The sequence below is a fragment of the Zobellia uliginosa genome (genome assembly GCF_018860745.1).
GTDB classification, from domain to species: Bacteria; Bacteroidota; Bacteroidia; order Flavobacteriales; family Flavobacteriaceae; genus Zobellia; species Zobellia uliginosa_B.
Genome location: NZ_JAHKPY010000015.1, coordinates 115343 through 211569 on the forward strand (window position 1 = coordinate 115343; position 96227 = coordinate 211569).

General features: G+C 37.7%; 79 protein-coding genes, 2 tRNA genes, 1 rRNA gene and 2 riboswitches (1 of these 84 cut by a window edge). Of the genes, 26 read left to right on the forward strand and 56 right to left on the reverse strand.

Annotated elements, in window-relative coordinates; translation table 11 throughout:
* From metF to KO521_RS20015, 12 genes are all read right to left on the reverse strand, one after another.
* On the reverse strand, positions 1-556 hold the 5' portion of the coding sequence (gene metF / locus KO521_RS19960) for a methylenetetrahydrofolate reductase [NAD(P)H] (protein ID WP_215941680.1). It extends 398 nt beyond the left edge of the window; only the first 556 of its 954 coding nucleotides appear in the window; the start codon lies at positions 554-556; its stop codon lies off the left edge, out of view.
* A 143-nt stretch (positions 557-699) separates the two neighbouring features.
* Positions 700-942 carry a hypothetical protein gene (locus tag KO521_RS19965; RefSeq protein ID WP_215941681.1) on the reverse strand — a complete coding sequence of 81 codons (243 nt, stop codon included), beginning with the start codon at positions 940-942 and terminating at the stop codon, positions 700-702.
* Between the two features lies 1 nt (position 943).
* Entirely contained in the window at positions 944-3682 is a 2739-nt protein-coding gene (gene metH, locus KO521_RS19970; RefSeq protein WP_215941682.1) for a methionine synthase, read from the reverse strand.
* Between the two features lie 64 nt (positions 3683-3746).
* Positions 3747-4748: a homocysteine S-methyltransferase family protein gene (locus KO521_RS19975; RefSeq protein WP_215941683.1), complete on the reverse strand. Its 1002-nt coding sequence runs from the start codon at positions 4746-4748 to the stop codon at positions 3747-3749.
* A 134-nt stretch (positions 4749-4882) separates the two neighbouring features.
* Positions 4883-4989, reverse strand: a riboswitch (SAM riboswitch).
* A gap of 152 nt (positions 4990-5141) precedes the next feature.
* Positions 5142-6203, reverse strand: coding sequence for an NAD(P)/FAD-dependent oxidoreductase (locus KO521_RS19980; protein WP_215941684.1), 1062 nt, complete (start codon positions 6201-6203; stop codon positions 5142-5144).
* A 2-nt stretch (positions 6204-6205) separates the two neighbouring features.
* Entirely contained in the window at positions 6206-7003 is a 798-nt protein-coding gene (cobA, locus tag KO521_RS19985) for a uroporphyrinogen-III C-methyltransferase (RefSeq protein WP_215941685.1), read from the reverse strand.
* Positions 7004-7005: 2 nt separating this feature from the next.
* Positions 7006-9096, reverse strand: coding sequence for a HEPN domain-containing protein (locus tag KO521_RS19990; RefSeq protein WP_215941686.1), 2091 nt, complete (start codon positions 9094-9096; stop codon positions 7006-7008).
* A gap of 125 nt (positions 9097-9221) precedes the next feature.
* Positions 9222-10469 (reverse strand): sulfate adenylyltransferase subunit 1, encoded by a 1248-nt coding sequence (locus tag KO521_RS19995; protein WP_215941687.1) that lies wholly within the window; start codon positions 10467-10469, stop codon positions 9222-9224.
* A 53-nt stretch (positions 10470-10522) separates the two neighbouring features.
* Positions 10523-11437, reverse strand: a complete 915-nt coding sequence (gene cysD / locus KO521_RS20000) for a sulfate adenylyltransferase subunit CysD (RefSeq protein WP_354668233.1) — start codon at positions 11435-11437, stop codon at positions 10523-10525.
* A 60-nt stretch (positions 11438-11497) separates the two neighbouring features.
* Positions 11498-12121, reverse strand: a complete 624-nt coding sequence (locus KO521_RS20005) for a phosphoadenosine phosphosulfate reductase domain-containing protein (RefSeq protein ID WP_215941689.1) — start codon at positions 12119-12121, stop codon at positions 11498-11500.
* Between the two features lie 8 nt (positions 12122-12129).
* A complete protein-coding gene (locus KO521_RS20010; protein ID WP_194526133.1) occupies positions 12130-12393 on the reverse strand; it encodes a DUF2061 domain-containing protein in 264 nt (87 codons plus the stop codon).
* Between the two features lie 179 nt (positions 12394-12572).
* Complete coding sequence (locus KO521_RS20015; RefSeq protein ID WP_194526132.1) at positions 12573-12983, reverse strand: RrF2 family transcriptional regulator; 411 nt, start codon at positions 12981-12983, stop codon at positions 12573-12575.
* Between the two features lie 339 nt (positions 12984-13322).
* Between KO521_RS20015 and KO521_RS20020 the strand changes: the two genes are divergently transcribed.
* Positions 13323-13970 (forward strand): hypothetical protein, encoded by a 648-nt coding sequence (locus KO521_RS20020; protein ID WP_215941690.1) that lies wholly within the window; start codon positions 13323-13325, stop codon positions 13968-13970.
* A gap of 108 nt (positions 13971-14078) precedes the next feature.
* On the opposite strand, the gene KO521_RS20025 is transcribed toward KO521_RS20020, so the two are convergent.
* Positions 14079-14561, reverse strand: coding sequence for an OsmC family protein (locus KO521_RS20025; protein ID WP_215941691.1), 483 nt, complete (start codon positions 14559-14561; stop codon positions 14079-14081).
* A 164-nt stretch (positions 14562-14725) separates the two neighbouring features.
* Between KO521_RS20025 and KO521_RS20030 the strand changes: the two genes are divergently transcribed.
* Together KO521_RS20030 and KO521_RS20035 are read left to right on the forward strand one after the other, a co-directional pair.
* Positions 14726-15466, forward strand: coding sequence for an SDR family oxidoreductase (locus KO521_RS20030; protein WP_215941692.1), 741 nt, complete (start codon positions 14726-14728; stop codon positions 15464-15466).
* Positions 15467-15618: 152 nt separating this feature from the next.
* Complete coding sequence (locus KO521_RS20035) at positions 15619-16275, forward strand: hypothetical protein (protein WP_215941693.1); 657 nt, start codon at positions 15619-15621, stop codon at positions 16273-16275.
* Between the two features lie 24 nt (positions 16276-16299).
* Here the strand turns inward: KO521_RS20035 and KO521_RS20040 are convergent, their stop codons facing one another.
* Both KO521_RS20040 and KO521_RS20045 read right to left on the reverse strand, forming a co-directional pair.
* Positions 16300-17064 carry a helix-turn-helix domain-containing protein gene (locus tag KO521_RS20040; RefSeq protein ID WP_215941694.1) on the reverse strand — a complete coding sequence of 255 codons (765 nt, stop codon included), beginning with the start codon at positions 17062-17064 and terminating at the stop codon, positions 16300-16302.
* Positions 17065-17111: 47 nt separating this feature from the next.
* The gene (locus KO521_RS20045) at positions 17112-18251 is read right to left on the reverse strand and encodes an MFS transporter (protein ID WP_215941695.1); all 1140 of its coding nucleotides are present in this window, start codon (positions 18249-18251) and stop codon (positions 17112-17114) included.
* 173 nt (positions 18252-18424) lie between these two features.
* Between KO521_RS20045 and KO521_RS20050 the strand changes: the two genes are divergently transcribed.
* Positions 18425-18985 carry a carboxymuconolactone decarboxylase family protein gene (locus KO521_RS20050; protein ID WP_215941696.1) on the forward strand — a complete coding sequence of 187 codons (561 nt, stop codon included), beginning with the start codon at positions 18425-18427 and terminating at the stop codon, positions 18983-18985.
* Between the two features lie 60 nt (positions 18986-19045).
* On the opposite strand, the gene KO521_RS20055 is transcribed toward KO521_RS20050, so the two are convergent.
* The 6 genes from KO521_RS20055 to KO521_RS20080 form a co-directional block, all read right to left on the reverse strand.
* Positions 19046-20209, reverse strand: a complete 1164-nt coding sequence (locus KO521_RS20055; protein WP_215941697.1) for a trans-sulfuration enzyme family protein — start codon at positions 20207-20209, stop codon at positions 19046-19048.
* 49 nt (positions 20210-20258) lie between these two features.
* A complete protein-coding gene (gene thrA / locus KO521_RS20060; protein ID WP_215941698.1) occupies positions 20259-23645 on the reverse strand; it encodes a bifunctional aspartate kinase/homoserine dehydrogenase I in 3387 nt (1128 codons plus the stop codon).
* Between the two features lie 70 nt (positions 23646-23715).
* Complete coding sequence (locus tag KO521_RS20065; RefSeq protein WP_215941699.1) at positions 23716-24990, reverse strand: O-acetylhomoserine aminocarboxypropyltransferase/cysteine synthase family protein; 1275 nt, start codon at positions 24988-24990, stop codon at positions 23716-23718.
* Between the two features lie 124 nt (positions 24991-25114).
* A riboswitch (SAM riboswitch) is annotated at positions 25115-25227 on the reverse strand.
* Positions 25228-25303: 76 nt separating this feature from the next.
* Positions 25304-26560 carry a methionine adenosyltransferase gene (gene metK / locus KO521_RS20070; RefSeq protein ID WP_215941700.1) on the reverse strand — a complete coding sequence of 419 codons (1257 nt, stop codon included), beginning with the start codon at positions 26558-26560 and terminating at the stop codon, positions 25304-25306.
* Positions 26561-26825: 265 nt separating this feature from the next.
* Positions 26826-29504, reverse strand: coding sequence for a TonB-dependent receptor (locus KO521_RS20075; RefSeq protein WP_215941701.1), 2679 nt, complete (start codon positions 29502-29504; stop codon positions 26826-26828).
* Between the two features lie 48 nt (positions 29505-29552).
* The gene (locus KO521_RS20080) at positions 29553-30410 is read right to left on the reverse strand and encodes a GLPGLI family protein (RefSeq protein ID WP_252730138.1); all 858 of its coding nucleotides are present in this window, start codon (positions 30408-30410) and stop codon (positions 29553-29555) included.
* 197 nt (positions 30411-30607) lie between these two features.
* On the opposite strand from KO521_RS20080, the gene KO521_RS20085 reads away from it, so the two are divergent.
* Entirely contained in the window at positions 30608-31222 is a 615-nt protein-coding gene (locus tag KO521_RS20085; protein WP_215941702.1) for a deoxynucleoside kinase, read from the forward strand.
* Between the two features lie 6 nt (positions 31223-31228).
* Here the strand turns inward: KO521_RS20085 and KO521_RS20090 are convergent, their stop codons facing one another.
* Positions 31229-32236 carry an App1 family protein gene (locus tag KO521_RS20090; RefSeq protein WP_215941703.1) on the reverse strand — a complete coding sequence of 336 codons (1008 nt, stop codon included), beginning with the start codon at positions 32234-32236 and terminating at the stop codon, positions 31229-31231.
* Between the two features lie 188 nt (positions 32237-32424).
* Here KO521_RS20090 and KO521_RS20095 point away from each other — a divergent pair, with 188 nt between their 5' ends.
* Positions 32425-33129 (forward strand): energy transducer TonB, encoded by a 705-nt coding sequence (locus tag KO521_RS20095; RefSeq protein ID WP_215941704.1) that lies wholly within the window; start codon positions 32425-32427, stop codon positions 33127-33129.
* A 59-nt stretch (positions 33130-33188) separates the two neighbouring features.
* Here KO521_RS20095 and KO521_RS20100 read toward each other — a convergent pair whose 3' ends face one another.
* From KO521_RS20100 to KO521_RS20115, 4 genes are all read right to left on the reverse strand, one after another.
* Positions 33189-35564 (reverse strand): sodium-translocating pyrophosphatase, encoded by a 2376-nt coding sequence (locus tag KO521_RS20100; protein ID WP_215941705.1) that lies wholly within the window; start codon positions 35562-35564, stop codon positions 33189-33191.
* Positions 35565-35672: 108 nt separating this feature from the next.
* On the reverse strand, positions 35673-36200 hold the full coding sequence (locus KO521_RS20105; RefSeq protein ID WP_215941706.1) for an inorganic diphosphatase: 528 nt from the start codon (positions 36198-36200) through the stop codon (positions 35673-35675).
* Positions 36201-36407: 207 nt separating this feature from the next.
* On the reverse strand, positions 36408-38909 hold the full coding sequence (locus KO521_RS20110; RefSeq protein WP_215941707.1) for a DUF5686 family protein: 2502 nt from the start codon (positions 38907-38909) through the stop codon (positions 36408-36410).
* A 217-nt stretch (positions 38910-39126) separates the two neighbouring features.
* Positions 39127-40104 carry a pyruvate dehydrogenase complex E1 component subunit beta gene (locus tag KO521_RS20115; protein WP_215941708.1) on the reverse strand — a complete coding sequence of 326 codons (978 nt, stop codon included), beginning with the start codon at positions 40102-40104 and terminating at the stop codon, positions 39127-39129.
* Between the two features lie 174 nt (positions 40105-40278).
* On the opposite strand from KO521_RS20115, the gene KO521_RS20120 reads away from it, so the two are divergent.
* The 8 genes from KO521_RS20120 to KO521_RS20155 all read left to right on the forward strand — a co-directional run bounded on the left by KO521_RS20120 (position 40279) and on the right by KO521_RS20155 (position 47799).
* Positions 40279-41019, forward strand: coding sequence for an electron transfer flavoprotein subunit beta/FixA family protein (locus tag KO521_RS20120; RefSeq protein ID WP_215941709.1), 741 nt, complete (start codon positions 40279-40281; stop codon positions 41017-41019).
* A gap of 106 nt (positions 41020-41125) precedes the next feature.
* Complete coding sequence (locus KO521_RS20125) at positions 41126-42094, forward strand: electron transfer flavoprotein subunit alpha/FixB family protein (protein ID WP_215941710.1); 969 nt, start codon at positions 41126-41128, stop codon at positions 42092-42094.
* A gap of 85 nt (positions 42095-42179) precedes the next feature.
* The gene (locus KO521_RS20130) at positions 42180-42809 is read left to right on the forward strand and encodes a bifunctional nuclease family protein (protein WP_215941711.1); all 630 of its coding nucleotides are present in this window, start codon (positions 42180-42182) and stop codon (positions 42807-42809) included.
* Between the two features lie 18 nt (positions 42810-42827).
* On the forward strand, positions 42828-44276 hold the full coding sequence (locus KO521_RS20135; RefSeq protein ID WP_215941712.1) for a NupC/NupG family nucleoside CNT transporter: 1449 nt from the start codon (positions 42828-42830) through the stop codon (positions 44274-44276).
* Between the two features lie 100 nt (positions 44277-44376).
* A complete protein-coding gene (locus KO521_RS20140; protein WP_215941713.1) occupies positions 44377-45201 on the forward strand; it encodes a thymidylate synthase in 825 nt (274 codons plus the stop codon).
* Between the two features lie 74 nt (positions 45202-45275).
* A complete protein-coding gene (gene egtB / locus KO521_RS20145) occupies positions 45276-46436 on the forward strand; it encodes an ergothioneine biosynthesis protein EgtB (protein ID WP_215941714.1) in 1161 nt (386 codons plus the stop codon).
* Between the two features lie 48 nt (positions 46437-46484).
* A complete protein-coding gene (egtD, locus tag KO521_RS20150) occupies positions 46485-47456 on the forward strand; it encodes an L-histidine N(alpha)-methyltransferase (RefSeq protein WP_215941715.1) in 972 nt (323 codons plus the stop codon).
* Between the two features lie 61 nt (positions 47457-47517).
* On the forward strand, positions 47518-47799 hold the full coding sequence (locus KO521_RS20155) for a DUF427 domain-containing protein (RefSeq protein WP_215941763.1): 282 nt from the start codon (positions 47518-47520) through the stop codon (positions 47797-47799).
* Between the two features lie 112 nt (positions 47800-47911).
* Here KO521_RS20155 and KO521_RS20160 read toward each other — a convergent pair whose 3' ends face one another.
* Both KO521_RS20160 and KO521_RS20165 read right to left on the reverse strand, forming a co-directional pair.
* Complete coding sequence (locus tag KO521_RS20160) at positions 47912-48211, reverse strand: isoamylase early set domain-containing protein (RefSeq protein ID WP_215941716.1); 300 nt, start codon at positions 48209-48211, stop codon at positions 47912-47914.
* 169 nt (positions 48212-48380) lie between these two features.
* On the reverse strand, positions 48381-49469 hold the full coding sequence (locus KO521_RS20165) for an aminotransferase class V-fold PLP-dependent enzyme (RefSeq protein ID WP_215941717.1): 1089 nt from the start codon (positions 49467-49469) through the stop codon (positions 48381-48383).
* A gap of 58 nt (positions 49470-49527) precedes the next feature.
* On the opposite strand from KO521_RS20165, the gene KO521_RS20170 reads away from it, so the two are divergent.
* Both KO521_RS20170 and KO521_RS20175 read left to right on the forward strand, forming a co-directional pair.
* Complete coding sequence (locus KO521_RS20170; RefSeq protein ID WP_215941718.1) at positions 49528-49917, forward strand: 2TM domain-containing protein; 390 nt, start codon at positions 49528-49530, stop codon at positions 49915-49917.
* Positions 49914-50411, forward strand: a complete 498-nt coding sequence (locus KO521_RS20175; protein WP_215941719.1) for a dihydrofolate reductase — start codon at positions 49914-49916, stop codon at positions 50409-50411. Before KO521_RS20170 ends, KO521_RS20175 begins: the two co-directional genes overlap by 4 nt.
* Here the strand turns inward: KO521_RS20175 and murI are convergent.
* Positions 50400-51188: a glutamate racemase gene (gene murI / locus KO521_RS20180; protein ID WP_215941720.1), complete on the reverse strand. Its 789-nt coding sequence runs from the start codon at positions 51186-51188 to the stop codon at positions 50400-50402. The two genes, KO521_RS20175 and murI, sit on opposite strands and share 12 nt — an antisense overlap.
* Before the next feature lie 11 nt (positions 51189-51199).
* On the reverse strand, positions 51200-52861 hold the full coding sequence (gene pafA, locus KO521_RS20185) for an alkaline phosphatase PafA (RefSeq protein ID WP_215941721.1): 1662 nt from the start codon (positions 52859-52861) through the stop codon (positions 51200-51202).
* A 112-nt stretch (positions 52862-52973) separates the two neighbouring features.
* On the opposite strand from pafA, the gene KO521_RS20190 reads away from it, so the two are divergent.
* Entirely contained in the window at positions 52974-53714 is a 741-nt protein-coding gene (locus KO521_RS20190) for an MlaE family ABC transporter permease (protein ID WP_215941722.1), read from the forward strand.
* Positions 53711-54478, forward strand: coding sequence for an ABC transporter ATP-binding protein (locus KO521_RS20195; RefSeq protein ID WP_215941723.1), 768 nt, complete (start codon positions 53711-53713; stop codon positions 54476-54478). Before KO521_RS20190 ends, KO521_RS20195 begins: the two co-directional genes overlap by 4 nt.
* Before the next feature lie 47 nt (positions 54479-54525).
* Here KO521_RS20195 and KO521_RS20200 read toward each other — a convergent pair whose 3' ends face one another.
* From KO521_RS20200 to porV, 9 genes are all read right to left on the reverse strand, one after another.
* Positions 54526-56007 carry a DUF389 domain-containing protein gene (locus tag KO521_RS20200; RefSeq protein WP_215941724.1) on the reverse strand — a complete coding sequence of 494 codons (1482 nt, stop codon included), beginning with the start codon at positions 56005-56007 and terminating at the stop codon, positions 54526-54528.
* A gap of 9 nt (positions 56008-56016) precedes the next feature.
* Positions 56017-57099, reverse strand: coding sequence for a mannose-1-phosphate guanylyltransferase (locus KO521_RS20205; protein ID WP_215941725.1), 1083 nt, complete (start codon positions 57097-57099; stop codon positions 56017-56019).
* A gap of 93 nt (positions 57100-57192) precedes the next feature.
* On the reverse strand, positions 57193-57795 hold the full coding sequence (locus KO521_RS20210; protein WP_215941726.1) for a SprT-like domain-containing protein: 603 nt from the start codon (positions 57793-57795) through the stop codon (positions 57193-57195).
* 129 nt (positions 57796-57924) lie between these two features.
* On the reverse strand, positions 57925-58605 hold the full coding sequence (locus KO521_RS20215) for an SDR family NAD(P)-dependent oxidoreductase (RefSeq protein ID WP_215941727.1): 681 nt from the start codon (positions 58603-58605) through the stop codon (positions 57925-57927).
* Positions 58605-59654: a M28 family metallopeptidase gene (locus tag KO521_RS20220; RefSeq protein ID WP_215941728.1), complete on the reverse strand. Its 1050-nt coding sequence runs from the start codon at positions 59652-59654 to the stop codon at positions 58605-58607. Before KO521_RS20220 ends, KO521_RS20215 begins: the two co-directional genes overlap by 1 nt.
* 89 nt (positions 59655-59743) lie before the next feature.
* Positions 59744-61375: a pyruvate dehydrogenase complex dihydrolipoamide acetyltransferase gene (locus tag KO521_RS20225; protein ID WP_215941729.1), complete on the reverse strand. Its 1632-nt coding sequence runs from the start codon at positions 61373-61375 to the stop codon at positions 59744-59746.
* Between the two features lie 8 nt (positions 61376-61383).
* Entirely contained in the window at positions 61384-62379 is a 996-nt protein-coding gene (gene pdhA, locus KO521_RS20230) for a pyruvate dehydrogenase (acetyl-transferring) E1 component subunit alpha (protein WP_215941730.1), read from the reverse strand.
* A gap of 157 nt (positions 62380-62536) precedes the next feature.
* Positions 62537-63019 carry a cytidine deaminase gene (cdd, locus tag KO521_RS20235; RefSeq protein ID WP_215941731.1) on the reverse strand — a complete coding sequence of 161 codons (483 nt, stop codon included), beginning with the start codon at positions 63017-63019 and terminating at the stop codon, positions 62537-62539.
* A 74-nt stretch (positions 63020-63093) separates the two neighbouring features.
* Positions 63094-64245 (reverse strand): type IX secretion system outer membrane channel protein PorV, encoded by a 1152-nt coding sequence (gene porV, locus KO521_RS20240; RefSeq protein ID WP_215941732.1) that lies wholly within the window; start codon positions 64243-64245, stop codon positions 63094-63096.
* Positions 64246-64710: 465 nt separating this feature from the next.
* Here porV and gldJ point away from each other — a divergent pair, with 465 nt between their 5' ends.
* Both gldJ and KO521_RS20250 read left to right on the forward strand, forming a co-directional pair.
* Positions 64711-66381 carry a gliding motility lipoprotein GldJ gene (gene gldJ, locus KO521_RS20245; RefSeq protein WP_215941733.1) on the forward strand — a complete coding sequence of 557 codons (1671 nt, stop codon included), beginning with the start codon at positions 64711-64713 and terminating at the stop codon, positions 66379-66381.
* Between the two features lie 70 nt (positions 66382-66451).
* Positions 66452-67729, forward strand: coding sequence for a UDP-N-acetylmuramoyl-tripeptide--D-alanyl-D-alanine ligase (locus KO521_RS20250; RefSeq protein WP_215941734.1), 1278 nt, complete (start codon positions 66452-66454; stop codon positions 67727-67729).
* Between the two features lie 59 nt (positions 67730-67788).
* Here the strand turns inward: KO521_RS20250 and KO521_RS20255 are convergent, their stop codons facing one another.
* The 5 genes from KO521_RS20255 to KO521_RS20275 form a co-directional block, all read right to left on the reverse strand.
* Positions 67789-68613 carry a mechanosensitive ion channel family protein gene (locus KO521_RS20255; RefSeq protein ID WP_215941735.1) on the reverse strand — a complete coding sequence of 275 codons (825 nt, stop codon included), beginning with the start codon at positions 68611-68613 and terminating at the stop codon, positions 67789-67791.
* 20 nt (positions 68614-68633) lie between these two features.
* Positions 68634-68819 carry a hypothetical protein gene (locus tag KO521_RS20260; RefSeq protein WP_215941736.1) on the reverse strand — a complete coding sequence of 62 codons (186 nt, stop codon included), beginning with the start codon at positions 68817-68819 and terminating at the stop codon, positions 68634-68636.
* A 5-nt stretch (positions 68820-68824) separates the two neighbouring features.
* Positions 68825-69397 carry an RNA polymerase sigma factor gene (locus tag KO521_RS20265; RefSeq protein WP_252730139.1) on the reverse strand — a complete coding sequence of 191 codons (573 nt, stop codon included), beginning with the start codon at positions 69395-69397 and terminating at the stop codon, positions 68825-68827.
* 260 nt (positions 69398-69657) lie between these two features.
* On the reverse strand, positions 69658-69957 hold the full coding sequence (locus KO521_RS20270) for a hypothetical protein (RefSeq protein ID WP_215941737.1): 300 nt from the start codon (positions 69955-69957) through the stop codon (positions 69658-69660).
* Between the two features lie 518 nt (positions 69958-70475).
* Positions 70476-70550, reverse strand: a tRNA-Val gene (locus KO521_RS20275).
* A 430-nt stretch (positions 70551-70980) separates the two neighbouring features.
* On the opposite strand from KO521_RS20275, the gene KO521_RS20280 reads away from it, so the two are divergent.
* The gene (locus KO521_RS20280) at positions 70981-72351 is read left to right on the forward strand and encodes a c-type cytochrome domain-containing protein (RefSeq protein WP_215941738.1); all 1371 of its coding nucleotides are present in this window, start codon (positions 70981-70983) and stop codon (positions 72349-72351) included.
* A 227-nt stretch (positions 72352-72578) separates the two neighbouring features.
* On the opposite strand, the gene KO521_RS20285 is transcribed toward KO521_RS20280, so the two are convergent.
* The 7 genes from KO521_RS20285 to KO521_RS20315 form a co-directional block, all read right to left on the reverse strand.
* Positions 72579-72653 (reverse strand) — tRNA-Val (locus KO521_RS20285).
* 59 nt (positions 72654-72712) lie between these two features.
* Complete coding sequence (locus KO521_RS20290) at positions 72713-73921, reverse strand: bifunctional folylpolyglutamate synthase/dihydrofolate synthase (protein WP_215941739.1); 1209 nt, start codon at positions 73919-73921, stop codon at positions 72713-72715.
* Positions 73918-74859 (reverse strand): energy transducer TonB, encoded by a 942-nt coding sequence (locus KO521_RS20295; protein WP_215941740.1) that lies wholly within the window; start codon positions 74857-74859, stop codon positions 73918-73920. The genes KO521_RS20290 and KO521_RS20295 overlap by 4 nt, the downstream gene beginning before the upstream one ends.
* Positions 74859-75245 (reverse strand): ExbD/TolR family protein, encoded by a 387-nt coding sequence (locus tag KO521_RS20300; RefSeq protein WP_155597740.1) that lies wholly within the window; start codon positions 75243-75245, stop codon positions 74859-74861. The genes KO521_RS20295 and KO521_RS20300 overlap by 1 nt, the downstream gene beginning before the upstream one ends.
* 10 nt (positions 75246-75255) lie before the next feature.
* Positions 75256-75948 (reverse strand): MotA/TolQ/ExbB proton channel family protein, encoded by a 693-nt coding sequence (locus KO521_RS20305; protein ID WP_215941741.1) that lies wholly within the window; start codon positions 75946-75948, stop codon positions 75256-75258.
* A 51-nt stretch (positions 75949-75999) separates the two neighbouring features.
* Positions 76000-77337, reverse strand: a complete 1338-nt coding sequence (gene nhaD, locus KO521_RS20310; protein ID WP_215941742.1) for a sodium:proton antiporter NhaD — start codon at positions 77335-77337, stop codon at positions 76000-76002.
* A gap of 11 nt (positions 77338-77348) precedes the next feature.
* Positions 77349-78581, reverse strand: a complete 1233-nt coding sequence (locus tag KO521_RS20315; RefSeq protein ID WP_215941743.1) for a Glu/Leu/Phe/Val dehydrogenase dimerization domain-containing protein — start codon at positions 78579-78581, stop codon at positions 77349-77351.
* 276 nt (positions 78582-78857) lie between these two features.
* Between KO521_RS20315 and KO521_RS20320 the strand changes: the two genes are divergently transcribed.
* The 4 genes from KO521_RS20320 to KO521_RS20335 all read left to right on the forward strand — a co-directional run bounded on the left by KO521_RS20320 (position 78858) and on the right by KO521_RS20335 (position 87268).
* Positions 78858-80000, forward strand: a complete 1143-nt coding sequence (locus tag KO521_RS20320; RefSeq protein ID WP_215941744.1) for an acyl-CoA dehydrogenase family protein — start codon at positions 78858-78860, stop codon at positions 79998-80000.
* Between the two features lie 315 nt (positions 80001-80315).
* Positions 80316-84824 (forward strand): glutamate synthase large subunit, encoded by a 4509-nt coding sequence (gene gltB, locus KO521_RS20325; protein WP_215941745.1) that lies wholly within the window; start codon positions 80316-80318, stop codon positions 84822-84824.
* Between the two features lie 9 nt (positions 84825-84833).
* On the forward strand, positions 84834-86300 hold the full coding sequence (locus tag KO521_RS20330) for a glutamate synthase subunit beta (protein WP_215941746.1): 1467 nt from the start codon (positions 84834-84836) through the stop codon (positions 86298-86300).
* 107 nt (positions 86301-86407) lie between these two features.
* Positions 86408-87268, forward strand: coding sequence for a DMT family transporter (locus KO521_RS20335; protein ID WP_252730140.1), 861 nt, complete (start codon positions 86408-86410; stop codon positions 87266-87268).
* A 39-nt stretch (positions 87269-87307) separates the two neighbouring features.
* On the opposite strand, the gene KO521_RS20340 is transcribed toward KO521_RS20335, so the two are convergent.
* The 4 genes from KO521_RS20340 to KO521_RS20355 all read right to left on the reverse strand — a co-directional run bounded on the left by KO521_RS20340 (position 87308) and on the right by KO521_RS20355 (position 91998).
* Entirely contained in the window at positions 87308-88744 is a 1437-nt protein-coding gene (locus KO521_RS20340; RefSeq protein WP_215941747.1) for a sulfatase family protein, read from the reverse strand.
* 175 nt (positions 88745-88919) lie between these two features.
* Positions 88920-90041 (reverse strand): hypothetical protein, encoded by a 1122-nt coding sequence (locus tag KO521_RS20345; protein ID WP_215941748.1) that lies wholly within the window; start codon positions 90039-90041, stop codon positions 88920-88922.
* A 22-nt stretch (positions 90042-90063) separates the two neighbouring features.
* Positions 90064-90909, reverse strand: a complete 846-nt coding sequence (locus tag KO521_RS20350) for a sugar phosphate isomerase/epimerase family protein (RefSeq protein WP_215941749.1) — start codon at positions 90907-90909, stop codon at positions 90064-90066.
* 207 nt (positions 90910-91116) lie between these two features.
* Complete coding sequence (locus KO521_RS20355) at positions 91117-91998, reverse strand: AraC family transcriptional regulator (protein ID WP_215941750.1); 882 nt, start codon at positions 91996-91998, stop codon at positions 91117-91119.
* Positions 91999-92300: 302 nt separating this feature from the next.
* Here KO521_RS20355 and KO521_RS20360 point away from each other — a divergent pair, with 302 nt between their 5' ends.
* Positions 92301-95501, forward strand: coding sequence for a PVC-type heme-binding CxxCH protein (locus KO521_RS20360; protein WP_215941751.1), 3201 nt, complete (start codon positions 92301-92303; stop codon positions 95499-95501).
* A gap of 545 nt (positions 95502-96046) precedes the next feature.
* On the opposite strand, the gene rrf is transcribed toward KO521_RS20360, so the two are convergent.
* A 5S ribosomal RNA gene (rrf, locus tag KO521_RS20365) occupies positions 96047-96156 on the reverse strand.
* Between the last annotated feature and the right edge of the window lie 71 nt (positions 96157-96227).

Genomic DNA, 96227 nt, shown 5'->3' on the forward strand with positions numbered 1-96227 from the left:
CTTCCAAATGCTTTTCAGGATATCCAGCAACACCAATACAGAAATCCGCACAATTATCACTGTCTACGGTATCATGCAAATAGTTGCCACAATTCAATTCATGAACCTGTTTTACCAAATCTACCGCATAGGTGTGCCCTCCTTTTGTTGGCTGAAAATATTTCTCATCCTTCATCGCATCACCACGTAATGCCATGATATTATCAATACCTAAATAGTGACAATCTACTAAGAGATACTCGGTCTCTTCTCTGGTAAAACCACCACAAAGCACATGTGGGACAGTATCTACATCATATTTATGCTTTATAGAAGCACATATTCCAACAGTACCGGGACGCATACGCGTCAGTTTTTTATCCAAAAGTCCGTCGCGATCAATATACACATACTCTTCACGAGAGGTAGTCACGTCAATAAACGGAGGTTTAAAATCCATTAAAGGATCAATATTATCGTAAAGCTGTTGTATTTGGTGTCCTTTTACCGGTGGTATTATTTCAAACGAGAATAAAGTTTCGCCTTTTGCACTCTTTATATGGTCCGTTATTTTCATGTGTACTGCTCCCTAATTGGGTGATTTAGTGTTTATTCTATAGTATGGCGTTCGGGCGGGCTATTCGCTAAATTTTTTAAATCCTGTCGGAATTTAAAAAGATACCGCTGCTATCCCTAACGCATTTTTTCACTTTCTAATAATTATACCTCCGTAAGCATCTCCTTTACCTCATCATAACTCTCCAGATATTCCCAATAAATCCATCGTCCATCTAAATAATCCGTCAAGATATATTTTTCACTTACCGACTTTATACGATTCACCGCAACCAGTTTTTTACAAAATCCCTCAACCACTACTCTTTCTTCTATTTCCTTATTTTTCTGATCGTATCCATGACCTATCATGAAACTACCTAAGCTGACTTCTATATAGTTTTTCATATCAATCGTCTGCTATATTTGGCGCCAACCACTTTGTAGCATTTGCTAGCGTTATTCCTTTTCGCTCCGCAAAGTCCTCTACTTGGTCCTCTTTTATTTTTCCTAATCCAAAATATCTAGATTCCGCATTACCGAAGTAGTACCCTGAGACTGATGAGGCGGGCCACATGGCCAAACTATCCGTTAATTTTACTCCTATACGCTCCTCCACCTTTAGCATATCCCAAAGGGTAAGTTTTTCCAAGTGATCCGGACAGGCAGGATAACCCGGGGCAGGGCGAATACCTTTGTATTTTTCATCTATTAATTCATCATTTCCTAAATGCTCATCAGAAGCATAGCCCCAGTGCTTAGTTCGCACCTCTAGATGCAAGTATTCTGCAAAAGCCTCTGCCAAACGGTCACTCAAGGCCTTTACTAAAATGGAATTGTAATCATCCAGATTATCACGGTATGCATCTGCTAATTCATCTGTACCAAAACCTGTGGTTACACAAAAGCAACCCACATAATCTTGTTTACCGGATTCTTTTGGAGCAATAAAATCGGACAACGCATAATCGGGAACTCCTTCACGACGCTTTAATTGCTGACGTAAAGTCCTAAATGTATATTGTTTAGTTACCTGACTATCTTCTACTTTAACTTCAATATCATCATGATTATCCAAAGTATTTGCCGGGAAGAGTCCAAAAACCCCTTTACCCGTTAACTTTTTATCCTTTAGAATATCTTTCAACATTTTTTGTGCATCGGCAAAAAGCTCCGTTGCTTGTTCGCCCACAACCTCATCCGTTAAAATATCCGGGTATTTACCATGTAGTTCCCAACTTCTGAAAAATGGTGTCCAATCTATAAAAGGAACCAGTTTCTCCAAATCCACATTTTCTATGACCTGAATACCTAATTGGTTGGGTTTTATTATCTGAGAGGTATCCCAATCTATCTTAAATCGGTTTTCCCGGGCAGCTTCAATTGTTTTGTATTCCTTCTTTTTGGTACGGCTTAAAAACTTATCCCTAAAAACATCATAGTCTTCTTTGATAGTTTTTTTATAACTAGCCGACGTTTCTTTCTGCAACAAATCTCCCACAACGGTAACCGCTCTTGAAGCGTCATTTACATGAACTACCGCTTCACTATACTGCGGGTCTATTTTTACCGCCGTATGGGCTTTACTTGTAGTTGCACCACCAATCAACAAAGGCAACTTAAAGTTCTTACGTTCCATCTCTTTGGCCAAATGCACCATCTCATCAAGAGAGGGCGTAATTAGTCCACTAAGACCAATGACATCTACATTATGTTCAATTGCAGCAGCTATAATTTTCTCGGGTGGCACCATAACGCCAAGGTCTACGATTTCGTAATTGTTACAGGCCAATACCACGCTCACGATATTTTTACCAATATCATGGACATCGCCTTTTACGGTAGCCATCAATATTTTTCCATTCCCCTTATCGTCACCAATCTGAGGGTTTTTCAATTTCTCCTCTTCAATATAAGGGAGTAAATACGCTACCGCTTTTTTCATTACACGAGCGGATTTCACCACTTGTGGCAAGAACATTTTTCCGCTTCCAAAAAGGTCGCCTACTACGTTCATACCGGCCATAAGATTGCCTTCAATCACCTCAATGGGCTTATCTGCGGCAACACGTGCTTCTTCTACATCTTCAACTATATACTGATCTATACCCTTTACCAGAGCTCTTGTAATTCTATTTTGCAAAGACTCTTCACGCCATGAAAGATCAACTTTACTTTCCTTCGCTTTACCTACAACAGATTCGGCAAAATCCAGTAATCGTTCGGTAGCATCATCTCTGCGATTAAGAATCACATCTTCTACATGCTCTAATAAATCTTTTGGAATATCATCGTAAATCTCCAACATGGTAGGGTTTACGATACCCATGTTCATACCCGCTTTAATCGCATGGTACAAAAAAACAGAGTGCATGGCTTCACGCACAGGATTGTTCCCCCTGAACGAGAACGATACATTGCTTACCCCTCCACTAATACTGGCATGAGGCAGATTTTCGCGAACCCATTTGGTCGCCCTTATAAAATCGATGGCATTCAATTTATGCTCATCCATACCCGTAGCTACGGGAAATATGTTCAGGTCAAAAATGATATCTTCTGGCGCAAAACCTACTTCGTCTACCAAAATATCATAAGATCGCTTTGAAATCTCTATTCGTCTATCATAATTATCAGCCTGCCCTACTTCGTCAAAAGCCATAACAATTACGGCAGCACCATATCTCTTTATAAGTTTGGCATGTTTTACAAACTCTTCCTTACCTTCTTTTAAACTAATGGAATTTACCACACATTTACCTTGCACGACTTGCAGACCCGCTTCAATAATATCCCACTTAGAGCTATCGATCATGATAGGCACACGAGCAATATCCGGCTCGGCAATAACCAGGTTCAAAAATTTGACCATTGCTTCTTTACCATCGATCAAACCATCGTCCATATTAATATCGATGATTTGAGCGCCGCCTTCTACTTGATCTCTGGCTACATCTAACGCCTCTTCGAACTTGCGTTCTTTAATAAGGCGTAAAAATCGTTTAGAACCTGCCACATTGGTGCGCTCGCCCACATTTACGAAATTACTTTCGGGGGTAATGACCAATGGCTCTAGACCGGATAGTTTTAAATGTCTAGTTGCTGGTTGCTGGTCGTTTGTTGTCAGTATATTTGAGTTGTCACTCATAGTATCTCAATCACTTTTGTGATAATTGATAATTGTTCTTTATTTGTTCACTGTATCTTTCCAATCAAGATGCCACGTTTATTCCTCTTGGATCATACTTTTTTACCAAGTCTGCAATTGCCTTAATATGTTCCGGTGTAGTACCACAGCAACCGCCAACGATATTGACTAAACCTTTTTCTACATATTCTTTTATCTGTGCCGCCATTTGCTCTGGCGTTTCATCGTATTCCCCGAAAGCATTTGGTAAACCGGCATTAGGGTGAGCAGAAATAGCATGTTCTGATTTGGATGACAAAACTTCTAAGTGAGGCACCAATTGGTCCGCGCCCAAAGCACAATTAAAACCAACCGAAAAGATTGGAATATGCGAAACTGAAATTAAAAATGCTTCAGCCGTTTGCCCTGACAAAGTTCTTCCCGAAGCATCAGTTATGGTTCCACTAACCATGATAGGAACATCTATATTACGTTCTTCTTTTACTTCTTCTATAGCAAAAAGTGCTGCTTTGGCATTCAACGTATCAAAAATGGTTTCTACCATTAGCATATCTACTCCTCCATCCAACAAAGCTTCTACTTGCTGTTTATACGCAATGCGAAGCTCATCAAAAGAAACTGCTCTGTACCCTGGGTCGTTCACATCTGGAGACATACTTGCCGTTTTATTGGTAGGTCCTAAACTACCCACTACAAAGCGAGGTTTATTTGGCTCTTTGGCCGCAAACTCATCTGCAACCATTTTAGCGATTCGCGCGGATTCAAAATTCAAATCATACACCAACTCTTCCATGTCGTAATCCGCCATGGCGATTGTTGTGCTAGAAAACGTATTTGTCTCTACAATATCCGCACCTGCAGCAAAGTACTTTCTATGTACTTCCGCAATAGCTTCGGGTTGAGTTAAGGACAATAAATCATTATTGCCTTGCACCGGAGATTTCCAATCTTTAAAACGCTCACCGCGAAAATCTTCCTCGGTAAATTTATAGCGCTGTAACATTGTACCCATGGCACCATCCAACACCAATATGCGTTCTTTTAATATTTCTTGAATATTTTCCATTTCCTTTTTCTCCTTCTAATCGAGTATTCAATTACAACATCATCCGATTTATAAAATCGAATAAATAGCATTCAAAAATCAGCTTACGAACAATTATCAAGCAAAGGAATAAGGACAATTAAACTTGCCTCTCTTTGTTATCTGTCCCACAAATACCAGGATAGAATGTAGCACCTTCTTTATAAGAAAAGGGTTGCCAAGGTTTCAAAGGGTCTATTCCCTCCACCTTTCTTGATAACAGTCACGTATTTTAATGAACGATTTGCAAAGTAACATCACATCTGGTTTAAAACCAAAGAAACCTCAGTGTTTTTGGAACTTTACATTTAATAAAAGCCTTCCGTCAAAAGAGATAACGAAAGGCTTTTATTGATTATATGCACTAACAGCTAACTATACAATGCTTTTAACGACCTCTTTTTTAGCCACTTTTTTACTACCGTCAAAACCTTCTACCCCACCTACAGTAGTATACTTCATAACATATCTCTTACCAGGATTAATAAGTTGGTAGGCAAATTGACACATTACCGCAGCTTCGTGAAAACCGGATAAAATCAGTTTTAATTTACCTTCGTAGGTATTCACATCTCCAATAGCGAAAACACCAGGTATGTTCGTTTGATAGTCTTTGGCATTATTTACCTTAATGGCATTTTTCTCAATCTCTAGACCCCAATCACCAATTGGACCCAATTTTGGAGAAAGACCGAACAATGGAATAAAGTTATCTACCTCAACATAGCTCTCCCCTTTTTCTGCATCGTTATGTTTTATAACAACTGCTTCCAAATGGTCATCACCATATAATTTCTTCACCTCTGCCTCGGTAAATAATTTAATCTTTCCGGCTTTTGCGAGTTCCGACGCTTTTTCAACAGAATCCAAAGCACCTCTAAATTCGTTTCTTCTGTGTACCAGAGATACCTCTGAAGCGACATCGGCCAAGAAAATAGCCCAATCCAAAGCAGAATCACCACCACCGGCAATAACCACTTTTTTGTCTCTGTACACCTCAGGGTCTTTAATGATGTAAGCAACACCTTTATCTTCAAAATCCGTAATGTTCTCGATCGGTGGTTTTCTAGGCTCAAAAGAACCGAGTCCACCAGCAATAACTACTACTGGCGCATGGTGTTTTGTACCTTTATTTGTTGTTACGATAAAAGAACCATCTTCTTGCTTATCCAATGTTTGCGCACGCTCACCTAAAGTGTAACCCGCCTCAAATGGTTTTATTTGCTCCATTAGATTAGTTACCAAATCACCTGCAAGAATTTCCGGAAAAGCCGGGATATCATAAATCGGTTTCTTCGGATAAATTTCCGAACATTGTCCACCTGTTTGTGGTAAAGCATCTATCAAATGGCATTTTAACTTCAACAAACCTGCTTCAAATACCGTAAAAAGACCTGTTGGGCCTGCGCCAATGATTAGAATATCTGTTTTTATCATAACTATTTACTTAACTGTAATTCTTGATTCTGGGCAATGGATAAAATCCTAGCCCTGTGTTTTACTACTTCACCTATTATAATAATTGCAGGATTGGTTAACTGTTGCTTTGCCACTTCATCTTCTATGGAAGCAATAGTACCTACTGCAATTCTTTCGTCTTTCCTAGTCCCGTTTTGTACGATAGCAATTGGGGTTTCAGATTTACCTTCTGTTTTGAACAATTCCACTATTTGCGACAGTTTGCTCATCCCCATAAGAATAACCACTGTTGCGTTACTTTTTGCAGCCAAAGCCACATCGCTTGAAAGCTTATGTTCTTTAGTTGTACCCGTAATTACCCAAAAACTTTCGGCAGCACCTCTTTTGGTCACTGGTATATTTTGCGAAGCTGGTACGGATAAACATGATGATATACCAGGAACCATGGCTACTTGCAACCCGTGAGCTGCAGCGTATTCCATTTCTTCGGCACCACGACCAAATACAAATGGATCTCCTCCTTTTAAACGCACCACATGTGCATTGGTTTTAGCTCTCTCTACAATCAATTCGTTTATCTGGTCTTGTTGATATGCATAGCATCCTTTTCTCTTGCCTACAAAAATCTGTTTGGCTTTGGGTGCATAGTCCAACAACTCAACCGACACCAACGCATCGTATAACACCACATCTGCACTAGCAAGCGCCTTGATGGCCTTGAGCGTAATGAGCTCAACATCACCAGGACCCGCTCCAATCACCGTAAAGTGACCGCCCACGTTGGATAAAGTGTTATTATTTTGGTTGGTATATTTCATGCTTAAGCTTCTGCTAATTCTTGTTTTCTGAACTTCTCAACTGCTTTTAAAAATACCTTGGCATCTTCTAAGTAGCTTTTTGCAAAAGCTTCCGTTGGTTCGTTCTTATTCAGTTTTAAAACAAGTTCTTCAAAACCTTGACCTAAATCTATTCTGCCAGAGGCAACAAATTTTTCATCAAAATCCTTAATGATACTTGCATGCGTGTTCACTTTCGCTTTCTCGGAAGTCAACATTGCTTTTGCAGAGTTTACCATTGAAGAATACGAATGGTAGATACTTGCTGCCCATTTGTTTTCGTCAAAAGACTCTTGTGCTGTCTGTATTTTCTCTTCGCTTTCAAAAAGTAGGGTTGCAATAAGGTCAATTACCACACCGGCACACTCACCAATACCAATCGCTTTTTCATAACGTTCCGTGTTACCCCAGTCAATAAAATCTTCTGCAGTAAGATTCTCAACGTCAGAAAGTGGCGTAAGAAAATCATAGAAATACATTTGTCCTTTCTCTTCGTAGTAATCAGCGTATGATTTTCCGTTTCCGTTTTGGTCGTAATCGTCCAATATCAATCGTAATGCTTGAGGACCTCTTTTAGAAGGTACTTTCACTACTTTATCGGCAAATCTTCCGTTACCATTTCCATCGGTACCACCACCCAACAATACTTGAAGTGCCGGCGCTACCAATTTATCCTTTGTTCTAACACTCATTCCCTGAAAACCAATATTGGCCATGTTATGCTGACCACAGGCATTCATACATCCGCTAATTTTAATTACAACATCAGGGTTGCTGATGTACTGCGGATACTCCACTTTCATAATTCTTTCTAATTCCTCGGCAATACCTGTACTACTGGCAATACCCAAGTTACAAGTATCCGTACCCGGGCAAGCTGTAATATCTATAGCTTTGTTATAACCAGCCTCAACAAAACCTAATTTCTTTAATTCATTATAGAAAAAAGGAACCAAATCGTTCGCTACATAAGGAATCAATATATTTTGACGCAAGCTCAATCTTAATTCGCCAGCAGCATATTGTTCTACCAAATCCGCCAATAATCTTGCTTTATCCGTATAAAAATCTCCTAAAAGCACTTTGATACCAATTGCAGAATAACCATCTTGTTTCTGAGGAATAAGATTTGTTGACTTCCAGATTTCAAAAGCTTCCGTATCTTCAATTTCCACTTGTGGCGCATCAACTTTAGCTACTTCCACTTTAGGATATGCCTCTTCATCAATAGGATATGTTTGAACAGGAATCGCTTTTTGCTCTTCTGCCAACAATTCTTTAAATCCGTCAAGGCCTAAATCTTTCAACAAAAACTTCATTCTTGCTTTGGCCCTACTCTTTCTTTCACCGTAACGGTCAAAAACACGAACCACACCTTCCATTAAAGGAATAATTTGATCTGCTGCAAGAAATTCAAAAAGCAGCTCGGCGTGACGTGGCTGAGAACCTAATCCACCTGCTAACATTACTTTAAAACCTTTTACTCCATCTTGAATTTTAGCGATAAAACCAAGATCGTGCATGTACGAAAGACCGGTGTCCGCATCACTTGCAGAAAAAGAAACCTTGAACTTACGGCCCATTTCTTGACTGATAGGGTTACGTAGGAAATACTCAAAAAGTGCATGTGCGTAAGGCGAAACATCAAATGGCTCATCTACATCAATACCTGCCGTTTCACTAGCCGTTACGTTACGTACCGTATTACCACAAGCTTCACGAATGGTAACATCATCTTTCTCCAACTCCGCCCAAAGTTCTGGCGTACGGTCTAAATCTACATAATGAATTTGAATATCCTGACGTGTAGTAATGTGCAATCTACCTCTAGAATACTCATCAGAAACATCACTGATACGCTTTAACTGCTTGGATGTAACCTTACCGTACGGCAATTTAATACGAATCATCTGCACACCAGGCTGACGCTGACCGTAAACTCCTCTGGCCAAACGCAAACTGCGGAACTTTTCCTCATCTAAATTACCTTCCTTGAATTGGCGTATTTTAGCCTCTAAGGCCAAAATATCCTTTTCAACTACGGGGTTTTCTATTTCTGTTCTGAAACTCTGCATGCTGTATCTCTTCTAGTTTCTTACCTTTTTATAGGTAGATTTATTAATTGTATATTTTTTCTATAGGTTTTGTAGAGCTGATTAAATCAACACTACTTAACCTTTTTAGTTTAATGAGACACTTCTTAGCTTATGAAGCCTGCTCCTACTGTACTATTGGTCTGCGTATCTATTAAGATGAACGAACCGTTGGTACGGTGATTCTCGAATTTGTCGTAAAAAATTGGCTTGTTTAATTTGAAGGTTACCTGAGCGATATCGTTCATACCCAACCCTTGTACTTCTGTATCTATACCAGAATAATCCGGATTGATCTTATGATGAATATTATCAACCTTTGCCAACACTTTGTTTACACCGTGTTGTACCACATATTTCTTACCTGCTGTCAATTGGTTGGAATCCATCCAAGAAATAGTTGCTGTAAATTGTTTATCTATCGTAGGCAAATCCTCGGCTCTCACCAACATATCTCCTCTACTGATATTAATTTCATCTTCTAAAGTAATCGTTACCGAAGACCTTCTTGAAGCAGTCTGGAATTTCTTATCGTAGAAATAAATCTCCTTAATTTTAGACCTTGTTTGTGATGGAAGTGCAACAACCTCATCACCAACACTTAATTCGCCACCATATACTTTACCGGCAAAGCCTCTAAAATCATGAAAATCTTCTGTTTTAGGACGAACCACATACTGCACCGGGAAACGTGGCGTACCTACATTGAAAATATCTTTACGATCTAAAGCTTCAAAATGCTCTAACAAAGTTGGACCTGTATACCAAGGTGTCTTGTCTGTTTTATTCACTACGTTATCACCTTTTAAGGCACTAACAGGAATAAAAGTGATTTTCTGATCTTGGTAATCTCTTTTTGCCATCAATTCCTCAAAATCGGCTTTAATAGCATTATAAGTTTCCTCAGAATAATCTACCAAGTCCATTTTATTAATAGCCACTACCACATCTTTGATGCGCAATAGGTTATTGATAAAAAAGTGACGGTTGGTCTGCTCAATAACCCCTTTTCTAGCATCGATCAAAATAATCGCTGCTTGTGAAGTAGAAGCACCTGTAACCATGTTACGAGTGTACTCTACGTGCCCTGGGGTATCGGCTATAATATAACTTTTCTTTGCAGTGGAAAAATAGATATGTGCCACATCTATTGTAATTCCTTGCTCGCGCTCGGCCACCAAACCGTCTGTAGCCAATGAGAAATCTAGGTAATCATACCCTTTGCTCTTACTGGTCTTTTCTATGGCTTCTAGCTTATCGCTAGTCAATGATTTTGTATCGTACAGAATTCTACCGATCAAAGTACTTTTTCCGTCATCTACACTACCTGCTGTTGCTATCTTTAATACGTCCATCTTTGGCTGTAATTTTAAATCAATTTTTTTTAACTAATTCCCTATTGAGAATCCTAAAAGTATCCTTGTTGTTTTCTCTTCTCCATTGCCGCTTCTGATCTTTTATCGTCAATACGGGCTCCTCTTTCAGAAATACTGGAATCACGAATCTCTTCAACAACAGATTCAATATCGGTAGCATCGGAAAACACAGCCGCAGTACAACTCATATCACCTACAGTACGGAAACGCACCATACGTTCTAAAACTTCTTCATCTTCCTCTTGGTACACATAATCAGAATGTGACCAGATCAAACCGTCACGTAAGAACACTTTACGTTTATGTGCGAAATATATAGATGGAATTTCTATTTCCTCTTCTTTAATATAAGACCAAACATCTAGCTCAGTCCAGTTAGAAATAGGGAACACACGTACGTTCTGCCCCAATTCTATCTGACCGTTCAACATATCAAAAAGCTCCGGACGCTGGTTACGTTCATCCCACTGACCAAAATCATCACGAACAGAAAAAATACGCTCCTTTGCTCTTGCCTTTTCTTCATCTCTACGAGCACCACCAATACAAGCATCAAACTTGAATTCCTCAATAGCATCTAATAATGTAGTTGTCTGCAAAGAGTTTCTACTTGAGTACCTACCTGATTCTTCTTTTACCTTACCTTGATCAATAGAATCCTGAACATTTCTTACGATAAGCTCAAGACCTAACTCCTCTACCAATCTATCTCTAAACTCAATAGTTTCAGGAAAGTTATGACCCGTATCTATGTGCATTAAAGGGAAAGGAATCTTGGCAGGCCAAAACGCCTTTTGCGCCAAACGCACCAATGTTATGGAATCTTTTCCGCCGGAAAACAAAAGTACCGGTCTTTCAAATTGAGCAGCTACTTCTCTAAAGATGTAGATGGCCTCGTTTTCTAAGGCGTTGATGTGTGATGTATCTTGGCTCATAATTTTTTGAATATATTGTTCGCTAACTGCTATGCTTTGATTATTATTTTTTCGCTTAAAGCGGAATGTCTTCTATGTGTGCAACCCACATTCGCGGTTCTCAAGAACCTTGGTCGGGTCAAAATATTTATGCTCGTTTGGCAATTGTCTTTCTTCTAAATACGTATCCAATTGTGCATCGCTCCAGTTATAAAACGGACTCACCTTAAGAACGCCGTCTTTACTCAGACTCAAAATATCCAGTGAATCCCTTAAAGCGGTCTGCCCTTTTCTTAGGTTCGTAAACCAAACATCCGGTTTATGAGCTTCCATTGCTCTTTTAAAAGGCTCCAATTTTACTTGTTCCGTAAAAACAGCATGTTGTGGGTCATCTATTTGAGGTATTCCCATTACACTATCACGATGAGCACTGGTTTGCCTAGGCACATATAAATCTATATTAAGACCTAATTTTTCAATAAGCTCTTCCGCATGCTTGTAGGTATTTGGCGTATTATAACCCGTATCGCACCAAATTACCGGAATATCATTCTTTGCATTGGCAACGGCGTGCAAAATAGCCACCTCATAAGGTCTAAAATTGGTAGTTACTACTGCATTCTTGGCATTTTCTATAGTCCAATCAACAATGACCGATGGATCTGCGTCTTTAAAACGCTCGTTAAGTTTTTTTATCTGTTCTTCTGAAAAGCTCATATCCTAATTTATTTACCCCAATTAATTTTATTCCATAAACGCTCGTGAAAGAAGTACAAAAACATCTTGGTCACGAAATCTATAGAAGCTATAGACGCCGCAATAGCCACTTCGTTAGTTAGTAAATAGGAAACCAACAAGGTATCTAATGTACCGATAACCCTCCAGCTCACCGCCTTGGCGATACTACGGATTGGCTTCTCAGATTTTTTATCTTCTGAATATTTCTTCTTGGAAGCTGCTTTATCTAAAATCAACTGATCTACTATCATTTTGGTGTTAATCTAATTACCCTATTAATTTAATAGAGTAAACAAATGTACTCCATTTTTATTGTGTTAGACGAGCAAAAATAAAAGAATTTACTTTTACCCTATAGATTTAGTAGATTATTAACAAACCCCTATGAATTTTGAATATATTTCACCAGATATTGGCTTTGATCGGAAAATCAGGCTATTAAATCTGCCAAAGTATTGTTACGATACACCTCTAGATTGGCATCGCGCACCATTAGCATCAATTTATTTACGGAGCAAGTAGCCTCATCTGGGCAGTCCGCACATTTTTCGTAGAAATTAAGACTCACACAGGGCACCATGGCAATTGGACCTTCGAGTATGCGCATGACATCTGTCATTAATACTTCTTTTGGGTCTTTTATAAGGTAGTAACCTCCTCCCTTACCTTTTTTAGAACCTAAAAAACCGCTCTTGCGGAGAGAAAGTAAGATACTCTCCAAGAATTTCTGTGAGATATTCTCTGCTTTAGCAACTTCAGAAATCTGTACAGGTTGCTTGTCTTTCTGTGACGCCAAGTAAGCAAGTGCTTTTAACCCGTATTTTGTCTTTTTTGAGAGCATGGGGTAAATATAAGGAAAAAATGAGACGTTAACGTAAGTATATCAGGCCTTGTATATGATTTCTTGCAAGCCTTATTTATCAATATAATTACCCATATTCCTTTATCACCTGTTTTGTATGTTACGTGAACGTTAAATCATTCGCTTAATAGAAAAATCAAGAATATGAATTTACTAATTCAATCTTATTAATTGTAATATTGCAATGTACTAATTAATAAAACTATGATCCCTATTTTAAATAGCGGTCAGTACTAAAATGTATAACAGCTATTAAAAGCATTATTCTTATTAATCGTTTTATTGCAATAAATAAATTAATAATTTAAAATGAACCTTATGAAAACAAAATCAACAGTAGCAATGATTGTAGTATTGCTTTTCTTTCAACTAGCAATGTCTGCTCAGAAGTTAAATGGTAAAATTGAAAAAGCAGTGGTACAAATTGGCACTACCTTTAAAGGTATTTCCACCGAAAGGTTATTGCTATTAGACCAAGTTGCTTTTTCAATCTTTAAAAAATCTGAAAACAACCAAAAACCTAGTGTAGTCTTTTTGGACAAAACCAATCAAGAATTGAGTCAGCTTGCTTTAGTCTGGTTAAAAACCGGCATGATATACTACGGACACCAAGACCTTTTTAGCGTTTACTCTGCAGGAATAGATCCAGCTATTAGTCCTATGAACGGAATTGCTTCTTTAGATGCTTACGGATTTAAGGTGAAAAATGCACGTGGAGAAAACCCAATGTCCTACACCATAAAATATGGCTCTGGTAGTTGGTTGGTTTTTCCTAAGTCCGTACAAAAACTGCCTTTATCAGCTCAAAATATATTTAAAATAAATCTAAAAGAAAATCTAGAAGCGCAGCAAAACAAGGATGCTGTAGAGCTTTTAATATCTGAACCAACAGAAATTGCCAGAGAAATGCTCTATATAGCAACTCGCCTAAATTACCTTATCACTAATGACAAGGGAACAAAATAGATCAACAGAAAAACTACAAGTAAGAGGAGCTAAAATAAGGCAAGCCATTACATCTCAGTTTTAGCTCCTCTTCTTTTACATTTATTGTATTGATATACAATTTATTCGTTATAAAGCATCTTCTAAACTAACACAACTAGCCTGGTGTGCCACCTTAAAACTTACAGAATTGGCAATAAAACAAAGTTGATTCGCTTTTGCATGTAGCTCTTGGGCTTTTTTAATCATTTTACTTTCACTAACGGTAACTTTGGGATGCAATGTCACTTCGCTAAAACGCCCGCCTCCGTCTGATGTTTCTATCATAGTTCCACTAGCATTATCGTTATAATTAACAACAATAACGCCAGCTTCAGAACACAAATGCAAATACCAAAGCATATGGCATGAAGACAAAGAAGCTACCAACAGCTCCTCTGGGTTGTATTTTGTAGCATCACCTCTAAACGACGGGTCCGAAGACCCTAAAATATCCGGTTTATTTTCGATGGAAATAGCATAGCTGCGTTCAAAATCTCTATAACCGGTAGTACCACTACCTGTATTTCCAGTCCATTGAAGTTTTGATTTGTAATGGTGCTCTTTTTTCATAAACAGGATTGAAATTCATATTAGCCACTTATCATCAAAAATACTACGCAAATTTCATTTTAACTTGAATCCTGACATCAATCTGTAAAATAACGTATACTTAACTATAGCTAATACCTAATGTATAATACCTTTGTTTTCACGGATTCTAATAAATTGTACAGATGAAAAACTTAAACGGTAAAGTGGCATTGGTAACTGGGGCATCAAGAGGAATTGGTGCTGAAATTGCAATTCAACTGGCCCCTGCAGGCGCAAAAGTAATCGTGAATTATTCCGGAAGTAAACAAAAAGCGGATGATGTTGTGAACCAGATACAATCCAGTGGAGGTGAAGCTATTGCTGTACAAGCAGATGTAAGCAAAACCGAAGACGTAAAAGCTCTTTTTGACAAGTCTATCAAACATTTTGGAAAGATTGATGTGCTAGTGAACAACGCAGGAATCATGATCAACAAACTGCTTAAAGATACCACGGACGAGGATTTCGACAAACAATTTAATGTAAACGTAAAAGGCACTTTCAATACCATGAGGGAAGCTGCCGCTCGTCTAGCCAATAAGGGAAGCATTATTAATATATCTTCTACTACAACCCGTTTAATGTTACCCACTTATGGCGCGTATGTTGGGACAAAGGGTGCCATAGAACAAATGACCCGAGTATTCGCTAAAGAAATTGGAGCAAGAGGAATAAACGTAAATGCCGTTTTACCAGGCCCTACAAATACGGAGTTGTTTGCCCATGGTAAGTCTGACCAATTCATTGAACGTTTGGCCTCAATGAATGCTTTTAACCGTATAGCTGAACCTATTGATATTGCTCAAGTCGTATGCTTTTTAGCTAGTGATGATGCCAAATGGATAAGTGGGCAAACCATTGGTGCCAATGGTGCAATGGCGTAACGGGTGATTAATTATTTTGCTCCGCTAGAATTCCTTTTGCCAATTTTAATATAACTTTTACAGCTCAGCCTTCCATTATGACGTTTCGGAAAACTTAACTTCTGAAAACCATACTATTAATAGATTTTTGAATAATCAAGCTATATAAAATCATGGAAGAAATTATTACCATTTTAATTTACATTCACGCTTTTCTGGGTGGAATCGGTTTAACTACGGGCATTGTCAGCATCATCGTTAAAAAAGGAAGTTCTTTTCACAAAAAATCAGGGAAGTTGTTTACTATCGGAATGATAGGAAGCTCACTTATTTCTATTCCCATAGCCTTTATGCCAAATCATGAGAATCTCTTTCTTGCGCTAATAGGCATATTTACAATATACCTGGTTCTAGTAGGTAATCGCACGTTGAAATTCAAAATAAAAACCAATGCAGATATAACCGATAAAATAATCTCTGGGACTATGTTTTGCCTATCTGTCGCTATGCTCTTCACTGGCATATACAATCTTATCAATTCCAGCTCAATAGGTACATTATATGTCTTTTTTGGAGGGTTTGGTATATTCTTGACGGTTTCCGATTTTAGATTTTATCGCAATCCCCAGAAAACAAAAAATGCTTGGCTTGCCGCACATATTGGTAGAATGATGGGTGCATTAATTGCTTCCATAACCGCTTTTATAATTGCCGGACTAGGTATTCAACACTTAATTGCATGGACGCTTCCTACCCTGCTCGGAACCATTTACATTATATATTGGAAAAGAAAAGTTACACCAAATACTTCAGTGAAGACCGAACAATAAATAGACCTTTATATTTGTAAAATATTAACTATGCCTTGCTTTAAACTTAGAAGGGCTCTCCCCTACCGCCTTTTTAAAAAACCGAGAAAAGCCACTGAACGAATCAAAACCCAAAAGAAAGGCAAGTTCTTTTATGGTGATTTCACTTTTAATGAGTCTTCGTTTGGCTTCGGTAATCTGGCGTTGTTGAATAATCTGTTTGGCGGTCATATCTAATTTTTCCTTTAAAATTTGATTGAGCCGTTTTACACTAACACCTATTTGCTTGGCATAAAAATCTGCATCGGTATGTTTCATAAACGACATTTCCATCATTTCTAAAAACTGAAAAAGGCGTTTCTGATTATGGTCTTGCTTTATGAAGTCCTTATTCCAAAAACGGATTAAATTCAACATTAAAACCTTTAATAAGGTCTTGAGCATTATGTAAGATGCGTTCGGATTATGGTATTCTTCAACAACCAAATCCATAACTTTTTGAAGCTGACGTACTTGGTGCGGTTGGTCTAATTGTAATTCGGGAGATTGGTTGAACAGTGACATAATATCCAAGGCATACTCAATATCATCTTCTTCAATTAAATCACGTTCAAAATTGAAAAGCAAACCTTTTTTACAATCAAAAGCTACCGGAGGAAACAATTCATTTAAAGGTTTGAAGTAAACAACCAAATCCGTCTCTGACCTCTGATTAAAACAAATACCAAAAGAATTGGGCGAAAGCATTTCTGTTTCTTCGTCCAGTCCCTCTATAATTTTAATTTTATCAACCCAGGCTGCCTTGGTCATCTATTCTTTAAACTAAGGCCAAAAGTAAAAAGAATAAAATTGAGTTTTTAAGACTTCAATTTCTTAAATGCAAAGAACATACCCAAAGCTATCAAAAGGGCTAATATTGCTGCTACATTATAAATTATTACATAATCTTCTGAAATATAATCGATAAAGGTCGATAAAAACTGTCCACCAAAAACACCCATAGAATAGAGGCCTAGATTTTTACCTAGTGTTTCATTAGAACTGGCCTCAATCATCATATGGTTCAATAATGGAATGGTAAAACCAAATCCGATTCCTATAAAGATGGAAGTCAATATTAAAAATATAATAGTAACTGAAGTCACCAAGCTTACATAACCCAATAAAAAAAATAAAAAGCCTACAACCACAGTATTTTCAGCTCCAAATCTTGCAACCATCTTTGGCATTTGACTTGCCGTTACCACAGCAACAACCGAAATAAATGCCATATAATACCCAATTAAAGATTCACTGAACCCGAAACTCTCAGGCAAGTAAATTGGTAAGGTCACTAAACTGACAAAGAACAATACCATTGCCAGTAAAGCTGCCATAAAAATCATTTTCACCTTGGCACTGTCTTCTTTTTCCGGAGGCAAACTCTCTTCCTCAGATTCTATTTTGCCGGAATAATTGGGTAATGTTTTCAAAACGAACAAAAAACAAACAAGGGCAATAAGGTAAATGTAAAATGGGTATTGCCAATTCAACTCGCCTAAAACACCTCCGATAGACAAAAAGATTACGCCGCCCAATTCTACTGCCATACCTTGCCAAGCAATAAGTTTCATTCGTTTTTCTCCTGGAAAACAATCAGCTATAAAGGAACCTACTGATATTTGGATTGCCACAGTAGCACCACCCAAAAGAAACCGATCTAAAATTAAAACATAGTCGTTGTTGATAAAAGCCCCAGCGACACCTAATAGCGCGTAAGGTATTAAGCCCAAACATAACATTTTGAAAGCCCCGGTTTTTGGCAAAAAACGACCTACTAAAGATGCAAAAACAACCACACCAAGTGAAGGAAGGGTTATAAGCAAACCCGGCGAATAGTTGAAATTTAAGTGCTCTATTATTCCTGATAGCGATGGTGCAATTACAGCACCTACCATTACAATCAAACTACTTACGAAGAGTAACGTAAAAATTCCAAAGTTTGTTATTTTTTTCATGATGCAAAATTGCAACGTTGTTCGGCGATTTATTTGACCGCTATTCTAAAAAGCTATACCAAAATGGAAATGCGGCTCTTTAAACTTTTTTGGACGCGTACCTTTGCTATAATCAAATTATTATTTACAGCTCTTGAGGATTTTAAACACTCTCATTATTAAAAACAAGATGTATGAAACAATTCACAAAACACAGTATAGAAAGTGCCCCTGAAGAATCCAAAGAACTTTTAAAATACGGAGAGAAAAAGTATGGCACCGTACCCAACCTTTTTCGCTACATGGCAGGTGCACCGGCTTCTTTGGAAGCATACAATAGCTTATTTTCCATATTTGCAAAGACTTCTTTTTCAGCAGGTGAACAGCATTTAATCTTGCTGGCCGCAAGCATCGTAAATGATTGTGCGTACTGTACCGCCGCACATACTAGGGCGTCAAAGGCCAATGGTATACCATCTTCTATTCTAAACGCCGTTAGAAAAGAGAAAACCCTTGAAGACAAAAGACTTAACGTATTGGTAAACATTACCAAGAAACTTACGGAAACAAGAGGTAACATTGTAGAGAGTGATTTGGAAACTTTTTACAATGCAGGTTTTACACCTGAGAATGTTATGGAGATTATAACTGGTATCTCCTTAAAAACCTTGAGCAATTATATCAACCACGTTACCGAGAACGTTATTAACGAATCTTTAGAACCTTTTGCCGTTGGTAAAGAAATTGAGGATTAGTTCTTTTAAAGACAAACGCTTATTAAACAAAAAAGCTTCCCAACTGGGAAGCTTTTTTCGTTATCCTAACGCCTGAGAAATATCGGCAATAATATCATCTATATGCTCTAGACCTACGGAGACTCGCACCATACCATCCGTAATTCCTGTTTCTGCCCTTTCCGCTGTAGAAAGTTTACTGTGTGTAGTAGACGCCGGATGGGTTATAATACTACGTGCATCACCTAAATTTGCGGACAGCGATAAAAGCTCAATAGAATCGAAGAAATTTTTACCAGCTTCCACGCCTCCCTTTACTTCAAAAGCAACTACACAGCCACCTGCTTTCATTTGCTTTTTAGCAATTTCATATTTAGGGTGCGATTTTAAAAACGGGTATTTAACCCAGTTTACTTTTTCATGTCCTTCTAGAAACTCCGCTAATTTTAAAGCATTTTCACAATGACGATCTACTCGAACAGCCAATGTCTCTAAGCTCTTAGAAAGCACCCAAGCATTAAATGGCGATAATGCAGGGCCTGTAATTCTTGAGAACCGATATACTTTATCAATCAATTCTTTTGAGCCTACAGTAATACCTGCAAGAACCCGACCTTGCCCGTCCATTAATTTTGTTCCGGAGTGGATTACCAAATCCGCCCCAAACTTTATAGGTTGTTGCAAGTAAGGAGAAGCAAAACAGTTATCGATTACCAAAATCAAATTATGTTTTTTAGCAATCTTACCCAAGACCTCTAAATCAAGAACATCTACCCCTGGGTTGGTGGGAGACTCTGCATATATGATTTTAGTTTTCGGTGTAATCAACGCTTCGATTCCCTCTAAATCATCAATCTTAAAATACGAATGGTCAATATTCCATTTTGGAAAGAAATTAGTGAACAACGAATGGGTTGAACCAAAAATATTACGTGCGGACAATACATGGTCTCCACTATCCAGAAGTGCTGCCAAAGTCGAAAATACAGCGGCCATACCAGAAGCAAAAGCAAATCCGTTTTCAGCACCTTCCATCTGGCATACCTTCTCAATAAACTCCGAAGAATTCGGGTTTGAATACCGAGAATAGATATTACGTTCTTTTTCTTCCGCAAACGAGGCACGCATATCTTCTGCATCTTCAAACACAAAACTAGAGGTCATGTACATAGGTACAGAATGCTCTAAGTTTTTAGTACGTTCTAACTGTGTTCTAATGGCGTTCGTTTCAAATTTCTTTTCCATGATTATATAATTTACAGCAAGAGAATTGCCCTTACTGTTACTATTTAATTTATCCTTTTTCGGCTATACGGAGAATATCTCCAAAAACACCTCGTGCCGTAACAGCGGCACCCGCTCCTGCTCCTTGAATCACTAACGGATTCTCTCCATAGGACTCCGTATAAATCTCAATAATCGAATCAGAACCTTTTACTTGTCCCAATGCGCTTTCTTTAGGCACCGAAACCAGTTTTACATCTAAAATACCTTTTTCTTCTTGAAGGTTTCCGTGTAAATCGCCCACATACCTAAGTACATGACCTGGTTTCTGGTTCTTTTTAATTTCATTGAACTTCGCATCTACCAAATCTAGGTTATCAAGAAAATGGTTTACATCGCCATCTCTCAATTCTTCCGGTATCAGGTTTTCAATATTTATATCCGAAAACTCGTTGCTCAAATCCAATTCTCTGGCAAGAATCAACAGCTTTCTACCTACGTCATTACCTGAAAGATCTTCACGTGGATCTGGCTCCGTAAAGCCGCTTTTCATTGCTGCCATTAATATGTTCGAAAATGGCTCTTCGCTCTCAGAAAAAGTATTGAAAATATAACTTAACGAGCCCGAAAACACACCTTTTATACCTGTTATATTTTCACCTGAAAGATGTAATAAGCGTATCGTATCTATTAACGGAAGACCAGCACCTACATTAGTTTCATACAAGTATTGCTTCTGATGTTTATCCAATTCTTCACGCAATAATTGATAATAATCAAAGCCTAGTGTGTTCGCTATTTTGTTGGATGAAACAATGTCAAAACCATTCTCGACGAATTCAAAATAATGAGCTACAAAATCACTATTCGCTGTATTATCAACTACAATTAAATTCTCTAAATGGTGCTCTTTGGCATAGGCAATAACATCTTCAACCTTATATGCAACACCTTTATCTTCTATAGCGGACTTCCAGTTTTTCGGAATCCCTTTTTTGTTCAATAAAATCTTTCTAGAATTGGCCACTGCAAAGACATTCAAGTCTATACCTTTTCTTTTCTGTATGGTTTTAGTTGATTTTAAAATCTGGTCAATTAGTGTTCCTCCAACATTTCCGTGGCCAAAAATCACCAAATTTATCTTTTTACTAATACCAAAAATCTGTCCGTGCATTACATTCAATGCTTTGCTCAAATCAGATTTTTTAAGCACAAGACTTACGTTCTTACCAGACACCGTGTTATTGAAAAGTAACGGTGCTATTTGATTTTTAATCAATGCATTATACGGCCTATGAAATGTACTCAAATCTTGACCCACAATGGATATGACAGACACCTCATCCAGCACGGTAATCATGTTGATGTCCTTGGACTCATAATCACTTTCAAACTCCCTGTCCAGTGCTCTTTTGGCCTCTAGAGCTTGACTTGCATTTACCACTAACCCAATCCCTCTTTCAGAAGAACCTTGGGAAATAATACTCACACTAATATTACTCTTTTGAAGCGCACTGAAAATACGGGCATCCACCCCTACTTTACCGAGAAGCCCTCTACCCTCTACATTAATCATCGAAACATTTTCGATAACGGATAATGATTTTATACCTCCTTCTTTGGTCTTTGCGCTAATTAGCGTGCCTTCATTATCATTATTGAACGTATTTAAAATACGTAGCGGAATGTTCTTTTCTATTAATGGAATGATGGTCTTGGCATGCAAGATAGTCGCCCCAAAATTCGCCAATTCATTTGCCTCGCCATACGATAGATGCGAAATGCGTTTGGCATCGGAAACCAAATCAGGATTGGCAGTATAAATACCATCTACATGGGTATAGTTCTGAAGCTCTTCCGCATTCAAAAAATTAGCGAACAATGCTGCCGAATAGTTACTACCGTTACGGCCTAACGTAGTTGTATCCCCATTTTCATCGGAAGAAATAAAACCTGTAATAATAGGCACCGCGTCTGCTTCTAATTTAGCAAATTTACGTATCACGTTTTCTTTCGACAAAGCTTCATTAACCGAAGCATCACCAAAATTGGAATCGGTTTTAATCAACTCCCTAGCATCTAACATTACCGCATTTATACCTTTGCCAATAAGTAACTTCGTAACTAACTTTGCTGAAATAAGTTCGCCGAAAGACAATAATTGGTCCTTGATTTTTAGACTGTAATCGCCTAAAAGAGAAACCCCTTCAAGCAATTTTGCTAGGTCTTTGAACTCTTTAGAAAGGTTGACATTCTTAAAGGTATGCTTCTGATATTTTTCAAAAGTTTCAAAATCTTTATAATAGTTCTCTCCATTAGCTGCTTTCTCCAAAATACCTTCTAATTGGTCTGTTCCTTTAGCACGAGCAGACAGAACAACTGAAATATTCTCACCTTCTTTTACCTTGTTGGAAACAATATCCAAAACACGCTCCAACCCTTCACCGTTGGCAAGAGATTTTCCACCGAACTTCAATACCTTAGGCTGTTTAGATTTTCCATTTCTACTAAAAACGGGTTCTAGAAGCCTTTCCATCTGATCAAATTCAATTAAAAAGGCATCGTGACCATGAAGGGAATGTACTTCGCCATACGTAACGTTACCATTGGCCTGCGCCAACCGCTTAAAGGTCTCTTTATTCTCTTTTGCCGTAAAGAACAAATCAGAATCCACTCCAATTATATGAATGTTTACATCACTATTTTGAAGGTCGATAAAATTCTGTTCCCCATTTCTCATGACATCTATAGTCTTGAGTAATTGGTTCATGAGTTTATAGGCCGAAAGCTGAAAACGTTCTTGTAATTTTTCGCCATGGTGCCGCAACCAACTCTCCACGTTAAAAACCTGAAGCGCCTCATTTGTGCTCCGTTTGAATCGCTCTTTAAACGATTCTGGCGTACGATAGCACAACATGGCATGCATGCGTGCATCATGAACAGGCTGTTTACTATTGACCAGAAATTGCTCTTGAATCTGACAGTTTCCAATTAACCAATCCGTAGACTTCCAATCCGAAGCAACGGGAATTAGATGTTCCATAATCTTAGGGTTAATAGCTGCCATTTCCCAAGCAATGCCACCTCCTAAAGAGCCACCCAAAAGCGCAAATAATTTATTGATTTCCAGTTTCTGAAGACCCAACAAGAAAATTCTTGCAATGTCTCCCGCTACGAAATCTTTATAATTATCAATTATGAATTTGTCATATCCGTTCCCCGGAATATTAAAACAAAGAATTGTGTACTTTTTAGTATCGATACATTTACCTTCTCCTATGAGTGCAGACCACCAGCCATCATCTCCCGTAACGTTGGAATTACCGGTTAAAGCATGATTGACCTGTACAATTGGCGCTGTGTGCAATTCTTGACCAAACAGTTGATAAGACAACTCAATATCTTGAGTAACCCCACTGATCGTAGTATAGTTCGCTAATTTCAAATGATGAAGCATACGATATATGTTAGACCTAGCTGACTATTACACCAGATAGGTCTTATTAATTTTTAATAAAAATTATTGATTAAAGTACTCCGAAAGCGTTTTGCAAATCGGCTTTTAAATCTTCAACATCCTCTAAACCAACAGACAAACGAATTAAATCCTGACCTACACCTGCCGCATCTTGCTGTTCTGCAGACAATTGTTGGTGCGTTGTACTTGCTGGGTGAATGATCAATGATTTGGTATCACCAATATTGGCCAGTAAAGAGAAAATCTTAGTAGCATCCGTAACTTTTTTAGCTGCCTCAAAACCACCTTTTAATCCAAAAGTAACCAAACCACTTTGTCCTTTTGGCAAATATTCCTGTGCTAAATCATAGTATTTGTTGCTCTTTAGACCAGGGTAATTTACCCATGCCACTTCATCTCTTCCTTCTAACCAAGTTGCTAATTCCAGAGCATTAGCACTATGTTGCTTGATACGTACATTCAACGTTTCCAAACCTTGAATAATCTGAAATGCATTAAACGGACTCAAAGCACCACCAAAATCACGTAATCCTTCTAAAATCAACTTAAAAGTGAAAGCCGCTGCTCCTAAAGCTTCGCTGTATACTAATCCGTGGTAACCTGCAGAAGGTTCGGTAAATTCCGGGAACTTTCCGTTGGTCCAATCAAAGGTCCCGGCATCAATTATAGCACCTCCCAAAGAAGAACCATGACCGCCAATATATTTGGTAAGTGAATGAATAACCAGGTTAGCGCCATGCTCAATTGGATTCAATAGCGCAGGAGAAGCAACCGTATTATCAACTATAAAAGGAACTTGTGCCGCTTTAGCTTGTTTTGAAATCGCTTTTAGATCAAGTACGTCTAATTTTGGGTTTCCTAAAGATTCCACAAAGAAAGCTCTTGTATTATCTTGAACCGCTTTGCCAAAACTTTCCGGATCAGAAGCATCTACAAATGTAGTAGTGATTCCCAATCTTGGCAAAGTAACATTCAATAAAGTAAATGTACCACCGTATAAACTACTAGAAGCCACGATATGATCGCCAGCTTTTAATAGGGTCATTAATCCTGTAGAGATAGCTGAAGTTCCCGAAGCAAAAACAACGGCTCCTACACCACCTTCAACAGCCGCTAAACGATCTTGAAGAATTTGGTTTGTAGGGTTGTTCAGCCTGGTATATATAAAACCTAACTCAGCAAGTGAAAATAAGTTTGCTGCGTGGTCCGTATCGTTAAAAACGTAAGAAGACGTTTGGTAAATTGGTACCGCACGGGTTCCTCCTGTTTGAGCGGGATCGTGTCCGGCATGTAATGCGTTGGTTGAGAATTTCTGATCACTCATAATCTTTGATTTTTAATTGTTATTTAAAATAATTAAAAGTCCTGCACCTTGACACACAATTTGTAGTAAGGTTTGATATCTAAAAAGTTATAAGAAAGCAAAAGATTAGTATGAGTAATCTGTTTTGTTATCTGTCCCATTATTACAGAGATAGAATGTAGCACCTTCTCTGCATTAAGAAGCAAAGGGTTGCTAAGGTTTCAAAGGGTCTATTCCCTCCACCTTTCTTGATAACTATTCAATACGTGTTTGAACTTTTGGAACTACAAATATATGGTCGGTGAGTTTAAATTCACCAACATTTTTGAAAAATTTATAAATTAAACGCTTTTTTTACATCACCTACCATGTCCAACTTTTCCCATGTAAACAATTCTACTTCTTTCTCAATACGACCGTTGTATGGTGATTCAAATACTTTCTTGATTATTTTAGGCTCCTTACCCATGTGACCATAGGCTGCAGACTCTAAATATATAGGGTTACGCAACTTAAGTCTTTCTTCAATAGCATGTGGGCGCATATCAAAAAGCGTTTTGACTTTGATGGCAATTTCACCATCGGTAAGATTCACGTTAGATGTACCATAGGTATCCACATAAATAGATGTCGGTTCAACTACCCCAATAGCGTAGCTCACTTGTACTAAAATCTCATCGGCAATACCTGCTGCCACCAAATTCTTTGCAATATGGCGTGCAGCGTAAGCGGCACTCCTATCTACCTTACTCGGGTCTTTACCACTAAAAGCACCGCCACCGTGAGCTCCTTTTCCTCCATAGGTGTCAACAATAATTTTTCTACCGGTAAGACCAGCATCACCGTGAGGACCACCAATTACAAACTTTCCAGTAGGGTTGATGTGATATTTGATCTGATCATCAAAAAGACCTTGAATTACCTCAGGAAGTTGCTCAACAACCCTTGGAATCAAAATCTCAACCAAATCCTTTTTGATTTTAGCCAACATAGCCTCATCATCGTTGCTAAACGCATCATGTTGTGTAGAGATTACTATCGTATCTATACGCTGAGGCACATTATCGTCTGAATATTCTATTGTTACCTGAGACTTGGCATCGGGACGTAGATAATCAATAATTCTACCTTCCCTTCGCAACTCGGCCAAATTTTGAAGGATTTTATGTGATATATCCAAAGCCAACGGCATGTAATTTTCAGTCTCTTTCGTAGCATAACCGAACATCATACCTTGATCACCCGCTCCTTGCTCTTCTTTCTGACCACGATCTACGCCTTGACTAATATCCTGGGATTGTTCGTGGATTAGAGAAATAACACCACAAGAATCACCACTAAATTGATACTCACCTTTAGTGTAACCAATTTTGTTTATGACCTCTCTAGCTATATTTTGAACATCTAGATAGGTATTACTCTTGACCTCCCCGGCCAAAACAACCTGACCTGTGGTTACTAAAGTTTCACAGGCAACTTTACTTTCTGGGTCAAACGCCAAAAAATTATCCAATAATGCGTCACTAATTTGATCGGCAACTTTATCAGGATGTCCTTCACTAACAGATTCGGAAGTAAATAAATATGGCATACAAACTTTTATTTTTTCTAAAAGGATTTGAACGAATGCCGAAAAGAAGATGATGCGAATAATTCAACATCAACTGCTTTAGCATTTTTTTATTTTGTAGCTCAATTTAAGCTCAAAAACAGAGGTTGCAATCAGTCAAATCCCTCCTCTTTATTTTTAATTAGGACGCAAAAGTATAAAAAATGTTTAGTTTCATGTATTAATATGGTGTTATTTATTACCTCAATAAATAAATAAGCATTTTATCTCTCCTGTTTTCAATGGATTACAAATCATATTTTACAGAGAAAAGCATATAACGGGGTTGTACAAAATAGGTCTGCGTTGTAAAAAACAAGTCGTTAGTACTATCTCTGTTCAATGTAGTGGTATTTAACAAGTTGGTACCTTTTATACCATATTCCCAGCGGCTATCTTTCTTCTGGTAGGTTAAGTTAGACTCCAGAAAGCTATACCTATTATCAATTGTACTCTCCCTGTCCGTATAATTATAATAGTCATAATCTACCGTAAAAATAAAGTTCTTCAAAAAAGCGGCATCAAAACGGGCATACGGTCTACTGGTGTAATATGTGGTTTCTAAATTTCCGTTTTCATAGTTATTTACGGTATATCTGTAACCCAGTTCCAAGTTGGGGGCATTCTTAAAATTAGTTGATAATGCGCCCGTATAATTCTGAGTGAACGAATTAGAAGTACGTTGCTGACCGTCTACTAAGTTATTGGTTGTAGACCAACCAACATTAGCACGTGCAGATGCTTTTATCTTACCTATGGTTCGCTCGTACCTTCCGTTTGCGGTTAACGACTCATCTTCAAAATTAGAATTGATCGTAGTACTTACTCTATTGATTCCAATTATATCGGCATTATTTTTTAGTGCATCTATACGTTTGGTGTAGATTACATTCGCAAAAATATTAGTAAAATTGAACATATTGAAGCTAAAGAAATTCAAGGAAAGGTTATGATTAAGAGCACTTTCCAAATCTCTATTCCCATTATAAAGCGAGTTATAATTATTCAATACATACCCTTGTGCAAAATTACTGACATCAGTAAAAGAGCGTGTCACCCTATAATTAAACCGTATATTTTCTGATTTTTTAAGTTGTGCGTTTATATACATGTCCGGCAACAGTGACGTAAGGTTATCCTCTACCACACTACCCAATTGCTCATTCTTAACATTATACTGATGGAGAGTAACCCCAGGATTAAACGTAAAAATTCCCGCTATTACTTTATAATGAAACCCCAAATAAAGATCGGAGACATTGAAACTCAAATCATTTTCAAAATCACTTCCCATCATATCCAAGGTGGTTTCATTATCTAAAACCTGAAAGATATCCGAGTTGAAATTCTGATGACTTTGCGTTGTACCCAACGTAAAATTTATATTACTTTTAGAACCCAGCACCCTATAATAATCAACCTTTGCATCTACTTTATTGGTAACTATATTTTTAGATTGATTTAAATTATACAAGCTCTGATTTTCATCTACCGGAAAAATATCCACAAAGGCAAACTCATTACGAATTGCTTCATAAAAAGGGTCTTCATCTTGATATAAGTGTTGCGCCTCTACAGCAAAAATGTTCTTTTCATCTAAGGTGTAATATATATTAAGATTTTGATTTACCGATAAAGGTTTTTGTTCTTTTACCTCAGAAATTTCATCCTTAATATCAGCTATGGAAAGCACATTCACGACCTCATTATCATCAGATTGTTTTAAAAGTCCGTCGTAATCCAATTGAAAATTCTCATTTGGTTTATACCTAGCACTCAATTTTGCCAGGCCCAAATGTACGGTCTGATCCGTATTGGTTGTCGCATTTTCTATATCGTTACTGGCTATATAAGCTGTAGTACGCTCTGATTTCATTAATGTACCAGTATAGGAGTAAATCCCAAAACCACTTAAATCCAAACTTTGGGTAGGTGCATAACTAAAATTTGCCGCAGCAAACTTGGTATCTATGTCATTAGCTCTATTGTTCTGGGCCGTAGAAAGCCCCAATCCATCAGCACCCGTGCCTATTGAGCTACCTCCTCTAGCATTTATATTTCTAAAACCTCCGGTAAAATTTCTGTAGTCGTTTCGGGTAAATGGCACTTCACCCAAATTATTTAAATCCGTAATGATATTAATGCTGTACTTGGGACTGTAGTAAAACAATTTAGGGTGTGCCAGATACCTATTATCAGGTCCGTATCCTGCCGTTAACTCTCCAAACCAGAAGTTTTTTTTGCCTTCCTTTAACTTAATGTTCAAAGCTACGTTATCATCATCATTGGTAAGGCCTTTCATTTGAGATACTTCATTGAAATTTCTTAGCACTTCAACTTTACTAAGTGCATTTGCCGGAATATTTTCAACGGCCAATTTAGAATCACCATCAAAAAAATCTTTTCCTTCAACCATAACCTTGCTTACGGTCTTACCTTCTACTTCTATCTGGCCATCATCGTTGATCTCTATACCTGGAAGGTTTTCCAAAACATCCTTCAGCTTTTTCTCCGTACCGGAAACAAAGGCATCCATATCATAAACAATAGTATCCCCTTTTACCGAAACAGGCATTTCATATGTTACTTCTACACCGTCTAATTTACTGGCCTGTTCATGCATTTCAATATCCTTAACAGCATCTAATTTACCCGCCATAAACGTAAAAGACTCTGTTCTAAAACCTAAATAACTTACTTTAACGGTGTATTCAAATCCTGATTTTAGCTTCAATTTATACATACCCGCATGATTTGTTATACCGTATGATTCCAAACCTTTTGTTGCGGTATTTATAGCAATTACATTAGCCATGTCTACGCCTGTACCCAGACTATCTTTCACAGTCCCGGTTAAAGAGATTTCCTGAGACAGCCCCATCACTCCCATTGCAAGAAACAAAACTAACAACAATACATTTTTCATGAAGTACGGGTTAGGAATGGAAACTAAAAATTTAAAGAGATAAAAATTTTATTGTGGTCTGCCGTCTCCACGGTTACGTCTACTCCTGAAATTTTCACGCATTTCTTTCATTTTCTCTTGAGAGATTTTGTCATATTCCGCTTGAGTTACTCTTTTACCTTTACTCGGAGCCTTGATTTCTATTTTCTCAGTTGGGTTTAAAGTAAGCTCCGAACAAACAATAGTAGTGATATCATCACTTACCGCAAGTATAAGTCCAGGAAGCCCCCAATATGAAAAAGGACCCTGGTTAACAGGTATTTCTGGAGTATACCAGGCAACAATTTCTACTTCTTTTATTATAAACTCTTCTTCTTTTTTGTCTTCTTTTTCCGTAGTGCCATCTCTATTTGGTCTACGGAAAATTGCTCTCATATTGGGTCGTTTGATTGTCTTAGTGGCAGTTGCCTTAAACGCGGTATAGTTACCAATTTGCTTAGTATCACTCTCTAATTTCCAATCTAGTTTTTCCAATTCATCGTCTATAAGGAATATTTTACCTAGAAGCTCATTCTTTACTAAATACCTCTGATCTTTTAAATTCTTATATAAATCGCCATCTGATACTCCCATTCTTCCAAACCGTGGACCGCGACCACCCTCTCTACCACTAGGCTGTTCCAACTGTTCTTCCTCCTCGTAGATAGATTCTATTTGATTGAAAGTGAGTTTAAAGGTTTTTTCATTCGCCTTTTTAATACGCTCCATCATCTCCTTTTTACGGTCTTCTGGAATTTTTCTATTACCAAAATCCATATTTACCTGGGTTTTACTCTGGTATGTTGCTTTTCCCTGAAAATCTTGAGCATACGTACTGGCGCACAACAAAACAAGAATTAAACCTATAGACCACTTATTTTTCATCATGATAGTTTGTTAGATCGAAATTAAGACTCTTAAAACCGTATTTGGTTTAATCCAACTTTCAAAAGAAAAATTAACGTCTTTAAGGGTATTTTTACGATTGTGGATAAAATTTGTTTTTACTTCCTATTGTTATCTCGTATCTTGTACCTTCCAATACAACTATCAACATCAACACAACCATTAATTAAGAAAACTCTATGCACATAGCAGTTGCCGGAAACATCGGTGCGGGAAAAACAACCTTAACTAGATTATTAGCAAAACATTATAACTGGGAAGCCAATTTTGAGGATGTTGTAGACAACCCTTACCTAGATGATTTTTATAATCAAATGGAACGTTGGAGCTTTAACCTTCAGATTTACTTTTTGAATCATAGATACCGTCAAATTCTACAGATTAGGGAAAGTGGAAAGGAAATTATACAGGACCGAACCATTTATGAAGATGCTTATATTTTTGCACCCAACCTTCATGCCATGGGCTTGATGACCAACAGGGATTTTGAAAATTACAAAAGTCTTTTTGAGTTGATGGAAAGCTTGGTACAACCGCCGGATCTACTTATATATTTACGCAGTTCTATTCCAAACCTTGTGAAGCAAATTCATAAAAGAGGCCGCGAATACGAAAACACTATTTCTATTGACTATCTAAGTAGACTTAACGAACGGTATGAAGCATGGATTCATGGCTATAGTAAAGGAAATCTATTGATTGTTGATGTGGACAATTTAGATTTTGTAGACCAACCAGAAGATTTAGGTACGATTATCAATAAGATTGATGCGGAAATCAACGGTTTATTCTAACTAAAATTACTTTATAAAATTATTTTCTTTAGCGTGTGCAATTGCCTGCTCACTGCTGTCAACCAATAAAACCAGTGTGGTCTTATAGGATTGAAACAGACCGCTGACACGCTCCATTTTCCTTTTGTGATTAACGCTTCTTAAATAGATGGCACTAATTTGATTAGGATACAACTCCGCAATTTCTTTATAGATATCTGCATCGTGCTCTCCGCTATCCCCTATCAAGATGAATTTAAGATTTGGATAGGTCTTTAAAAGGTTTAATATCTCTTTTTGCTTCTGAGGTTTTTCTACCTCCTTTTTACGCTTCATAAAGCGCGGGAAGTTCCGCAACAAAATTGGACCTTTGGGAAAGTTATTTTCTTCCAAAAAAAACTCAAGATAGCGGTACAAGTTCCAAGGACTATGGCTAACATAAAAAATTGGATTGGCAGACTCTCCCGATTTTCCTCTGTGCAACAAATTATAAAATTCTGCAGCACCTCTAAGAGGAGTGCGCTTACCTGCCCTTTTAAAAATAGTATTTACTACCACTCGCCATTTTAAAGAAGAGACGACACCCGTATGCAAAATAGTATCATCAATATCACTGATAACCCCAAACTCAGCTTTAACGGAAGGAATTAACACTTCTCCAGGAAAACGATTTTGACGAAGTATTTCTCTACCCAATGAACTGTCATCATAAGAGATTTCATAATTTAACCACCCTTCTTGGTTGGTTAGTGTCTCTAAATTCTCTAAAGATTCATTAAAAACATAATAGCCTCTGTTATCTGTCTTTCCTATAAGAACACGATCATCAGAAAGATTTAATTTTATACTGGTATTCCTTACTTCATCCGTTTCAAAACGTTTGTAGCTATTCCATATTAACGTAAAAAAGCCTTTTTTAGACAGGTCTATTTCCTCATCCTCCAAAGCTCGTCCTCTAGCATAGAAATGCGAATCAGTTCCATACCCCTGAAAAGCAATAATCTGCAACCTATCTTTTTTACCGAATAAACCCATAGTGCCAAATATACTTAAATATAGGACTAGGAATTAGTCTGATAAAAATCTATAGGTGCTCAAAAGTACAGTTTACGCATTCAACAGCAAGCTTCACTCATTCCTTGTTTTTATTGAAACGGATACCTTTTAGGTTTATATATGTTTAACCATGCCGTTCTATTGGAAAGGCGCAAAATCCATATTCTATGAAACCCAAGAAAAATCCACAAAAAGATTTAAACCCTAACCGTCCTATTTATTTTCTTTTTGGGCTATTATTTGTTCTTATGCTTACTTTGGTAGCATTTGAATGGAAAACTTATGACCACCATTATGACTATGATGTTTCTATGAATTTAGAGGATGAACTTACAGAAGAACTTCCAATTTTGGTAGAATTTAAAACACCTCCTCCTCCAAAACAGATTCAGGCACCACCTATAATTGAAGTCATTGATAATGAGGACGAGAAAATTGAAGATGTGATTGAATCCTCAGAAACCGATCAGGAGGAAAAGATCTTAGAGGTATCGGACATAGAGGTAGTAGAAACTGACGAACCTGAAGAAATATCCTTTATTGTAATTGAAGATGTACCCGTTTTTCCTGGATGTGAAAAGGAAAAGGAAAAACGCCTTTGTTTTCAAAAAATGATGAACAAACACGTTGCCAAGAACTTTAGGTACCCTGAATCTGCTCAAGAAATGGGTATCCAAGGACGCGTAAATATCATGTTCGTGATACAAAAAGACGGTAGTATTGGTAATGTACAATTACGAGGCCCAGATAAGAGCCTTGAAAAAGAAGCTAAAAGAATAATAGATAAATTACCAAAAATGCAACCTGGTAAACAAAGAGGGACACCTGTACGAGTTCCTTTTAGTCTTCCCATAAATTTTAAACTTCAGTAAACCGCACAAAAAAAGGGGCCATTTTCACGGCCCCTTTTTTTTATATGAAATTGAATTAGCTACTTTTTAACATCCACCTTTTCAATGGTGATTTCCGTCTCTTTACCATTATTGGCTGCTACATTTTTTTCAAAAGCCATAAGTTGATTGTTTACTTCTGATTTCGTTCCTCTAAATACTTTCTCTTGAGATAATTTTTCCCCGTTCACAACCGTAGTATATGCAATTGTTGCTTCAGCCTTTTGGGAATCAAGGTCATTCATTTCAACCCTAATCTCTTTATTATTCTCTACACCGGCCATGCCAGTAGCTTCCATTGCAATACTTGGTGCAATAACCAAAGCTACAACAGACATTAACTTTAAAAGAATATTTAAAGAAGGCCCTGAAGTATCTTTAAAAGGATCACCTACCGTATCTCCAACGACAGCGGCTTTATGTGCGTCCGTTCCTTTACGACCATCCGACTCAATCATTTTTTTGGCATTATCCCAAGCACCACCAGCGTTAGATTGAAAAATTGCCATTAACACACCACACGTTGTTACGCCGGCCAAAAGTCCGCCCAACATCTCGGCACCACCTATAAAACCAACTGCAACCGGAACAACAATTGCTAACAGACCTGGCAGAACCATCTCTCTAATAGAAGCTTTTGTAGAAATATCCACACATTTATCATATTCCGCATACCCATCAGCAGCATCAAAAATTGCTCGTTGGTCCGCGGTAGCTTTAGACATATCCGAATCTACCTCTCTCATAACTTGCAAAGCAGCTTTTAACTGCGGAATATCTCTAAATTGCCGTCTTACTTCTTCAATCATTGCCATTGCCGCACGACCAACCGCATTCATTGATAAGGCCGAGAATACAAAAGGAAGCATTCCCCCTACTAAAAGACCGGCCATAATTTTTGGTTGAGAAACATCGATTGAGGTTACGTTCGCCACTTTCATAAAAGCAGAAAACAGAGCCAAGGCCGTCAATGCCGCAGAAGCAATTGCAAAACCTTTGCCAATAGCGGCCGTTGTATTCCCTACTGCATCTAATTTATCCGTACGTTCCCTAACCTCAGAAGGTAATTCCGCCATCTCCGCTATACCACCGGCATTATCAGAAATTGGCCCGTAGGCATCAACTGCTAGCTGTATACCTGTATTTGCCAACATGCCCACTGCTGCTATGGCAATGCCATACAAACCAGCAAAATGATGCGATACTATAATGGCTGCGGCAATCAATAGTATTGGAACCATTGTAGACATCATACCTACACCCAGACCAGCTATAATATTGGTTGCGGCACCCGTTTCCGATTGAGAGACAATAGAGTTTACCGGTTTTGTTCCTGTACCCGTATAATATTCCGTAATCTTGCCTACACCCAAACCAGCTACAAGACCAGCTAATGTGGCGTAAAATATACCCATTGCACCCATGGGCAGACCCTCTATAGATTCTGGTATGAAGGCCGTAATTATAAAATATGAGGCTACGACCATTAACCCGGCCGAACCGAATTCGCCAATATTTAATGCTGTTTGTGGATTACCACCATCTTTAACTTTTACAAAAAATGTACCTATGATGGACATTACAATACCAACAGCAGCTAACACTAGTGGAAGATAAACAGCACCTAGCCCTGCAAAATCCGGAGTTATAATAAATGCCCCTAAAACCATTGTCCCTATTATAGAACCCACATATGACTCAAATAAATCAGCCCCCATACCTGCAACATCACCCACATTATCACCCACATTATCTGCTATAGTAGCAGGGTTTAATGGGTGATCTTCTGGTATACCAGCTTCCACCTTACCCACTAAATCCGCACCAACATCGGCTGCTTTTGTATAAATACCACCACCAACTCTTGCGAAAAGAGCAATTGATGATGCCCCTAAAGAAAAGCCGGAAAGCACATTCAAGACCAAACTAAGGTTCTCAGCACCAGGCCACATAGATTGATACAACATAAATAATACACTTAGCCCCAAAACACCAAGCCCAACAACTCCAAGTCCCATAACCGCACCACCGGCAAAGGCAACCTCTAGAGCTTTGCCCAAGGAGGTTTTAGCAGCTTGTGTGGTTCTAACATTTGCTTTGGTAGCAACTTTCATACCTATGAACCCTGCTAAAGCAGAACAGATGGCTCCTACTATAAAAGAAAGGGCTACCATTCCATGAGAACCTTCCTCATTGCTACCTTTAAAAAATAGGAGAACAGCTACCGCTATCACAAAAATTGAAAGGATTTTGTATTCCGCTTTCAAGAAAGACATTGCACCATCGGCAATATTCTTTGCTATCCTAGCCATTTTTTCGTCACCAACTTCTTGTTTGGTTACCCATACGTCTTTGACAAAAACGAATACTAAGGCCAGTATTCCGAATACTGGCAAAAATTTTACTACTAATTCCATTCGAGTTGTTGTTTAAGATTTCTAATGCCAACTAAAGTAATGAAATTGATGTTATAAAAAAAAGCCTTTTTTATTGCTAAAAAAGGCTTTTTGAAGAGTAATAATTATTTATATCGTAAAAGTGCGTTTCTTTTTAAATTCGCTATTATCATAACGCTCTACACATTCATGGTAGATTTTAACTGCCTCTTGGGCATCACCCCATCCACCTGTATCAACTTTCTTCTTTTCCAAATCCTTATATACTTTAAAGAAATGTTCTATTTCCTTTAAACGATGAGGATTCAAATCACTAATATCATGGTTATTGCTCCATATTGGATCAGAAACAGGCACACAGATAATCTTTTCATCCGGCCCTTTTTCATCGGTCATATGAAAGACTCCAATTGGTCTTACTTCCATAACCACCATAGGATATGTTGGTTCCGCTCCCATTACCAAAACATCTAATGGATCCTTATCCAAAGCTAACGTTTCAGGAATGAAACCGTAATCACCAGGATACATCATAGATGAAAAAAGCATACGGTCAAAACGTATTTTATGTAATGTAAAGTCGTATTCGTATTTATTTCTACTTCCTTTTGGAATCTCTATTAAAACATCAAAAGTTATATCTGCTTTTTTTCCCATTTTTTAGGTTTATTTTACAATCACGAAGGTACAAAAATGCAAACACGCCAACCTCCAAATATGGAAAAAACATCGCGCATTATAACAAAATTATGTGATTATAAATATTAAAGAAACTGACTAAGAATCTTTATTATTTTCGAAGCGAACCTATAAACACTTATCAATGAATAAACTAAACCCTAACAGATTTACAAAACCTATTATCTAAAAGTCAAAACCAAATGTTCCAGTAATGCTAAAAGGGCGCGCCTCTGGAGCATCCAAATAATTTCCTCTAAAGTTAAAATCCACCCTAAGAATTTTAAAAATGTTACCAATTCCAACGGAATATTCATAATATATTTTGTCAGACGGGGCCTGTAAAGGTGTATTTATAGTAGCTGGCATGCTCAAGGCTATATTTTCATCGGAAAGGTCTCCCCACACTCCCCTTAAACCGATAATTTCACGCAAATTAAGTTTGCGCAACAACGGAATACGAGAGAAAAGACGTCCGTTAAAATTGTGCTGTAGATGTAATGCTATATAGGTATCCGTTACGAATTCATAGAAGTCCAGGTTAGGAAATGTTCCGTAGTTGGAAAAGAAGGTCTGATTACCAGGAACAACATTCAACAATCCTAACGGCACGGTATTAAAGGTCTTACCCATTTCCAGAGTTGAGAACAGTCTACCAAAACCTCCTATTTGCCAAGGCTGGCTATATGAAAATTGTAATTTACTATAGCTGAAATCACTATCAAAAACAACATCCACACCTTTAGTATAACTTAATAATAGGGTGCTATAGTCATCATTCATGCCCTTTCTTTCCACACCATACCCAATAGTTCTTTTACCCGGCGTGTAAATCATAATAGCGTTAAAATCGAATTGATTTATCTCCGACGAAATACCTGTTGGAGCATCTGGATCTATATAATCTAGACTAAAATCATCTGGCAAAGCAGAGCTTAATTTCCTAAATGTACCGCCAACACCAAATCTTACATTGGTTATGGGCTCTATTTCTATATTGAATTTACTTAAGTTGATATTCGTTAGTCTATTGTTAGCTCCTACAGTTACCAAAGAAGACGAAGCAATACTCCGACCAAGAACATCATTTGTAGCCGTAAGACTTACCCCTAGTTGCTCAATATCCCTTCGATTACCCCCAGAAACAATAAGCCTACTCTTTTTATCCAGTAACATTTTACCGGATAGACCATGCTTAAACTTCTTGTCCTCAAAACCATAAGCCGTGTATCCTTCAACACGCCAAAGGTCATTCTCCCCAAAGTATGAACGTGCGCCTATACGTACCCGTGGACCTTCTGCTTGATTATAACCAAAGACATCATATACAGAACCAACATCCATATTCCACTTATCGATCTCTACATAACCACTACCCAAAATACTCACTAGATTGTAGTAAGATTTAAATTTAGGAACTGTCTTTAGTGTATCCAATAACTGATAAATACCCTTTTCATCCTTATTTAAACTTTCTAATCTACTATTCTCCCAAAACGTACTATCCCTATTTAAGACCGAATCATCATAGGGGTTGCTCTCTTGTTTATAAAACTCTTTTGGCTTTTTCTCATTAAAAGTATAGTTATCAAATACAGTAGTACGTTTACCGTACATACCACGTGATTCTTCCTTTTTTTGAAAACTGAAATCACTCATCATATAATCGCGCTTCAAAAGAAATACGGAATCATTGACCACCTCAAAATCCTGTTCAATATAAATCTCTTTGACCCAGTTAATATTGGCGCTTTTAGTAACCTCAAGATTAATGTTCTTTACCGCATAGGTAGAATCATTCACCCAAAAATCCCCTTTAAACGTTAGTTCGTTCTTTCGTCTTGGATAATAAACAATATTGTAACACCATTTATCTTCTATAAATGCACTATCCCGCAAAGCATAGTTGTAAACATCTACTCCAGTCCTAGACAAGGGACTGGTGAAACTTTTATCAAAGAATTTGAGATAATTATCATAGATATCATACTCCTGATAGAGGTCCGCTACAAATGCGATAATAGACTGGTTGTTATCAAAACCCGAGTTTTTATTACCTAGGATATCCTCTTTTTCCTCGTCTAGCCTATTGTCCCCATAAACCTTAGAAAAAGTTTCGTTCAAGAAAATAGGTAAATAGGTTTTTCCGGTAATACGGGAAGTATCTAGATCATTAAAGACAAATTCAAGCCCTTTAAAAATCTTCTTCTTCATAAGGGCACTATCAATAGTATTGAGATCAAACTCTACCTTTTCATACTTTTCAAAAGCATATTGGTTGAATTTACGTAGACCGTTCTCCCTTTTTTTTGCCCATATTTTTCTTAAAATATCTATGGCAGGGTTGTTTTTTTTAGGTTGCTTTCCTCCTACAAGAACTACTTCATCAAGCTGTTGGGAAGACTCTTTCATGACCACATTCATCTTATAGGTCACTTTTGACGTAAGTGGAATTTCAACACTTTCGTATCCAATAAAAGAAACCAAAAGAATAGGGTGATTCTCATCCGATTCCATATAAAAAACACCATTATCATCTGTAATAGTGCCTTCATAAGACCCTTTAAAAAGAATATTGGCAAAAGCTACCGGCTGGTTATCTTCATCTACCACAACACCACCCACTTTAGTTTGCGCGCTGGCAACCAAAGTAAAAAGTAGCAAAACTAATAATAGGAGGTTTTTCATTCAAGAAATTTTCTCTATCCTGTACAAACAAATAATGTACCAGAACAGATTATATTGTATTTCCAAGTCCGTTTTTAAACATAAAAATTAAAGTCCGCTTCTATTTCCCTGCTAAGAATCCTAATCCAAGCCTAAAAACACCAAACGGAACTAATAAAAAAATGCTTTACCGACACTAAGTCGGTAAAGCAAAAATACCTTTACAATTTTGATATACCTATTTGTACATCACTTTCTTAACCGCATCAACCACATCTTTATGATTTGGCAACCATTCCGCTAACAATACAGGAGAATACGGTGCAGGCGTATCTGCCGTATTTATCTTCTGGATAGGTGCATCTAGGTAATCAAAAGCGTGAGACTGTATATGAAATGTTATCTCTGTAGCCACATTTCCAAAAGGCCAGGCCTCTTCCAGTATAACCAAACGGTTTGTTTTCTTTACTGATTTTAAGATAGCTTCATAATCCAATGGCTTTACGGTACGTAAATCAATGATCTCACAGCTAATTCCTTCTTTCTGAAGTTCATCGGCAGCTTTATCTGCCTCTTTTATAATTTTACCAAAAGAAACAATAGTAACATCACTACCTTCTCTTCTTATATCTGCAACACCTATTGGTATAGTATATTCTCCTTCCGGCACTTCACCTTTATCTCCGTACATCTGCTCAGACTCCATAAAAATAACCGGGTCATTATCACGAATTGCCGATTTCAACAATCCTTTTGCATCTGCGGGGTTGGAAGGTACGATAACCTTTAACCCTGGACAGTTAGCATACCAGCTTTCAAAAGCTTGCGAATGCGTAGCTGCCAATTGACCAGCCGAACCTGTGGGTCCTCTAAAAACAATAGGACATGGAAACTGCCCCCCGGACATCTGACGAATCTTAGCCGCGTTGTTGATGATCTGATCGATACCCACCAAAGCAAAGTTGAAAGTCATGAATTCTATGATAGGACGGCATCCGGTCATTGTTGAACCGACACCGATACCAGCAAAACCTAGCTCAGCGATAGGAGTATCTATAACTCGTTTGGCACCAAACTCATCTAGCATTCCTTTGGAAGCTTTGTAAGCGCCGTTGTATTCAGCAACCTCTTCACCCATCAGATAAACAGATTCATCTTTGCGCATTTCTTCCGACATCGCCTCGACAATGGCTTCCCTAAATTGTAATGTCTTCATATTATATGGAGTATCTTTTTATTATGTGCGTTAAAAACGCAAGCAAAAATAGGAAATTATATGTCAAATAAAGACCTCTAGGAATCAAAAAAAGTTATAAAAAATACTATGCATGCATAGTATTTTTGAAAAAGTTTACATATCTTCGTCTGGATTAAATATAGCTTTATAGACATGAAAATATTAGTTTGCATAAGTAACGTTCCTGACACAACATCCAAAATCAACTTTACGGATGGCGATACTAAATTTGACACCAACGGTGTGCAGTTCGTAATTAACCCTAATGACGAGTTTGGTTTAACACGTGCCATGTGGTTTAAGGAAAAACAAGGTACCACTGTACATATAGCTACAGTTGGCGAGGCTAGTGTAGAACCCACTATGCGTAAAGCACTTGCCATTGGCGCCGACGAAGCCATTAGAGTGAACGCCGCTCCTACCGATGGTTTTTTCGTTGCAGAGCAGTTGGCGAATATTATCAAGGACGGAGGTTACGACCTTGTTATAGCCGGAAGGGAAAGTATTGACTATAACGGAGGAATGGTACCTGGAATCCTGGCCACTCTTTTAGGCATGAATTTCGTAAATACTTGTATCAGCCTTGAAGTAGAAGGTACTACAGCTACCGCTATTAGGGAAATTGATGGCGGAAAAGAAACCGTACAAACTTCATTGCCACTAGTTATTGGAGGTCAAAAAGGTCTTGTACAGGAAAGCGATTTAAAAATACCCAACATGCGTGGTATTATGATGGCGCGTAAAAAGACCCTTACCGTAGTAGAGCCAATTGAAGCTACCGTTGCAACAAAGGATGCTAAATTTGATAAGCCCATGGCAAAAGGAGCTGTTAAATTGGTCAATTCCGCAGATGAGCTGGTAGACTTACTTCACAATGAAGCCAAAGTAATTTAATTGCTGCATAGTTTTAAATCGGCATTGACCTAATCAATTTATTAGATCATCTGAAACACGCTAAAACAGCAAATGTTATCTCAACAAAATAAAACAATACACAAAAATGTCAGTATTAGTATATACAGAATCCGAAAACGGAAAATTAAAAAAAAGTGCCTATGAAGTGGCATCATATGCCAAGGCAGTAGCGGACCAATTAGGTTCTTCGGTTACGGCAATTTCTTTTAACACCGAAAATAATGACCAACTAGGAACTTATGGTGTTTCAAAAGTATTGAATGTAACTGATGATAAGCTTGCTACATTTAATGCTTTGGCCTATGCGAATAGCATTGCACAAGCTGCTAAAAGCGAAAATACCCAGGTAATTGTAGTAAGCTCTAGCACGAACAGTAAATTCTTGGCACCTATTCTAGCTGCTAAATTAAAAGCAGGTTACGTACCCAATGTTGTTGCTGCTCCAGAAAGCACATCACCATTTAGCGTAAAGCGCACTGCTTTTAGCAACAAAGGATTTGCCCATACAGAAATTACAACGGATATTAAGATTGTAGGGGTTTCCAATAATGCTTTTGGTATTATGGAAAACCAGACAACTGCAACAGTTGAGTCTTATAATGCCGATTTAAGTGATGCTGATTTTGCCGTGAAATCTATTGAAATAGACAAAGTTGCCGGCCAGGTTACCATTGCAGATGCAGATATCGTTGTTTCTGGTGGAAGAGGTCTTAAAGGACCTGAAAACTGGGGAATGATCGAAGAACTTGCAGAAATACTTGGTGCCGCTACGGCATGTTCCAAACCGGTTTCCGACATGGGATGGAGACCACATGGCGAGCATGTTGGCCAAACTGGCAAGCCCGTTGCATCCAATCTTTATATTGCAATTGGCATCTCTGGAGCCATTCAACATTTGGCTGGAGTTAGCGCTTCTAAAACCAAAGTTGTCATTAACTCTGATCCTGAAGCTCCGTTTTTCAAAGCTGCAGACTATGGTATTGTAGGCGATGCCTTTGAAGTAGTACCTCAACTCATCGAAAAATTAAAGCAATTTAAAGCTCAAAACGCTTAATTTTTGTTAATTTGCGCTCGTTAAAGGGCTGTTTAAATACAAGGTACGCCCGTATTTAAACAGTCTTTTGTATTTTAATGATTCTATGAGCTTAGTAAGGTTAAAAATAAAAGGTATTTCCTATAGCCAAACACAAAATGGGGCTTACGCCCTTATTTTGAACGAAGTGGAAGGCGATCGTAAACTACCCATTGTCATTGGTGCTTTTGAAGCGCAGAGTATTGCTATTGCCCTTGAGAAAGAAATAAAGCCACCAAGGCCATTGACTCACGATTTGTTCAAAAACTTTTCAGATCGTTTTGATATAGTAATTAAACAAGTTATAATCCACAAGTTGGTGGACGGTGTTTTTTACTCCAGTATCATCTGCGAACGCGATAAAATTGAGGAAATCATAGATGCCAGAACCAGTGACGCTATTGCATTAGCACTTCGTTTTAATGCTCCGATTTTTACTTATAAGACTATTTTGGACAAAGCGGGCATCTTCTTAAAATTCTCTTCTAAAGACAAGGAAAAAGAAGAAACAGACGATAGTATTGTGGTTGATGAGATTTTACAGGAAGGTGAAACTGTAGAAATCGAGTCTGGTGCAACCGATGGTTATACCGAACTATCTATTGATGAGCTCCACAAGGAACTTGATAAAGCCGTTGTGAACGAAGATTATGAAAAAGCGGCCAAGTTACGTGATGAGATTTCCAAAAGAAACTGATAAACAAGCAAGTACCTTATGAAAATTAACCTTTGGATTGTACTACTTGCCCTATTTATATTTTTCCCATCCATAGCACAAGAAAACATAGCGGTTCCTGCCGCAGAAACGGCTGCTATTAATGATATAATTTCTCAAAACACAGATCATATTCAGCCTAATGCAGGCTTTAGCTTAAACAGTTTGGGCAGGGGCATATTAGGTATGGTAGTGCTCCTGCTTATTTCAGTTTTGTTTAGTTCTAACCGAAAGGCAATTAATTGGAAAACCGTTGGTATTGGTCTTACATTACAGTTATTTATTGCTATTGGGGTACTTAAAGTGCCGTTTATCCAGAAAGTATTTGAATCCATTGGTGAGGTTTTTATAAGTATTCTAGGTTTTACCAGGGCGGGAAGTAAATTTTTGTTTGAGGGATTGGTGGTGGACACTAATACATTCGGTTATATTTTTGCTTTTCAAGTTTTGCCAACTATCATCTTTTTTTCAGCTTTGACCTCGTTACTATTCTACTTAGGCATTATTCAAAAAGTGGTAAGAGCTCTAGCATGGGCACTTTCTAAAACCTTAGGTATTTCCGGAGCCGAAAGTCTATCTGTTGCCGGAAACATATTTCTAGGCCAGACCGAAGCACCTTTATTGATTAAAGCTTACTTGGAGAAGATGACCAAGTCTGAGATTCTTCTAGTAATGATCGGTGGAATGGCAACGGTAGCAGGTGCTGTTTTAGCAGCCTATATTGGCTTCTTAGGCGGCGAAGACAAAATATTACAGCTTGTATTTGCCAAGCACCTTTTGGCAGCTTCCGTAATGGCGGCACCAGGAGCTATTGTTATCTCTAAAATCCTTTATCCACAGACCGAACCTGTAAACACGGAGGTTGCCGTGTCTTCAGAAAAAATAGGAGCCAACATTCTAGATGCTATCGCCAATGGTACTACGGAAGGTTTACGTTTGGCAGTAAATGTTGGGGCCATGCTTTTGGTTTTCGTAGCTATGATTGCTATGCTAAACGGAATTCTAGATTGGATCGGCGATATGTCATCACTCAACCAATGGGTGGCCAGCAATACCTCTTATGATAAGTTTTCTTTGGAAGCCATTTTAGGCACGGTATTCGCACCGCTCATGTGGTTAATTGGCGTTGCCAATGAAGATATTATGCTTATGGGACAGTTACTGGGTATCAAACTTGTGGCAAGCGAATTTGTAGGCTACATACAATTAGCGGAGCTAAAGGATATGGCTACCGGTGCAACTTTCACCTATAATAAATCCGTTATTATGGCCACTTATATGCTTTGCGGTTTCGCCAACTTTGCATCTATAGGCATACAGATCGGCGGTATAGGTTCATTGGCTCCCGGGCAGCGTAAAACCCTTTCTGAATTTGGACTTAGAGCTGTTCTTGGTGGTTCTATCGCTTCTCTATTATCAGCTACTATTGCCGGTATGATTTTAGGATAACTCAGCGTCATTCACCAAAAACATTCAGTTAATAAATCGCTAATAACTACTTTCAGTAAATTTCTAGCTTTCACCCTTTACCTTTTATCTTTGAACCACTATGAAGCAATACCACGATTTACTTAAGCACGTACTAGAAACCGGTAACCAGAAAGGAGACCGCACAGGAACAGGAACTCTTAGCGTTTTTGGCCATCAAATGCGTTTTGACCTAAGCGAAGGCTTTCCTATGGTAACCACTAAAAAGTTACACCTCAAGTCTATCGTCTATGAATTGTTGTGGTTCTTGAAAGGTGATACAAACATCAAATATCTTCAAGAAAACGGTGTACGTATTTGGAATGAGTGGGCAGATGAGAATGGCGACTTAGGTCCTGTCTACGGGCATCAATGGCGCAATTGGAACAATGATGAAATAGACCAAATCAAAGATGTAATAGAATCATTGAAGAATAATCCCAATAGCAGGCGTATGTTGGTTTCCGCATGGAACCCTAGTGTTCTTCCGGATACGTCTAAATCATTTTCTGAAAATGTAGCAAACGGTAAAGCTGCACTCCCCCCATGCCATGCATTTTTTCAATTTTATGTGGCAGATGGTAAACTTTCGTGTCAATTGTACCAACGAAGTGCAGATATCTTTTTAGGGGTGCCTTTCAACATTGCATCTTACGCCTTGTTTACCATGATGATGGCACAGGTCTGTGGTTATGAGGCTGGCGAATTCATTCACACTTTTGGTGATGCCCATATTTATAACAACCATATGGATCAGGTAGAATTGCAATTAAGTCGTGAAATTAGACCTTTACCAAAAATGGTTATCAATCCTGAAATAAAAGATATTTTCGACTTTAATTTTGAGGATTTTACCTTAGAGGATTACAATCCACATCCTCATATAAAAGGAGCCGTAGCGGTTTAGGGCTCATCAAAAACATGATTGAGTCAACGAGGTACTTTCTATAATCCTTATATTTATAAGATATAAGAATTGTTATGACATTGACAGATTCCCTCATTGACTTTTTTTTAGAGACCCGCAAACACACTGAAAACCTCTGCGAACCTTTAGAAATAGAAGATTATGTAGTGCAACCCATAGTAGACGTTTCTCCCCCTAAATGGCATTTAGGACATACTACTTGGTTTTTTGAGGAATTTATTCTAAAACCTCATCTTAAGGATTATAAGATTTTTGATGAAGATTTCTCTTTTGTGTTCAATAGTTATTATGAGACGGTTGGAAAAAGAGTAGTGAGGTCCGATCGTGGCAACCTTTCGAGACCGTCGGTAGAAAGTGTGTATGCCTACCGATCACACGTAACGAAGGCTGTAGAACGTCTTTTCGTTACCACTCAAAGTCAAGAATTATATGACCTTCTGGAAATAGGTATTCATCATGAGAAACAACACCAAGAACTATTATTGACAGACATTAAATTTATTTTGGGCAACAACCCCTTACTACCCTCCTATTCGGATACTTTTAAAGAACATCCGCTAGAAAGTACCTCCAAAGAATGGATTTCCATGGAAGAAGGCATTTATGAAATTGGCCATAATTCCGAAGATTTTTGTTATGATAATGAACTGGGAAGACACAAGGTATATTTACATCCGTTCAAGATATCGAACAACTTGGTTACCAATCAAGAGTATATTGAATTTATTGAAGCTGGAGGTTATAAAAAATTTGATTTATGGCATGCAGAAGGATGGGACTGGGTAAATCAAAACCAGATTTCCGCTCCATTGTACTGGCATAAAATTGATGGTGTTTGGCACAATTACACGCTAAAAGGTCTTCAAACAATTACCCCTGGAGCACCGGTTACACATATTTCATATTTTGAAGCCTTTGCCTTCGCACAATTTAAAGGCTGCCGTCTTGCTACTGAATTTGAATGGGAAGCTTCGCAAGCTTTTTTCACTTGGGGCAAACGCTGGGAATGGACAGAAAGCGCTTATCTACCTTACCCAAACTACACAAAAGCAGAAGGTGCTTTAGGTGAATATAATGGCAAATTCATGGTCAATCAAAAAGTATTGCGCGGCGGTTCTGTTGCAACACCTATAAAACACACAAGATTTACGTACCGTAATTTTTTTCAGACTGATCTAAGATGGCAATATAACGGATTACGATTGGTAAAATAAATTTACGGTCAAAAGTATAGTTTCCCAAAATTTCCCGACTTAAACATTATGCAAAAACCAACCGAATTACTTTTTAAAACCCAATTTGAAGAAGACGTTCATTCTGGACTAACAGATTTTCCAAAACATTTATCATCAAAATACTTTTATGATGAAAAGGGAGATAAGCTTTTTCAGGATATAATGCATATGCCAGAGTATTATCTAACTCAAAAAGAGTATGATATTCTCTTGAACCACACTGCTAAAATAGCCCAACTCTTTGCTTCGGGAAATCCAAAATTCCGACTTATAGAATTAGGGGCAGGAGATGGGAAAAAGACAAAAATTCTTTTGAAACACCTTTTAGAAAATAATTTTGATTTTAAATATCAACCTATAGACATAAGTCAGAACGTACTTAACGGCTTAGAGGCTTCATTAAAAAGGGAACTTCCTCAAATGACCGTAGAACCTCAACAAGGCACTTATTTTGAGGCTTTGGAAAAACTTAATTCTGAAAACGGTTCAAAGAAAATTATACTATTTTTAGGATCCAATATAGGCAACCTTTTGCACGAACAGGCTATTGATTTTTTAAAAAGCGTTCAGGAACTAATGCAAAAAGACGACCTATTTTTTATAGGTTTCGACATGAAGAAAAACCCGCAAACCATCTTAGATGCCTATAATGACCAGACTGGTATTACAGCAGCATTTAACAAAAATGTGTTAGCCAGAATCAATAAGGAATTAGGTGGTAATTTTAATTTGGATAAATTTCTACATTGGGAAGTATACGATCCAGAAAGTGGAACCGCCAAAAGTTACTTGGTTGCTAAAGAAGCGCAATCTGTAAGTATTAACAAGTTAAACCTACTAATTGATTTTGACCAATGGGAAACCATACATACGGAAATTTCCCAAAAGTACGATGATAAAGTAGTGACCTGGCTAGCAGAAAAAGCAAATCTTAAAATTGAAACAGAGTTTTCTGATGTAGAAAAGCAGTACAAGAATTTCGTACTAAGGAAAGGATAAGGTACGCCGGAAAAATATAATTATGAATCCACCATTTTTTGAATGGTACTATTTTATTGATATGAAAGCAATTTGGAATGATACCGTAATAGCGGAAAGTGATGAAACCGTTGTAGTGGAAAACAATCATTATTTTCCTGCAGAAAGCATAAAAAAGGAATATTTTAAACCTAGTGAGACCCATAGCACTTGCCCATGGAAAGGGCAGGCACACTACTACACTTTAGCTGTTGATGGCAAGGAAAATCAAGATGCGGCATGGTTCTATCCAGAAGTGAGCCCTCTTGCTAAAGGCATTAAAGGTCGTGTTGCTTTTTGGAAAGGTGTTACCGTAGAAGCATGAAAACGAAAACCATGAACATTACGATGTAATATAATGTTGGGGAGACGCTAAGAATAATAAAAGCCGGAACATAATGGTATGTTCCGGCTTTCTATTTTATCTAACAAAACGATTATAGATCCAGAACGGCATTTTCGCCACCTGCAAAATCATTCCATTGGTAACGATCAGCTTCTGAATCGTTAACATAGTTGCCATCAATAATATATTTGAACTCAAATGAAGTTTCTTTTGGAAGTTCCATAGAACCTTTAAAGTTTCCGTTTTTCAATTTTTTCAAAGAACTAGCTTTATTAGCTTTCCAGTTATTGAAATCACCAACTACAGCTACTTTTTTAGCTTCCTCTGCAGGAACGGTAAACGTTACTTTACAAACGGGTTTAGTTTTAAGATACTGTTTTGAAATTGCCATTGTTTATTATTTTAAATTGATTTTTTTGTTTCTTAATTAGAGACCAAAACTACTATATTAAACTACTCATATACAATGATTAACGCATTTTTATCATTTTCGCAATATTCACATAACAAATGATATATCAGTACAAAAAAAAGGTATGTATAATTTCAATTCAAAAGCCCTATACCCCTGTTCTTAAGATTTTTACCACCGTATTTATGTCTTCTATACTGTTATAAAAGTGGAAACTAAACCTAATACCGTCACCACGTTGCGAACATATCACTCCATTATCCGTTAATTTTTGAAATAGTGCATTATCTCCCTTTATATTAAATATGGTACTATGATCTTCCCTATCCCTTATCACCTTAGACAATAAACCTAATTGACCAAATTCTTCTTTTGCTTTTTGAGAAAGAAGCTTCAGCTGATTTTCAATCGCGTTTCTCCCCAAAGTATTTAAATACTTCAAAGAAAAATTTAAACTTCCAAAAGTTAACGTATCTAGATGGCCAGGCTCAAAATGATTAGCAAATGAAATACTATCCCTACCGTTAAGATTATGCCCGGAGGCGTTATATCCTATTGTATTTACAGAGAACATATCTTCTATATCATCTTTAAATAAAATGAATCCATTTCCGTAACCGGACAGCAACCACTTGTACGCACTTGCCCCCATAACGTCTATAGGCGAACTTTCAAAATCAAAATCAGACGTGCCACAGAACTGAGTTCCGTCTGCAATAATTTTCAAGTTAGGAAATTCATTTCGTATTTTTGTAAGAAATTTCATATTAATTTTTAAACCGTTAGTCCATTGCACAAGACTAAGGGCTAAAACAGATATATTATTTTTACGTATAATGTTTTCAATATTGGCTTCTATATTCTCATCTAAATCCACATAGGAAATATCAAACCCCCTATATTCAAAAGGCCAATTAACAGAAGGGTAATCTCCTTTTACCAATAATACCTTATGCTTTTTGTCCAAGCCATCTACCAGCATGTTTAGGCCTAAGGAAAAATTTTGTACTAGAGCCGTATTCTCTTTTTTAGCTCCAAAAAAATCAGCAACTGACTGCCTGGTTTCTGCAATTATTTTTTCCATCACCCTATTTCGAAAAATACTCCCACCAATTAAATAATCTAGGTCGTGCTCCTGTCTCCATTCCATTAAATCATCATTGAGCAATCCTGCCGAAGCTGTGTTCGCGTATATATACTGACTTAAAACAGGAAAGTGTTTTCTGGTATTTTTCATCTTGTATTTTCTGTGTCGGCAATTGCCTTATCTTTGTTATCTAAAGGTAACGATTCGTATGTTCTCTAAAAATAAAAACCGCTCTGAAGTAAATCTTGAGCAACACGAAATGCTCGAGAACGCCCAAACACGCATCAAGCAAAAGAAGCGTTTATACGTTCATTTTGTCATCTTTCTTATTGGTAGTGTCTTTATGATTCTAATCAATAAGATTTTAAAATATGGTGATACCTATGATTGGTTTATTTGGTGTATTACCTTATGGGCCTTTCTTTTTATCATTCACGCTTTCAACGTTTTTGTAACCCAAAAATTTATGGGGAAGGATTGGGAGCGCGACCAACGCGAAAAACTAGTTGCCAAACAAAAGAAACGCATTGCCGAAATTCAGAAAGAGATAGAGACCGATTTTCCGGTTGCTCAAATCAACAAAAAAAAAGAACCATGAAAACTGTAGCAATGATAGCGGCAGCGGCCGAGAATGACGCTTTAGGAAAAGACAATGACCTCCTCTGGCACCTACCGGACGATTTCAAAAGGTTCAAAAACCTTACTTCAGGCCACACGATACTAATGGGAAGAAAAACGTACGAGAGTTTCCCTAAGCCACTGCCCAACCGCAAACATGCAATTATAACTAGGGATGAAAACTATACGGTAGACCATGATTGTTGCGTTGTAGTGCATTCTCTACCTGAAGCTTTGGAGTTGGTTAAAGATGAACCCTTATCCTTTATCATAGGAGGTGGTGAAATCTATAAATTGGGAATGGAGTATGCTAATAAAATTGAGCTAACCCGCGTACATGGTGACTTTGAAGATGCCGATACATTTTTTCCTGAAATAGATGAAAAGGTTTGGGAACTTGCTACTGAGCAATACCATCCAAAAGATGAAAAACACAAATACGCTTTTACGTATCTTACTTATCTAAAAATCTAATTTTTCTACTGAAATGTTATCAGTTGATCCAAAAACAAAATTTCGTAATACCTCTGGATCAATATTCGTAAAAAACTGATGGTTTGCCCGCTTATTAGAAGTATTGAGAATGATATTCTTATCTAAAACAGCTTTAACTTGTCTGGCTACTGCCTCTCCCGAATCTATGATTTTTACATGCGCGGGCAAAATACCTTTTAAGGCAGGTATTAGATAAGGGTAATGTGTGCAGCCCAGTACCAAATGATCCATACCCTCCTTAAGCATAGGTTTTACATAGCTATTTAAAAGTTGCTTGGTTTCCTCCGCACCCACTTTTCCATTTTCTATTAAAGCAACTAAACCTGTACCCTCCTGTTCAATAATTTTAATTCCATTGGCATGATTTTCGGATGTAGAATTAAAAAGACTACTGGAAAGCGTTCCTTTTGTAGCTAATACACCAATGGTCTTGGATTCCGATTGCAATGCGGCCGGCTTTATTGCAGGTTCTATGCCAATAAAAGGTAAATCGTAATGGGATCTTAGGTATAAAATGGCATTGGTCGTAGCCGTATTGCAGGCAACCACCACCACCTTGCATCCCTTTTCTATCAATAACTCCGTGTTTTTAATACTAAGCTGGAGTATCTCTTCCTGCGATTTCTCTCCATAGGGCGCATTCTTACTATCTGCCAAATAAATGCTATTCTCATTGGGAAGTAATTTCTGAATTTCCTTCCAAATGGAAGTCCCTCCTACACCAGAATCAAAAACACCAATTGGCTGATTACTCATATATTTTATAATTATTGTAGAACTTCTACTATAGGGCTTCCACTTGTACCGTTCGGAAATGAAATACCTAACAACGAAGCCACTGTAGGAGCTATGTCATCTATTTCCGTTCTTCCCACAGTACTACCATGTTTAATTCCGGCTCCATAAAAAAGCAACGGTACATGAGTATCATATATCTGGGGAGAACCATGAGTAGATCCTGTTTTAGGATATGAAATAGTTCCTGGAGATAATACTACCAATACATCACCAGAGCGTTTTTGATTATAGCCATTTTGAAGAATATAAGGAATACCATGGGTATAATCATTCTGCCACATTTGGTAGGCCGTGTATGTTCTATCTATTCCTTTATAAGTCAAAAGTTCCTTTGCAATATCTTCCTGAACTTCTTGAATACTTAAATCCAGATTCTTGATTACATTGTGATTCAAAAAATATTGGTCATTCGAAAAATCCTTGACAATATCCGTAGTTCCATAATTGAATTGTAAGAACTGTAAGAATTTGGTTTTAATATCATCCCAAACAATATAGTCCGCTGGTATCTTTAAATCCCTAAGATATGCCGGCACATCTATTGCCGCGTGATCTGCTGTTAAAAATACCGTATATTCATCTTTACCTACTTTATGATCCAGTTCCTTAAAGAATCGTTCTAAATCTTGGTCCAATCTCAAATAGGTGTCTTCTATTTCTTTAGAATTAACTCCAAATTTATGCCCCACATAATCCGTGCTAGAAAAACTAACCGCTAAAAAATCCGTAATATCATCAGTTCCTAGTTCTTCGGCTTCCAATGCGGCCAAGGCAAAATCCGCGGTCATACTATTTCCGAAAGGAGTTGCTTTTAACATCTCATACTTACCATTTGCATCCCATAACTTCGGGAGGTCATGTGGGAAGACAGAAGATTTCTCCCCTTTAAACAATCCTTCATATGCATTATAATCAATTCCGCTTTCTACATAATCTTTTACATTCTTCAAGCTTTTCCACGGCTTCTTGTAAGTATCAAAAGATTTGTCCGCATTGAATTTTTCTACCCAACTAGGTAATTTATCCATATAAAAAGAACTCGTTATCCATGCTCCATTATTAAACCAATAGGCTCCGTTAGCCGTATGGCCGCCTGGAAGGACAGCTCCTCTATCTTTTAATGCGATAGCTATGGTTTTTCCTCGCATTTGAGTATGCAATCTAAGTTGATCCGTAATTGTAGTAACGTTCATTCTGTGTGGAGACATTTTTCCTGCGTCTGAGGTTGTTCCAACCGAATTGTAAGAATCATCCCCCGCACAATACACATCACCCTCGGCTACTTTATCATACCAGTTATTACCAATTATACCGTGAACAGCTGGCGTTGTACCTGTATATACCGAAGCATGCCCAGGCCCTGTGCTAGTAGGGGCATAATTATAGTGATTGTTTTTACAATTGAACCCTTCATTCACTAAACGCTTAAATCCGTTATTACCATACTGGTCCCAAAAGCGAGTAATATAATCATACCTCATTTGATCCACAATTATACCAACAACCAGTTTTGGATTGGTTTTTAACGAAACATCAACTTGCTCTTTGGACTTTTTCTGACCGAAAGAGTTAGATGGTAAGAAAGAAAGAGTGAAAATAGAAAAAAACAGGATAAAATAATTCTTGCTCATAGTAAATTCATTGATGTTACAAAAGTAAATAAATTCCCGTTTTAAAATTTAAATGCAGGTTAAATGAAATCCTTTATTGTTATTTTTGTTAGGATATACCTATTTTCATCCCATGAACTACCTAGCATCGATTGGCAGATATGCCATTATGATAAAAGAGGTCTTTAAGAAACCTACAAAATGGCGCATTATGAAATCGCTGATTTTGAAAGAAGTAGATGAGCTGATCTTCGGTTCTTTGGGTATCTTGATTTTCATTGCTTTTTTTATGGGTGCAGTGGTTGCCATACAAACCGCATTGAATATTACTAGTGAACTTATTCCAAAAAATTTGGTAGGCTTTGCCACAAGGCAATCCATAATCCTTGAGTTTGCGCCTACTTTTTGCTCAATCATCATGGCAGGAAAGGTAGGTTCTTATATAACCTCTAGCATTGGCACCATGCGCGTTACGGAACAAATAGATGCTCTAGAAGTAATGGGGGTAAATGCTTTAAATTATCTGGTTTTTCCAAAAATAGTGGCGTTATGCCTATACCCCTTCATCATATCCATAGCTATGTACGTAGGTATTTTTGGTGGTTGGATGGCCGCGGTTTTTGGTGGTTTCAGTACCAGTGCAGATTTTATTGCGGGCGTTCAATTAGACTTTATACCCTTTCATGTAGCTTATGCTTTTCTAAAAACTTTAGTATTTGCTTTTGTTTTAGCTACAGTACCTTCCTATCATGGTTTTTATATGACGGGCGGAGCCTTAGAAGTAGGAAAGGCCAGTACCACCTCATTCGTATGGACCAGTGTGGTAATTATTGTAGCAAACTACATTCTAACCCAACTTTTACTAGGCCAATGATAGAAGTAAACGACATACATAAATCTTTTGATAATTCCCATATTCTAAAGGGAGTTACCACTAGTTTTCAAAAAGGAAAAACCAATCTGATCATAGGCCAAAGTGGATCGGGAAAAACTGTATTTCTAAAATGTCTTTTAGGCCTTTTTACCCCTGAGGAAGGTACAATTAGTTATGATGGCAAAATCTACACGGATTTGACCGACGAGCAAAAAAGGGACCTTCGTCAAGAAATGGGAATGGTTTTCCAAGGTAGTGCTTTGTTTGATTCTATGACGGTGGAGGGAAATGTAAAATTCCCTTTGGAAATGTTTACCAAACAATCCAAATCCGAAATGCAAGACAGAGCCGACTTTGTTTTAAAGCGTGTAAACCTTGTAGATGCGCATCACAAATACCCTTCTGAAATTTCCGGAGGAATGCAAAAACGTGTAGCTATAGCACGTGCTATAGTAATGAATCCTAAATATCTATTTTGCGACGAACCCAATTCTGGTCTTGATCCCAAAACCGCCATTGTCATAGACAACTTGATAAAAGAAATTACAGAAGAGTACAATATAACTACCGTTATCAACACTCACGATATGAACTCCGTTATGGAAATAGGGGAGAAAATTCTTTTCTTAAAGGATGGGCTAAAAGCCTGGGAAGGCTCCAATAAAGAAATTTTCAAGACCGATAATGAGACCGTTACCGATTTTGTATACTCATCTGACCTTTTCAAAAAAGTACGCCAGATGTATATAGAAGAGCGAAACTAGACACTAATTTTTCAATGTATACATAACACAGTGCTGAAAAAATTATCCTATTTAGCAGTTCCGCGCAATTGAATGGTAGTATCTTTTAACCTTACTTTCAACCACTCGTAAACTCTTTGGTTTTCGGCTTCTATTTTGTTTTTGTTCAAACCCTCTTTCCATTTCACTTCAAAAATAGACAAAGTATCAGTTTTACTGAAGTCGGTTATAACAGCATTGTCATACTGAAGTGAAACCAAATTTTCATAATTAGCTTTAGCTTCAGCACTTATATCCTGAAAAGGAATCTCTTTCTGTTGAGATACATTCTTTTGCAATCGGTTGACCTCGGCCTCTAAAAAAGCTATTTTTTCTTCTTTACTCGACAATTGATTTTTCTGAGATTCATATAACTCATTAATGTATTTAAGTTGGTCTACTTGCTCGTTCTGAGAACCTTGTATAACATGAAGCTCCGTACCCGAAAGACGTTTATACTCATCATCTTCCTTCAACATTGTATTCCAAGATGAGATTATATTTGCGGGTATTATTTCATTACCCATGCAGACCAACTCAATCATTGGTTTTTCACCTTTATTATATTTTATACTGGTAAAATTATCCAAGTACCTTCCGCCGCTTGTAAATTGATATTTACCTATGGTTGCACTTACAAACTCATTAGCCTGCTTTTTGAACATAGACGCTTGGAAAGCTTCATAGAAAGTCATACCTGCGGGAATCATCACCAACAAAGCTACAATAGAAGCAATACGTGCTATACGTCTTCTTTTAGCCGAATTGGCATAACGTACCATTGGGAATTTCAAAAGCTTAATGGTCAAAAAAGTTGCCAGCGCAATGAATATGGTATTTATCGTAAATAAATACATAGCCCCAATGGCATAATCCGGATTACCGATAGCAAGGCCAAAACCAACAGTACATAAAGGAGGCATTAAAGCCGTAGCAATGGCCACACCAAAAATAACACTCGCTATAGTACCTTTTTTCGCCCTTGCTATTACCAGTGCCAAACCACCAAAAAAGGCAATAAGCACATCGCGAATATCCGGCGCAGTACGCGCAAGAAGTTCTGAAGATTCATCTTGAATAGGAAAAAATTCAAAGAAAAGATAAGCCGTTAGAACGCTGAGCACCACCATGACCGCAAAATTCTTTAACGACCTCCTGAGCGTATCAATATCGTTTATAGCCAAAGACATGCCCAAGCCTAAAATAGGCCCCATTAGTGGTGAGATTAACATGGCTCCAATAACCACTGCGGTAGAGTTTGCGTTTAAACCAATAGATGCAATAAAAATTGAACAGATCAAAATCCACGATGTATGCCCCTTAAAGGGGATATCCGCAATTATAGCCTCTTTGGTGGCTTCTTGATCGGTATTCTCTCGAATATCCAATAATTCACGCATGAATCTTCGTAAGCTTTCCCAAAGGCCTTTGGCATCTTTTTTGACCGCTTCCTCACTCTGGGTGGGCTCTTCAGTTGGCGTAATATTATCCTGATTCAATTTATCGCTCATATATTGCTTTTAAGCATACTCATCCCCATATGTATCTTTTACCTCTCCCAATACCTTTTTAATATCCTGTTCTTTTGACTTTGGATAGATTAAAAGTACTTCTTCTTTGTCTACAATAATGTAATCATTAAGACCATCTACAACAACTACCTTACCTTTTGGAGATCTTATCATATTTCCAGAAGCATCAGCCGTAATGACCTTACTATTTACAATGGCATTATTATTTTCATCTTTATCAAGTTTATCGTATAAAGAGCCCCATGTGCCCAAATCATTCCAATCAAAAGTAGCTGGAAGGACATAGATCGATTTTGAATTTTCCAAAATCGCATAATCGATAGAGATATTCTCTGCCTTTGGGTAGTTCTCTTTTATAAACTCTTTTTCTTCTCCCGTATTGTAGCAAGACATACCTGATTCAAAAAGGGAATACTGCTCAGGTTGATAGTTTTTAAATGCATTCACGATAGTTTTAACGCTCCACATAAAAATACCTGCATTCCACAGAAAATTACCTTGAGCCAAAAAATCCTTGGCCGTTTCATAATCCGGCTTTTCCCTGAACTGGTTTACCTTTTTTATTTCTTGCGTGCTTTCTTTGTCAAATTCTATATAACCAAAACCTGTATTTGGGAAAGATGGTTTTATACCCAACGTACAAAGCACATCTTCTGTTTCACATTTATCAAAACACGCTGTAACATCTTTTGCAAAAGCATCTTCATCTTCGATCCAGTGATCACTAGGCGCTACGATCATAACGCCATTTTCGTTCATTTTTTGAATCTTTAACGCAGCATACAAAATACATGGTGCAGTATTACGCATTGCTGGCTCCAAAACAACCTGGTCCTGCTTTACCAATGGCAGTTGCTCCAAAACCAAATCATTATAGCGCTCATTAGTTAAAATCAAAATATTCTCCGTAGGCACGAATCTATTTAGACGTTTAAAGGTCTTTTGAATCAACGTGTCACCGGTTCCTAACATATCATGAAATTGCTTAGGGTAAGATGACGTACTTATTGGCCAAAATCTTGAACCGACACCACCGGCCATTAATACTGCGTAGTAATTTTTGTTTTTCATTTTTTGTTGCTATTGAAGCGGAAGTCAAACACTTGCCACGTTCTTATTTAAAGTTAGTTATTTTCTTGTTCTAATTACTATTTCCTACAAATATCATTCAGAAATCAATTCTACTTCCGCATTAGGCTGAAAAAGGTACATTCGCCCGGTAGATACTTCTATACACTCATATCGCTTTACCCTTCTATTTCCCATTTTATACAATTTTCCATTATATATACGAAAAATACTACCTAGTGGTACTTCAAAAACGTAAGTTCTATTTGTTTGTTGTTCATCAAAATGCTTTAGAGCAATGGACAACCTGGCATCCGTACTACTACTTGCCTTGGGATTTTTGAAATGGTTCGCTAAAAGAGGTAATAATTGAGTTGGGAATACTTCTGGCCTAATGAAAGGTAACATTAGATATTGAAAAATTCTTTTCCATTCCGCACCATGCGGTTTTATACTTCTACCATATTTTTCAAAAGCTACTAAATGTGCTATTTCATGAATGAGCGTAATTAAGAATCGATATTTATTTAGATTTGAATTTACAGTGATCTGATGTTTTCCATTTGACATTCTACGGTAATCACCATGACGAGTTACCCGTTCATTAACGACTTTCAAGTGGACACCTGTTTTCTGAATCAAATCCAAACATGATTCTATAGCCCTTTCGGGAAGATATTTTTGCAATACATTATTCACTGCCAACAAAAATAAGGGAACTAGACCAATAAATGAAGTTATCTATTATTAAGCCTATGTCAAAAAATTATGACTTTCTCCAGCACCAAAGAATACAATAAAGAAAGCCACCACAATCTTTTGGTTTGTTTAAGGCGTACTATTACTAACCTGCAAGAGCTTTCCGTTAAACATTTTATGCCCGGTTAGTGAGAAAACCTTTATATATTCCGCCATTTGCAAAGCAGTAATTGGCGCCTCATAACCAGGAAACGCTTCTTGCAGCATTTCTGTTTGAACAGCCCCCAAGGCAAGCACATTAAAGGAAGGGCCTGTTTCTTTAAATTCCTCCGCCCAAAGTTCCGTAAGGGTAATAATTGCTCCTTTACTAGAACTATATGCAGACAAACCTGGAAACTTTACACTACCCTGAACACCCCCCATAGAACTTATAGTTACAACATGACCATCTTTGGGCATTAGAGGAACAATCCTTCTTGTCATTTCGGCAACCCCAAATACGTTTACTTTGTAAACTGCTTCAAACTCTTCAGCTTCAGTTTCTAGAAAAGGCTTGTTGAGCAACCTTCCTGCATTGTTGATAAGAAGGTCTACAGATTTAAAGTTTTCATCCACAAAATCTTCCATCTTCTTAAAATCAGACGGATTACCTAAATCAAATGGAAAACTAAAAATTTTCTTATGCCCTAATTCAGAAATAGGTTTATCGTTTCTAGACAAGGCCAAAACTTGATGCCCTTCTTCTGCAAATAATTTAGCAAGCTCAAAACCTATACCTCTACTAGACCCCGTTATGATAACATTTGCCATTAGTTATATTTAATTTCTTTGGTTGATGCATTAACAACTCCCTCAATTACTGGGATACTCTTGTTTATTAAATCGGCCATATGTACAAAATCCATTTCTGAAAGCTCATCACCTACTTTATGGTAATGATTAAAGTTCGTGAAGTCAAACGTACTAAAAGTCTGAGACGGCACACCAAAAGACTCATGAAAAGGATAATTATCAGACCTTTTGAAAAGATTAAACTCTTTTGCTTTTGGAAGAAAACCCGCATAGGTTTGATCTGCATAGCTATTGACTACATCAGCCATGTTCGATTCTTCAAAGCCGGTCAAATAAGCCAAATAATCTTTACCAACCAACGGAACACCTACCATTTCATAGTTGATCATCGCATAAAGATTAAGATTTTCCTGCTTAAGTTTTTGCGCCAAATGTTTTGAACCGAGTAATCCTTTTTCTTCAGCCGTAAACAGCACGAACATCATACTACGCTTGTTGGACTTTGATTTACCGAAATAACGTGCCAATTCCAAAACCGTAGTTGTACCTGTGGCATTATCATTAGCCCCATTAGCTATCTTATCTCCGTTCTCTTCTGCAATCAGACCTATGTGATCATAGTGCGCACCAACGATAACAAATTCATTTTTAAGAGCTGGGTCATTACCTTCTAACATCCCTACAACATTAAAAGCAGGTGCGTCATAATCGGGAAGATTATCTCTATAAGTATCAAAGTAAGGCTTTATATTATTGTTGGAAAAGACATTTTCTATAAACTCAGCAGCCTTTTCAATTCCATCACTACCGGTATCTCTACCTTGTAATTCATCTGAAGCCAAAAAACTCATAATAGCCCCAATTTCAGTAGCAGTGGCAAATGGATTTTGCACCGCACTAACCGCGTTATTTATTCCGTTTATTTCATCTGCCTTTTTAGGAACTTCCATTAAGCTGCGATCAAATTGCACTGCTTCTTCGCTTTGTAAGGTTACCGATTCATCAATTTTGGAGGACCCGCAAGACAGGATCAACATACCGGTTAAAAACAGAAAACTTTTTTTCATAAGTGTTATAATTTAAGGTACAATTTAGAAATAAAAAAAGGCATCCCGAAATAACCGAGATGCCTTTATTATAATAGTTAGCAATCTGTTTAAGCCAGCATAGTTACCGGGTTTTCCAGATACGCACGTAATGTTGCTAAAAATTGGGCTGCAGTAGCGCCATCAACCGTTCTATGATCACACGCCAAAGTGACTTTCATTGTGTTACCTACAACAATCTGACCTTCTCTAACCACTGGTTTTTGAACTATAGCCCCAACGGAAAGAATTGCTGAGTTAGGCTGGTTGATAATTGAAGTAAATTCCGTTATACCAAACATACCCAAGTTAGAAACCGTAAACGTACTACCATCCATTTCTGCTGGAGTCAATTTTTTATTTCTAGCTCTTCCCGCCAAATCCTTAACAGCAGAACCTATTTGAGTTAAACTCAACTGCTCCGTAAATTTCAATACAGGAACAACAAGACCTTCGTCTACTGCTACGGCAACACCAACATGCACATGATGGTTGTAACGCGTAGTATCTCCGTTCCAAGTAGTATTAACTTGAGGATGTTTTTTCAATGCCATGGCACATGCTTTTACAACCATATCATTAAAAGAAACCTTTGTGTCTGGCAAAGCGTTTATTTGCTTTCTAGAAGCCATTGCATCACTCATATCTACTTCTATAGTAAGATAATAATGAGGAGCTGTAAACTTAGATTCAGACAACCTTTTCGCAATGGTTTTACGCATTTGCGAATTCTTAACCTCTTCGGAACTCTCTTCACCTACAGGCAAAATCACTGGAGCACTTGCAGGTGCAGCAGATTGAACAGCTGCTTTAGGAGCTTCAGCTTTAGCTGGCGTATAACCTTCTACATCTTTCTTGACGATTCTTCCGTTATCACCAGAACCAGTAATATTTGATAAGTCAATACCTTTCTCTTTGGCAATTTTCTTAGCTAAAGGAGAAACAAAGATACGCTGGCCATCAGCTACAGGTTTTGATGCTGAAGTTTCTTTGGCCACTTCCTTCTTAGGCTCTTCTTTTTTAGCATCAGAGGATACGCTAGCTTTAGCACCCGATGAAGGCTTAGCATTTAGCACAGCATCAACATTGGTACCTGCCGGGCCTATAATAGCCAAAACAGCATCAACGGGAGAAGATTCTCCTTCTTTAATACCTATATACAATAAGGTGCCAGTGTAGAAAGACTCAAATTCCATTGTAGCCTTGTCCGTTTCGATTTCAGCTAAAATATCTCCTTCTTCAACTGTATCACCAACTTGCTTTAACCAAGCCGCAACAGTACCTTCCTCCATAGTATCACTAAGGCGAGGCATTTTTACGATTTCAACACCTTCAGGAACTTCTGCAGTACCACTGGCATCTTCAGAACTATCAGGGCTACCGCTTTCTGAAGCACTAGCTTCCTCAACTTCTTCTTCCGCAGAGGCACTTGCGCTACCGTTCAATAGCGATGAAATATCCTCTCCTTCTTCACCAATAATGGCTAATAAAGAATCTACAGGAGCACCATCTCCTTCTGCAATACCAATATGCAATAAAGTTCCTTCGTAGAAAGACTCAAACTCCATCGTGGCCTTATCAGTCTCTATTTCTGCAAGTATATCGCCTTCCTCTACTTTATCACCAACGTTTTTCAACCATTTGGCTACGGTACCTTCTTCCATGGTATCGCTTAAGCGGGGCATGTTTATTACTTCTGCCATCTACTCTATTATTTATGTTCTACAAATGGAAAATCTTTCTGCTCATACACCATATCGTACAACTGTTGTACTGGTGGGTAGTCTGATTCATCTGCGAATTTCTCACATTCCAAAACTGAATCTTTTACCTTTTTATCTATTGCCTTTATATCTTCTTCGGATGCGTAATTATTCTCTTTTATAATATCAAGCACTTGGGTAATAGGATCTATCTTTTGATATTCCTTTACTTCTTCCTTGGTTCTATAATGCTGCGCATCTGACATAGAGTGCCCTCTATATCTATATGTTTTCATTTCAAGAAAAGTTGGTCCGCCACCAGAGCGTGCTCTTTCAACCGCCTTACTAACTTCCTGAGCTACGGTTACGGGGTCCATACCATCTACTGGTCCACATGGCATTTCATAACCTAGACCTAGCTTCCATATTTCCGTAGAATAAGAGGTTCTTTCTACAGAAGTACCCATAGCATAACCATTGTTCTCACAAATAAACACCACAGGGAGTTGCCAAAGCATAGCCAAGTTCAATGCTTCATGAAATGAACCTTGACGAACAGCGCCATCGCCCATATAACACAAAGTAACATTATCTCTACCTGCGTATTTATCACCAAAGGCCATACCAGCTCCTAAAGGTATTTGACCCCCTACGATACCATGCCCCCCGTGAAAACGGTGTTCTTTAGAGAAAATATGCATCGATCCACCCATACCTTGCGAGGTACCTGTAACCTTACCATATAATTCTGCCATTACTCTTTTAGGATCTACGCCCATACCAATTGGTTGCACGTGATTTCTATAAGCCGTGATCATACGGTCTTTGGTTAAATCCATTGCATGCAATGAGCCAGCTAGAACAGCTTCCTGACCATTATACAAGTGTAAAAAACCTCTAACTTTTTGTTGAATGTAGACCTGAGCCAGCTTGTCCTCGAATTTTCTCCAGAACAACATATCTTCATACCATTTCAGATATACCTCTTTAGTAATTTTTTTCATTGATGCTAATAATTTGGATTCGTGGTTACAACATCCCGACTACGCCATGCTTTTTCTCATGGATAATCAGAAAGGCAAAAATACATATTAAATCAATAGTTGAAAAAAATTGGAGTAAAAGGTTTGTTAGAATTTATCCTTAGGTTAATAAAACCTGTTACAAAAAGGTACTATCAAAGCCCAAAGGCAAAATATCGGCCATAGAATTACATTTAAAAACCTTACCTTTCTCCCCCATCATCATTAAAGTAATTGGCTTTTTTTGCTTTACCTCATACTCAGAAATCGCCTGTCTACAATTGCCGCATGGTGCTGCCGGATCAGTTAGTTGATAATTTATTGACGTTGCAGTTATGGCTATTGCCTTTACTGCAACTCCCGGGTATTTTGCACCTGCATAGAAAATTGCAACGCGCTCTGCGCAAAGACCGGATGGATATGAAGCGTTTTCCTGATTATTACCAATGACAACTTCTCCATTTTCCAGCAATACTGCGGCACCTACCTGAAAATTAGAATATGGAGCATAAGCACATTCCCTTGCCGCTACAGCATCCAGCATTAATTTATTATCTCCTTTTGAGAGCTCATCAATAGAGTCAAAAATGGTTAATTCAAAAGTTATGTTCTGTTTTTGCATACTTCTTTAGTGAGGGCTAAAAATAAGAAAACCTACCATATGGCAGGTTTTCTTATTATATGTTTTATTTAATCTCAATCATTATAAAATTCATCTCCCAGATTAAACGTCAAAGAGAAACGAAGAGAATTTTCAACTGGATTAGTAATTTGAGATGTAGAGAACAAGTAAGATAAATCTATCTGTGCGGATTTAAACTTGAAACCTGCCCCAAGGGTGAAATATTTTCTATATCCTTTTACATCACTTTCATTAAAATACCCTGTACGGAACATAAAAGCATCTTGATACGTATATTCTGCACCTAAGGCCCAAGTCATTTCTTTTAATTCTTCACTAAAACCATCGGGAGCATCCCCAAAAGACTTGAAAACCCCGCTTAAAAAACCTATACTCTGGTATTCATCATTATCTACTGAGTCTAAGCGACCATCTCCATTAAAATCTTGTGGGGTTGGGACTAATAACTTGTTGAATTCAGTTGTTAAGCCTATTACATTGTCCTGATCAAGAATAAAATCAAAACCAACACCAAACTTTAAATTCGTTGGAATAAAGTTGTCCTGTCCGTTTTCATCGTAAGCTATCTTACCACCTAAGTTAGAAATATTGAAACCACCTCTCCAACGACCATCAAATCTATTGTAGGCTATTTCTCTTGAGCGATAAAAACCGGCCACGTCTACTGCAAAAGTACTTCCCGGCTTAGAATCTACGTTATTGTCATTTTGAAACTTCAGGTTAGATCTTATGTACCTACCAGCCACTGCCATTGAAAACGTAGGACTCAATTTCAGTGAATAAGACCCATCAAAAGATAATTCATTAGGTTTTACTATTGTTCCCACATCATCAAAAGTCTGCCTAAGTTCAATATCTCCTAAAGTAAAATACCTGAGACTAAAAGCGAAAGCGCTCTGATCATCAATCTTATTAAAATAACTTGCATTTAAAAGGCCTATACCCGATATGGAATTACTCAAATATGGTGTATACCCCATTCCAATGCCCATTTTACGTTCTGCGAAGGCAAATTTTGCAGGGTTCCATTGTTGCGAATATGCATCGGTTGAAGTGGCAACACCTAAATCTCCCATACCAGCTGCTCTCGCATCTGCCGAAATATTTAAAAAAGGAACTGCAGTGGTAATAACCCGATCACCTATTTCCTGGGCCGATATTTTGCATGCGAAAACAAGCAAAACAAGAATTGAAAGTTTTTTCATTTTTTAATAGAGCTAAATTTAGTCGGTCAAATATTACAATATAGTGCTACCATCCAAAAATATATTAGATGTATTACATGTAAACGGCCATTTAAGGAATATCTTGTATTGAAAATGCAATATTTTTAAATTTCCGTTTCAAATTAAAATCGGCATACAAAGTACGCACATCTTTTGTAATTTCGCGTTCTTAAAAAAATATTAGGTTCTACCCGTGTTTTTTTAAGTAAAAGAAATGCGCGTGCTCATACTATAAAGCTATTTGTACCGTTATGATTTTTAAGGCGGCATAGGTTATTTAAAAATACGAAGGCCCCAGTTTGACAAAATAATTTTTGGCAAATAAAATATTATGTGCAAAACATCGTTTTATATGCCGAAAGTGACACTAAAAATTAATCAAAATAAAATAACCAACTGCGCTACCATTTTAGCAGTGGTACTATTTGAACTCAAGTCCTAATTATGAAAAAACAGTTTATCAAAGTTGTACTTTCTTGTGCAGTACTAGCGGGAGGTTTTACAGTTACCAGCTGTAAAAAATCCGGTTCTTCCAAAGACGTGTCGAGAGCCACAGGCTGGAAAATAAACGCCAAAGAAGGTGGTTTTCAGTACAATACGGATTTTAAAGAACAAGAAACGGCCCCAGGTCTTGTATTTGTTGAAGGTGGCACTTTCACCAAAGGTAAAGTACAGGATGACGTTATGCACGATTGGAACAATACCCCTACATCCCAACATGTACAGTCTTTTTACATGGACGAGACAGAGGTAACCAATGTTATGTACTTAGAGTACCTTGATTATCTTAAGAGTGTTTATCCGCCAGAAAATCCACAGTACGCTAACATATACAAAGGTGCTTTGCCTGATACTTTGGTATGGAGAAACCGTTTAGGTTTTAACGAAACAATGACCAACAACTACTTAAGACATCCGGCTTATGCAGAATATCCTGTAGTTGGAGTTAACTGGGTTCAAGCCACACAATTTGCGGAATGGCGTACAGATCGTGTAAACGAAGTTATGTTAGAAAGAGAAGGATATTTGGCTAAAGATGCTAAATACCAAGCAGCACAAGGTGAAGTTGCAGGTACTTTTAGTACTGAAGCTTATCTTAACAGACCCGAATCCGTTTACAATGGACAAATAGATTCTCTACAAGGAAATGCTAAAAAAGATAGTGTAAATACATTCGCTAAAAGAAGTAGCGGTGTAATTATGCCAGAATATAGATTACCTACGGAGACTGAATGGGAATATGCCGCACAAGCAAACCAAGGTACTCGTGAATACAACAACTATAGAGGTAGAAAAAAATATCCTTGGGAAGGTGATTATACTAGAAACGGACAACGTGTTGGACGTGGTGATCAGTTAGCGAACTTTAAACAAGGAAAAGGTGATTACGGCGGAATTGCAGGATGGTCTGATGATGGTGCCGATATTACCGCTCAAGTAATGTCTTACAAGCCTAACGACTTAGGTCTTTACGATATGGCCGGTAACGTTGCCGAATGGGTAGCTGATGTTTACAGACCAATAGTTGATGACGAAGTAAGTGATTTCAATTACTACCGTGGTAACATTTACATGAAAACGGCAATTGGCGAAGATGGTAAAGTAAACATTCTTAGAGATTCTGTAATGTATGATACCTTACCAAACGGTAAAATAGTTGCTGTTAATCTTCCTGGTGAGATTAAAATGGTTCCTGTTGATGAAGAAGAAACGTATTTAAGAACAAATTTCTCATCTAGTGACAACAGAGGTTACCGTGATGGTGACGCCGGTTCTTCTAGGTTCTTTGATCAATTTAGCGATGAAGATGAAGAACAAGATGATAACAAGAAAATGTATAACTCTCCAAAGCATAGTGTTGAGCGCGATTCAGCTGGTAAATTGGTTCGTAACTACGATCAATCCAACAACAGATCAACGCTGATCAATGATGAGGTAAGAGTTTACAAAGGTGGCTCATGGAGAGATAGAGCTTACTGGTTAGATCCTGCTCAAAGAAGATATATGCCACAGTATATGGCGACCGACTATGTTGGTTTTAGATGTGCCATGTCCAGAGTTGGCTCTAAGTCTAAAACCAAGAATAAAACTCCAAGAGGCAAAAAAGTAAGATAAGCTTTTAAAACATAATTTTTCTAGAAAGTCTCGGTACATAATGCCGAGACTTTTTTTATACTTTTACTTTATGAAAACAGCTCAATTGCACCGTATTTTTTTAGCGTTTCCAGAAATATCAACAGATACCAGAAAAATAAAAGAGAACAGTATTTTTTTCGCCCTGAAGGGTGAGAACTTCAATGGAAACAAATACGCTTCCGAAGCATTAAAAAATGGCGCTAATTACGCGGTTGTTGATGAAAAGGAATATAAGACATCAGAAAAACATATTCTAGTTGATAACGCCCTAACAGCACTCCAACAACTAGCTACTTTTCACCGGAATTATTCGAATGCAAAAGTTATTGGACTAACCGGTAGTAACGGAAAAACCACAACGAAAGAATTGATAAACGCTGTTCTATCCAAAAAGTACCGAACTATTGCTACCCTTGGAAACCTAAACAATCACATAGGAGTACCGTTAACCCTTCTCTCCATAAATGAGGATACAGAAATTGCTATTGTTGAAATGGGAGCCAATCATCAAAAGGAAATAGAATTCCTGTGCAGTTTAGCGCAACCAGATTTTGGGTACATCACTAATTATGGAAAAGCCCATATTGAAGGTTTTGGTAGCGAAGAAGGGGTTATAAAAGGAAAAAGTGAACTGTACGAATTCTTAATTGAAAATGGGAAGCATATTTTCATGAACGCAGATGACCCTATACAACTGGAAAAATTGGGAGGTTATATCAAAAAATATGGCTTTAGCACTAATAAAACCGAGTTTTATAAAATTGATTTTCTGGAAGCTAACCCATTTGTGAAAATATTAGTTGAAGACACTACTATGGAATCGCAATTAGTAGGGAACTACAATTTTACAAACTGCGCGGCGGCTATTCTAATGGGTAAATATTTTAATGTTGATCTGGATGATATCAAAACTGCTATTGAAGGCTATTCCCCCAGCAACAACCGCTCACAGATTATAGACCATAACGGACACCGAATAATCCTAGACGCCTATAATGCCAACCCGACCAGTATGACCGCTGCTCTCAAGAATTTCTCTCAAATGGAAGGAAATCATAAAATTGCATTTTTGGGTGATATGTTCGAATTAGGAAGCATTGCTGCCAAAGAACATCAAAATATAGCGAATCTAGCCAGTGAACTTAATTTTGACGAAACCATATTAGTAGGCGAAAACTTTAATGGCACGCACACCTTATTGAGTAAATACGATTCATTTGATTCCCTTAAAAAAATTCTGCACAATAATCAATTGCATTCAAAAAGTCTGATTTTAATCAAGGGATCGCGTGGCATGGCTCTAGAACGTATTTTAGACCTCATATAACTCTTTAAAACAAGAAAGGGCGGCACTCCCTAAAGTACCGCCCCAACTATCTATTACTACTACCCTAACTTAACTCGGTTTTCAACAATTTCCTTTATAGGTACAATTAGTTTTCCTTCATTCGTGTTTAAGGTTACACTAATATTGTCTATTGCTTCAATAGTCCCTTCTATATCGGCAAACTTTACTTTATCGCCGACGGCGTAATTTTTTCTAGCGTAAAAAGTCTTTAATAAGCTCTCTACTACATTTCTTGATCCTAGCCCTAGCCCAAGCGCAAACGCCAATAAAAATGCTCCTAAGATAAGAGTGAAGTTACTAGTGAACATAGAGGTATCTATGCCTGCCTGGTTTAGTGCCGTTATCGTTACAAAAATGATGATAATGTAGAAAACAATGCTACTTACCAACTTTCCTCCACCAAAACCCATAGAATCAAAGACACTCTTAAGAGCGGATTTTATAAGTTTAGCAGCGTAAAGGCCAATCATAAAAATGACCATTGCACTTAATAGTATTGGTAAATATCGTAGCAAGTTGGCTATCTCTTGGGAGATGATAGTAAGCTCTACAATGTCTGCGGCAACTATAATAAAAACCAATAAGAGGATGTATTTTACAAATTGAAGTAAAACTTTTTCAATATCGATTTTGACCTCACTGTCTCCAAACAACCTTGCCTCGTTTATTTTATCGGAAACCTTACTCAATTGTGCTACCTTAAAAATTTTCTTTAAAATAAAACGCACCACTTTACTAATTGCCCAACCAATAAGCAAAATAACCAATGCTCCTATTATATTAGGTAGTGCTGAAGCTATATCACTAACAATAGAAGTTAAGGTCTTGAACGTTAAATTTTGCCACTCTGAAACTTTATCCATTTTCTCTAAGATGTTATGCGTTAAATAATGTCGGGGTTGGTTTTGAAAATATCTTCTATGGCAGACTTATAATTGCATGTAAACAAACTTGCCATATCCATGACAAGTTTAGCCGAAGCTATATCATCCATAACCTTCTTTTTCAAATGTGGAGGAACCTCATGTAGCGAGTCCTCCATTTCCTTAAATGGGTTTTTCTTTTCCATAGACGTTATGGTATTTTATTATAAGCTTCCACTATGCGTGATTTAGCTCGTTTCAGCCGCATTTTTACTGCACTTTCACCAACATCTAAAATTGAAGTTAGTTCCTTTATTGATATATCGTCTTGATACTTTAAAAGCAATATTTTTTTATCCTCAGGAGCTACTAATTCCAAGGCTTTTTTAAGCTTTTCCGCACGCATATTGGCTATCTCTTGATCATCATCCAAAACCGCAATAGGTTTTGTTGATTGGGAAATAGAGTCAGATTTGTCACTCATTAACCGCTGCTTGTTCCGGTTTACATAATTCACACAAAAATTATAGGTGAACGCATATACCCAAGTAGAGAATTTTGATTTCCCTTTAAAGCTGGACAATTTAACAAAAAGCATCAAGAAAACATCTTGTGTCAAATCTTGAGCTTCTGCTTGTGAGTTGGAAAAACTGTAACATTTATTATAAACCCTTTGCGCGTACCTGTCGTAAAGCACAGCAAATAACATGGCATTGTTATGCCTTGCTATTTTTCGCACGAGCTCTTCATCCGACATTGATTCCGGTACTACTTCTGTTTCCAATATTAGGTTGGGTTGCTAGTTACTTAAATTGCGATACATAAATTGAATATAACTCCCTTTATGAACCTTAACAGATTTATCAACGAAATGCAAAGGTAAAAATATACCATCAAGAACAACCTTCTAAATCAAAAAGTAATTTTCAAGGCATCCTTTTTTTTAACCAAAACAAGGGATTGCTATATAAATCAAAGAACGTTTGAGCCATGTTTATGTCTAGGCTACGTATATATAAAAAAACCGATTATTATACGAACAAACTATGAGACATTCAACTTTTCATGTCTTCTTCGGTAAGTTCGCTCAATCTTTTCTATCCTAACTCTTCTTTCCTTCTCTTTTACTAGATTTAAAGACTTTTTCTCTTTAGCCAAAACCTCATCCGTGTGGCCTGAAGGTTTAGCCTTTTGCAAAACAGTATCATTCGCAGAACTTAGGGGTTCTATCTCCTTAGTTACAGCGTTTGATGAAAAAAGAATATTGGGCAACATTACAACCATTCCTAATAAAAAAATGGCAATACTAATACTGAAAAAAATAAATACAAGATCATTCATCATATAGTAATTTAGTTAGTCTATATAATTAGACCCAACAATTGGCAAAAAGTCACACCAATTACAATAAAAAAAACAAATACTATATCTAAAAAGATGATTGCCAAAGAAAGAAAGACAATAGAAGAAAAAAATAGGATTTCTAATAGAGAAATATTACTCTACTCTCTCTTTTATATTTGTTCTAGACCTCACCTTATTTTGTGATTTTGAAGATTCCATTCCTTCCTTAATATACTTTTTAGAGGATATTACCGAAGGAATCACAAACAATACAATGACCAAGAAGATGATCAAACTGATTGCTAAAAGCAGAATAAAAGGGTTAAACACAATTAGGAATTAACGGGTTATATATTTATATGAAACTGTATAAGCCAAAAAGTCACTAAAAAGGAGAAAAAAATAGATATTTCCCTAAATTAAGAGCAAAAAGAGCCTTTTTAGGCAATTAAAGAGAGAAAAACTAAGTATTCGCTAAATATGTAGAATTTGGAATAACAAAAAGAGAAGAAATACTGTGGGTCATACTGGATTCGAACCAGTGACCTCTGCCCTGTCAAGGCAGCGCTCTAAACCAACTGAGCTAATGACCCCAAAATAGTGGGTCAAAGGTAAAATTATTTTTGGATTGAGAAAATATAAATCACAAGGTGAAGCTTAAAGATTTCTTACTTAAGAAGCCTATTTTTTTTGTTAACAGTTCACATAACCGTTAATCAAACATAAATAAACTCAAAACGATTACATTTATAAGTAAATGATTTTATGGTATTTACATATTTATTTAATATACAAAAACTTTACATGGCCAAAATTGACCATTTGTTGCCCTATTGGTAACATAAGTAATATGTATTTTGCGCAAACCGTATTAGATTTACTCCATTTCATTAAAGATTATCTTAATATTTTAAAAGAAGTGTTGACTACAGTTCTTTTTTTAAGTAATTGAATTAGTCATATGAAATCGATAATTTGTTTATACACGCTCAACCAGAATAAAAAGATTAAGAACCTATAATTATGATTGCATTAGAATTCACAACTTTTTTAGGTCGTTTCCATCCGCTGTTCGTACACCTTCCCATAGGATTTTTATTTCTGGCCATTGTATTGGAATGGTACGAAAGTTTTAGAAAGACCGAAGTTAAAAGCAAATTAATTCCAATAGCATGGTTATTAGGAGCCGTAAGTGCCACAGGAGCTGCCGTTACTGGCTGGTTTTTGGGAGAGACAGGTTTATACGAAGAAGAATATCTATTTTCTCACCGTTGGCTTGGTGTAGCCCTTGTTGTAGTTGCGTTTGTAGGATGGTATATAAAAAGCAAACCCAAAGCTTTCCCTGTTAAATTACAACATGGTTTCAATATACTACTCTTAGCGATGCTCTTCATTGAAGGACACAAAGGAGGAAATTTGACGCATGGTGAAACCTATTTAACAGAATACGCACCTGCACCAATCCAGAAACTTATTGGCGGTACAGGAAACAAAGACGTACTTCCTGAATTTGGCACCCCAGATTCCGTTCAGGTCTATGCAGATTTAGTTGCTCCTATTTTTGATGCGAAATGTATAGGTTGCCATAATGCTGAAATAAAAAGAGGCGGACTCAATATGAGCCATCCCGATTCCTTAAGAATGGGTGGCGAGAGCGAGAACGTCATTGCAGCTGGCAATACGGAAGGAAGCGAATTATTCAAAAGAATTACACTTCCGCCTAAGAATATAAAATTCATGCCACCTACGAACAACGCTCTTACTTATGATGAGATTAAAACTGTAGAATGGTGGATAGAGCAAGGAGCACCTTTTGAAGGTTCACTTGCAAGTTTGAAGGTTACCGAAAACATTAAGCCTATTCTACTTAGAAGATATGGTATTGACACAAACCCAAAACCATGGTACGAAACGGTACAGCTTCAAAAACTAGACAGCATGCAACTATCCAGTTTGGTTCAAACCGGTTTTGAAGTTAAAACTTTAGGCCCTGACAATTCGCTATTAGACATCAAGTATTCCGGATCGGACCTTACCAAAGAGAAACTATCTGAACTTGAAAATGTAAAAGAATATATTACCTGGTTATCTTTAGCTAACAGTAATGTCTCAGATGAATTACTGTCTAGCGTTTCACAATTCACTAACCTGACTCGTTTGGAATTGGAAAAAACGGCAATTTCAGATAAAGGAGTAGCACATTTATCTGAATTGGAGCATTTAGAGGCACTAAACCTATACGGTACCAAAGTAACCGATGCCTGCCTGCCCTACATAGAGAAAATTAGCAGCCTTAAGCGTGTTTATCTCTGGCAAACAGGTGTAAGCCCACAAACCGCCAAAAGCACTCAAGAGAACAACGAGAGATTGAAAATCGTAATCGGGAAGGGCTAAATAAGATGGTGTGAGTTTTATAGATTAAAAATGACATCCAATTAATTGGATGTCATTTTTTTACAGAATAAACTATACATTATTCTCAAAATATTCTTTTAACAGAGCGGATATAGCTTGAGAAAATCCGACATAGTATCTGCCCAAGGTTTCTGAGTATAATATGCAGGTTACAAATGCCATAAAACGAAAAAATCCCCAAACATATTAATGCTTGAGGATTCTTGTGGGCAATGAGGGATTCGAACCCCCGACCCCCTCGGTGTAAACGAGGTGCTCTGAACCAACTGAGCTAATTGCCCTAAAAGGTGTGCAAATATAAGACTGTTTTTTACTTCTCAAAAGAAAAAAGCAAAAAAAATTAAATCACTTCCGAAACAGTGAACGTACTACCTCCTAAATAGATGAAATCTTCTGGCTCTGCATCTGCCAAAGCAGCACGGTAAGCAGCATCAACAGTGTTGAAGCTTTTACCTATTAAACCAAATTCCTTTGCTTTGTCTACCAACTCTTTAACCTCTAATCCACGAGAAATTTGAGGAGAAGCAAAGTAGTATTCGGCATCTTTAGGAAATATGGGCAGTATAGCATTCAGGTCCTTCCCTTTTACAAAACCAAGGACAAAAAATAATTTTTTAAATTTTTGTTTCTTCACCTGGTTTACCACAATAGATAGTCCTTCTTTATTATGGGCGGTATCACAAATCACTTTTGGATTATCCTGCAACTGTTGCCATCTACCCATTAGACCCGTATTTTGAACCACCTTAAGAAGCCCTGAACGTATTTGCTCATGAGTTACATTAAAACTAAGTTGTCGCACAGTAGCTAATACGCCTTTTATGTTCTTTTCCTGATATGCTCCTAAAAGCGAAGTTTCAAAAACCTCATCTATTTCTTTTTCAGCATAAACGAGTTTGGCATTCTTCAATTCCGCTATATTCTTAAAAGTTTCCGCAGTTTCAAATTGATACTCACTAATGACCACAGGAGTACTTTCTTTGATAATTCCAGCTTTCTCAAAAGCTATCTTAGCCAATGTATCTCCCAACATATCTACATGATCAAAACCAATGTTGGTTATAAGACTTACTTCTGGCGTAATAATATTAGTAGAATCCAACCTTCCTCCTAAACCAACCTCAACGACTGCGATCTCAACTTTTTGTTTGGCAAAATAGTCGAACGCCATACCCACGGTCATCTCAAAAAAAGACAGCTGATGATTTTCAAAGTAGGATTGATTGTTAGCTATGAATTCAACTACAAAACTTTCAGCAACACATTCACCATTTATACGTATACGCTCTCTAAAATCTTTTAAATGAGGGGAAGTGTACAAACCAACTTTATAACCCGCTTCTTGAAGAATGGATGCCAACATATGACTGCTAGAACCTTTGCCATTGGTTCCACCAACATGGATGCTTTTGAATTTATTTTCTGGATTACCTAAATAGTTTGCGAGATTGCGAATACCATCAAGTTTGGCATTATAGGCTTGCTTTCCTTTTTGTTGATACATTGGAAGTTGCGCAAACATCCAATCCAAAGTTTCCTGATAGGTCACTCTCCTAATTTAAAGTTTACTACAACAAAACCTACTTGTTGACTAGGCGCATTAGAATCCAAGTTCCACTTATGTTTAAAAGCGGTTTTCTTTGCAGGATCCAGTAAACAAGGACTATTATTCGTAGTCCCCTTAACGCCTGGTGTAGCGCTAATAACATTTCCATTTCGGTCTACAATGATTTTCACCACTACCCTACCCTCTTCGTTACATTGTTGCTTTACCTGGCCTTTTCCGACCAAAGAACGGCCGTTAAGCCCATACCCTCCTGTTCCGCTGCCAGAACCTGGACTACCATAATAACTAGTAGCGTATGGATCTCCATCTTGTTGACCTTTATCACCTGCTCTGTTGTCATCACCTTCACTACCTGAAGCATTACCGTCAGATTTACTTATACCTCCAATAAGCGCATCAAGTTTTTTCTTTTTGGCTTCTTGTTCTTTACGGGCCTTCTCTTCTGCAGCCTTCTTTTCTTGAGCTTTTTTAGCTGCTTCGGCTTTTGCTTTTTTCTGAGCATCTTCAGCCTTTTTCTTTGCGGCCTTTGCAGCTTCTTCAGCTTTCTTTTTGGCTTCTTCTGCTTTTTTAATTTTGATAGACTCTTCGTTCTCCTGTGTCAATACCTTTTCCGCTGGTGCTTCTTCCGCAACTACTTCTTCGGGCACCTCTTCTGCAACTTCTTCTATTTCTTCAACGACTTCTTCTTGTTTTGAAGGTTCTACGGGTGGTGTTTCCAAAGGTTCCGAACGAATCTTTTCTTTTGGCTGTACCGTACCACTCCCAAAATCCGTAGTTCCGAAATTAACAGAAATTCCGTTTTCGATAGGTGGGTCCATATAAGTAAGGCCTATATAGAACAATACAAGCAGGAGTACACTTAATAAGAATGTAGTAAGTGTAAATGACTTTTTTTTGTGTCTCGTGTCTAGGAATGACATTAATTGGGTCGCACAGCCAAGATAACCTTATAACTATTTCTATTGGCAATATCCATAACGTTAACCGCCTCTTTGATGGCAACGCTCTCTTCTGCCCTTAAAATAATAGTGGGTTTGTCCTGCCCTTCTAGTGCCTTTTTAAGTTCAATTTCTATGTATTCTCCGTTAATTTTCTCGTTGTTAACGTAGTACTGTAAGTTCTTATCTATACTTACTGAAACGTTTTGAGTATTTGTAGACTTTCCTTTGGCCTTAGGCAATAGTAAATCTAAAGCGTTTGGAGAGTTTGCTGTAAGCATAAAGAATATCAATAACAGAAATACAATATCTGTCATTGAAGACATGCTAAAATCCGGACTAACCTTGTTTCTTCCCTTTAATTTCATGTCGTGTGAATTATAAAGGTTCGTTCAACAAGTCTAAAAACTCTACGGCATTAGCCTCCATTTTATGAACCACTTTATCGGTTCTGTTCACTAAGTGATTGTAACCTATATAGGCTATAATACCAACAATAAGTCCAGCAACAGTTGTTGTCATGGCCGTATAGATACCTGAAGCCAGAGAGCCCATTTCCGCTTGACCTCCACTAGTTGCCATTTCATGGAATGCCAATATCATACCTATTACCGTTCCCAAAAATCCGATCATTGGCGCAGCACCGGCTACGGTTGCCAAAATACTAACGTTCTTCTCCAGTTTATAAACCTCTAAGGTGCCTGCATTTTCAATTGCGGTGTTGATGTCGTCCAATGGCTTTCCTATTCGGGAAACCCCTTTTTCGGTTAATCTAGCCACCGGCGAATCAGTCTGCGCACAAAGTAGTTTTGCCGCTTCCAATTTACCACTGGTTACGTAGTCCCGAATTTGATTCATAAAATTGCTATCTATCTTAGAGGCCGCCTTAATAGCGAAAATCCGCTCAAAGTATATATAGAGAGCAATAAACAACATGATAAAAAGTACCGTTATAATAAGCACACTACCTGTTCCGCCATTAAATATCAAATCGATAACGGAAAGTGTCTTTTCTTCTGACATAACATCCCCTGTTGCAGGATCTTGAGCCATATCTTGAAATAACATCATAAAATTTATAGGTATTAGAGTTGCCTCTATAACGGTCTTTTATCGATTAAATTATGCGTTTAAGAGAAAATCTCTCAAGAAAATAAAAGTTAAGGCCCCCGAAACAAAACCAATCAATGCCAACCATGAAATTTTCTTTAAATACCAGAAGAAATCAATCTTCTCCATACCCATTGCAACCACACCTGCAGCAGATCCAATAATCAGCATACTACCACCTGTACCAGCTGAATATGCAATAAAATGCCATAGTGGGTTATCCATAGGTTCCGAGAACATTCCTAAACTAGCTGCCACTAAAGGAACGTTATCAATAACGGCAGAACCAATACCAAATAACATTACAACAATGTCCGTATTAGGTATAGCTTCGTTTAAAGCTTCTGCATAGTGGAACAACATACCCAAAGACTCTAAAGCCGCAACCGCTAATAATATCCCCAGGAAAAACAATATACTAGGAAGTTCGATCTTAGATAACGATGCGTGTACAGGGCTGTGATGACCTACCGTATCATCGCCTTCACCTTCAACATTTGACAAACTGAATTTTGAATTACTATAAATCTCCGCAAAAGTTGCTACAACTGCCAAGGAAAGCATCATACCAACATATGGTGGCAAGTGAGTAACTGTTTTAAAGAACGGAACAAACACAATTGCACTCAATCCCAAATACAACATGGTTGCTCCATATCTAGATTTAGGCTCTTCCAAAGACCCCACATCACTATCAAGATTACCACTAAAGGCTTTGAATCTACTTGCTATCAAAACCGGCACTACCATACAAACTATGGAAGGCAGAAGAACATGCTCCACTAACTGTAACGCAGATACCTTGTTGGCAATCCATAACATTGTTGTTGTTACATCACCAATTGGAGACCAGGCTCCACCTGCGTTAGCGGTGATGATGATCATACCTGCAAACCACAAGCGCGTATCCCTATCTTTTATGACTTTTTGTAAAATCGTAATTAATACGATAGTTGCGGTTAAATTGTCGATTATAGCCGAAAGAACAAAGGCCAATATAGAAAACAACCATAATAGCTTACGTTTACTTTTCGTTCTTATGAAACCTTTTATAGTTGCAAAACCATCAAAATAATCAATGATTTCCACAATGGTCATCGCCCCTAATAAAAAGACAAGAATTTCTGCCGTTTTCCCTAAGTGATGCAGTAGAATCTCATCAAGATGGGTGGGTTCAAGCTCCCTTAGCTGTGTATTCACCTCAAAAACATCCATATGGGTCAAGGCAATTATAGCCCAAAGAATAGCCATCATGGCCAAAGCCGGAATCAGCTTATCTATTTTAAGGTTATGTTCTAGGGTAATCGCAAGATAACCTGCGAGGAATACAATGATAATAATGGTCTCCATACTCGTTCTATTTATATTAGTTGTTTCAATGCAATCTCAAATGCCGTTTGGCTGATGTTCTCTTTCGAGGGATTTTGTTTAAAAATTTTTAAAATGGCTTTCCGGATGGTTTCCGAAGTGTCATTAAATATAAGCTCATCGTCAATACCTACTCTTTTTTCCATGAAATAGGCAAATACACGTGCCATACCACAATTGGAAATAAAATCCGGAACTAAACTAACCTTACCGTCTGTATATTCCATTATTGGCCCAAAGAAAATTTCCTTATCGGCAAAAGGCACATTCGCCCCGCAGGAAATCACTTCTAGTCCTGTATCAATCAATCTACTTATCTGATCTTTGGTCACTAACCGAGACGCAGCACAAGGTGCGAAAATTTCTGTTTGCAAAGACCATATACGGTCATTAATTTCCTTAAAAGGAATCATTTCATCTGCACTTGCGATTAGATTATTCCCATCTTTATTAAGAAAGAAGGTCTTTATCTCGTCAAAAGAAAATCCTTCTTCTTTGATTACACCTCCGGCCCTATCAATAATACCTACTACTTTAGCTCCCATTTGGGCCAAATAATACGCTGCAGCACTACCAACATTTCCAAATCCTTGGATTACCGCCCTTTTACCAACAACACTACCTCCGTAAATATCATAATAGTGTTTTACCGCTTCAGCAACACCAAAACCGGTAATCATGTCGGCAACGGTATATTTTCTAGAAACCTCTGGCGAGTACTTTGTATTCTCCAAAGCTTTAATCACCCCTAAGCGTAACTGCCCAATTCTATTAATCTTATCGGCTTCGGTAGGTTTAAAGTGACCGTTAAAGACTCCTTCTTGTGGATGCCAGACCCCTGCATCTTCCGTAATTGGAATAACTTCGTGAATTTCATCTACGTTAAGATCACCACCCGTACCGTAATAACTTTTCAATAATGGTGATACCGCATGGTACCAACGTTCAAGCACTCCCTTTTTTCGTGGATCATTAGGATTGAAGTTAATTCCGGATTTTGCTCCACCTATTGGCGGACCCGAAACGGTAAACTTAACTTCCATGGTTTTTGCTAGGGAAAGCACTTCATTCATATCCAACCCCTCTCTCATTCTTGTTCCACCGCCTGCTGCTCCTCCCCTAAGTGAATTTATAACCGTCCACCCTTCGGCTTCAGTCTCGCTATCTTTCCAATTAAAGACAATTTCAGGTGATTTATTCTCGTATGCTTGTAATAACTCTTTCATTTTATGATGATTTAAATAAAAAATAATGACACTAACTACTCTCTTCCGAAAACCTCTCTTTCTTTACGCCAAAACGGCGTTACTGCTGTGTCATAATCTTGCGTTTAAATCAATTCGTAAAACGAATTCAACAAATATAAAAATTTGGCTTGGTTTCCAAAGTTTTTGATGGCTAATGAATGGTTAATTTTTCAAAAAAATAGCGAACAAAGCTAGGTGTAGATTTTATTATAGAAGCTTATATTTGTAGAAGCTCAAAAAAAAGACACAAAAATTATGGATTTCTCATTATCAGAAGAACATTTAATGATTAGACAAGCTGCGCGCGATTTTGCTCAAAACGAATTGTTGCCCGGCGTTATTGAAAGAGATGAAGCTCAAAAGTTCCCCAAAGAACAAATCAAGAAACTAGGTGAACTTGGTTTTTTAGGAATGATGACCGACCCAAAATATAACGGTAGCGGTATGGATACCTTATCTTACGTAATTGCCATGGAGGAACTATCAAAAGTTGATGCATCTGCATCAGTAGTAGTTTCCGTGAACAATTCATTGGTCTGTTGGGGGCTTGAAGCCTTTGCCAATGAGGACCAAAAACAAAAATACTTAGCTCCCCTAGCTTCGGGACAGGTTATAGGCGCATTTTGCCTTTCCGAGCCAGAAGCAGGCAGCGACGCTACTTCTCAAAAAACTACAGCCATAGATAAGGGAGACCATTATATATTAAATGGCACCAAAAACTGGATTACCAATGGAGGGACTGCAAGCACCTATCTTGTAATTGCCCAAACGGACAGAGAAAAAGGGCATAAAGGTATTAATGCCTTAATTGTAGAAAAAGGAATGCCAGGTTTTGAAATAGGACCAAAAGAAAATAAATTAGGTATTCGTGGTAGTGACACCCACTCCCTTAATTTTAATGATGTAAAAGTTCCAAAAGAAAACAGGATAGGTGATGATGGATTTGGTTTTAAGTTCGCCATGAAAACACTTGCCGGAGGACGTATAGGAATTGCAGCACAAGCTTTAGGTATAGCTGCTGGGGCTTACGAACTTGCCCTAAAGTATTCAAAAGAAAGAAAAGCGTTTGGCACAGAAATAGCAAACCACCAAGCTATTGCCTTCAAATTAGCGGATATGCACGTGCAAATTGAAGCCGCACGTAACCTTGTATATAAGGCCGCATGGGAAAAAGATCAAGGCAAGAATTACGACCTGTCTGGTGCAATTGCAAAATTATACGCTTCACAAGTAGCTATGGACACCACTGTGGAAGCAGTGCAAATTCACGGAGGCAATGGTTTTGTAAAGGATTACCATGTAGAGCGGCTTATGAGAGATGCCAAAATAACACAGATATACGAAGGAACATCAGAGATTCAAAAAATCGTGATTTCTAGAAGTATATTAAGGGATTAAATTTAAAAATGATTACAACCCCGTTATTTTTATCACATATCTAGCCAGAAAACGGGGTTTAATATCACTATACCACCCAAAATACAGGGGGTCTTCTTCAAAAGTTAAGAAATATAACAAATACCCCCTTAAAAAACCTTTCACAGGTGTATTGAATGTGCTAATTTTACCATTCTGATAAATTTAGCTCACATAAAAACCATATCTGAATATTTTTCAACGTTTTATTCAAAACGTTGAATTTTTATTTGATTTGAAAAATATAGCTGCTAATTATTCAGTAGAAATGCTATTTTTGGATAAATACCATAATCTATGACGTTGAAGAAGCAAGGGTTGTACCTACCGGAATTTGAACATGACAACTGTGGCGCAGGTTTTATCTGCAGCCTTAAAGGAAAAAAATCTAATGATATCATCCATAAAGCACTGGAGATATTAGACAAACTAGAGCACCGTGGAGCGGTTAGCTCTGATGGGAAAACTGGTGATGGTGCAGGTATCCTTATAGATATACCTCACGATTTCTTTAAAGCCGTTTGTGATTTTGAGCTTCCTGAGCCCGGTGAATATGCAGTAGGTAACATATTCTTACCGCAAAAGGAGAATCAGCGTGAATTCTGTATTTCTACTTTTGAAGAAAATATTAAAAAACAAGGCCTAAAGTTATTAGGCTGGAGAGATGTTCCGGTAAACCGATCTATTCCAGGTCGTGTTGCTATGGAAACTGAGCCTTTTGTAAAGCAAATATTCATAGCTAAGGAAAATGCTGAGCAAGACTACTTCAACTTCAACCTTAAATTGTTCATCGCAAGAAAAGTTACGGAGCATGCCGTAATCAAATCAAAACTTTCCGAGAGCAAATTCTTTTACGTCCCTAGCCTTTCTACAAAAATTATCATATTCAAAGGCCTTTTGATGCCTAAGGACATTAGCCTATATTATAAAGACTTAATGGACCCTCGTGTGGTTACACGTTTATCATTGGTTCACCAACGTTTCTCTACCAACACTTTCCCTACTTGGGATTTGGCGCAACCTTTTAGGTATATGTGCCATAATGGTGAAATAAATACGCTTCGTGGTAACGTATCCAGAATGCGTTCACGAGAAGAATTACTGAAGAGTGATTGGTTCGGAGACGAAATAAAAAATATACTACCTGTAATACTGCCAGGAAAATCAGATTCTGCTACTATGGATATGGTTGTGGAATTATTATTGATGACAGGAAGGTCTTTACCTGAGGTAATGATGATTCTAGTACCTGAAGCATGGGAGAAAAACCCGGATATGTCCGAAGCAAAAAGAGCTTTCTACGAGTATCACTCTTGTATGATGGAGCCATGGGATGGTCCTGCATCCGTTCCTTTTACGGATGGAAATTATATTGGCGCAGTTCTTGACCGTAACGGTTTAAGACCATCTCGTTACACGGTAACCAAAGATGACTATGTAATTATGTCGTCCGAAACCGGTGTTGTTCAAATTGCACCAGAGAATGTAGAGTTTCATGGAAGACTTGAGCCGGGAAAAATGTTCTTGGTGAACATGGAAGCAGGGCGCATCATTAATGATGAAGAAATTAAAGAGGAGATAGCTAGTCGTCTACCTTATAAAAAGTGGCTAGATAAAAACTTGGTACACTTAAAGAACATACCTTATAATGATTGTCCATTATTTTTAGGGGAAGCTTCTCTTGAAAAGCGTAAATCTGTTTTTGGTTATACGCTCGAAGATATCAACACGATTATCCTTCCAATGGGTAAAACTGCAAAAGAACCTATAGGTTCTATGGGATCTGATACTCCTATTGCAGTGCTATCTCAGCGTCCGCAGCTAATATATAATTATTTCCAACAGTTGTTCGCACAGGTAACGAATCCTCCTTTAGATGGTATTCGTGAGGAATTGATTACTGATATTAGTCTTACACTAGGTAGTGACCATAATATATTCGATTACTCTGAATTGCATTGCCGTAAACTTAAAATTCAGAATCCGGTTATTTCCAAAGAAGATTTGGATAAAATAAAAAACTATGACGCTAGTCCTGATTACAAAGTAGTTTCTATCCCAACTCTTTATGAAATACACAGAGGTCATAACGGATTGGAAGATGCTTTGGAATCTATTCTGGACCAAGCATCCAAAGCTATTGACCAGGGTGCGAATATAATTATCCTTTCCGATAGAAATGTAAATGAATCTCAGGCACCAATCCCTGCGTTATTAGCTTGTTCTTACGTAAACAGTGGGCTTCAGCGTTTAGGCAAAAGAAGCAAGCTTAGTGTTATCATTGAGTCGGCCGAACCTAGAGAGGTGCACCATTTCTGTTTATTATTCGGTTTTGGAGCTAGTGCCATTAACCCTTATTTGGTTAACGAAATCATTGGTGAGCAAATAGAAGAGAACAATATAACGGACTTTACTGCGGAAGAAGCCATCAAGAATTATAATAAAGCTGTTGGCAAGGGTATTCTTAAGGTAATGAACAAAATTGGCATTTCTACCTTGAACTCATACCGAGGGTCTCAACTTTTTGAATGTATTGGTATCAATAGTAAAGTAGTTGACAAATATTTCCCTAATACACCTACCCGTATTCAAGGTATTGGTTTATATCAAATAGAAAAAGAAGTTGCTAAGCGTCACAAAAAAGCATTTAGCACAAAAGAGGTTGCCGCTAACCTTGATTTGGAAATAGGCGGAGAATACCGCTGGAGACGTGATGGTGAAAAGCACATGTTTAATCCATTAACGGTAGCTAAACTTCAAAAAGCTGTACGTGGTAATGAAAATGACACCTATAAGGAGTATTCTTCCATGGTGAACGAACAGTCTAAGAATTTGATGACCATCCGTGGTTTATTCGAATTCTCTAATTACGATCCTATTCCACTGGAAGAAGTTGAGCCATGGACGGAAATCGTGAAACGCTTCAAAACCGGAGCTATGTCTTATGGGTCCATCAGTAAAGAGGCTCACGAGAACTTGGCAATTGCTATGAACCGTATTGGAGGTAAGAGTAATTCCGGCGAAGGCGGTGAAGACGCTGAACGTTTTTATAAAAATGCAACAGGTGACTGGAGAAACAGTGCTATCAAACAAGTTGCATCAGGTCGTTTTGGAGTTACTTCCGATTATTTGACCAATGCTAAAGAAATACAAATTAAAATGGCTCAGGGTGCTAAACCAGGCGAAGGTGGTCAACTGCCAGGTCCAAAGGTGAATCCTTCCATTGCTAAAACAAGAAATTCTACACCTTATGTAGGTTTAATTTCACCTCCACCGCATCACGATATTTACTCTATTGAAGATTTATCGCAGTTAATATATGATTTAAAATCAGCAAACCGAGAAGCACGTATTAACGTTAAATTGGTTTCTGAAGTTGGTGTAGGCACTGTTGCTGCAGGGGTTTCAAAAGCAAAAGCAGATGTTGTTCTTATCTCAGGATTTGACGGAGGTACGGGAGCATCTCCCCTAACATCTTTAAAACATGCAGGTCTACCTTGGGAACTTGGTGTTGCGGAAGCACAACAAACTTTGGTCATGAACGACCTTAGAAATAGAATCGTACTTGAATGTGATGGTCAGCTTAAGACTGGTCGGGATGTAGCAGTTGCCTGTTTATTAGGTGCTGAAGAATTTGGTTTTGCCACAGCACCTCTAGTTGCTTCAGGTTGTATCATGATGCGTGTTTGCCATTTAAATACCTGTCCAGTAGGTATCGCTACTCAAAACCCAGAACTACGTAAGAAATTTGCCGGTAAACCAGAGCACGTGGTAAACTATATGTATTTCGTAGCACAAGAACTACGTGAGATTATGGCGCAGTTAGGTTTCAGGACAATTAATGAAATGGTTGGTCAGGTTCAGAAACTAGATCGTAAGAAAGCTATTGATCATTACAAATCCGCAGGTATAGATTTAACTCCAATTTTATATCAGGTTGATGTACCAGCTGGAACTAAGTTCTATAACACACAAAAACAAACGCACGATGTAGATAAGTCAATTGAATTTGATATCATCGCAAAAGCGAATCCATCTTTATTTAGAAAGGAAAAACTAACATTGGAATTTCCGATTAAAAATACAGATAGAGCGGTTGGAGCAATTATAAGTAATGAGATTTCAAAAGTATACGGAGCACAGGGATTACCTATCAACACTTTAAAACTCAACTTTACAGGTTCCGCAGGACAAAGTTTTGGGGCTTTTGCTACAAGAGGTTTGACCATGACAGTTAACGGAAACACAAATGATTATCTAGGCAAAGGTTTATCCGGCGCTAAATTGGTAATCAAGGTTCCCGAGAAATCTACCATCGTACCAGAAGACAACGTAATTACAGGTAATGTTACCCTTTATGGAGCAACTGCCGGTCGTGCTTATATAAACGGAAAAGCGGGTGAGCGGTTCTGTGTTCGTAACTCGGGAGCTAAAGCAGTAGTAGAGGGTATTGGCGATCACGGTTGTGAATATATGACAGGTGGTGTTGCCGTAATTCTTGGCGAAGTAGGAAGAAACTTTGGTGCAGGTATGAGTGGTGGTATAGCCTTCATATACGATCAAAAAGGAACCTTCAAGAAAAAGTGTAATAACGATGACCTTAACTTATTAGAGGTTACTGAAGATAATGATATTAAGGAATTAAAGGATCTCATCGAAAGCCATTACAACTCTACATTGAGTCCGCTTGCACAGCGTATTTTAGAGAAATGGGAAGATTGTCTACCTAAGTTCGTTAAGGTCTTACCTGAAGAATACAAACAGGCATTACTACGTATGGAAAGAGAAAAATTAGAAACTATTTAAAGTCGAGAAATGGGAAAGATTACAGGATTTTTGGAATTCGATAGAAAAGTAGAATCGTACGCGCCTGTTGAAGAACGCGTTAAAAATTATCATGAGTTCACCGTTCCGTTAAAGGATAATGAACTTAAAGATCAAGGTGCAAGATGTATGGACTGCGGCATTCCTTTTTGCCATAGTGGTTGCCCATTAGGTAACTTAATTCCAGATTTTAATGATGCGGTTTACCGTGGAAAATGGGATAAGGCTGCCAAAATTTTACACTCTACTAACAATTTTCCGGAATTTACCGGTAGACTTTGTCCTGCACCCTGCGAAGAAGCATGTGTGCTAGGTATTAACGAAGATCCGGTAACGATAGAAAATATTGAGAAGAATATAGTAGAAACAGCTTTTGCAAAAGGCTGGGTGGTTGCTGAGCCTCCTGCTACAAGAACTGATAAAAAAGTAGCTGTTGTAGGTTCTGGACCTGCAGGACTTGCCGCCGCACAGCAACTGAACCGTGCCGGACATCATGTTACTGTTTTCGAAAGAGACGAAAAACCAGGTGGGTTATTACGTTATGGTATTCCTGATTTTAAGATGGAAAAAAATATCATAGACCGTAGACTTAAGGTTCTTGAAGAAGAAGGCATTGAGTTTAAATGTGGCGTTCATGTGGGAAAAGATATCTCTGGTGAGGATCTCAAAAATGATTTTGATGCTGTAGTACTTTCAGGAGGAGCTACTGTCCGCAGAAATTTGCCAATTGAAGGTGCAGACCTAAAAGGTGTTGTACAGGCTATGGATTTCTTACCACAAAACAACCGCAGGGTAGACGGTGTTAAAACCTTTGAAAATGAAATAATGGCTACTGGTAAAGATGTTGTCGTTATTGGCGGTGGTGATACGGGTTCTGACTGTATAGGAACTTCAATAAGACATGGTGCAACCTCGGTTTCTAACTTTGAAATTATGCCAATGTCCACCGTAGAAAGACCCGAAGGACAACCTTGGCCTTTCTGGCCCATGCGTTTAAAAACCAGTACTTCCCATAAAGAAGGTGCAGAACGTTTTTTCAGCATATCCACCAAAAAATTCTTAGGAGACAAGGATGGAAATCTAACCGGATTAGTTACCTCTGAAGTAGAATGGATCAAAACGCCGGGACAACGACCCCAACTAAAGGAAGTTCCTGGTACCGAGAAAGAATGGAAATGCGAACTAGCTCTTTTAGCTTTAGGATTTACCGGTTCCGAAATGACAATTGCAGAGCAGTTAGGTATTGAAGCAGATGATAGAACCAACATCAAAGCTAGCGAAGCTGATTACAAAACAAATGTACCTGGAATTTTTGCTGCTGGTGATCAAAGACGTGGCCAATCATTAATTGTTTGGGCTATTTCGGAAGGTCGTCAAGCTGCATATCATGTGGACACTTACCTTATGGGGGAATCTGCCCTACCGTTAAAAGGCGAAGGAGATTTACCACGGGTATAGCCCCGGGTTAGTTTTATAGACTAGATTTTATACAATCCAACCCAATTAAATTGGGTTGGATTTTTTTATCCATTACGTTTCCGTAATAAACTCCCTGTACTTCTGTTATGAACATTAAAAAAGTGCTCTTTTATATGATTATTAGTGCTTTGGCATTTACATTAATGAATGTTGCCGTTAAGCAATTACAACACTACAGCGTTTATCAAATTGTATTCTTTAGAGGTTTTGGCTCTTTCGTTCTCACTATGGCCATTCTTAAACAATTAAAGGTTCCCATTTTGGGAAACAACAAGAAATTACTTATCCTTAGAGCTATTGTTGGAACAAGCTCAATGACCTTGTTCTTTATGTCATTAAAATATCTTTCCGCAGGCACAGCGGTCTCATTGCGTTATCTAGCTCCTATTTTTTCCGCTATTTTTGCCATATTTCTTTTAAAAGAAAAAGTAAAGCCCGTTCAATGGCTATTCTTTATAATTTCTTTTCTAGGAGTTCTTATATTAAAAGGATTGGACACTAATTTGGACAGTACTGGACTAATTCTCGTTTTTGGTGCAGCGGTTCTCAGCGGACTAGTTTATATTATTATAAGTAAAATAGGAAAAAGCGACCACCCCATTGTTATTGTAAACTACTTCATGTTTACCGCAACCCTTTTTGGAGGCATATTAATGATACCTTATTGGCAAAACCCAAAAGGCATGGACTGGTTGTTTCTTTCAACCCTAGGTTTTTTTGGGTTTGTTGGTCAACTATATATGACCAAAGCTTTTCAAATAGCCTCAAACAACCTTGTTGCGCCCTTTAAGTATTTAGAAGTTCTTTTTACCGGCTTAATTGGATTTATGTGGTTAGGTGAAATATATACCGTCTGGAGTTTAGTTGGCATACTTCTGATTATCGCAGGTCTAGTAATGAATGTTGCTTACAAGGCCCGTGATAAAAGATATACTTTTAAATCTTAAATGACCAAGAGCATCTTGTTTTTAAAAACACCGTCCTGATTAATAATCATTTTCTTGGGCACTATTCTCCTGAGAAATTTTCCATTCTCTCCAAACAAAGGTCATTGCCTCTAATATTTCAGGTTCATCTTTGGAAAGTTCTATTTTTTCACCCGAATCATGCTTAATATTATAAAGTTCAAAATGTTTTCCCGCATCATTACTATAAATCTTATACTCATTGTCCATTAACGCAGCCTGATCTTTAAACTCAAAAGCTAAAGGAGCAGTCCTTTGTTTAACTTTTCCCTGTACAATGGGCAGCAAATCGATTCCATCATACGGACGCTCATTTTTCTTTAAATCGACGTTTAGTATATTTGCTATAGTTGGAAAATAGTCTGAGGTGAAACAAGGAACTTCTACTTTGGTGCCGGGTGCTATCTTACCCTGCCACTCCATAATTCCCGGCACACGTATGCCACCTTCATATAGACTTCTTTTTCTTCCTTTAAGTTGCTTGGTTATTCCTTGGGTTCTACCGGAAACCGATTCTCCCTCAGGGCCGTTATCACTCGTATAAAAAAGAACGGTATTCTCTGCTACACCTAACTCTTTTAATTTAGCCCTAAGACGCCCTACCTGTTTATCCATAGCCGAAATAACCCCATAGTAATGTTGTTGGTCCTCGGAGAGATCTTTATAAAGGTTACGATCTTCATCTCCAGCGATAACCGGCAAATGTGGCGTATGAAACCAAATAATACTTAAAAAAGGATTTTTGCTTTTTACAGCATTCTCAATAAAAGGAATAGCCCTATCCATAATTATCCGAGAATCATCTCCTTCTAAATTATCCGTTGCTATTTCATCAGGCCCTGTCCAGTACGAAGTATTAAAAGGCATCCCTTCAACCAAGTCTCCATTAACATCACCAGATGATTGTGGTGGTGTAATCATAGGATTCCAAGTTGGTACTTTAGATTCGGTAACAAAATTAACGTCAAATCCATGATCCCAAGGCGGCGCATACTCTCCATCAAATTTTGGTCTTCCTCCTCTATTTGCCTCTACCGTATCACGTGTTAACGTGCCTAAATGCCATTTTCCAAAATGACCTGTAGTATAGCCCACATCTTTTACCATTTCACCCAAAGTAATCTCTTGCGGTTTTATGTGACCGCAATTGGCATGACATATTCCATAGCGCAAAGGATGCCTACCAGTCATAACACTACCCCTTGTTGGAGAACATACGGCTGATGCGGCATAGAAACGTTCAAAAACAGCTCCATTACTTGCCATTTTATCTAGATTAGGCGTATTTAAATGTGAATGCCCATTATAACCTGTATCTCCCCAGCCTTGATCATCTGCCATAAGCAAGATAATGTTTGGTCTCTCTGGATTTGCAGTTTCAAGACCTGCTCTTCTCTCTTTTTCAGCACAGTTTAACAAAGTGCTCAATGCAAAAAATACGCTTACTATTAACTTCATATTCAGTTTTAAGTTTACAATAAGGTTTTCCAAAAACATAAATTCATATCATGGAAAATTGCCTTAACTCTTAACTAAATGTCCCCTTTTTTGTTGCAAGTTTAATTTAGTGTGGTTATCCTTGGTTATCCTTTATGCTCTAACCTATTTTAATTAGGTAGCCTTTAGTTAACTACTACTCAAAACTTTCTATACGCACTTGTTTTGCAGGCCAATAGTCCTCTTTTCTAAACTCAAATTTGGTTGGCTCATAATCGCCCACTAAAGTTACGTCTGCTTTCTCCGGCACTTCTAAGTCCAATGCCCAAAATACTCCATTTACTAATAATCTTCTTGTACCTTCTATTAGCAAATCATTTGCTGCACCAACGGTAGAGGTAAAAGCTTTTCCTTTTTTACCTCCCGGTAATTGATAACTCTTTATCCAAGTCACAGGCATTAATTCTTCCCCTAAGTTTTCACCATCTTTATTCGTTGTTGCTATTTCATCATCCGTTGGTCTCATTCCGTAAAAAACATCACTTTCGTCATACTCCCCTTTTCTATTCATTACCTGCCCTAAAATTATAGGCTGAGAATCTCCTGGAAGCGGAAGTCTTACACCATAAACATCACTAGCTCCCCAAACGTCACCATCTGTAATACTATTTGTAATTCCCGTAGTATTTGCACCTATGGCAACTATGCCTTTCGTACTTTGGTGTTTATGGTGACCATGATGACTAATCCATTTTTCGCCAAGAACTAGACGTCCAAACCCGCCATGCCAATCCGTCTTATCACCTTCATAATTATGACTATAATAAGCATATTTAGAATCTGAATCCTTTGGAAAATTAAAACCATGGGTAGCCGTTCTAAGCCCCATAACCGGTTTTCCGGATTTTAAATAATCATCAATAAATTTCATTTGATTATCCGGCAATGCACGGAAACGTGTAAAAACCACCATCATATCTGCCGAAGTCAAAGCTTCTAAACCTGGTATATTAATAACATGATTTGCATTTACAATTCCAGGCTTATCCTCCTCTTGAGCGAATAAAACCGTACATTTAAAACCATGATGTTTGGATAGAATTTTTGCCAATTGCGGTAAGGCTTCTTCTGAGCGATATTCTTCATCACCGGAAATCATTACAATATGTTTTGCTCTTTCATCGGCGCCATCAAAGGTTAACCATTTTTTTGGAGCATCTACCTTTTCAGCCATTTCTGGTTCTTTTGCAACGGTGGTTTTCTGCTCTTTACAAGCAAATAAAAATAGACAAATAACAATTGGCAATACATTTTTCATTATGTTCAAGTTTTAAAACTGCTTATTTTGTAATTCCCAATCCTTCGGATATGAGTTTAAATCCTTCTGTATATACTTCTTCTACAGGAGAATAGTTACGCCATACATTAATGGCATTGGCAAACTCGGGTATGGTGGTACTGAATGCTTCTATTGTCACCCAACCTCTGTAATCAATCTGTTTTAAGCCAGAAAAAACATCTGGCCAATTAATTTGTCCTCTTCCCGGCGTACCCCTATCATTTTCGCTAATATGTACATGTTTTAGATATGGTGCTATGGTTTTTATAGCACCTGACTGACTTTTTTCTTCTATATTGGCATGGTGGGTATCAAACATAGCACCCAAATTTGGATGATTTACTTCCTTAACCATATCGCCCAAATCTGCCATAGTATTATATAGGTAACATTCAAACCTGTTAACAGCCTCTGGCGTAAGTACTATATTAGCACCTTTTGCGTATTCCGCAGCTTTCAACAACATTTCATTGCTCCATTTTTTTTCTTCCAAAGTGGGTGGTTGTCTTGTAAAAAGGGCGAATGTAGAATGAAAAGGTCCGCATAGTATTTCTGCATTGGCGGCCGCTCCCATATCAATAGACCATTTTAGACGCTCTAGTCCAGCTTCTCTAACTTTTTTGTCAGGACTGGCTATATTTTGCTGTGCCGATAATGAGGCTACACCGGTAATACCCATATCCATACCGGAAAAATGATTTCCTAATTGCGAATAATATTTTTCACTACCTTCTCCAAAAAATAATTCAATACCGTCGTACCCAGTATCTTTTAACGTATCTACAATACTAAAGTGTTGCTCTGTGACATGATTTGTCCAAAGCAACATGTTCATTCCTATTTTCATTCTATAATGGTTAATTTAAAATCTAGTATATATGTTGTAAAAGCTAAATTTTACTGCGCCTTTCTTCAGTATTTGACTATTATGGGCCATAAATTCTAAACAATTAACAAATCTAGCACTTAATGAAACTTCAAAATTCCTTTATTTTCTTAAAGGTTGATACTTTTTTTCCCTATTCCAAGGTAAATTCCACTCACTTTTATAAGACTAGACTGGAGTTTGAATATTTAAAAATAACTTTCTGTACTCAAGAGGACTCATATCTGTAATAGACTTAAACTGCCTATTAAAATTGGATAACGCGTTATAACCACACTCATAACTAATTTGAGAAATATTAAAATTATCCTCCAACAATAATTTTCTTGCATGCCCTATTCGTATTTCATTCACAAAACGCGTGAAAGTCTTATTAGCCCTAGGTTTAAAGTACCTACAGAAAGACGTAGTTGTCATGTTCAATAAACTAGACGCCACATCTAAAGATATATTGGTCTTAAAATTGGTCATTACATAATCATATACTTTACGCATTTTTTCTGCATCGCCTCCTTTAAACGCATTCATATAGTTCGGGCTAGCTAATATTGAATATTCCGTACTATTAGCCAAGGTATCTAACATCTCCAACAATTTTAAAATTCGTTTAAATCCCTTTTCCCTGTCGATTTCTAAGAAGAATTGAATTATTTTATCTCTAGTATCTCCGTGAAATTCAATCCCTCGTAATGAATGCGCAACAAGTTTATTAATTTTATAAAACTCTTCCATCTCAAGAAGAGGCTCACTTAAAAGCACATGATCAAAGTAAATCACCAACCCTCTAGTAGACAACCCACTATCTTTCTTAAAATAGGCATTATCATTTCTCCATAAGTGCGGTAAATTAGGTCCTGTCATAACCAAATCTCCCTTCTTAAAATTCTGAACATGGTCTCCAATAAACCGGGTACCTTCACCCTCCATAATGTATGAAATCTGAAACTCAGGATGAAAGTGCCAATTGGGATTAAAAAAAGGACCAATTAGGTCTTTATATATAAAAGTTTCCTTTGGAGTTAACGTTTTTTCAATACTTGGAACACTCATAAATTTTCTTTATAAATCCGTTTAATCATCAATATATGATAAAAAAGTACCGACTTTTAGTAAGATACAGGATAATTTAATTCAAAATGTATCATAGTTTTGTCTACACTCGCACTAACATTCTAATTTTATTTGCATTTTTTTAGAAATAGCTCAGCTAATACGGATACAAATTCCGATATTAACAAGTGTAAAAAGTACAATAATAACTTAAACTTATTAATTTCACAGCATTCAACCAAATATTACCATAAACCAAATCAACATTAACTCAATTCTCAAAACAATTTATTCAGCATATTATGAAAATTATTAAAAAAACCAGCATAGGAAGGCTCTTCACTACCTGCGCTGTTGCTATTTGCTTTTTAGCATGTAGCGAAAAACAAAGTAATACTCTTACTCTAGAAAAAAATTCCCGAATTGTTTTAGTTGGAAATAATTTAGGATCAAGAATGATGGAATTTGGGCATTTTGAAACGGAGATACAACTAAGATACCCCAACGACTCATTATATATCAGAAATATGTGTGACGGTGGTAATACTCCTGCCTTTAGACCACATGCAGCGAGAAAATCGCCATGGGCTTTTCCTGGTGCGGATAAATTTGAACATGACCCAGGAAGTAAAATACACTTCGTTGAAGATGATGGTGGCCATCAATCCGGTAGTGTAGGTCACTTCCCCACTCCTGACGAATGGATTACAAGCTTAAAACCAGACATTATAGTTGCATTTTTTGGCTATATCGAATCCTTTGAAGGTCAAGAAGGGCTATCAAACTACAGAGAAGAATTGCGTGCATTTATAAAACACATTTTAAGCACCAAATATAATGGTCAAGCACCTCCTCAACTGGCAATTGTTTCTCCAATTGCATTTGAAAATCTATCTGATAAGATGGATTTACCAGATGGCACTAAGGAAAATCAAAATTTAGCGCTTTATACAGAAGCAATGAGAGAAGTATCTGCCGAAGAGGGCGTACTTTTTGTTGATGCCTTTGATGCTACTAAAAACTGGTACAAAACTGAAAGTGAAGACCTGACCCATGACGGATTTCAACTTACGGACTCAGGTTATAAAAAATTTGGCAAACTATTGGCCGATGACATTTTTGGGAAGAAACAGTCAGATGAGACCAACCGCCAACTAGTGCATGATGCCGTTCAAGAAAAGAATTGGTTTTGGCTCAATGATTTTAAAATACCAAATAGCGTACATGTATACGGAAGAAGGTATGACCCCTATGGACCAGAAAACTACCCGTTTGAAATAGCCAAAATTCGTGAAATGACTGCCATTCGTGATACTGCTATTTGGAAAGCCAACCATGGCGAAAAAATGGATTTGGCCGCTGCCGATGCTAAAACTAAAAAACTTCCTGAAGTAAAAACCAATTATAAGGCTAGCGAGAAAAATGGTAATCCAGAATATCTCTATGGCGAAGAGGCTTTAGCAGAAATTAAAACCGCGCCAGGATATAAAGTAGAATTATTTGCTTCTGAAGAGCAGTTCCCAGATTTGGCAAACCCAGTACAAATGTCCTTTGATAATGAAGGAAGACTTTGGGTTGCGGTAATGCCCAGTTATCCACATTATAAAGCTGGAGACAGCAAACCAAACGACAAACTTCTAATTTTTGAAGATACAGATGGTGATAATAAGGCAGATAAGCAAACCGTTTTTGCAGATGGCCTTCACCTTACTATTGGTTTTGAATTTGCTCCCGAGGGTGTTTACATGTCACAGGGAACCAACCTGATACTATTAAAGGATACAGATGGTGATGATAAAGCCGATAAAAAGGAAGTTATTTTAAGCGGATTTGATGACCATGATACCCACCATGCTATTAGTGCATTTACAACGGACCCGTCAGGCGCTATATTTATGGGAGAAGGAACTTTTCTTCATTCTAATATAGAAACAGCATATGGTAGTATTAGAGGTTCCAACGGCGGATTCTATAGATACAGCCCTCAAAGGCACCATCTTGAGCGTACCGCTCAATTAGCTATACCAAACCCGTGGGGAATTGCTTTTGACGATTGGGGCCAACCCTTCTTTGAACACACTTCTGGACCAGCTGCTACTTGGATGATGCCAGGGACCATTCTTCCACGTTACGGTGTAAGCTCCCCTATACCTGAAAACCTTATAGAAAAAGAACACTTAGTAAGACCTACTTCTGGGTTGGAATTTATTTCCAGCAGTCATTTTCCTGATAATGTTCAAGGTGATATGCTAATCAACAATACGATAGGTTTTAGAGGAACGAAACAACACAAAATGGTAGATGACCCGGAAACGGCCGGTTACCTGAGTGAGCATAGAAAAGACCTGATTTTTTCTGATGACAAAAACTTTAGACCGGTTGACATGGAGTTTGCACCAGATGGATCGCTTTACTTTTTAGACTGGAGCAATGTATTAATTGGCCATATGCAACACAATGCACGTGATCCCTTAAGAGACCATGTACATGGCAGAATATACCGAGTTACCTATCCTACAAGACCACTGGTTAAACCCGCAAAAATTGCAGATGCTACTATAGAAAAATTATTGGATAACTTGAAACTACAAGAATACAGAACTCGCTATCGTACCAAAAGGGAACTTCGTGCGCGCGATGCAAATGAGGTTTTAGCCAAATTAAAAACCTGGGTTGCCAACCTGGACAAAAACGACCCTCGCTACGAACATCATTTATTGGAAGGTTTGTGGGTAACTTGGGGCTTAAATCAGATTGACAAAGATTTATTAACCAAATTGCTACAGGCTAAAGATTTTAGAGCTCGTACTGCTGCTGTTGGTGTATTACGATATGCAGGACACCAAGTTGACAATCAAGCGGATCTTCTAATGCAAGCTGCGAAGGATGACAACCCACGTGTTCGTCTTGAAGCACTAGTTGCTGCATCTAGACTAGGAAAAGATATTGGTATTCCTATAATTACCGAAGCTGGAAAAAAAGGTCTTGATAAATGGATGGAGCGCCCATATGAAGCGGCTCTCGCACATATAAACGGACATAGAGCCGGTGAAGAAGCAAAAGAAATGATTGAAACAGACCTCAAAGGAAGGGATTTGGAACTTCTTATGGCCGGTCAGAAAATTTACGAACGAGATGGCTACTGTTCCACCTGTCACCAACCGGATGGTAATGGCTTAACCGCCGCAGGTTTCCCTCCTTTAGCAGGTTCTAAATGGGTGACAGGTAGCGAAGAGCGACTAATAAAACTTACTACAAACGGTATTATGGGGCCAATTGAAGTAAAAGGCAAAAAATATCCCGGGCAAGTTCCTATGACACCATTCGGAAAATTACTTAATGAGGAAGAAACAGCAGCGGTGTTAACTTATGTTAGAAACACCTTTGGAAATAAGGCTTCCGCAATTTCTCCGGATAAAGTAAAAGAAGTTCGTAATCAAATTAAAGACAAGGAAGGTTTTTATTCTCCACAAGAACTGCTTCAAGAACATCCAATGGAATAATCTAAAACCATCACATTTTAGTTTATAAAAAGAGGAAACATCTATGAAAATGTTTCCTCTTTTTTATTAATTAACCCGCTTACTTAATTTTATTAAGTTACCCACACATTCCACTATTTTATTATCAACAAAATGTGGGAAATATGAGTTTATTTTAAAGTAAAACTCATATTTACAGTAGCTTACAAAGAACTATATGCAGATTCAATTAATACAAATAGCTTTTAAACAACTTTTTAAAAGCGCTATAGATATCAATTACCTTGTTCTGATCAATACTAGACAATATCTTTAATAAATTCAGAACAAACAAAAACTCTAGAAATCCATCCTTGCTTTTCAATTCGATAATTATTGCGATAGAAATATAGGCAACACCGCTGCTTTATACGAAATACCAAAATACCATTCGGTCTATGATCTTACTGCACCTTGACGTTATCTACCTTTGTGGCGTGTTTCCCGCAAGGGGACTGTGATATATGTGTATTCCACTCCGTCCAAAAAAAAAGGTCCCGACCAGTTGAACTAATCGGGACCTCGAAGCAAGGCGGCTTCCTACTCTCCCACCTGTTGGCAGTACCATCGGCGCTAGCGGGCTTAACTTCCCTGTTCGGAATGGAAAGGGGTGGGCCCCGCCGCCATGGCCACCTAAATTTTGAATATTATAATGACATAAAAATAATGGGACAGTTTAAGAAGAATAAAAAAACAGCGTTTCCTTTA

Bases quoted from the DNA above. Each gene is read 5' to 3' on its own strand.
- KO521_RS19965 (WP_215941681.1), bottom strand. From the start codon at position 942: ATGAAAAACTATATAGAAGTCAGCTTAGGTAGTTTCATGATAGGTCAT.
- metH (WP_215941682.1), bottom strand. From the start codon at position 3,682: ATGAGTGACAACTCAAATATACTGACAACAAACGACCAGCAACCAGCA.
- KO521_RS19975 (WP_215941683.1), bottom strand. From the start codon at position 4,748: ATGGAAAATATTCAAGAAATATTAAAAGAACGCATATTGGTGTTGGAT.
- KO521_RS19980 (WP_215941684.1), bottom strand. From the start codon at position 6,203: ATGATAAAAACAGATATTCTAATCATTGGCGCAGGCCCAACAGGTCTT.
- cobA (WP_215941685.1), bottom strand. From the start codon at position 7,003: ATGAAATATACCAACCAAAATAATAACACTTTATCCAACGTGGGCGGT.
- KO521_RS19990 (WP_215941686.1), bottom strand. From the start codon at position 9,096: ATGCAGAGTTTCAGAACAGAAATAGAAAACCCCGTAGTTGAAAAGGAT.
- KO521_RS19995 (WP_215941687.1), bottom strand. From the start codon at position 10,469: ATGGACGTATTAAAGATAGCAACAGCAGGTAGTGTAGATGACGGAAAA.
- KO521_RS20005 (WP_215941689.1), bottom strand. From the start codon at position 12,121: ATGAGCTTTTCAGAAGAACAGATAAAAAAACTTAACGAGCGTTTTAAA.
- KO521_RS20010 (WP_194526133.1), bottom strand. From the start codon at position 12,393: ATGATAGTAGATCAGTTGATTTTAGATAAAGCAGCTTCCAAGAAGAAA.
- KO521_RS20015 (WP_194526132.1), bottom strand. From the start codon at position 12,983: ATGCTCTCAAAAAAGACAAAATACGGGTTAAAAGCACTTGCTTACTTG.
- KO521_RS20020 (WP_215941690.1), top strand. From the start codon at position 13,323: ATGAAAACAAAATCAACAGTAGCAATGATTGTAGTATTGCTTTTCTTT.
- KO521_RS20025 (WP_215941691.1), bottom strand. From the start codon at position 14,561: ATGAAAAAAGAGCACCATTACAAATCAAAACTTCAATGGACTGGAAAT.
- KO521_RS20030 (WP_215941692.1), top strand. From the start codon at position 14,726: ATGAAAAACTTAAACGGTAAAGTGGCATTGGTAACTGGGGCATCAAGA.
- KO521_RS20035 (WP_215941693.1), top strand. From the start codon at position 15,619: ATGGAAGAAATTATTACCATTTTAATTTACATTCACGCTTTTCTGGGT.
- KO521_RS20040 (WP_215941694.1), bottom strand. From the start codon at position 17,064: ATGACCAAGGCAGCCTGGGTTGATAAAATTAAAATTATAGAGGGACTG.
- KO521_RS20045 (WP_215941695.1), bottom strand. From the start codon at position 18,251: ATGAAAAAAATAACAAACTTTGGAATTTTTACGTTACTCTTCGTAAGT.
- KO521_RS20050 (WP_215941696.1), top strand. From the start codon at position 18,425: ATGAAACAATTCACAAAACACAGTATAGAAAGTGCCCCTGAAGAATCC.
- KO521_RS20055 (WP_215941697.1), bottom strand. From the start codon at position 20,209: ATGGAAAAGAAATTTGAAACGAACGCCATTAGAACACAGTTAGAACGT.
- thrA (WP_215941698.1), bottom strand. From the start codon at position 23,645: ATGCTTCATCATTTGAAATTAGCGAACTATACTACGATCAGTGGGGTT.
- KO521_RS20065 (WP_215941699.1), bottom strand. From the start codon at position 24,990: ATGAGTGATCAGAAATTCTCAACCAACGCATTACATGCCGGACACGAT.
- metK (WP_215941700.1), bottom strand. From the start codon at position 26,560: ATGCCATATTTATTTACTTCCGAATCTGTTAGTGAAGGACATCCTGAT.
- KO521_RS20075 (WP_215941701.1), bottom strand. From the start codon at position 29,504: ATGAAAAATGTATTGTTGTTAGTTTTGTTTCTTGCAATGGGAGTGATG.
- KO521_RS20080 (WP_252730138.1), bottom strand. From the start codon at position 30,410: ATGATGAAAAATAAGTGGTCTATAGGTTTAATTCTTGTTTTGTTGTGC.
- KO521_RS20085 (WP_215941702.1), top strand. From the start codon at position 30,608: ATGCACATAGCAGTTGCCGGAAACATCGGTGCGGGAAAAACAACCTTA.
- KO521_RS20090 (WP_215941703.1), bottom strand. From the start codon at position 32,236: ATGGGTTTATTCGGTAAAAAAGATAGGTTGCAGATTATTGCTTTTCAG.
- KO521_RS20095 (WP_215941704.1), top strand. From the start codon at position 32,425: ATGAAACCCAAGAAAAATCCACAAAAAGATTTAAACCCTAACCGTCCT.
- KO521_RS20100 (WP_215941705.1), bottom strand. From the start codon at position 35,564: ATGGAATTAGTAGTAAAATTTTTGCCAGTATTCGGAATACTGGCCTTA.
- KO521_RS20105 (WP_215941706.1), bottom strand. From the start codon at position 36,200: ATGGGAAAAAAAGCAGATATAACTTTTGATGTTTTAATAGAGATTCCA.
- KO521_RS20110 (WP_215941707.1), bottom strand. From the start codon at position 38,909: ATGAAAAACCTCCTATTATTAGTTTTGCTACTTTTTACTTTGGTTGCC.
- KO521_RS20115 (WP_215941708.1), bottom strand. From the start codon at position 40,104: ATGAAGACATTACAATTTAGGGAAGCCATTGTCGAGGCGATGTCGGAA.
- KO521_RS20120 (WP_215941709.1), top strand. From the start codon at position 40,279: ATGAAAATATTAGTTTGCATAAGTAACGTTCCTGACACAACATCCAAA.
- KO521_RS20125 (WP_215941710.1), top strand. From the start codon at position 41,126: ATGTCAGTATTAGTATATACAGAATCCGAAAACGGAAAATTAAAAAAA.
- KO521_RS20130 (WP_215941711.1), top strand. From the start codon at position 42,180: ATGAGCTTAGTAAGGTTAAAAATAAAAGGTATTTCCTATAGCCAAACA.
- KO521_RS20135 (WP_215941712.1), top strand. From the start codon at position 42,828: ATGAAAATTAACCTTTGGATTGTACTACTTGCCCTATTTATATTTTTC.
- KO521_RS20140 (WP_215941713.1), top strand. From the start codon at position 44,377: ATGAAGCAATACCACGATTTACTTAAGCACGTACTAGAAACCGGTAAC.
- egtB (WP_215941714.1), top strand. From the start codon at position 45,276: ATGACATTGACAGATTCCCTCATTGACTTTTTTTTAGAGACCCGCAAA.
- egtD (WP_215941715.1), top strand. From the start codon at position 46,485: ATGCAAAAACCAACCGAATTACTTTTTAAAACCCAATTTGAAGAAGAC.
- KO521_RS20155 (WP_215941763.1), top strand. From the start codon at position 47,518: ATGAAAGCAATTTGGAATGATACCGTAATAGCGGAAAGTGATGAAACC.
- KO521_RS20160 (WP_215941716.1), bottom strand. From the start codon at position 48,211: ATGGCAATTTCAAAACAGTATCTTAAAACTAAACCCGTTTGTAAAGTA.
- KO521_RS20165 (WP_215941717.1), bottom strand. From the start codon at position 49,469: ATGAAAAATACCAGAAAACACTTTCCTGTTTTAAGTCAGTATATATAC.
- KO521_RS20170 (WP_215941718.1), top strand. From the start codon at position 49,528: ATGTTCTCTAAAAATAAAAACCGCTCTGAAGTAAATCTTGAGCAACAC.
- KO521_RS20175 (WP_215941719.1), top strand. From the start codon at position 49,914: ATGAAAACTGTAGCAATGATAGCGGCAGCGGCCGAGAATGACGCTTTA.
- murI (WP_215941720.1), bottom strand. From the start codon at position 51,188: ATGAGTAATCAGCCAATTGGTGTTTTTGATTCTGGTGTAGGAGGGACT.
- pafA (WP_215941721.1), bottom strand. From the start codon at position 52,861: ATGAGCAAGAATTATTTTATCCTGTTTTTTTCTATTTTCACTCTTTCT.
- KO521_RS20190 (WP_215941722.1), top strand. From the start codon at position 52,974: ATGAACTACCTAGCATCGATTGGCAGATATGCCATTATGATAAAAGAG.
- KO521_RS20195 (WP_215941723.1), top strand. From the start codon at position 53,711: ATGATAGAAGTAAACGACATACATAAATCTTTTGATAATTCCCATATT.
- KO521_RS20200 (WP_215941724.1), bottom strand. From the start codon at position 56,007: ATGAGCGATAAATTGAATCAGGATAATATTACGCCAACTGAAGAGCCC.
- KO521_RS20205 (WP_215941725.1), bottom strand. From the start codon at position 57,099: ATGAAAAACAAAAATTACTACGCAGTATTAATGGCCGGTGGTGTCGGT.
- KO521_RS20215 (WP_215941727.1), bottom strand. From the start codon at position 58,605: ATGGCAAATGTTATCATAACGGGGTCTAGTAGAGGTATAGGTTTTGAG.
- KO521_RS20220 (WP_215941728.1), bottom strand. From the start codon at position 59,654: ATGAAAAAAAGTTTTCTGTTTTTAACCGGTATGTTGATCCTGTCTTGC.
- KO521_RS20225 (WP_215941729.1), bottom strand. From the start codon at position 61,375: ATGGCAGAAGTAATAAACATGCCCCGCTTAAGCGATACCATGGAAGAA.
- pdhA (WP_215941730.1), bottom strand. From the start codon at position 62,379: ATGAAAAAAATTACTAAAGAGGTATATCTGAAATGGTATGAAGATATG.
- cdd (WP_215941731.1), bottom strand. From the start codon at position 63,019: ATGCAAAAACAGAACATAACTTTTGAATTAACCATTTTTGACTCTATT.
- porV (WP_215941732.1), bottom strand. From the start codon at position 64,245: ATGAAAAAACTTTCAATTCTTGTTTTGCTTGTTTTCGCATGCAAAATA.
- gldJ (WP_215941733.1), top strand. From the start codon at position 64,711: ATGAAAAAACAGTTTATCAAAGTTGTACTTTCTTGTGCAGTACTAGCG.
- KO521_RS20250 (WP_215941734.1), top strand. From the start codon at position 66,452: ATGAAAACAGCTCAATTGCACCGTATTTTTTTAGCGTTTCCAGAAATA.
- KO521_RS20255 (WP_215941735.1), bottom strand. From the start codon at position 68,613: ATGGATAAAGTTTCAGAGTGGCAAAATTTAACGTTCAAGACCTTAACT.
- KO521_RS20260 (WP_215941736.1), bottom strand. From the start codon at position 68,819: ATGGAAAAGAAAAACCCATTTAAGGAAATGGAGGACTCGCTACATGAG.
- KO521_RS20270 (WP_215941737.1), bottom strand. From the start codon at position 69,957: ATGATGAATGATCTTGTATTTATTTTTTTCAGTATTAGTATTGCCATT.
- KO521_RS20280 (WP_215941738.1), top strand. From the start codon at position 70,981: ATGATTGCATTAGAATTCACAACTTTTTTAGGTCGTTTCCATCCGCTG.
- KO521_RS20295 (WP_215941740.1), bottom strand. From the start codon at position 74,859: ATGTCATTCCTAGACACGAGACACAAAAAAAAGTCATTTACACTTACT.
- KO521_RS20300 (WP_155597740.1), bottom strand. From the start codon at position 75,245: ATGAAATTAAAGGGAAGAAACAAGGTTAGTCCGGATTTTAGCATGTCT.
- KO521_RS20305 (WP_215941741.1), bottom strand. From the start codon at position 75,948: ATGATGTTATTTCAAGATATGGCTCAAGATCCTGCAACAGGGGATGTT.
- nhaD (WP_215941742.1), bottom strand. From the start codon at position 77,337: ATGGAGACCATTATTATCATTGTATTCCTCGCAGGTTATCTTGCGATT.
- KO521_RS20315 (WP_215941743.1), bottom strand. From the start codon at position 78,581: ATGAAAGAGTTATTACAAGCATACGAGAATAAATCACCTGAAATTGTC.
- KO521_RS20320 (WP_215941744.1), top strand. From the start codon at position 78,858: ATGGATTTCTCATTATCAGAAGAACATTTAATGATTAGACAAGCTGCG.
- gltB (WP_215941745.1), top strand. From the start codon at position 80,316: ATGACGTTGAAGAAGCAAGGGTTGTACCTACCGGAATTTGAACATGAC.
- KO521_RS20330 (WP_215941746.1), top strand. From the start codon at position 84,834: ATGGGAAAGATTACAGGATTTTTGGAATTCGATAGAAAAGTAGAATCG.
- KO521_RS20335 (WP_252730140.1), top strand. From the start codon at position 86,408: ATGAACATTAAAAAAGTGCTCTTTTATATGATTATTAGTGCTTTGGCA.
- KO521_RS20340 (WP_215941747.1), bottom strand. From the start codon at position 88,744: ATGAAGTTAATAGTAAGCGTATTTTTTGCATTGAGCACTTTGTTAAAC.
- KO521_RS20345 (WP_215941748.1), bottom strand. From the start codon at position 90,041: ATGAAAAATGTATTGCCAATTGTTATTTGTCTATTTTTATTTGCTTGT.
- KO521_RS20350 (WP_215941749.1), bottom strand. From the start codon at position 90,909: ATGAAAATAGGAATGAACATGTTGCTTTGGACAAATCATGTCACAGAG.
- KO521_RS20355 (WP_215941750.1), bottom strand. From the start codon at position 91,998: ATGAGTGTTCCAAGTATTGAAAAAACGTTAACTCCAAAGGAAACTTTT.
- KO521_RS20360 (WP_215941751.1), top strand. From the start codon at position 92,301: ATGAAAATTATTAAAAAAACCAGCATAGGAAGGCTCTTCACTACCTGC.